Annotated in this window: 102 protein-coding genes (1 of these 102 running past the window's edge); 52 read left to right on the top strand and 50 right to left on the bottom strand. The window is 37.7% G+C overall.

The window, feature by feature from the left end; all coding sequences use genetic code 11:
• From ACN1CD_RS07385 to secA, 7 genes are all read right to left on the bottom strand, one after another.
• Window positions 1–193 carry the 5' portion of a hypothetical protein gene (locus tag ACN1CD_RS07385; protein ID WP_419129773.1) on the bottom strand. The gene continues 749 nt to the left of window position 1, outside the view, so 193 of the gene's 942 nt are visible here — the first part of the coding sequence; it begins with the start codon at window positions 191–193; its stop codon lies off the left edge, out of view.
• A gap of 108 nt (window positions 194–301) precedes the next feature.
• On the bottom strand, window positions 302–1,486 hold the full coding sequence (locus tag ACN1CD_RS07380) for a M20 metallopeptidase family protein (protein ID WP_419129772.1): 1,185 nt from the start codon (window positions 1,484–1,486) through the stop codon (window positions 302–304).
• The gene (locus ACN1CD_RS07375; RefSeq protein ID WP_419129771.1) at window positions 1,473–1,913 is read right to left on the bottom strand and encodes an SPOR domain-containing protein; all 441 of its coding nucleotides are present in this window, start codon (window positions 1,911–1,913) and stop codon (window positions 1,473–1,475) included. The genes ACN1CD_RS07380 and ACN1CD_RS07375 overlap by 14 nt, the downstream gene beginning before the upstream one ends.
• Before the next feature lie 108 nt (window positions 1,914–2,021).
• A complete protein-coding gene (locus ACN1CD_RS07370; RefSeq protein WP_419129770.1) occupies window positions 2,022–2,315 on the bottom strand; it encodes a type II toxin-antitoxin system RelE/ParE family toxin in 294 nt (97 codons plus the stop codon).
• A complete protein-coding gene (locus ACN1CD_RS07365; RefSeq protein ID WP_419129769.1) occupies window positions 2,300–2,527 on the bottom strand; it encodes a hypothetical protein in 228 nt (75 codons plus the stop codon). The genes ACN1CD_RS07370 and ACN1CD_RS07365 overlap by 16 nt, the downstream gene beginning before the upstream one ends.
• A 71-nt stretch (window positions 2,528–2,598) precedes the next feature.
• Window positions 2,599–2,976: a PEGA domain-containing protein gene (locus tag ACN1CD_RS07360; RefSeq protein ID WP_419129768.1), complete on the bottom strand. Its 378-nt coding sequence runs from the start codon at window positions 2,974–2,976 to the stop codon at window positions 2,599–2,601.
• Between the two features lie 287 nt (window positions 2,977–3,263).
• The gene (gene secA, locus ACN1CD_RS07355; RefSeq protein ID WP_419129767.1) at window positions 3,264–6,566 is read right to left on the bottom strand and encodes a preprotein translocase subunit SecA; all 3,303 of its coding nucleotides are present in this window, start codon (window positions 6,564–6,566) and stop codon (window positions 3,264–3,266) included.
• Between the two features lie 217 nt (window positions 6,567–6,783).
• Between secA and ACN1CD_RS07350 the strand changes: the two genes are divergently transcribed.
• The 9 genes from ACN1CD_RS07350 to ACN1CD_RS07310 all read left to right on the top strand — a co-directional run bounded on the left by ACN1CD_RS07350 (window position 6,784) and on the right by ACN1CD_RS07310 (window position 15,236).
• Entirely contained in the window at window positions 6,784–7,893 is a 1,110-nt protein-coding gene (locus tag ACN1CD_RS07350) for a sensor histidine kinase (protein WP_419129766.1), read from the top strand.
• Window positions 7,890–8,597 (top strand): LytR/AlgR family response regulator transcription factor, encoded by a 708-nt coding sequence (locus ACN1CD_RS07345; protein ID WP_419129765.1) that lies wholly within the window; start codon window positions 7,890–7,892, stop codon window positions 8,595–8,597. The genes ACN1CD_RS07350 and ACN1CD_RS07345 overlap by 4 nt, the downstream gene beginning before the upstream one ends.
• A 120-nt stretch (window positions 8,598–8,717) precedes the next feature.
• On the top strand, window positions 8,718–9,443 hold the full coding sequence (locus ACN1CD_RS07340; protein WP_419129764.1) for an intradiol ring-cleavage dioxygenase: 726 nt from the start codon (window positions 8,718–8,720) through the stop codon (window positions 9,441–9,443).
• A 67-nt stretch (window positions 9,444–9,510) separates the two neighbouring features.
• Window positions 9,511–10,017 (top strand): hypothetical protein, encoded by a 507-nt coding sequence (locus ACN1CD_RS07335; protein ID WP_419129763.1) that lies wholly within the window; start codon window positions 9,511–9,513, stop codon window positions 10,015–10,017.
• A 3-nt stretch (window positions 10,018–10,020) separates the two neighbouring features.
• Complete coding sequence (locus ACN1CD_RS07330; RefSeq protein WP_419129762.1) at window positions 10,021–10,719, top strand: hypothetical protein; 699 nt, start codon at window positions 10,021–10,023, stop codon at window positions 10,717–10,719.
• A 197-nt stretch (window positions 10,720–10,916) separates the two neighbouring features.
• Complete coding sequence (locus tag ACN1CD_RS07325; RefSeq protein WP_419129761.1) at window positions 10,917–12,014, top strand: vWA domain-containing protein; 1,098 nt, start codon at window positions 10,917–10,919, stop codon at window positions 12,012–12,014.
• Between the two features lie 90 nt (window positions 12,015–12,104).
• Entirely contained in the window at window positions 12,105–12,398 is a 294-nt protein-coding gene (locus tag ACN1CD_RS07320) for a DUF3861 domain-containing protein (RefSeq protein ID WP_419129760.1), read from the top strand.
• A gap of 21 nt (window positions 12,399–12,419) precedes the next feature.
• The gene (locus ACN1CD_RS07315; RefSeq protein ID WP_419129759.1) at window positions 12,420–13,907 is read left to right on the top strand and encodes a magnesium chelatase; all 1,488 of its coding nucleotides are present in this window, start codon (window positions 12,420–12,422) and stop codon (window positions 13,905–13,907) included.
• An 84-nt stretch (window positions 13,908–13,991) separates the two neighbouring features.
• The gene (locus tag ACN1CD_RS07310) at window positions 13,992–15,236 is read left to right on the top strand and encodes a metallophosphoesterase (RefSeq protein ID WP_419129758.1); all 1,245 of its coding nucleotides are present in this window, start codon (window positions 13,992–13,994) and stop codon (window positions 15,234–15,236) included.
• A 416-nt stretch (window positions 15,237–15,652) separates the two neighbouring features.
• Here the strand turns inward: ACN1CD_RS07310 and ACN1CD_RS07305 are convergent, their stop codons facing one another.
• The 3 genes from ACN1CD_RS07305 to ACN1CD_RS07295 form a co-directional block, all read right to left on the bottom strand.
• The gene (locus ACN1CD_RS07305; RefSeq protein WP_419129757.1) at window positions 15,653–16,342 is read right to left on the bottom strand and encodes a response regulator transcription factor; all 690 of its coding nucleotides are present in this window, start codon (window positions 16,340–16,342) and stop codon (window positions 15,653–15,655) included.
• Between the two features lie 109 nt (window positions 16,343–16,451).
• Window positions 16,452–18,119, bottom strand: coding sequence for a sensor histidine kinase (locus ACN1CD_RS07300; protein ID WP_419129756.1), 1,668 nt, complete (start codon window positions 18,117–18,119; stop codon window positions 16,452–16,454).
• A gap of 3 nt (window positions 18,120–18,122) precedes the next feature.
• Window positions 18,123–20,009, bottom strand: a complete 1,887-nt coding sequence (locus ACN1CD_RS07295; protein ID WP_419129755.1) for a S9 family peptidase — start codon at window positions 20,007–20,009, stop codon at window positions 18,123–18,125.
• 269 nt (window positions 20,010–20,278) lie between these two features.
• Between ACN1CD_RS07295 and ACN1CD_RS07290 the strand changes: the two genes are divergently transcribed.
• Both ACN1CD_RS07290 and ACN1CD_RS07285 read left to right on the top strand, forming a co-directional pair.
• Window positions 20,279–22,102, top strand: coding sequence for a tetratricopeptide repeat protein (locus ACN1CD_RS07290; protein WP_419129754.1), 1,824 nt, complete (start codon window positions 20,279–20,281; stop codon window positions 22,100–22,102).
• A gap of 75 nt (window positions 22,103–22,177) precedes the next feature.
• Window positions 22,178–22,489, top strand: a complete 312-nt coding sequence (locus ACN1CD_RS07285; RefSeq protein WP_419129753.1) for a DUF4286 family protein — start codon at window positions 22,178–22,180, stop codon at window positions 22,487–22,489.
• 98 nt (window positions 22,490–22,587) lie between these two features.
• Here ACN1CD_RS07285 and ACN1CD_RS07280 read toward each other — a convergent pair whose 3' ends face one another.
• Complete coding sequence (locus ACN1CD_RS07280) at window positions 22,588–22,917, bottom strand: nucleotide pyrophosphohydrolase (RefSeq protein WP_419129752.1); 330 nt, start codon at window positions 22,915–22,917, stop codon at window positions 22,588–22,590.
• A 100-nt stretch (window positions 22,918–23,017) separates the two neighbouring features.
• On the opposite strand from ACN1CD_RS07280, the gene ACN1CD_RS07275 reads away from it, so the two are divergent.
• Complete coding sequence (locus tag ACN1CD_RS07275; RefSeq protein ID WP_419129751.1) at window positions 23,018–24,427, top strand: hypothetical protein; 1,410 nt, start codon at window positions 23,018–23,020, stop codon at window positions 24,425–24,427.
• 2 nt (window positions 24,428–24,429) lie between these two features.
• Here ACN1CD_RS07275 and ACN1CD_RS07270 read toward each other — a convergent pair whose 3' ends face one another.
• From ACN1CD_RS07270 to dtd, 4 genes are all read right to left on the bottom strand, one after another.
• Window positions 24,430–24,918 (bottom strand): hypothetical protein, encoded by a 489-nt coding sequence (locus ACN1CD_RS07270; protein WP_419129750.1) that lies wholly within the window; start codon window positions 24,916–24,918, stop codon window positions 24,430–24,432.
• Between the two features lie 12 nt (window positions 24,919–24,930).
• Complete coding sequence (locus tag ACN1CD_RS07265; protein WP_419129749.1) at window positions 24,931–26,112, bottom strand: hypothetical protein; 1,182 nt, start codon at window positions 26,110–26,112, stop codon at window positions 24,931–24,933.
• A gap of 112 nt (window positions 26,113–26,224) precedes the next feature.
• Complete coding sequence (locus tag ACN1CD_RS07260; RefSeq protein WP_419129748.1) at window positions 26,225–27,778, bottom strand: ArnT family glycosyltransferase; 1,554 nt, start codon at window positions 27,776–27,778, stop codon at window positions 26,225–26,227.
• 92 nt (window positions 27,779–27,870) lie between these two features.
• Window positions 27,871–28,323 carry a D-aminoacyl-tRNA deacylase gene (gene dtd, locus ACN1CD_RS07255; RefSeq protein WP_419129747.1) on the bottom strand — a complete coding sequence of 151 codons (453 nt, stop codon included), beginning with the start codon at window positions 28,321–28,323 and terminating at the stop codon, window positions 27,871–27,873.
• A gap of 30 nt (window positions 28,324–28,353) precedes the next feature.
• Between dtd and ACN1CD_RS07250 the strand changes: the two genes are divergently transcribed.
• Both ACN1CD_RS07250 and ACN1CD_RS07245 read left to right on the top strand, forming a co-directional pair.
• Entirely contained in the window at window positions 28,354–29,379 is a 1,026-nt protein-coding gene (locus ACN1CD_RS07250) for a hypothetical protein (protein WP_419129745.1), read from the top strand.
• Window positions 29,345–31,789, top strand: coding sequence for a hypothetical protein (locus ACN1CD_RS07245; RefSeq protein WP_419129743.1), 2,445 nt, complete (start codon window positions 29,345–29,347; stop codon window positions 31,787–31,789). Before ACN1CD_RS07250 ends, ACN1CD_RS07245 begins: the two co-directional genes overlap by 35 nt.
• 214 nt (window positions 31,790–32,003) lie before the next feature.
• Here the strand turns inward: ACN1CD_RS07245 and ACN1CD_RS07240 are convergent, their stop codons facing one another.
• On the bottom strand, window positions 32,004–33,077 hold the full coding sequence (locus tag ACN1CD_RS07240) for a 3-oxoacyl-ACP synthase III family protein (RefSeq protein ID WP_419129741.1): 1,074 nt from the start codon (window positions 33,075–33,077) through the stop codon (window positions 32,004–32,006).
• A gap of 97 nt (window positions 33,078–33,174) precedes the next feature.
• On the opposite strand from ACN1CD_RS07240, the gene ACN1CD_RS07235 reads away from it, so the two are divergent.
• The 3 genes from ACN1CD_RS07235 to ACN1CD_RS07225 are packed head-to-tail and all read left to right on the top strand — an operon-like array spanning window position 33,175 to window position 34,034.
• The gene (locus tag ACN1CD_RS07235) at window positions 33,175–33,456 is read left to right on the top strand and encodes an ATP-dependent Clp protease adaptor ClpS (protein ID WP_088302569.1); all 282 of its coding nucleotides are present in this window, start codon (window positions 33,175–33,177) and stop codon (window positions 33,454–33,456) included.
• 52 nt (window positions 33,457–33,508) lie between these two features.
• A complete protein-coding gene (locus tag ACN1CD_RS07230) occupies window positions 33,509–33,715 on the top strand; it encodes a hypothetical protein (protein WP_419129739.1) in 207 nt (68 codons plus the stop codon).
• Window positions 33,705–34,034: a type II toxin-antitoxin system RelE/ParE family toxin gene (locus tag ACN1CD_RS07225; protein WP_419129737.1), complete on the top strand. Its 330-nt coding sequence runs from the start codon at window positions 33,705–33,707 to the stop codon at window positions 34,032–34,034. Before ACN1CD_RS07230 ends, ACN1CD_RS07225 begins: the two co-directional genes overlap by 11 nt.
• On the opposite strand, the gene ACN1CD_RS07220 is transcribed toward ACN1CD_RS07225, so the two are convergent.
• Together ACN1CD_RS07220 and rsmA are read right to left on the bottom strand one after the other, a co-directional pair.
• Window positions 34,035–34,634, bottom strand: coding sequence for a thioredoxin family protein (locus ACN1CD_RS07220; RefSeq protein WP_419129735.1), 600 nt, complete (start codon window positions 34,632–34,634; stop codon window positions 34,035–34,037). It lies immediately after the preceding gene.
• Window positions 34,635–34,954: 320 nt separating this feature from the next.
• On the bottom strand, window positions 34,955–35,740 hold the full coding sequence (gene rsmA / locus ACN1CD_RS07215; RefSeq protein WP_419129733.1) for a 16S rRNA (adenine(1518)-N(6)/adenine(1519)-N(6))-dimethyltransferase RsmA: 786 nt from the start codon (window positions 35,738–35,740) through the stop codon (window positions 34,955–34,957).
• A gap of 194 nt (window positions 35,741–35,934) precedes the next feature.
• Between rsmA and pdxA the strand changes: the two genes are divergently transcribed.
• From pdxA to ade, 17 genes are all read left to right on the top strand, one after another.
• Window positions 35,935–37,014 carry a 4-hydroxythreonine-4-phosphate dehydrogenase PdxA gene (gene pdxA, locus ACN1CD_RS07210; RefSeq protein WP_419129731.1) on the top strand — a complete coding sequence of 360 codons (1,080 nt, stop codon included), beginning with the start codon at window positions 35,935–35,937 and terminating at the stop codon, window positions 37,012–37,014.
• Between the two features lie 262 nt (window positions 37,015–37,276).
• Window positions 37,277–38,446 (top strand): MFS transporter, encoded by a 1,170-nt coding sequence (locus tag ACN1CD_RS07205; RefSeq protein ID WP_419129729.1) that lies wholly within the window; start codon window positions 37,277–37,279, stop codon window positions 38,444–38,446.
• Between the two features lie 200 nt (window positions 38,447–38,646).
• Complete coding sequence (locus ACN1CD_RS07200) at window positions 38,647–39,486, top strand: sulfurtransferase (RefSeq protein ID WP_419129727.1); 840 nt, start codon at window positions 38,647–38,649, stop codon at window positions 39,484–39,486.
• Window positions 39,487–39,711: 225 nt separating this feature from the next.
• Window positions 39,712–40,242: a YceD family protein gene (locus tag ACN1CD_RS07195; protein WP_419129725.1), complete on the top strand. Its 531-nt coding sequence runs from the start codon at window positions 39,712–39,714 to the stop codon at window positions 40,240–40,242.
• A gap of 15 nt (window positions 40,243–40,257) precedes the next feature.
• Window positions 40,258–40,449, top strand: coding sequence for a 50S ribosomal protein L32 (gene rpmF / locus ACN1CD_RS07190; protein WP_419129723.1), 192 nt, complete (start codon window positions 40,258–40,260; stop codon window positions 40,447–40,449).
• A 100-nt stretch (window positions 40,450–40,549) separates the two neighbouring features.
• Entirely contained in the window at window positions 40,550–41,488 is a 939-nt protein-coding gene (gene plsX, locus ACN1CD_RS07185; protein WP_419129722.1) for a phosphate acyltransferase PlsX, read from the top strand.
• A gap of 11 nt (window positions 41,489–41,499) precedes the next feature.
• Window positions 41,500–42,489, top strand: a complete 990-nt coding sequence (locus tag ACN1CD_RS07180; RefSeq protein ID WP_419129720.1) for a beta-ketoacyl-ACP synthase III — start codon at window positions 41,500–41,502, stop codon at window positions 42,487–42,489.
• Between the two features lie 149 nt (window positions 42,490–42,638).
• Window positions 42,639–43,115: an acetyl-CoA carboxylase biotin carboxyl carrier protein gene (accB, locus tag ACN1CD_RS07175; RefSeq protein WP_419129718.1), complete on the top strand. Its 477-nt coding sequence runs from the start codon at window positions 42,639–42,641 to the stop codon at window positions 43,113–43,115.
• Between the two features lie 107 nt (window positions 43,116–43,222).
• A complete protein-coding gene (gene accC / locus ACN1CD_RS07170) occupies window positions 43,223–44,563 on the top strand; it encodes an acetyl-CoA carboxylase biotin carboxylase subunit (protein ID WP_419129716.1) in 1,341 nt (446 codons plus the stop codon).
• Window positions 44,564–44,836: 273 nt separating this feature from the next.
• Window positions 44,837–45,721, top strand: a complete 885-nt coding sequence (gene tatC, locus ACN1CD_RS07165; protein ID WP_419129714.1) for a twin-arginine translocase subunit TatC — start codon at window positions 44,837–44,839, stop codon at window positions 45,719–45,721.
• 45 nt (window positions 45,722–45,766) lie between these two features.
• Window positions 45,767–46,204, top strand: a complete 438-nt coding sequence (gene rpiB, locus ACN1CD_RS07160; RefSeq protein ID WP_419129712.1) for a ribose 5-phosphate isomerase B — start codon at window positions 45,767–45,769, stop codon at window positions 46,202–46,204.
• Between the two features lie 26 nt (window positions 46,205–46,230).
• Window positions 46,231–47,865, top strand: a complete 1,635-nt coding sequence (locus ACN1CD_RS07155; protein WP_419129710.1) for a M28 family peptidase — start codon at window positions 46,231–46,233, stop codon at window positions 47,863–47,865.
• A 90-nt stretch (window positions 47,866–47,955) separates the two neighbouring features.
• The gene (locus ACN1CD_RS07150) at window positions 47,956–49,344 is read left to right on the top strand and encodes a LutB/LldF family L-lactate oxidation iron-sulfur protein (protein WP_419129708.1); all 1,389 of its coding nucleotides are present in this window, start codon (window positions 47,956–47,958) and stop codon (window positions 49,342–49,344) included.
• 66 nt (window positions 49,345–49,410) lie between these two features.
• The gene (locus ACN1CD_RS07145; RefSeq protein WP_419129706.1) at window positions 49,411–49,644 is read left to right on the top strand and encodes a DUF4160 domain-containing protein; all 234 of its coding nucleotides are present in this window, start codon (window positions 49,411–49,413) and stop codon (window positions 49,642–49,644) included.
• Window positions 49,634–49,876: a DUF2442 domain-containing protein gene (locus tag ACN1CD_RS07140; RefSeq protein WP_419129704.1), complete on the top strand. Its 243-nt coding sequence runs from the start codon at window positions 49,634–49,636 to the stop codon at window positions 49,874–49,876. The genes ACN1CD_RS07145 and ACN1CD_RS07140 overlap by 11 nt, the downstream gene beginning before the upstream one ends.
• 19 nt (window positions 49,877–49,895) lie before the next feature.
• Entirely contained in the window at window positions 49,896–51,872 is a 1,977-nt protein-coding gene (locus ACN1CD_RS07135; protein ID WP_419129702.1) for an alpha-ketoacid dehydrogenase subunit alpha/beta, read from the top strand.
• 70 nt (window positions 51,873–51,942) lie between these two features.
• The gene (gene ade / locus ACN1CD_RS07130) at window positions 51,943–53,610 is read left to right on the top strand and encodes an adenine deaminase (protein WP_419129701.1); all 1,668 of its coding nucleotides are present in this window, start codon (window positions 51,943–51,945) and stop codon (window positions 53,608–53,610) included.
• 83 nt (window positions 53,611–53,693) lie between these two features.
• Here ade and ACN1CD_RS07125 read toward each other — a convergent pair whose 3' ends face one another.
• From ACN1CD_RS07125 to ACN1CD_RS07115, 3 genes are all read right to left on the bottom strand, one after another.
• Window positions 53,694–54,299 carry a SprT-like domain-containing protein gene (locus tag ACN1CD_RS07125; protein WP_419129699.1) on the bottom strand — a complete coding sequence of 202 codons (606 nt, stop codon included), beginning with the start codon at window positions 54,297–54,299 and terminating at the stop codon, window positions 53,694–53,696.
• 309 nt (window positions 54,300–54,608) lie between these two features.
• A complete protein-coding gene (locus ACN1CD_RS07120; protein WP_419129697.1) occupies window positions 54,609–54,986 on the bottom strand; it encodes a GxxExxY protein in 378 nt (125 codons plus the stop codon).
• A 51-nt stretch (window positions 54,987–55,037) separates the two neighbouring features.
• Complete coding sequence (locus ACN1CD_RS07115) at window positions 55,038–57,308, bottom strand: helix-turn-helix domain-containing protein (protein WP_419129696.1); 2,271 nt, start codon at window positions 57,306–57,308, stop codon at window positions 55,038–55,040.
• 527 nt (window positions 57,309–57,835) lie between these two features.
• On the opposite strand from ACN1CD_RS07115, the gene ACN1CD_RS07110 reads away from it, so the two are divergent.
• On the top strand, window positions 57,836–59,419 hold the full coding sequence (locus tag ACN1CD_RS07110) for a peptide chain release factor 3 (RefSeq protein ID WP_419129694.1): 1,584 nt from the start codon (window positions 57,836–57,838) through the stop codon (window positions 59,417–59,419).
• 137 nt (window positions 59,420–59,556) lie between these two features.
• Here ACN1CD_RS07110 and ACN1CD_RS07105 read toward each other — a convergent pair whose 3' ends face one another.
• Both ACN1CD_RS07105 and ACN1CD_RS07100 read right to left on the bottom strand, forming a co-directional pair.
• Complete coding sequence (locus tag ACN1CD_RS07105; RefSeq protein WP_419130048.1) at window positions 59,557–59,973, bottom strand: helix-turn-helix transcriptional regulator; 417 nt, start codon at window positions 59,971–59,973, stop codon at window positions 59,557–59,559.
• A gap of 60 nt (window positions 59,974–60,033) precedes the next feature.
• Complete coding sequence (locus ACN1CD_RS07100; protein ID WP_419129692.1) at window positions 60,034–60,573, bottom strand: hypothetical protein; 540 nt, start codon at window positions 60,571–60,573, stop codon at window positions 60,034–60,036.
• Window positions 60,574–61,437: 864 nt separating this feature from the next.
• Between ACN1CD_RS07100 and ACN1CD_RS07095 the strand changes: the two genes are divergently transcribed.
• The 3 genes from ACN1CD_RS07095 to ACN1CD_RS07085 all read left to right on the top strand — a co-directional run bounded on the left by ACN1CD_RS07095 (window position 61,438) and on the right by ACN1CD_RS07085 (window position 64,750).
• Complete coding sequence (locus tag ACN1CD_RS07095) at window positions 61,438–62,535, top strand: slipin family protein (protein ID WP_419129691.1); 1,098 nt, start codon at window positions 61,438–61,440, stop codon at window positions 62,533–62,535.
• 219 nt (window positions 62,536–62,754) lie between these two features.
• The gene (locus ACN1CD_RS07090) at window positions 62,755–63,315 is read left to right on the top strand and encodes a metallophosphoesterase (RefSeq protein WP_419129690.1); all 561 of its coding nucleotides are present in this window, start codon (window positions 62,755–62,757) and stop codon (window positions 63,313–63,315) included.
• A gap of 10 nt (window positions 63,316–63,325) precedes the next feature.
• Window positions 63,326–64,750: an RtcB family protein gene (locus ACN1CD_RS07085; protein WP_419129688.1), complete on the top strand. Its 1,425-nt coding sequence runs from the start codon at window positions 63,326–63,328 to the stop codon at window positions 64,748–64,750.
• 181 nt (window positions 64,751–64,931) lie between these two features.
• On the opposite strand, the gene ACN1CD_RS07080 is transcribed toward ACN1CD_RS07085, so the two are convergent.
• From ACN1CD_RS07080 to ACN1CD_RS07000, 17 genes are all read right to left on the bottom strand, one after another.
• The gene (locus ACN1CD_RS07080; RefSeq protein ID WP_419129687.1) at window positions 64,932–66,185 is read right to left on the bottom strand and encodes a pyridoxal phosphate-dependent aminotransferase; all 1,254 of its coding nucleotides are present in this window, start codon (window positions 66,183–66,185) and stop codon (window positions 64,932–64,934) included.
• A gap of 94 nt (window positions 66,186–66,279) precedes the next feature.
• Window positions 66,280–66,612: a type II toxin-antitoxin system RelE/ParE family toxin gene (locus ACN1CD_RS07075; protein ID WP_419129686.1), complete on the bottom strand. Its 333-nt coding sequence runs from the start codon at window positions 66,610–66,612 to the stop codon at window positions 66,280–66,282.
• On the bottom strand, window positions 66,612–66,800 hold the full coding sequence (locus ACN1CD_RS07070; RefSeq protein WP_057931806.1) for a hypothetical protein: 189 nt from the start codon (window positions 66,798–66,800) through the stop codon (window positions 66,612–66,614). Before ACN1CD_RS07070 ends, ACN1CD_RS07075 begins: the two co-directional genes overlap by 1 nt.
• 20 nt (window positions 66,801–66,820) lie before the next feature.
• The gene (argH, locus tag ACN1CD_RS07065; RefSeq protein WP_419129684.1) at window positions 66,821–68,152 is read right to left on the bottom strand and encodes an argininosuccinate lyase; all 1,332 of its coding nucleotides are present in this window, start codon (window positions 68,150–68,152) and stop codon (window positions 66,821–66,823) included.
• A gap of 140 nt (window positions 68,153–68,292) precedes the next feature.
• Window positions 68,293–68,625 carry a DUF5615 family PIN-like protein gene (locus ACN1CD_RS07060; protein ID WP_419129682.1) on the bottom strand — a complete coding sequence of 111 codons (333 nt, stop codon included), beginning with the start codon at window positions 68,623–68,625 and terminating at the stop codon, window positions 68,293–68,295.
• A complete protein-coding gene (locus ACN1CD_RS07055) occupies window positions 68,625–68,846 on the bottom strand; it encodes a DUF433 domain-containing protein (protein ID WP_419129681.1) in 222 nt (73 codons plus the stop codon). Before ACN1CD_RS07055 ends, ACN1CD_RS07060 begins: the two co-directional genes overlap by 1 nt.
• A gap of 152 nt (window positions 68,847–68,998) precedes the next feature.
• A complete protein-coding gene (locus ACN1CD_RS07050) occupies window positions 68,999–70,066 on the bottom strand; it encodes a M20 family metallo-hydrolase (protein WP_419129680.1) in 1,068 nt (355 codons plus the stop codon).
• 124 nt (window positions 70,067–70,190) lie between these two features.
• Entirely contained in the window at window positions 70,191–71,000 is an 810-nt protein-coding gene (gene proC, locus ACN1CD_RS07045; RefSeq protein ID WP_419129679.1) for a pyrroline-5-carboxylate reductase, read from the bottom strand.
• Window positions 71,001–71,157: 157 nt separating this feature from the next.
• On the bottom strand, window positions 71,158–71,988 hold the full coding sequence (argB, locus tag ACN1CD_RS07040) for an acetylglutamate kinase (RefSeq protein WP_419129678.1): 831 nt from the start codon (window positions 71,986–71,988) through the stop codon (window positions 71,158–71,160).
• Window positions 71,989–72,072: 84 nt separating this feature from the next.
• Window positions 72,073–73,161, bottom strand: coding sequence for a PDDEXK nuclease domain-containing protein (locus ACN1CD_RS07035; protein ID WP_419129677.1), 1,089 nt, complete (start codon window positions 73,159–73,161; stop codon window positions 72,073–72,075).
• 117 nt (window positions 73,162–73,278) lie between these two features.
• Window positions 73,279–74,250 carry an acetylornithine carbamoyltransferase gene (locus ACN1CD_RS07030; RefSeq protein WP_419129676.1) on the bottom strand — a complete coding sequence of 324 codons (972 nt, stop codon included), beginning with the start codon at window positions 74,248–74,250 and terminating at the stop codon, window positions 73,279–73,281.
• 79 nt (window positions 74,251–74,329) lie between these two features.
• Window positions 74,330–74,686 carry a four helix bundle protein gene (locus ACN1CD_RS07025; RefSeq protein WP_419129675.1) on the bottom strand — a complete coding sequence of 119 codons (357 nt, stop codon included), beginning with the start codon at window positions 74,684–74,686 and terminating at the stop codon, window positions 74,330–74,332.
• Between the two features lie 125 nt (window positions 74,687–74,811).
• Window positions 74,812–75,942, bottom strand: a complete 1,131-nt coding sequence (locus tag ACN1CD_RS07020) for an aspartate aminotransferase family protein (RefSeq protein ID WP_419129674.1) — start codon at window positions 75,940–75,942, stop codon at window positions 74,812–74,814.
• 47 nt (window positions 75,943–75,989) lie between these two features.
• Window positions 75,990–76,358 carry a four helix bundle protein gene (locus ACN1CD_RS07015; RefSeq protein WP_419129673.1) on the bottom strand — a complete coding sequence of 123 codons (369 nt, stop codon included), beginning with the start codon at window positions 76,356–76,358 and terminating at the stop codon, window positions 75,990–75,992.
• 61 nt (window positions 76,359–76,419) lie between these two features.
• Window positions 76,420–77,445: an N-acetyl-gamma-glutamyl-phosphate reductase gene (gene argC, locus ACN1CD_RS07010; RefSeq protein WP_419129672.1), complete on the bottom strand. Its 1,026-nt coding sequence runs from the start codon at window positions 77,443–77,445 to the stop codon at window positions 76,420–76,422.
• 144 nt (window positions 77,446–77,589) lie between these two features.
• On the bottom strand, window positions 77,590–78,783 hold the full coding sequence (argG, locus tag ACN1CD_RS07005; RefSeq protein WP_419129671.1) for an argininosuccinate synthase: 1,194 nt from the start codon (window positions 78,781–78,783) through the stop codon (window positions 77,590–77,592).
• Window positions 78,783–79,484 (bottom strand): GNAT family N-acetyltransferase, encoded by a 702-nt coding sequence (locus ACN1CD_RS07000; protein WP_419129670.1) that lies wholly within the window; start codon window positions 79,482–79,484, stop codon window positions 78,783–78,785. Before ACN1CD_RS07000 ends, argG begins: the two co-directional genes overlap by 1 nt.
• A 577-nt stretch (window positions 79,485–80,061) precedes the next feature.
• Here ACN1CD_RS07000 and ACN1CD_RS06995 point away from each other — a divergent pair.
• From ACN1CD_RS06995 to ACN1CD_RS06960, 8 genes are all read left to right on the top strand, one after another.
• A complete protein-coding gene (locus tag ACN1CD_RS06995) occupies window positions 80,062–80,763 on the top strand; it encodes a DUF4397 domain-containing protein (protein WP_419129669.1) in 702 nt (233 codons plus the stop codon).
• A gap of 274 nt (window positions 80,764–81,037) precedes the next feature.
• Window positions 81,038–83,467 (top strand): TonB-dependent siderophore receptor, encoded by a 2,430-nt coding sequence (locus ACN1CD_RS06990; RefSeq protein ID WP_419129668.1) that lies wholly within the window; start codon window positions 81,038–81,040, stop codon window positions 83,465–83,467.
• A gap of 10 nt (window positions 83,468–83,477) precedes the next feature.
• Window positions 83,478–85,892 (top strand): TonB-dependent siderophore receptor, encoded by a 2,415-nt coding sequence (locus tag ACN1CD_RS06985; protein WP_419129667.1) that lies wholly within the window; start codon window positions 83,478–83,480, stop codon window positions 85,890–85,892.
• 62 nt (window positions 85,893–85,954) lie between these two features.
• Complete coding sequence (locus ACN1CD_RS06980; protein WP_419129666.1) at window positions 85,955–86,665, top strand: DUF4198 domain-containing protein; 711 nt, start codon at window positions 85,955–85,957, stop codon at window positions 86,663–86,665.
• 73 nt (window positions 86,666–86,738) lie between these two features.
• A complete protein-coding gene (locus ACN1CD_RS06975) occupies window positions 86,739–87,938 on the top strand; it encodes a PepSY-associated TM helix domain-containing protein (protein WP_419129665.1) in 1,200 nt (399 codons plus the stop codon).
• A gap of 28 nt (window positions 87,939–87,966) precedes the next feature.
• Complete coding sequence (locus tag ACN1CD_RS06970) at window positions 87,967–88,887, top strand: DUF6607 family protein (RefSeq protein ID WP_419129664.1); 921 nt, start codon at window positions 87,967–87,969, stop codon at window positions 88,885–88,887.
• Between the two features lie 119 nt (window positions 88,888–89,006).
• Window positions 89,007–90,149 carry a M28 family metallopeptidase gene (locus ACN1CD_RS06965; RefSeq protein WP_419129662.1) on the top strand — a complete coding sequence of 381 codons (1,143 nt, stop codon included), beginning with the start codon at window positions 89,007–89,009 and terminating at the stop codon, window positions 90,147–90,149.
• 377 nt (window positions 90,150–90,526) lie between these two features.
• The gene (locus ACN1CD_RS06960; RefSeq protein ID WP_419129661.1) at window positions 90,527–93,301 is read left to right on the top strand and encodes an outer membrane beta-barrel protein; all 2,775 of its coding nucleotides are present in this window, start codon (window positions 90,527–90,529) and stop codon (window positions 93,299–93,301) included.
• 29 nt (window positions 93,302–93,330) lie between these two features.
• Here the strand turns inward: ACN1CD_RS06960 and ACN1CD_RS06955 are convergent, their stop codons facing one another.
• The 3 genes from ACN1CD_RS06955 to ACN1CD_RS06945 form a co-directional block, all read right to left on the bottom strand.
• The gene (locus tag ACN1CD_RS06955) at window positions 93,331–94,014 is read right to left on the bottom strand and encodes a class I SAM-dependent methyltransferase (protein WP_419129660.1); all 684 of its coding nucleotides are present in this window, start codon (window positions 94,012–94,014) and stop codon (window positions 93,331–93,333) included.
• A gap of 238 nt (window positions 94,015–94,252) precedes the next feature.
• The gene (locus ACN1CD_RS06950) at window positions 94,253–95,650 is read right to left on the bottom strand and encodes an MBL fold metallo-hydrolase RNA specificity domain-containing protein (protein WP_419129659.1); all 1,398 of its coding nucleotides are present in this window, start codon (window positions 95,648–95,650) and stop codon (window positions 94,253–94,255) included.
• A 63-nt stretch (window positions 95,651–95,713) separates the two neighbouring features.
• Window positions 95,714–95,941, bottom strand: a complete 228-nt coding sequence (locus ACN1CD_RS06945) for a YtxH domain-containing protein (protein WP_154281418.1) — start codon at window positions 95,939–95,941, stop codon at window positions 95,714–95,716.
• A 79-nt stretch (window positions 95,942–96,020) separates the two neighbouring features.
• Between ACN1CD_RS06945 and ACN1CD_RS06940 the strand changes: the two genes are divergently transcribed.
• Window positions 96,021–96,647: an HAD family hydrolase gene (locus tag ACN1CD_RS06940; RefSeq protein ID WP_419129658.1), complete on the top strand. Its 627-nt coding sequence runs from the start codon at window positions 96,021–96,023 to the stop codon at window positions 96,645–96,647.
• Between the two features lie 1,470 nt (window positions 96,648–98,117).
• Here the strand turns inward: ACN1CD_RS06940 and ACN1CD_RS06935 are convergent.
• Window positions 98,118–99,719, bottom strand: coding sequence for a DUF6600 domain-containing protein (locus ACN1CD_RS06935; protein WP_419129656.1), 1,602 nt, complete (start codon window positions 99,717–99,719; stop codon window positions 98,118–98,120).
• Between the two features lie 277 nt (window positions 99,720–99,996).
• Here ACN1CD_RS06935 and ACN1CD_RS06930 point away from each other — a divergent pair, with 277 nt between their 5' ends.
• Both ACN1CD_RS06930 and ACN1CD_RS06925 read left to right on the top strand, forming a co-directional pair.
• Entirely contained in the window at window positions 99,997–100,698 is a 702-nt protein-coding gene (locus ACN1CD_RS06930; RefSeq protein ID WP_320462387.1) for an SAM-dependent methyltransferase, read from the top strand.
• A 230-nt stretch (window positions 100,699–100,928) separates the two neighbouring features.
• A complete protein-coding gene (locus ACN1CD_RS06925) occupies window positions 100,929–103,214 on the top strand; it encodes a Tex family protein (RefSeq protein ID WP_419129654.1) in 2,286 nt (761 codons plus the stop codon).
• Window positions 103,215–103,317: 103 nt separating this feature from the next.
• On the opposite strand, the gene ACN1CD_RS06920 is transcribed toward ACN1CD_RS06925, so the two are convergent.
• The 6 genes from ACN1CD_RS06920 to ACN1CD_RS06895 form a co-directional block, all read right to left on the bottom strand.
• A complete protein-coding gene (locus ACN1CD_RS06920; protein WP_419129652.1) occupies window positions 103,318–103,719 on the bottom strand; it encodes a hypothetical protein in 402 nt (133 codons plus the stop codon).
• A gap of 396 nt (window positions 103,720–104,115) precedes the next feature.
• Window positions 104,116–105,195, bottom strand: coding sequence for a mechanosensitive ion channel family protein (locus ACN1CD_RS06915; protein ID WP_419129650.1), 1,080 nt, complete (start codon window positions 105,193–105,195; stop codon window positions 104,116–104,118).
• A 206-nt stretch (window positions 105,196–105,401) separates the two neighbouring features.
• Window positions 105,402–106,265: an indole-3-glycerol phosphate synthase TrpC gene (gene trpC / locus ACN1CD_RS06910; protein ID WP_419129648.1), complete on the bottom strand. Its 864-nt coding sequence runs from the start codon at window positions 106,263–106,265 to the stop codon at window positions 105,402–105,404.
• A gap of 73 nt (window positions 106,266–106,338) precedes the next feature.
• Window positions 106,339–106,923, bottom strand: coding sequence for an anthranilate synthase component II (locus tag ACN1CD_RS06905; protein ID WP_419129646.1), 585 nt, complete (start codon window positions 106,921–106,923; stop codon window positions 106,339–106,341).
• Window positions 106,924–106,985: 62 nt separating this feature from the next.
• Window positions 106,986–108,383 (bottom strand): anthranilate synthase component I family protein, encoded by a 1,398-nt coding sequence (locus ACN1CD_RS06900; RefSeq protein ID WP_419129644.1) that lies wholly within the window; start codon window positions 108,381–108,383, stop codon window positions 106,986–106,988.
• Window positions 108,384–109,210: 827 nt separating this feature from the next.
• Window positions 109,211–109,657: a cytochrome B gene (locus ACN1CD_RS06895; RefSeq protein WP_419129642.1), complete on the bottom strand. Its 447-nt coding sequence runs from the start codon at window positions 109,655–109,657 to the stop codon at window positions 109,211–109,213.
• A gap of 113 nt (window positions 109,658–109,770) precedes the next feature.
• Between ACN1CD_RS06895 and ACN1CD_RS06890 the strand changes: the two genes are divergently transcribed.
• The 3 genes from ACN1CD_RS06890 to ACN1CD_RS06880 all read left to right on the top strand — a co-directional run bounded on the left by ACN1CD_RS06890 (window position 109,771) and on the right by ACN1CD_RS06880 (window position 114,770).
• Window positions 109,771–112,791, top strand: coding sequence for an amidohydrolase family protein (locus ACN1CD_RS06890; protein ID WP_419129641.1), 3,021 nt, complete (start codon window positions 109,771–109,773; stop codon window positions 112,789–112,791).
• A gap of 1 nt (window position 112,792) precedes the next feature.
• On the top strand, window positions 112,793–114,103 hold the full coding sequence (locus ACN1CD_RS06885; RefSeq protein WP_419129640.1) for an amidohydrolase family protein: 1,311 nt from the start codon (window positions 112,793–112,795) through the stop codon (window positions 114,101–114,103).
• A gap of 304 nt (window positions 114,104–114,407) precedes the next feature.
• The gene (locus ACN1CD_RS06880; RefSeq protein ID WP_419129639.1) at window positions 114,408–114,770 is read left to right on the top strand and encodes a helix-turn-helix domain-containing protein; all 363 of its coding nucleotides are present in this window, start codon (window positions 114,408–114,410) and stop codon (window positions 114,768–114,770) included.
• The last annotated feature ends 573 nt before the right edge of the window (window positions 114,771–115,343 follow it).

Here is a 115,343-nt window from a genome sequence, read left to right as displayed (position 1 = left end):
ACGACTGATAGAATGAAGTATCGTTAATTACTTTATTAATGAATGTTTCTATATTCAGCTTCTCTGCTTTAATGTTAACCGTAGAATCCAGGGTGATGGTTTTGATCGTATCAGGATTGAAACGAGGAATCTCCTGTGTAAAACCACTATAGTAAAAAGCAGTTAGGATTAAAAGCAATAATATTTTTTTCATCTATAATGGATATGTAAAATGGATAATGTTTGATGGGAAAGCATCAATCTTTGATTTCTGATGGGATTTGTAATTAGTAAAAAGGAAGAATACTTATTCCATCATTTGTTAATTGCCGAGTTGCTTTAAGGCGATGTAAGCCATTAATCCTGTTGATATTTTCAATGCATCTTCGTCAATATCAAACTTGGGTGTGTGAACTGAATATTGGGTATCTTTTGCAGCATTCCCAGTGCCTAAACGATAAAAACAGGCATCTATTACTTGGGAGTAAAATGAAAAATCTTCTGCAGCCATCCAGATATCCAGATCCACTACATTATCTTTGCCCAGAAAATCTTCTGCGAACGACCTGGCATTTGCCGTTAATTTTTCTTCGTTAATTAAAAATGGATAACCTTTGTGGATGTCAAAGTCACAGCTACCGCCCATGCTTTCAGCAATGCCTTCGGCCATCTTTTTCATACGTTTATGCGCTTCTGCCCTCCATTCTTCATCCAGCGTTCTAAAAGTACCCTCAATCTTAACTTCGTTAGGGATAATATTAGTTGCACCATTTGCCGTTACTTTACCAAAAGATAAAACGGAAGGAATGCGTGGATCTGCATTACGACTTACGATTTGTTGCAAGGCGATAATAATATGTGAAGCGATCACAACCGGATCTATATTTTGATGTGGCTGTGCACCATGACCGCCTTTTCCGGTTACCGTAACATACAACTCATCCGTTGAGGCCATGTAAATTCCAGATCGGAAACCAACTTTGCCGGCATCAATCAAAGGCATTACATGCTGACCAACGATATAATCTGGTTTTGGATTTTCTAAAACGCCTTCTTTAATCATAATACTGGCGCCTCCGGGAAGTAATTCTTCAGCAGGTTGAAAGATAAACTTAATGGTCCCCGCAAATTCAGCTTTCAGTTGGCTTAAAATATAGGCAGTTCCCAGAAGTGAGGAAGTATGTACATCATGACCGCAGGCATGCATTACGCCGGGGTTCTTAGAAGCATAGGGTTTATCGCTAATTTCGGTAATTGGCAATGCGTCCATATCACCACGCAAAGCAATGACCTGATCTGATGGAAGATCTCCTTTGAGTAAGGCGACCACACCTGTGTTGGCACAACTGGTAAATTCAATTCCCCACTGTGTTAATTTTTCTTTAACAAATGCAGAAGTTTCAAATTCATGATAGGATAATTCCGGGTTTGCATGTAAGTGTTGGCGATAGCCTACTACATCATTAAAAATAGTTGCCGCTAAATCCTTAATTTTATCTTTGATCATCAGTGGTGATATCTAGTTGTGGTGCATTAATTTTTTCCCTGAATATAAATAACGTTGGGAAGGTTGGTCTTATTTCACTCATTAATCGCTGAGCTTCTAATCTGGTCCTGAAATCTCCTACCCTTACGTAATAGTTTGGCTCTTTATAAATTAAATAGGTATTGAGCTTCGGGTATAATGTTTTAAAACGTGCCTGCTGATTAAAAACTTCCCGCCTGTCTGAACCATAAAAAATCTGAACCCGATATCCGAAAGATGAAACAATTGGTTTTCCTGGTTTTACTTCTCCAGCTGTTTTGTATACCGCCATCCGTTTGGCTATTAAGCTATCTATCAATGGATCTTTAATAACGATAACTTCTCCTTTTTGTGCAAAAGATGCCTTAAATAACAATAAACAAAAAATGATTGAGTAAAATATTTTCATGATGATATTACAGCGGACAAACGAAAATTGTTTTAAAAACAAGAATGCCGAATTTGCTGCAAAATTCGGCATTCTTTATGGGTTGTGCAAATAGTTTAATTGAGCGATCTAAATATCCAAATTGTCTGGATTTTGATTAGAAGCCCAAATAGTGTGAATAATGATACTCTGATTATCAATTTCATAAAAAATGATATAATCCAGAACAATCAATCCTCTAATCTCTGCCTTTGAGGATTGAATACCTAATTGCGGATTTCTAATTAGAAGTTTTATTTCCTTATTAAATTTACTAAATAATTTTGCAGAATATTTTTTACTACCGTTTCGCTGAGCGTAATACTCTAGTAAAGCATAAAGTTTAATTCTCGCTTTGTGAGACCAGATTATTTCTTTAGCCATTCAGTTATTTCATCATTAAGCGTGTCATGGTATACGAATAAGCCATTTTTGATTTGCTTTTGGGATGAAATAATTTCTTGCTGCTGTTCAGGGGACAACAACAACGGTTTATTTTGAGAATTTGTATCAGTAATAGTTACTCCAAATTCTTTCAAAATTTGCTTAACAACAATACTTTTATCCTCTGGAATATTTATAGTTAAAGTTTCCATATATCAAAAATACTAAAATAAAACAACAAAAGAAAAGCCGAATTTTTTTAGGAATCCGGCTTTTTAAGGTATTAATTAGATTTTTTCTTTTCTAATTGGATTTCGTAAACTTTAGGATTATACTTCATCATTGCGCCAGTTGCGGCGTCTACACCCCAACCTATCAAACCGATGAAGTTTAATACAGCTACCGCATTAAAATCTGTTGTTGGCTGAAACATCTTCGTTTCATAACCTTCCAGTTTAAGGCTTACTGTTTGGCCAGTAAATCCTTTCTTCAATGAAACAGCCATTGGGGTAACGCCTACTTTAAGACCATCTACCTCGATGTCTGCAGCTGGTGGAGAAGAATTAATTTGAACATTTTGCCTGGTTCCGGTAAAAATTGTTGCGCAGCTGGAGAACATTAACGTTGCAGAAACAGCGGCTACGGTAAAAACTTTTTTCATTTGTGTGTGTGATTTATTTGTATGTCTTACTCTTATGGCTTTTCAGTTCCGCCCTGTTTTAATGGTTTCAGCTCCGTATTTTTCACATTAAAATATCGCCATAAATTGCCTACCAATTTATTTTGATTAATTAAATTTTATAATGAAGGTATTCAGTTAGATTCATTAGGAAATCTCAGCATCCTACTTCAATAAATATAGAAACATTTACGACTATTAAGAATATCATTATAAAAAAAAGGCCCTGACAAAAGTCAAGGCCTTAATAATGTGCTATATAATTTATCTTACAAATTTGCGCCGTGGCAGTTTTTGTATTTTTTACCGCTTCCACAAGGACAAGGCTCGTTACGGCCAACAGTTGCTTCTTTACGAATAGGTTGTTGAGGAACTGCTTCACGGGTATCACCAAATTCAATACCTGGTTCTTCTCTACCAAACTCTTGCTTGGTTGTTTGTAACTTAGGTTGTTTTACCGGTGCCGGTGCTTCTCTCAAATCTTCAGCCTCTTGCTGAACTGGAATACCACCTTTATACAAGAAACTCACTACTTCTTTATTCACCGCATTAAGCATGTTTTTAAATAAGTTGAAAGCCTCCATTTTATAAATTACCAATGGATCTTTTTGTTCGTAAACGGCGTTTTGAACGGATTGCTTCAAATCATCCATTTCGCGTAAATGCTCTTTCCAGCTATCATCAATCAGAGCCAGAACAATGGTTTTTTCAAATGAACGAACCACTTCTTTTCCTTTGTTATCAATAGCTTTCTTCAAATCTACAGCCACCTGAATGCCACGAATACCATCGGTAAACGGAACAACGATTTGTTCAATATGCTCACCACGTTCTTCGTAAACCTGGGTTAAAACAGGTAATGATTGCTGAATCACTGCTTCTGATTTACGGGCATAGAAAGTTTCTGCTTCATCAAATAACTTTTCAGTTAACTGCGTAATATTTGTTGATGCAAATTCTTTTTCAGTTATGGCAGTATCTAAAGAGAAATTCTTGATTACTTCTAACTTGAAACCATCATAATTTGCTTCTTCTTTATATTCTGTTACGATATCTTCTGCAACATCAAAAACCATGTTGTTCATATCCACATCTAAACGTTCGCCGAATAAAGCGTTTTTACGTTTAGCGTAAATTACGGTACGTTGCGAGTTCATCACATCATCGTACTCCAATAAACGTTTACGGATACCAAAGTTATTTTCCTCTACTTTTTTCTGCGCACGCTCAATAGATTTGGTAATCATCGAATGCTGAATTACTTCACCATCTTCAATACCCATCCGCACCATTATGCCAGAGATTCTTTCTGAACCAAATAAGCGCATTAAGTTATCTTCTAATGATACGAAGAATTGAGATGAACCCGGATCACCCTGACGACCAGCACGACCGCGCAACTGTCTATCTACACGACGCGATTCGTGACGTTCTGTACCCACGATTGCTAAACCACCTGCTTCTTTAACGCCTGCACCTAACTTAATATCCGTACCACGACCAGCCATATTGGTTGCAATAGTTACCGTTCCTGCCTGACCAGCTTCGGCAACAATATCTGCCTCCCTCTGGTGCATTTTAGCATTCAGTACATTGTGTTTAATGCCGCGAAGCTTAAGCATCCGGCTTAATAATTCTGAAATCTCCACTGAAGTAGTACCCACCAATACCGGGCGACCAGCTTGTGTTAACTTCACAATTTCATCGGCAACTGCGTTATACTTTTCACGAACAGTACGGTAAACATAATCCTGCTCGTCTCTTCTTGAAATATTTCTGTTAGTCGGAATTTCTACCACATCTAATTTGTAGATCGACCAGAACTCTCCTGCTTCAGTGGTTGCAGTACCCGTCATACCACAAAGTTTATGGTACATACGGAAATAATTTTGCAAGGTTACGGTAGCGTAAGTTTGGGTTGCATCTTCAACCTTAACATTTTCCTTAGCCTCAATCGCCTGGTGTAACCCGTCAGAATAACGACGGCCATCCATAATACGACCAGTTTGCTCATCTACAATTTTAATCTTTCCTTCATCAATGATGTATTCTACATCAATTTCGAACAAGGTATAAGCCTTTAATAATTGATTCACCGAGTGAATACGTTCTGCTTTCACAGAATAATCACGCATTAAAGCATCCTTAGTGGTTACTTTTTCCTCTAAAGGCAAGTCTGATTTTTCTAATTCTGCAACCTCTGTACCAACATCTGGCAATACAAAGAAAGTTGGGTCTTCGCCCGATTGGGTAATTAACTCTATACCTTTTTCTGTTAACTCAACCTGATTGTTTTTCTCATCGATGTAGAAATACAATTCTGAATCTACCTTAGGCATATTCTTAGATTGATCGGCCATGTAGTAGTTTTCTGTTTTCAACAATAAACCACGAACACCGCTTTCACTTAAGAACTTAATTAAGGCCTTATTTTTTGGCAAACCACGGTAAGCACGTAGTAATGCTAAACCACCTTCACCCTCTTCAGTACCACTGTTGCCTGCATTGATTAATTTTTTAGCTTCGTTTAAAGCCTGGCTAACATATGCTTTCTGCGCATTTACCAAACGCTCGATGCGTGGTTTTAGCTCATAAAATTCGTGCTGATCTCCGTGAGGAATCGGACCTGAAATAATTAAAGGTGTACGGGCATCATCAATTAAAACTGAATCGACCTCATCCACCATGGCAAAGTGTTGTTTACGCTGCACCAATTGGTCAGGCGTTTGCGACATATTGTCACGCAGGTAATCGAAACCAAACTCGTTATTTGTACCATAAGTAATGCCGGCAGCATAAGCTTTTCTTCTTTCTTCAGAATTTGGCTCATGTTTGTCTATACAATCAACGCTAATTCCGTGGAATTCGAATAAAGGACCATTCCACTCACTATCTCTACGTGCCAGGTAATCATTCACCGTAACAATGTGTACGCCCTGATCTGCTAAGGCATTTAAATAAGCAGGTAACGTACTTACTAAGGTTTTACCCTCACCCGTAGCCATCTCCGCAATTTTACCACTGTGTAAAACGATACCACCAATTAACTGCACATCGTAGTGAACCATGTTCCATACCACTTCAGTTCCGGCAGCATCCCAACGGTTTGCCCATAATGCTTTATCGCCAACAATTTTAACATTGCTTTTGCGTGCTGCATAATCTCTGTCGAATTGGGTAGCGGTAACTTCCAGATATTCGTTTTCACTTAAACGGCGGGAAGTTTCTTTAACTACTGCAAAAGCCTCTGGAAGAATTTCCAATAATACTTTCTCTAATTCAGCATCACGATCTTTCCCTAAGGCATCAACCTGATCGTAAATAGCTGTCTTTTGATGAAGATCTAAATCATTGCTTTCTGCATCTGCTTTCAATGCAGAAATTTTACCATCAATTTCAGTTAAAAAAGCAGAAATTCTACCTTTAAATTCAATCGTTTTGGCCCGCAATTCATCATTGCTGATCGAAGATAACTTAGCGTATTCTTCGTTTATTTTAACAACCAGTGGCTGTATTGCTTTAATATCTCTATCTGATTTACTTCCGAAAACCTTCGCTAAAAATCCTAACATTATATTTTAAATCGTATTTATTATTAAAAAACCTTTGAGTTACAACAACCAAGCCATTGTCTTGCTTAAGTCAGTTTGGCAGTTGCTAGCGGCTAAAATTAAGGATATATTCTAAATTATCACCCATATAAACCAAGGATAAATTAAATCATCTACACAAAACCCTAAATTATCGATACTTGATAGATAAATTGCCTGGAGATTGTTTAATTTGTTTATGTTAAAGCACCTGATTTTTAAGAATTCCATCCAGATCATTGCAGCAATCTTTTTGTTAAGTCTGCCTATGCTGATGCTTTCCGATCAAAACATTAAATACCTGATCAGCACCAGCGGAATATTAAAATACATTGTATTTTGTTTGGTTTTTTTATCGATTTATTTTTTACATACACTTTACCTGTTTCCTAAATTCTATGGCAAATCAAATGTTTTATATTTTTTGAGCATTGCCATCATGCTATCTTTAGTGCTTTGGCTGAGGCCCTTCGATAAGTTTGTGTTTGCTAACCGGCATCTTTTAAATCACCCAACCAGATTTGATGACGCAATGCCAGAGTACCGCAACCCACCGCCGCCATTCAGATCAAAAAATTTCCCTCCGCCACCAGGTAAACGGTTAAATGGTGGCCCTAGAATAGATATAGCGAGTTTGTTCTTGTTTTTTCTCACCATCATTATCAGTTTCACCAAACAAACCAGCAGACAACTAAACCTGACTACGCAAAGGGCATTACTTGCCGAAGCCGAAAAAGTACAGGCCGAATTATCTTTTTTAAAAGCACAGGTTAATCCACATTTTCTCTTCAACACCCTAAACAACATTTACACGCTCGCCATCATTAAAGACGATAATACTGGTCCTTCTATTATGAAGCTATCAAACATTATGCGCTACATTACTGATGAAGCCGGGCATGATTTTGTTGACCTGCAGCAAGAAATAGACTGTATTACTGATTTTATTGATTTACAGAAATTGCGACTTACCAAAAAAACATCACTGATATTTGAACTGGAAGGAGACTTTGAAAACAAAAAAATTGCACCTTTATTGCTGATGGCTTTTGTAGAAAATGTTTTTAAATATGGCGTGAGCAACCACAATGAAAACACATTAATGATCAAATTATTCAGTAAGCAGAATTCGCTGATTCTATTCTGTCAGAATGCAATTTATCCTGATAAAATAAACCCGGAAAGAAGTGGCATCGGATTAGAAAACACCAAAAGACGATTAAACTACCTTTACAAAGACCTTCACATTTTAAACGTAGAAACCAAAAATCAGTTATTTACTGTTAATTTAACGATTCAATTATCATGAATAAAAATTTGAAATGTGTAATTATCGATGATGAACCTTTAGCTGCTGCGCTGATTAAAAGTTATGTAGAGGCATCAGAAGAGCTGGAAGTTGCAGGCGTGTTTGAAGATGCGATTGCCGCCTCAGAATTTCTAAATAACCACCACATTGATCTCCTTTTTTCTGACATCAACATGCCGGACATTACCGGAATAGACCTCTTCAAATCGCTCGTTTACAAACCAATGGTTATTTTTACTACTGCACACAAAAACTTTGCTTTCGAAGGTTTTGAACTTGAAGCAGTAGATTATCTCTTAAAACCTATTGATTACATCCGTTTTAAAAAAGCTGTTAATAAAGCAAAAGAATTTTATCGTTACCAGAATGAAAAAAGCATCCCCACTACTGAAGAAAGCATCTTTGTACACTCTGAATATAAATTAGTTAAAATTAACCTGTCGGATATTTTATATATCGAGAGCCTGGAAGATTATGTTAAAATACACCTTCAGGCCAGCAAAATGATTTTAACATTAATGCCGTTAAAAAAAATGCTGGAAAAATTGCCAGCCAGCCAATTTAAGCGAATTCACAGGAGTTTTGTGGTCTCCACACAAAAAATTACTTCGATCCACAACCGCAAAGCTGAATTAATTACCGGAGAGATATTACCCATCAGCGATACTTATGCAGAGGTAATCAACGAGTGGAAAAACCAGTGACCGTTTAACATTTTTTAGCTTATTGCGCTTTTACCGAGAGAAAAGCTTTTTATGTCGAGACATGTTTGATAAAACTACTTAATTACCCCATACTTGATCCTGTTAAGCAACTAAAAAAACATGGAAAGAAAAAATTTTATCAGGAGTTTGATGATTGGTGCAATCTCTACTCCAATAATTATCGATGCCTGTAAAAATAACAGTGTTTCAGATAGTGGTAACACATCAGGCACGGCCGGAACAACCACCAGTACCAATGGCACCTGTACAATTGCCCCCACAGAAACTGAAGGGCCTTTTCCAACAAAAGTTCCGGCGTCTTATGTTCGTAGCGACATTACAGATGGCAAAACCGGATATAAATTAACGGCAAAAATTACCATTGGTAATTTAAATAATAGTTGTGCAGGGCTTGCTGGCGCCATTGTAGATATCTGGCATTGCGATGCGGAAGGTAATTATTCTGAATATGGTGGAACCGGCATGCAGTCTACCAATTATCAATCGGTACACTTTTTACGTGGCCGCCAAACCACTGATGCTAATGGGCTGGTTACCTTCACCTCGATTTTCCCGGGATGGTACAGTGGTCGCGCAACCCACATCCACGTACATGTATATAATGCAGCAGGTACCTCCTTAAAAGTAACGCAAATCGCCTTCCCGGAAGGTGCAGGCACATCAGTTGCCTTAGTTAATGGCTATAGTAAAGGAATGAGCGGCTATACTTATAACAATGCAGATAATGTTTTTAGTGATGATAAAACGGGTGTGGAAATTGCAGCCGTAAGCGGATCTTTAACTGCAGGTTTCGACCTTACTTTTAAGTTAAACGTAAGCGCTTAATAGTCTATTTTTCGTTTTAATTTACCAGACGTTAGGGAATTCTTGACGTCTTTTTTATTTTTACGCCATGCCAAAGAACGTGATCACCCTTTGTTACCGAAAAATTATTGATGCAACCAGCAACAACCATTGGGATAAATATGTGCATGAAGACAGTTTTACCGAGTTTAAAATGCAGTCGCAGCTTTATAATGCAGAACAGAAATATGAAACTTTTGCCGAACTGATGCTGAATGTAGAAGGTGCAGAAAAACTTCATTTCTTAGTAAGCGCAGCCATAACTGGTTATTTAAGGCAATTGAATGGGATTATCCCAGATATATTGGATAACCTGGGCAGGCGCTTTTTAACTTTCGAGCACTTCAAGTTTGAAATTATTAACTCCGATATCAATGATCTATCAAAACATAAAATTGCCATCAACTTTTTTTCGAAGCCACTCCTTTGGCATAATACTATTGGTAACATGCTTTTGGTATCGCAACATTCAGAATTAATAGCTGAAGAAACATTCACCAACTTATTTCAAATTCAACCTTTTGTTAGCATTCACGCTATAAAAATTATCGATTAATTTATGGGCATTTCTCCAGGAAAAATATACCTCGCCGATCAAAGAGGCTTAACTGAAACTTCCATTGTTAGAAGATACAGCACTTTTAATTTCGACCAATATTACAGCGAGCATAAAGAAGCTTTTGGAGATTTATTCATTTGCAATGATGAATATCTGGCAGGAGGTAAAATGGCTTTTTTCTTATCGAAGGAAGACTCTTATCAAATATTTATGCCCATTACAGGTGGAATTGATATTGTGCAAGGTGGCAAGGAATTCGCAGTAGAAACAGGACAAATTCAGGTTTTAAACCTGGGCAAGGGTGAGGTCTTGGAGATCAGTAATCCTTATCCAACGGACACAATTAATTATATTCAGATCGGAATCAGGACTGACCTGTTTTTACTCAGGGCCAGCGAGATGTTATTTAATTTTGATTTTGAAAAAAGCAAAAATCAACTGATCGACATTATTGCCCATACGAAGCTTCCTTTTAAATTAACTGCGGGCTTTTTCGCCGGGCGAGAAGAGGCAATTTATAAGATGAAGAACCCTCAAAACAAATTTTACACCTTCGTAATAGATGGCGCATTTGAAGTGGAAGGCAGATTGTTGCATGCCAGAGACGGTTTAGCGCTGTGGGATTTGGAGCAAGTAGAATTGGAAGCACTTAGCAATAATGCCATTATTGTTACGCTGGAGATGTTTCCATTGTTTTAAGTTCATGAAATTAATCTTCCTTAAAGTTTCCAAAATTTTATGTCATCGCTAAAAACGAACAACGACAGACGAGCAAAGAAAAACGATGGACGATCAACGCCAAACGAAAAACGCCCCTTCACCTCCCAAATATGACATCACGCTTAAATTAATACAAATCGAAACTTTTACCTTCGGATATCCGTTATTAAAAGCACATGAGAGGTTTTCGTTTTTCTGATTACAAGCCTGGCGATACGCCAAAGGGTGGGTTCGATGAGTTGCTGAAATTATTTAGCGAATTGCTAAATTATACTTCAGGAGATGCGGCAGAGGCTTTAAGCTGGCTGAACGAACTCGACAAGCAATATAAATTAACAAATAATGATTACGGCATTGGCGATTTTATCGATGAACTGAAAGATAAAGGCTACCTGACCGAAGATAATAAGTCGGGAGAATTTAAAATCACATCTAAAACCGAGCAAACCATTCGTAAATCTGCATTGGATGAAATTTTTGGAAAGTTAAAAAAATCAGGTCGCGGAAATCACAACAGTAATCAATCGGGTATTGGCGAAGAAAAAAATGCTGATAGACGGGAATATAACTTTGGTGATAGTCTGGATCAGATCGACATGACTGCCTCCATCCAAAATGCGCAGATTAATCATGGCATTGGCGATTTTACCTTAACCGACAGGGATTTAGAAGTAGAAGAAAAGGATTTTAAAACCCTAACTTCAACTGTGTTGATGATTGACATTTCGCACTCCATGATTTTATACGGCGAGGATAGAATTACCCCTGCAAAAAAAGTAGCGATGGCTTTAGCAGAATTAATTAAAACCAAGTACCCTAAAGACACTTTAGACATTGTGGTTTTTGGAAATGATGCCTGGCCAATTACCGTGAAAGATTTACCTTACTTACAGGTTGGCCCTTACCACACCAATACTTTTGCTGGCCTGGAATTGGCTACCGATTTGCTTAGAAGACGTAAAACGCATAATAAGCAAATTTTTATGATTACCGATGGGAAACCAACCTGCCTGAAAGAAAACGGAAAGTATTATAAAAACAGCATGGGACTGGATAGAAAGGTAATTAACAAAACCTTAAATATGGCTGCTCAATGTAAGCGGTTAAAAATCCCAATCACAACATTTATGATTGCTAAAGATCCGTATCTGCAACAATTTGTACGTCAGTTTACCGAAATTAATGGCGGCAGAGCATTCTACAGTTCATTAACAGGATTAGGCGAATACATTTTTGAAGATTATATTAAAAACAGAAGAAAAACAGTAAAGTAGTAATAAGTCCGAAGTCTTTAGTCCGGAGTCGGAAGATATAGTGATAAAAATAGAAATTTACAATTAAGGCGAACCTCATTCCAAATTAAAATGGCTAAACGTACAAACAGGTATAAATTAACATTAGAAGAAATATCTTTAGCAAAAGAAGAAGATATTAACAATGTGCCTTTAACGCTTGAATTTGATAATCACGACAATATATTTAACATTATAAATGCCATTAAAAGTAAAAATATTTTTGATGATGAAAACCAAAGTACTGAGTTTGCCATTGGTTTGAAAATGTTTACAGAAGTAGTTTTAAAAAACAGAGACCAAGAACTTTTCAAAGAACTTCAACCCGCAATTGGTGAGTTTATGAAAAAATTGAAGAGTAAATAACGAATAGTATACATTCCATATATGCAAAATACAACATTAGGCCAGTTAAAGGCTACAAACTATACATCCAGAAGCGTTAAAGAAGAACTTAGGGAAAACCTGATTAAAGTTCTCCGCGATAAAAAAACAGAGTTTGAGGGTATTATCGGTTACGATGAAACAGTAATTCCAGAGTTGCAGACAGCAATTCTTTCCCGTCACAATATTTTACTTTTAGGTTTACGCGGACAAGCGAAAACGCGTATTGCCCGTTTAATGGTTAACCTGTTAGATGAATATGTACCTTACGTTGCCGGAAGCGAAATTTTTGACGATCCGTTGAATCCTATTTCCTGGTTTGCCAGAAATGAAATTGCCACCAAAGGTGATGATACCGAAATTGCTTGGTTGCACCGCAGCGATCGTTATACAGAAAAATTAGCTACACCTGATGTAACCGTTGCCGATTTAATTGGTGATGTTGATCCGATTAAAGCCGCAACTTTAAAATTAACTTATAATGATGAACGTGTGATTCATTTCGGGTTAATTCCACGTGCTCACCGAAGCATTTTTGTAATCAATGAATTGCCGGATTTGCAAGCGCGGATTCAGGTGGCATTATTCAACATGCTGCAAGAAAAAGATATCCAGATTCGTGGTTTCAAACTTCGTTTGCCTTTAGATATTCAGTTTGTATTTACCGCAAACCCGGAAGATTATACCAACCGTGGAAGTATTGTTACGCCATTGAAAGATAGGATTGAAAGTCAGATTTTAACCCACTATCCGAAAAGCATCGAAATTTCCCGCAAAATCACTTTCCAGGAAGCCAAGTTAACCGAATCACAGCGTGCCAATATTGAGGCAGATGGTTTGGTAAAAGACTTAATTGAGCAAATTGCCTTTGAAGCACGTAAAAGTGAATACATTGATCAAAAATCTGGTGTTTCGGCCAGGTTAACCATCTCGGCATACGAAAATTTAATCAGCACTGCTGAACGAAGAATGCTCATCTCCAGTGAGAAGAATACAGCCGTTCGCTTATCAGATTTAGCTGGAATTATTCCGGCCATTACAGGAAAAATCGAACTGGTTTATGAAGGTGAACTGGAAGGACCAGCACATGTAGCCACAACCTTAATTGGTAAAGCGGTAAAAACTTTATTTGCACGTTATTTCCCGGATCCTGAAAAGGCTAAAAAGACAAAAGATACAAACCCCTACACAGAAATTACCGAATGGTTTACTGAAGGAAACAATGTTGATGTTACCGATAGCTTAACCAATATTCAATACAAAAAAGCATTAATGCTGGTACCAAACTTGTACGATACCGTTAAAAAGTTTCATCCAAAATTAAGCGAAAATCAAACCTTGCTTTTAATGGAATTTGTATTGCACGGATTGGCTGAATACTCTCAGTTGAGCAAAAACTATCTGAATGGTGGTTTCGGCTTCAGCGATATGTTTGGCAGTTTGTTTAATGCAGAATTCGATGAAGAAGAGGACGAAGACGATTTTAGATAATTCTATATTTCGATTATAAATTCTTTAATTTTAGGCAGGCCAAAAACCTGCCTTATTTTTTAACTAAAATTTTAAAACCCGATCATGGGAAGATTACCTTTTATCATTGCCGCCTGTATTTTTATCCTCGTCTTCGATGTTTATTGTTTCAAAGCAATTATTTCGGTTTTCAAAAAATGGAAACCATCAACAAAAAAAATCTTCACTGTTGCCTATTGGAGTTATAGCATCCTGCTAATTATTGGCGTTTTTGCCGGAATTTATCTTAATCTCTTTTTAACGCTAAGAGCAATTATTCTTGTGGCATTCTTTTTAACGGTAGCCTGCAAAATGGCAATGTTGCCTTTTTTGGTTTTGGATGACTTACGCAGGTTATTCATCAAAATTTTCAGAAAAAAAACAGTTATCAAAGATCAGCCGATTAGCGAAACAGATCCGATTTCCCGTTCAGAATTCCTGGTTAAAGCAGGTTTAGTAGCCGCTGCCGTACCCTTAACATCGTTAAGTTGGGGCATCATCTCCGGTGCTTACGATTATCAGGTAAGAAGGGTGAATTTGATCTTACCTAACCTTCCAAAAGCATTTGATGGCATCACCATGGCGCAAATCTCCGATATCCACTCTGGTAGTTTCTACAATAAGACAGCTGTTAAAGGTGGTGTGGAACTACTGATGGCAGAAAAACCAGATTTCGTTTTCTTTACCGGCGATTTAGTTAACAACCTCACCAATGAAGTAAAAGATTATCAGGATATATTTTCAAAGGTAAAAGCGCCGCTCGGCGTTTATTCTTCGCTCGGAAACCATGATTATGGCGACTACTACTTTGGAAAAGAATCTTCGCCTGCCAAGGTTAAAAACCTTAAAGACATGGTTGATGTGCATAAAGTTATGGGTTATGACCTCTTGATGAATGAACACCGCAGGTTAAAGGTTGATGGCGAAGAGATTGGTATTTTAGGAATTGAAAACTGGGGAATGGGCCGCTTTCCTAAGTATGGAAAAATGGAACTGGCCGTTCAAAACACAGATGATTTACCGGTAAAATTATTGCTGAGTCACGATCCTTCTCACTGGCGTGGTGAAGTATTACAGAAGTATCCTCAAATCGATGCCATGTTTAGCGGCCATACCCACGGTATGCAGTTTGGTGTTCGGTTAAAAGAATATCAATGGAGTCCTGTTCAATACATTTATAAGGAATGGGCAGGCTTGTATCAGGAACAAAAACAACAGCTTTACGTAAATGTGGGTTACGGTTTCTTAGGTTATCCGGGTAGGGTTGGCGTATTGCCAGAAATTACGGTTTTTACTTTGAAGAGAGCTTAAAATTAATGATTGAGTGAGGAAATAATTGAATGAGAGAATAATTGAATGAGAGAATTTACTAACGAGGTCGTCATTGCGAAATCGATGAAAAATCGATTTCGCAATCTTATTTGTGATATGGTGTAAACAAAAGGAGATTGCTGCGTAAAAACTGCTGTTTTAAACTTACGAAGTTCTCCGTCGCACAGGCCAGCTAAACTTCGTAAGTTGATTTTTCATCGATTGAAGCAATCTCATTCGTGATATGGTGTAAGCAAATGGAGATTGCTTCGTACCTCGCAATGACGATCACCTGATTATCATTTATAATGATTTTAAAAATAAGAAGCCCAAAACAAAAGGCTCCTTTAGTCGGTAATTTACAGCATCGTGCTAAAATCCCCTCATAAAAAACTCAATCATTCTCTAATTAAACCCTATCCCGCATTAAAGCGATATCCAACACCACGAACAGTCTGAAGCAACTGTGGGTTATCAGGATTCAATTCTATCTTCTTCCGTAAGCGAACAATATGCATATCTAGTGTACGTGTATTTACATCAGAGTTGTATCCCCAAACCACCAACATCAGTTCATCACGGTTAATTACCTTACCCGGGTTTCTTAAGAAATAGAGCAGAATTCTGTTTTCTAAAATTGTAAGCTCAATCTTCTTCCCATCTCTGAATAATGTATGAATATTTGGATGGTGCTCCATATTACCAAAACGATGAATCTCGGCAGTATCTTTATTTACAATGAACTTCACCTTACTCTCCAGCATGGCTACCAAAACATCCATATTAAATGGCTTGGTAATATAGTCTGAGGCACCAAAGTTATAGGCATCAATTTTATCTACATCCTGTGCTTTTGCAGTCATCATAATTACCAGGTTCTCGAACCCTTGTTTACGAACACTCTCGCAAACTTCGGCACCTTGCTTTCCGGGCATCATCCAATCTAATAAAACAATATCAGGTTGATCAGCAATAATCATGCGCTCGCCCGATTCGCCATCATTTGCTTCTAATATATGATAGCCTTCAGTTTTTAAACGGTGTGCAACTAAAAAACGAAGATTTTCATCATCTTCTACAATTAATATTTTTACTTCTTTAGACATTTGTGTGTATTTATATGTTGTAATGTTAAAAGATTGAAAAGTTTAAAGGTTGTCAAAACGACATTACAACATTCAAACTTTCCAACATATCCAACGTTTCAATTACATTTTAACTATTATAAGGCAGCACAATTTTAAATTCTGTACCCATACCCACTTTACTTTTAACGGAGATTTCTCCCTCCATAAAGTTAACCAGTTCTTTGCAAAATGCCAAACCAAGACCAACGCTTCCCATTTGGTTATATTCGTTTTGAATCCTGAAAAACTTCTTAAAAATATTATTCAATTCACCTGAAGCAATTCCAATCCCCTTATCGGCAAAACGAAACACCAGCACACCTTTAATTAACTTGGCACTCATGTGAAGCTTCTTATTTTCTGGTTTCGAATACTTGTACGCATTTTCTGCCAGGTTATCGAACAGGCTCCCTAATAACACCGGATCGGTAATGAAGGTTTTAAATCCTACCACTTCATAAGTCATCTTAAAATCGGGGTGTTTCAAAGTGTGCGATTCGATAGTGCTTTCGATAAAATCACTGATATTTACCGTTTCCTGATTCAATTTTATGGCCTTATTTTCAATCTGTGTAAAAGCCAATAACTTATTCATTAAGCCATTCAGTTTATCAGCTTCCTCATCCAATATTTTACCATAAAGCTGTTGTTCTTTCTGGCTCAGCACTGTTGCACTCTTAATATTATTCCCTGCTATTTTTATCACACTAACAGGCGTTTTAAACTCATGCGTAAGGTTATTTACAAAATCGTACTGGAGCTTAAACATCTTGCTATTGATGTTTAAGTTGCGGTAGATTAGAAAAGCCACCAAAAGCAACACACCATAAACCAAGAGCAAAAGCAATGCAATGGGCATAAAATAAATAAAGGTTTCCCTTTTGATATAGGATTTAGAACTGGTAAAATACAACTTAAAATCAGAGAAAGCACCCGGCAAAGCAATCTCGGTGGTTATGTTTTCTTCCGAAGTATCAATTGGATCGTATGTTAAAGGCTCAACCTTAATTTTCTGGTATAATAGTGGCCGGGTATTTACTACTTTAATTTTATTAGGATCAAGCTGAAAAACCAGCATATCTTGTTGATAAACCGGAAGCAGATTTAGCTTGCGCCGCATCATGTCTTTATAAATCTTTAAATCTTCTCTTCTTGGAATATTTAAATAGGTGATTTTGTTAGAATTTACGACTGAAAAATTTGTAAAAAGTTCTTCCTGAGTTGGAACAGCGGCAGTATCTAGCTGATCAACGAATGTAACCAATTTATAGGCCATGGCGTTGAAGTCATCCCCTACCTTGAAAGACCGTGTATCAGATTCAGAAAATAATCGGATAGAATCTGCTGAAATGCCTCTGCCAAACTGAAAAATAGATTTAGGACCAATGGATAGGTCCCCTACATTCATCCCATCCTTTACGGCAATGTTTTTCACTTCAGTGTCGTAAAACGTAACCCTCGAAACAAATGGATATTTTACAATAATGGTATCTACAAATTTTGCGGCTGTGGCAGAATCAAGGAAGCCATTGTAATACGAAATCTCGGGCATTTTATTCTGGAAGAAATCATTGTAGGGCTTTATGCTTTGCTCCAGAACATTTACCTTTTCTGATACAAACTCATTTTCTATCGATTTTTTACTGAAGTTGAACGCCAGAAAGAGAGAAAGTATAAATAAGATTGAGATTAATACAATGAAGGTAACACCCAGCGAGAAATTTTTGCGATAGCCGCTTTTCTTATCCAGCGCCATACCTTATTTCTTACTGATATTAGTCTTTAAAAATTCTTCTAACGCTTTGTATAAGGCAGTTCGCCCTTGCTGTCTTTTAATTGGATTCGGTCCTTCCTCTTTTTCAATATACGTTACCGGCACATTTCGCTTTTTTAGTTCTTTAATAAACTGAACACCTTCGGCCACATTTACCCTGGGATCTTTAGGATTCTGGGCAATAAAAATCGGCGATTTAAACCGATCTGCGTGAAAAACAGGAGATGCAAAACGTAGGTAATCTGTATCTGTTACCGGGTTGCCAATAATTTCATAATACATCTGTAAATTCGACTTTAGGAATGGCGGAATTCCTTTCAGGTAACTAAATAAATTAATTACGCCAGAATTAGATCCTCCACAGCTATAAATATCGGAATTTTTATACAAACAATTTAATGCAATATACCCTCCAAAACCATTCCCATAAATGGCGATTTTTTTTGGATCTGCAATTTTCTGATCAATCAGCCAACGTGCACCATCATTCACATCTTCCTGAATTTTATCACTCCATTCCTTAAAACCCGCCGCATAGAATGATTTGCCATATCCTGTTGAACCACGATAATTTACCTGCAACACCGCATAACCCCGATTGGCTAAAAACTGCACTTCTGCATTATAACCCCACGAATTTCTTCCACCCGGACCATTATGCGGCAAAACAACTACCGGCAAATTAGTTTTCTTTTGGCCTCGTGGTAATGTTAAATAGCCATTAATGGTTAAACTATCTGAGCTTCTGAAACTTATTGGTTTCATAGCGCTCATCATTTCTTCCTTAATAGACGAGTTGATATCTGTAAGTTTCTTAAGTTTATTTTCGCTGGCTGTATACAGATAATAAGAACCTGGATTTTTATCAGTAAACGTCCTCACGATGAAAACATTATCCATCTTATCCTTATCCATGATGCGCCATTCTGTACCCGGCAAAAGCTTGTCTATTTTACTGTAAGTCAATTTCGAACTGTCATCAAGGTAATACTTCTGCTTTTTCCAGGTTTCGCAGGTAACAAACATAATCTTATTTTGAGTTCTGGAATACCTGGTTTCTACCACGTTCAGTGTATCATTGGCAAACAATACCTTTTTCTCTTTACCTGTTTTTAAATCCAATGCCACCAAGGCATTTTTATCCCGGTTAGCATTAGAGATTGCATATAAAACATTGGGCTCATTTTCAGGGAAAGCAATTGGCTGAAACGTTGTTTCAAAATTATTGGTGATTACAGGTGCAAAGGGTTTACTTTCATTTTCCCGGTAAAGCAGCGTTTCGTTCACGCCATCACTAGCAACAGCGATCTTTAGGATTCCCTTATTATCGGTCATCCATTCGGTAATATTACCTGGATTTTTTGCAGCGATTTCCATTTTTCCATTACGCACATTTAAGCGATAAACATCAAAAACAGTAGAATCTCTCTTGTTTGAAGCGACAATAATATACTTATCATCGATCAACTGGTCTTCAATAACCCGTACCCGGGTTTTCTCGTTCGAACTCAGCTGAACCTGTTTACTGCCATCTTTGTTAATCACAAACAGATCAGACCGGCGTTCTTTGGTATCGTCTTCAGTGTAGTAAATCAATTCATTATTGCTGGTCCAGAAGTGGAAGCTGATCGATTTTTCAGTGAGGTGAGTAAGTTGAACACTTTTTCCACTTGAGAGATTTTCGACAAAAAGATCCAGTTTTTTATCCTGCAGTTTTAGATAAGAAAGGCTTTTACCATCTGGCGAGATGCGATAATAAGCTTTATCCTGAGTTTTAAAGAAATCATCTACAGGGATAATATTCACATCTTCCGAACCTTTACAAGCACAGATCACAGCAATTATAATCAATAGAATAACTCTTTTCAACATAAATAATTTCCTCACAGGGACAACAAAAATAGGCATCCCAACCACTTAACTACGTTTTACACTAACAATGTTACTTTCATCCTGAATGCAGGCATGCTGGTCAATTTAGTATTTATCAGAAACAGACAAAACAAAATACAGGTAACATTCTTATTAAAATTTAAGCGACCGCTGCCTGTGTTAAACTAAATCCATTTAGCCAATCTTTAAGCGTAAACCTTTTACCTTTCAGGGCTTTTTACTACATTTAAATTTTACAAATCAGGATTATGAATCGTTTAATCGTCTTCGCTTTTTTTCTTTTGAGCTTTAGTGTAAAGGCACAGATTTCACGCAACGATCAATATTTTACAAACGATGAAAGTGCTTTAGCCGTACAATATTACCGGGATGGCGATTATGAAAAGGCTGCTGTGTTATTAGAAAAGATCCTTACTAACCCCAATAATCAGGGATATTTTGATGTTTATTTCAATACTTTAATCAAACTTAACCGTTATGATGTTGCCGAAAAATTAGTTAAAAAATTCGTAAAGCAAAACCCTGGAAATGATGCTTATCCAATAGCACTTGGCAAGCTTTACCAGGAAAAGGGCGATGTTGGAGCGGCGAATAAAATCTTCAATGAGATCATTGCCAAACTACCCAAAGACGAATTTAAAATCAGGAATCTGGCTAATAATTTTTATCGGTTTGAAAACTATGATTTAGCAGTTCAAACTTTCAAACAGGGAAGAAAATTGTTAGGTGACGATAAGCTTTTTGCCCTGGAACTATTAAACATCTACCGCTTCAAAAAAGATAAGCCAATGCTGATGCAGGAATATCTGGATATCTTAAACTCGATTCCGCAATTGCTGCCACAAGCAAAAAGCACCTTATCAATGATTTTTGAGGATAAAAATGATTATCAGATTTTTCAGACTGCAATATTGAGAAAAATTCAAAAAGAACCTGATGCGGAAGTTTATATCAATCTATTAACCTGGAATTATATTCAGCAACAGGAGTTCGACATGGCCTTGCGACAACTGATTGCTTTTGATAAACGGACGAAAGCAGATGGCGGAACTTTATTTAATGCCGTCTCCACTTTTGTAGATAATGGTGCTTATGAAACCGCTATAAAAGCTTATGAATATCTGTTAACCAAGGGGAAGGAAAGCCAATATTATCTTCCAGCGAAGATTGAAATGTTAAACACGAAATATAATCTTCAAACTTCTGGTAAATATACGGCAGCTGAACTGGTCGCATTGGCTAAAGATTATCAGGTTTTGCTGGAGGAAAATGGGAAAAATAAAAACACCTTATTTGCCATTAAAAAATTGGCTAACCTGCAGGCTTATCACTTAAATCAACCAGGTAATGCCGAAAAAAGCCTGGAAGAAGCACTCCATTTACCGGGAATTAATTCATCAGATATCGGACAACTAAAATTAGATTTGGGCGATGTTTACATTTTGACAAATCAACCTTGGGAGTCCTTTCTGGTTTATGAACAGGTAAGTAAGCAATTTGAAGGGCAACCGATTGGAAATGAAGCACGATTTAGAAGTGCTAAACTTTCATTTTATCAAGGCAATTTTGAGTACAGCAACGGCCAGTGTCTGGTACTTAAAGCAGCAACGTCGCAGCTGATCGCAAATGATGCCCTTAATTTAAGCCTGCTGATTTCTGATAACATTCAAACACCAATAGATAGTAATGCATTAAAAATGTATGCAGATGCAGAAATGTTGCTGTTCAGAAATTTGCCGATGCGAGCCGTTAAAAAATTGGATAGCATCGCGGTTACTTATCCCGAAAATGGTTTAGCAGATGCCGTTCTAATGAGTAAGGCAAGAATCTTTATTAAATCTGGCGATTTTCAAAAAGCAGCTGATTTACTAAAAAAGGTGGCAGATAATTTCAAGGATGGTATCTGGACCGACGACGCTTTATTTACGTTGGGAGATTTGTACGAAAAGAAACTTAATGATGTGGCGCAAGCAAAAAGCTATTTCCAAAAACTGATTACCGATTATCCAGGCAGTATGTTTAGCAATGAAGCCAGAAAAAGGTTCAGAAATTTACGTGGCGACGGCATTTAATAGTTGATCATTTTATCTACTGCTGAATATTAGCATTCCATTTTTTCTTCCACATTACTTAGCTATCTTTGCAATATGCTTTTATATAATGTTACGCTGATTTTAGAAGAATCTGCAGCTGATGAATGGTTGAAGTGGATGCAGGAAACTCATATTCCAGAGGTGATGGCGACCGGAATGTTTGTTTCCAACCGCTTATTAAAAGTTTTGGATTCCCCAAATGAAGGCGTTACCTATTGCACACAGTATGTAGCAGAAAGTATGGAAAATTACGACCAGTACCAACAGATTTACGCACCAGCTTTGCAGGAGGATTTAAACGAAAGATTTAAAAATCGTTTTGTTGCTTACAGAACGTTGATGGAGTTCGTACCCCCAACTCTCTAAAAGAAGGCTTTGAAAGGCTCAGATTTATGCAAGCCGATAAGCAAAAAAGTTAGCTCTTCTTACATAAACGATAGACAGGCAAGTCCCCTTTAGAGGATTTAGGGGTTTAACTTCTCATTATTCCTATGTCGGTCTGCATCGCGAATACTCTTTTTTTCTAAATTTTTCTCAAAGGCTTCTGTTAAATTGATGCCTGTTTGGTTGGCCAGGCAAATCAGCACGAACATTACATCGGCCATTTCATCAGCAAGATTTACGTCTTCATCGCTTTTTTTGAATGATTGCTCGCCATATTTCCGGGCCATAATCCGAGCCACTTCACCAACTTCCTCCATCAAAATTGCTGTGTTTGTGAGTTCATTAAAATATCTTATGCCAGTGGTGTTGATCCATTGATCTACTGTTTCTTGCGCTTCGCTGATGGTCATATTTTTCTTTTATTTTTTACTGGGTTAAATTTCATAATTTAGGCTGATATAAAAATTTATATTTCTCAATATAATACGCTAAATAATCTAAATTGATCTTATGACTACGCTCTTCAGTGAAAAACAACAAAAAGCAATCGAATCTATTTGGATTTTAGGTGCAATTGTAGCCTTTCTGCAAATCAGCTGCTATTTTGTAGATAGCTACGGACCAGAGACTGTGGCCTATGATTATTTATGGAGGATACAAACCTGGTTTCTGGAGAGCTTGATTTTTGCATGGTATTTTTATAAAAACCGAATGTTATCAAAAGCGATTATTATTCAATTATTATTTTCGCCCTACTATATATTTAAGAAAGATTGGCCGAGTTTTATCGATTATCATTTTGATTTTGGCGATAGTGCGTTAATTTATCAGGTTATTGATATTCTCTGTTTCTTTATACCAATACTCCTGTTTGCTATGTTTTATTTCAAAGCAGAAGGTAAAACCAGTAATATTTCAAAAATTAAGGCAACGCTGATACAAATTATTTTTACCTTAATTTTCAGTGTAACCATCTCTTCTGATCCTGATTCTTTATACAAACTCATCGGAAGTTTTAGCACCAGCAATCTTTATTTAAAAGATGCCATAGTGTCTATTATATTCATAATCGTATCACTTAAAATGATCTCGGTTTTAGTTGGATTCTTCTACCTTTCCAATAGAATCTACAGCACGAAACAGGTTTTAAATCCTTTAGATGAACAGCCCGTATCAACCAGTTTTTTCAAATGGGGCTTTTTAATTAGCTATCCCATCTTACTGCTTTCTGTATTAGATATGGGTGCATCAGCATTGACGGTTTCTTTCTCTTTTTCAGCTATAGAATTCTCGACATTATTCTATATTTCCGCTAATTTGGTTGTGCTTTTCATCTGTGGAAGGTTTTTCGCCACGTTAATTCAGTACCGAAACTTCACGCTGAAACGCTACTTCGGTGTAGTGAATGCAATGTCGATTTTACCAGTAATCAATCTGGCTTCATTCTTCACCTTACTTTTATTTAAGCAAAACCCAGAAACAACCGGCAGTTATATCGATAAATTAAAACAGAACAGAAATGTACATTTGATTATTTATGTAGCGCTGCTCGTTTTGTACTACACCTACAATTATTTCTCAGCGAAACCAGATTACAGAACCTTTGAGCCACTGTACAAATTGGTGGTTTTTACTATATCTGTTATTCTGCTGGCTAGATTTAAGTGGAGTACAAAGGTAATCCCGTTTTTAGCGGTGATCATTTTATATTATGCTGATCTTAAAGATTTTTTCGATTTTGCAGATGGGCTCTGGCCCTTCATTCAGAAAAAATTAATTTCTTTTGTATGGATTGGAACTTTAGCCATGTTCATCACCTATTATATTATAGATTACATTTTGCATAAATGCTTTTACACGCCTTACTTTGAAAAGCATAACCGCGATGACTTCGAAACTTATATAAATAAATTTCAGTAGGATTACGATTTCCGCAAAATTATCGACAATTTACTTCCAAAAATGCTGCCCTGACTTGATCTTTCACTGAGTTTAAAATCAAAAGAATATTCACCATCTTTTGGCGCAGTAAATTTCTTGCTTTCCGTTTCATACTCATGCACCGTATAATAAACAGTACTATCGCCCGCAGAGTTACTTTGGTTGTAAGATTCCTCTGTTTCTTTTGAATTAATGATATGATCTCCGGCGCTCACATTCAAGCTATCAAAAAGAATTGATTGTCCTTTATTTTCTACATTGAATTTTACGTTAAACGCTGCTCCTTCGTCTTCGCTACTTTTTGAAACCTTAGACCAAATGGTTACCACATCACCCTTTTTCAAACTCACGTTTTCTGCAGATACAATTTCGCCTGTTGCCAATTCCAATACTGTTAATTCTTTCCCTACAGGGTTACAAGAGCTAAAACCTAGAATAAATAAAACTGGAAATAAATAATTTCTATACATATTTTGAGATCGTTAAGGGTTAGCTGTTGTGTTTAGGGTGTAATGCTTACTGAAATAGCTGAACATTTTTACAAAAAAATCGGCGTCGGATGGGGATAGATCTTTATCAGTCTTCAGAAGAAAATTTATTCCTTTATAATCAACAGGACAAAATACAGTTGTTTCGGTACGGGATAAGCTTCCATTGTCATTTTTCGAACTAGCTGTAACCACGTAACAGCCCGTTTCTTCCTTAATCTGATAAGAAAATCTGCTATCCAAACTAAGAATTTCTTGTCTCTCATAATAATCTGTTTCACTTATCTTATTCGCTTTAACCTGATCTATATTTTTATAGAAATTAAGTAAAGCTTCTGACGATGGCCTGAACAATTTAACGAAAGTATAGTTACCTGGCGTTCTTGGAGAAACCTCTTCATTGGGAGCCAGAAAAAATTTAAGCTCTTTCTCCATTTTCCTGAACATGCCGTTTACCCAATTTACTTCCAGAATGGGCATGTTTTGAATATAATCGTTCCAGGACGTAAATTTAGCAGGTGAATAATCTGTAGACATTAGGCTTTTTGCATGCTTTATAAGATGCATAGAAAGCTCCAGTTTTTCCTTTTTAGGATATTTTTGAGTCCAGCTGATTTCACCTTTGTAAAAAAGAAAACATTTTTTCACGTCATCATATTGAATGCTATAGGTAAGGAAAGTTTCGCCATCACTGTAAACAATACTGTTTTCATCTTCGTAATAAATCGCATCTATCTTTCCGTCGCCAGCTTTTAGATCAGCTATAGAAAAGCGTTTTGGATCATTTCCTGGAATGATATAAACCCCTTCATCATAAAGCCTTTCACTCCTGGTAAAAAAATTATTTAAACTAACATTTAAAAAACTAGTATCGATTTTAGCGAGATTTATATTTCCCAATACAACCTCTTCCGGGCTAACCTTATTCACTTCAAAATCACAATTTTCGGGGATGGTTAAGGAATATGTTTGATCGATTAAAACGGTTTTCAAAGGCAGTTTTAAATTCATGATCCTTTGATATTCAGCTTTGGAAACCTCTTCAATATCATCAACCGTAGGGTCTTCAGCGGTATCGGTTTTTACAATTCGTTTGCATGCACCGAAAAAGGCAGTTAATAACAGTATAAATATAAGGTGTTTTTTGATAGAGAAAGTTGAGCGTGCGTTCATCATAATTTTTTAGAAGATTATCAAATATATAATTAAAGCTGTATAGTTCAACCCCTTCTCCCACAAAGAAGTACTTAATTACTTTCAATCAAACCCATCCACTCCAAAAGGCAGTTTATTGCACTGATAAATCGAAATCTTTTTCTTCTTCTATTTCTGCTTTTATCCGCTCATTCAAATTTATTTTAGCGCCCTCCAGTAAAAAAACTGTTGCGCCAAATTCCCGTGAAAATGGGTTTTTTACTTCCCCGATTTTGGTGATCTTCTCAAAAAAGGGCTGTTCCTTTTTCCTTTCCGGGTCTTCTTCACTTGCTTCTCTAATTAAAATTAAATCTTTTATTGGCTTATCTATTTTAAACCAATAGAGATAATCGGCATTATAAGATACAGCATTTATATGCTTAAATTTAGAGTAGTAATTGATCGCGCCTGCCTGTCCGTAATTGTCTGTACGTACCAGCACTGCCGATTTGTCCTTTACTTTTGCATAAGCAAGATCGGTTAAGGCAGTCATTTCTTTCCAGCCCTGCATATCCGCATAATCTTGTGGCAATTGGTGGTTTTTTCCATCTTCCCAGTGTAACAATCCAACTTTTTCAAATCGATTGTGATTTGCAATAATCTGTTTTGGAGAATAGAGTGGCATAATTAAAGGCAGCGCATAAATAAACAACCCAATGTTAAAAGCCAGAAGCAAAGCAATCCATACATAGCGTTTGTAAAGGATAATCCCGAAATAAGTTGCTCCAAAAGCTAACAAAACAGGATATAAACCCAAGGCATAATAGTCTTTAGCCTTGAAATAGCTAAAAATAATCATGGTAAAAAGGTAGGTGAAAATTACCCATCGATATTTAGCAAATGGCTTATAAAAAATCAATGCGCCCATTCCAGCCAGTAGTATAAAAATACTGGTGGCAAAGAACAGTAATTGATTGATAAAGAAATCGACCCGATTAACATGAATGAGTTGTGTTTTCGCCAGTAACTTCATATGAGTAAGTACCGGAAAATCATGCGTAACCTGCCAGATTATATTTGGAGAAATGATCATTAAGGCAACCATAATCGCAAAATACAAATGCTTATTGGCAAATATTTTTCTGTTCGGGCTGATGATTATCGCAGGCAATAGGCCCATGATCAAAAAAAGAATATTGTATTTATTTAAAAAACCAAGTGCAAATGAAATCGCAAAATAATATAAGTACTTAGGCGCTGTTTGATCAAAATACTTAATCAGATAATAAAAACAAGCTGTCCAGGCTAGCACATCAAAAGAATTGGGTTGATAAAGGGTATTTAATCTTAAGAGTAATGAACATAGGCAAGCAACAGCAACAAAACATTTAGCTAACAGATTTCCTTTAAAATGCTCAACAATTTTCCAGCTAAATAAAATGGTTAATGCCCCAAATAAGGCAGGAAAAAATCTCACCCAAAATAGGCCATTACCCAGCCACTTAATCACTAAAGAAAATAATGAGGTTAGCGGAGGTACAGAAGTAAAACCTGCAGCCAGATGGTTGGCCTGATCTAAATGCAAAAATTCATCACGCTGTAATTCGTAAACTGAATTAACCAATACAAAAGATAAAACTAATTTTAAAATCAGAAAAAATGCAAGAAAGCTATACTCCTTCAGTCGGTTCGGATCTTCAACCTTCATGTTTATTTAAAATCAAAATCTTTGAAATAGATAATTGCATTTTTTGACAACCTCAACCCTGATTAGTTACATTAATGCAGTTCTTATCATAGTTATTCTTTATTTTTTGTATCAATGGTAATGGTAACAGGGCCATCGTTTAGCAAGGCAATTTTCATGTCGGCTCCAAAAATTCCCGTTTTCACTTTTTTCCCGAGTAACGCTGATAGCTTTTCAATCATTTGTTCGTACAATGGAATCGCCACATCAGGTCTGGCCGCTCTGGTAAATCCAGGTCGGTTTCCTTTTTTAGTTGATGCAAATAAAGTAAATTGACTGATCAAAAGGATATCGCCATTTACGTCAGCCAGTGCTTTATTCATCATTCCGTTTTCATCACCAAAAACACGCATGCCGATAATTTTCTGTGCCAGCCAATCCAGATCCTCTAAGCTATCAGCATCCTCAATACCAAGAAGCACTAGAAATCCAGTAGTTATCGCTCCTGTAATTTCGCCATCTACTGTGCAACTTGCTTGTGTAACTCTTTGTAAAACTGCCCGCATTTTATATTACTTTTGGTTGATAAATTTGATATGCACAAGATAAGTATTTTAGTGATTTCTGTATTTCTCTTCTTCGGTTGCAGGCAAAAATCGATTGTTCATCCAACTTTTTACTTTTGGAAAACTGATTACCATAACAATAAAGCGGAAACCGATTATCTTGATCAGTTTAAATCAAAAGCGCTATATGTTCGGATTATGGATGTCGACTTCGACCCAGATCATCAACAAGCCGTTCCTATTTCTCCAATCAAGTTTTCCGATCCACTGCCTCAGCAAATACAGATTATTCCAGTGGTATTTCTGGTCAACCGGATATTTAATGATACTGATTCCAATAAAACCAAAGTATTGGCCAACCGGATCGCCAATTTTGTAGATGCCAAAGTAAAGCAAGCCGGAAAACAAAATTATGCAGAACTTCAAATCGATTGCGACTGGACAAAAACCACCCGCGACCAGTATTTTGAATTTCTTAAACAATTGAAACGTCAGCCACTGTTAAAAGGGAAAAATATTTCAGTTACGCTCCGGTTACACCAGGTAAAAAACGTCGTAACAAGTGGTATTCCTCCTGTAGAAAAAGCAATGCTGATGTGTTACAATATGGGAAACCTGCGCAAATATGGCGATCAGAATTCCATTCTCGATCAGCATGAAATGGATGTCTACCTGAAAGATTATCTAAAAAATTATCCTTTGAAACTTGATGTGGCCCTACCGCTTTTTGAATGGGCAGTTGTATTCAGAAATAAGGCATACGCCGGAATTTCCAAGCGAATAAATAAGACTCAAATTGACGATAAAAAATTATTCAGACAAAGAGGAAACTCTATTTTGTATGATCTTTTGACAGATTACCCAGCCGCCGGATTAAAGCAAGGCGATGTAATTAGATGGGAAGAGATTTCCAATAAAAATTTACTTGCCACATCTACTTTTTTATCCCGATATTTGAAACCGGGAGAACGAAATCTTGTTTTTTATCACCTCGAAACCGACCTTTTAAAACATTTTACGCATGAAGACCTTCAAAAAGTTATCGTTAATTTCTAGTGTTTTCTTACTCACATTTTTCGGCGAAATCGCAGTTAATATTGCCTGCGGTGGCGAAGTAGATCCTTATGATTACTATATTTCTTATTTCCATAATAATGTTCAGGGAGATGAATACACACCTTTTGCCTTTAATCAAATGGCGTATTTGAATAGTGAGGAAGATGTGGTAAGTGAGTCGGAAATTAACAGCGAGGAATGGGGAAAGTACCTTGATGTTAAAGCGCAAGATGTGCATAAAATTATGTATAATGTAGATAGCGCAACAAATGTTAAGCTTACTAATTATAAAGGAGAAGTTTCATCTCTTCCGGATAGCTTGCAGAAAAACACCTTTATCCAGGCCTTAGCACAACATAAAGATGCATTAAAATACTACTCCTTTGCCAAAAGCACTGAACCATTTGCCAATGTGAACTTCGATATGTGGGACCCAAAACCACAAGATACTACGGCAATGGATGAATTGGCAAAAGTGGCGGTGAAATTAACAGAATCAGAAAAAGATAACTTCTTGAAATTACGTTATGCTTATCAGGCAGAAAGAATGTTTCATTATGCGGGCTTGCATACAGAGAGTAAAAACGTTTACGATAAATTCATCAAAACAAACAAAACCAAAAGTGCAGTAAAGGGATGGGCATTGGCGCTTTATGCCGGATCGACCAGAAGATTGGGCAATCCTGAAGAATCTGCCTTCTTATTTTCGAAAGTTTTTGCCACTAATCCCGAACGAAGGATACAAGCCTATAAAAATTATTATTACAACAGCGCTCCTGTAAATGGTGCTTTGAAATATGCTAAAACAAATGATGAAAAAGCCAGCATTTGGGCAATAAATGGTTTCGGAAATCCAGATTTCAACATCGAAAGCTTAAACAAGGTTTATTTGTATGAACCTAAAAGTCAATTAAACGGTGCGTTGTTGGTGAGAGAAGTGAACAAATTAGAACAAGCTTTAATTAAAGATAGTGATCTTGCTAAAATCTCTTACCAATACTACTTTTACGAGAGTGATAAGGGTAAATACAAGGATAGTGTGAAAACCCTGAACTTAAAACGACTTAATGAGATTAAAAATTTCGCTGTGAAATTGGCTGCCGAACAGAAATATCCACAACCAGAGCTGGGCACTTTAACAGCTGCCTATTTATCATGGATGGAAAATAAAGACCTCGAAGCATCGAATTATTTAGCAACATTAAATCCAGCTAAGCTGCCAGAAAAACTACGTGATCAATACCGGATTACCGATTTACTGATCAAAGCTAAAAACATCAAAAAAGGAAATCCTTTTAATGAGAATGAACTGTTACCATCTTTAAAGTGGCTGGATGAAAAACGATTTGCAGAAAACAAAACCGTACGAAACGGGCAATATGACGACTGGGCAAATGAGGATAAACGCTTTACCAGGACCACCAGAAATTTTTACCAGCAAATCTTAGCTCCTGCTTATCTTAAAATGGGCGATACTGCAAAAGCAGCACTTGCGATGGTGAAAGGCGATTTATCATACAACTTGATGAAAAATAATTCGCTTTTCAAAAATATGAGTTACCAGAGTACTTCGTTCTGGCAGCAATATTTAAGTCCGAAAAGTATGCAGGGCCTCGCAAATTACAAAACCAAAGCCAATGGAAATGATGTGGTTGCATTATTGGCAAAAGCTTTAAATAAGCTTAATAATGATGAATTTTATGAGCTTTGGGGTACAACATACCTGAGAACGCATCAATATGATAAGGCGGTTCAAATGTTTGCAAAGGTATCGCCAAATTATAATTATTCAGATCCAACAAATTGGTATGCTGATGATGCAAATGGACGACTTTACTCAAATCCATTTGTTCAAACCATTAATGATTTTCCTAAAAATTACGTACAGGCAAAAGCATCTGTTACCAAAAAAGCTTTTGCTGTAGAAATGCTTCGCCTGGAAAAATTAACGGTTAGCGATAAAAAAAATGCCGCTCTTTACTATTATAAAATGGCCAATGCCGTTTATCAAACAGGTTATTTCGGCAATAGCTGGTATTTAATCAGCTATGACTGGTCGTCATACGATAATAGCAGCCCAGCAAAATTTGTTTATGACGTTGATTACAAAAAAGCACAAACGGCAAAAGCCTGGTATTTGAAAGCCAGATCTTTGAGCACAAATGCAGATTTCAAGGCAAAATGCACTTTCATGCTGGCCAAGTGTGCACAAAAGCAAATCATTTTAAACGCAGGCTTAAGCTCCTTCAGCTATTGGGACAAAAAAGATGTGAAGTATAAAAATTTCATCAAGGCAAACTATAATAATCCCTATTTTAAAGAATTGAAGTTGACCTATAGTAAAACACCTTTCTATCAGGTTGCCGCCGGAGAATGCAGTTATTTTGGAGACTTTATTGCGGGAAGATAAGAGTTTAAAGCGAAAAGCTTAAAGACTAAAGCTAAAAGACCAAAGCTTAAAGCCACCGAACAACAATTTACGAAAAAAACTAACCATTTGAATCTGTATAATCCAACAATCTGTGAAATCAAGCCGAAGGTAACGATCAACGCCAAACGAAAACACACAACCAATCAAATCTGTGTAATCAAATCATCTGTGTAATCAACCCGAAGGTAACGAATTACCACCTAATCAACGCACTGGCCCAAGCGAAACCCGATCCAAAAGCAGCGAGGCAAACCAGATCACCCTCCTTGATTTTCCCGGCTTCCCAGGCTTCGCATAAAGCAATTGGAACCGAAGCGGCTGTGGTATTTCCATACTTCTGGATGTTATTGAAAACCTGGTCATCATTTAAACCCAATAGATTCTGCACATACTGACTGATGCGGAGATTTGCCTGATGTGGTACCAGCAGATTTATATCTTTTTCGGTAAGATTGTTTGTTGCTAAAGCTTCGCGAATTACTTCAGGGAATTTAACAACAGCTTTCTTAAAAACCGCCGGGCCATCCATATAAGGTAAAACAGCACCACTAGCTAAAATTTCTGGCGTCATGAATAATCCACCCAATTCCTGATCCGGAAAGGCCGGTTTATCTTTCATCCATTTATTGGCATGCGAGCCTGGATAATGCATCGCTAGAATTTCGGCATCAGCCCCATCGCTATGCAAATGTGTACTTAAAATACCTTTACCTTTTTCATCTGTAGGCTGCAACACTACTGCACCTGCCCCATCACCAAAAATCACTGATACATTTCTGCTGCGGGTTTCGAAATCCATAGCGAATGAATGTTTCTCGCTCCCCACTACCAAAACATTTTTATACATCCCGGTTTTTACAAACTGATCGGCAACTGAAAGGGCATAAACAAATCCTGAACATTGGTTGCGAATATCTAAAGCACCGATTTCGCCCATTCCCATTTCACGTTGCAATAAAACACCGCAACCAGGGAAATAATAATCAGGACTTAGCGTAGCAAAAACAATAAAATCAACCTCTTTAGCAGTGATACCAGCGCGCTCAATTGCTATTTTAGCTGCTTCAATCCCCATAGTGGTAGTGGTTTCATCATAGCGATCGGCAAAACGGCGTTCCTCAATTCCCGTTCGCTCCTGAATCCACTCATCATTGGTATCCATAAAACGACTTAAATCGGTATTGGTATAAACATTTTTAGGAACGTAGTAACCTATTCCTGCTATTTTAGATTGATGCATGTGGTTATTGATAATTTGGTTAAACAAAGTTAATCATTTATTGCCTAAGCCATTATTATTCGCAAAGGAACAAAATCTTGATACTTGATACCAAATACTTAATACTAATGTTTATTTTTGCACCATGTCTACAGAAACCAAAGAAGAGACCTTTACGCTCGAAGAAATTTTAACTTCCTTAAAAACCGTACATCGCCTTATTTTGTGGAATGATGATATCAATACTTTTGATCATGTGATTTATTGCATGATGAAATACCTGGATTACAACGAGTCGCAATCGGAAAAAATTGCATGGAAAGTGCATAATGATGGGAAATGCCCGGTTTTGGAAGGTTCCTTTACAGAGATGGAAGTGTATCGCAAAATTTTACAGCAAGAAGGATTAACGGTTTCGGTGGATTAGTGTGTTGCCTTTTAAAAAAATAATCACTATCTTTAAATAAGTAATTAAAGCCATGCAAGTTACATTAGAAATAAAGGACGATGATGCTTTATCAATTCTGGAAACACTTAAGAGTATTAAAGGAATTAGAATTAAGAATATTGATCAATCAAATGAAAAATATCTTACTGATTTAGCTAATGCTTTTAAAGAAACAGAATTAGCAGAAAAAGGAAAAATAAAATTAAAAAGGTTTGAGGATTTGATAAATGAAATTTGATGTACTCACATCATCCCTCTTCAATAAAGAATTTAAAAACCTCTGTAAAAAACACAATTCTGCAAAAAATGATGTCATTGCTTTTATAGAAGATCTTAAGGGAAACCCAATACAAGGCATTTCTATTGGTAACGATTGTTATAAGATAAGAATCGCTATCTCTAGTAAAGGAAAGGGTAAATCTGGAGGCGTCAGATTAATTACTAAAATACGTATCGTTAATGAAAAGATTTATCTTTTATCCATTTATGATAAATCAGAACGAGATTCTATTTCAGCTAAACAACTTGCAGCAGTTCTAAAATCGATTGAGAAATAATTAACTTTCTAACCTATCCAAAAGCATTTTCAACTCCGTCTGCGTACTTTGTGTTTTATCTTTCGCATACCATGAATGCAATTTTTCAGCTAAAATTGGCATCTCAGTTGTTTCCTTTTTCCATTCTTTTAAAAGTTCCTGTAAAACCTGTGGTCTAGGCGCCCAGGTAGCTAAAACCTGATCGGCGGCTTCATTTAATACGATTAAAACGGGAATTGCTCTGCCACCATTCGTTAAATGTGCATCAATTAAGGGGAGATTTTTATCGCGAAGCACGAATTTCAGATCGATTTTACCTAAAGATGCCACTGCTATTTTATTGAACACCGGAATAATTTGTGCCGCATCACCGCACCAACCTTCTGTAATAACTAAAAATTTATAATTGGCTTCGAAATGATCAATGATTGAAGACAAGTCATCGGTTAAACTAACAGTCTTATCTACACGAGTCATTCTTTGCACATTCATTTTAGTGTAATGCAGATCATAACTAGCCTCACTAGTAGATTTACCCTCTAATAAAAGCTGGTCGACCAGCGCACGATAGGTTTGATAATCCATTCCTTGTGCATTGAAAATTTCGCTATAATTAACCATGATATTTTTAAGAATATGACGCAAAGGAAAGGAGAAATTAAATCAGAATCATCACAGCTTTGCAAGAAATCGCTTCGCGGATGATTCCACAGATTTTTAGATTACACAGATCTTTCACAGACAAAATACAGTTACAGTTTGCTACGTTGGAGTTTGATTTCTAGCTGTGTTTTGAGTTCTATAAACCCGATTGAAATGGAAAGCCCGTAAGCGAGGCACGAGCGCGGACTTGTAATGAAAAGCGGGACTGCTGCAGCCGATATAAGCTGAAACCTGCTTTTCAAATGAATAAAAAGTTTTTGCTTAAGAAATAATTCAATTTAAACCGCCATCAATTTACTGAGGTGCTGCGTTAAGGCCACAAAATCATCAACGGTTAATTGTTCAGCACGTTTCTCAAAATAAATATGATCATCCATTTTATCTTTCGGCATCACAGCAGATACCGCATTACGCAAAGTTTTTCTTCGTTGATTAAAGCCTGCTTTAACTACACGCCAGAATAATTTTTCGTCACAATCCAACGTTTCTACGGCATTACGGGTTAAACGAATTACGGCTGAATGCACTTTTGGTGGCGGATTAAATGTTCCTGGTTTAACGGTAAACAGGTATTCAATTTTATAATAAGCCTGAAGGAAAACACTTAAAATTCCGTAATCTTTTGTACCTGCAGGCGAAGCACAACGTTGTGCAACTTCTTTTTGAAACATGCCAACCATCTCCACAACCTTATGGCGATTATCTAAAATCTTAAATAAAATCTGAGAAGAAATATTGTAGGGAAAGTTACCGATAATAGCAAACTGACCTGGGAAAATGGCATCAAAATCTAATTTCAGAAAATCACCATTAATTAAACGATCACCCAATTGGGGATACTTCTCATTCAGAAAATGGTAAGATTCCGTATCAATATCAATTAAGTAAGTTTGTAAATCTTCGCGTTTCAACAAAAAATCAGAAAGAATTCCCATTCCCGGCCCAACTTCTAAAACCTGATTATACTTGTCGGTATTCACCAAACTTTCTACAATCCGGTTGGCAATGCCCTTATCAGTTAAAAAATGCTGACCTAAATGTTTCTTCGCTTTTACTAAACTCATCTTTACGTTTTATTTTGCCACGGAGGCACAGAAATCACGGAAAAATGGTTTTGAAGAATGGAATAACACTATCTCTTCTCCGTGTATACCGTGTTTCTGTGGCTACTCTATTTTTCACAAAATAACTAATTTTTATCCGGTAAGCACCTGTTTAAACGAAAATCAGTAATTTGCGCTAAAATTTTCCAGTAATTATGAGCGATAAACTTAAAATAGGCATCAGTATAGGCGACGTGAACGGCATTGGTTTAGAGGTAATTATCAAAACGCTATCCAATCCGGCAATTTTAAATTACTGTACACCAATTGTTTATGGCCACACCAAGGTTTCGTCTTTCCATAGAAAGGCAAATAACCTCGGAGATTTTAGTTTTAACGTAATTAATCACGCCAATCAGGCCCAAGCGAAAAAAGCAAACATGATTAATTGCTGGGAAGAAGATGTAAAAATCGAACTTGGGCAGGTTACGGCTACGGGTGGAAAATATGCGCTTTTATCGCTAGAAAGAGCAACTGCAGATTTAGTAGCTGGCGATATTGATGCTTTGGTTACTGCTCCAATCAATAAACACAACATTCAATCAGAAACATTTTCTTTCCCTGGTCACACAGAATATCTTCAAGAAAAAAGCGGCAGTAAAGATGTGTTGATGTTTTTAATCAGCGAAGATTTACGCGTAGGTGTGGTTACAGGGCATATTCCTGTTAAAGATGTACCTACCGCTATCACTAAAGAAAAAATACTAAGCAAATTAAAGCTGATTAACGAAAGCTTGAAAAAGGATTTCTGGATCGAAAAACCGAAAATTGCAGTGTTAGGATTAAATCCTCACGCCAGTGATAATGGCTTATTAGGTGCAGAAGAAGCTGAGATTATTACACCTGCTATTCAGGAGGCTTATGATAAAGGCATGATGGCTTTCGGTCCGTATTCGGCCGATGGCTTCTTCGGAAATGGCAGTTACAAAAAATTTGATGCTGTTTTAGCCATGTATCACGATCAGGGCTTGATTCCTTTTAAAACTTTAGCTTTCCACAATGGCGTTAATTACACCGCAGGACTAAATTTTGTACGTACTTCTCCAGATCATGGAACAGGTTACGATATTGCGGGTAAAGATTTGGCAGATTCTACTTCCTTCACAGAAGCTTTATTTTCTGCGATCCACATTGTAAAAAACCGTAGAGAACAAGAGGAAATGTTAAGCGGCCAACTACGCGGTGGCGGTAAGGTGGTAGAAACGCAGTTCGATATTAAGGATGATGCTTCTTAAAAGGTAGAAGGTTGAGGGTAGAAAGGGTGAAGGTTTGCGAGACGAATATTCATCGGATGAATATCTACATCCTGCATATATTCATCCGATGACTATTCAAGTCAAGTATCTATAATGCTTTAGCTTCTAACTAAAACAAACTAAGGTAACTTAGGTGGTCATTTTTTTTATAATACCATCCTGAGCTTATCGAAGCACCGCATCTAAAAATTATTTCCACTCCTATTCAGTATTTTAGTTAAAATTAGGCATCAAACTGAAAATGAGTCACACTACAACCAGCAAGTACATCTTACCAACCATCGTAATTTGCCAGTTCTTTTGCACATCGCTATGGTTTGCAGGTAATGCTGTTTTGCCCGATATCATTAAGAGTTTTCCACTTGAAGTAAATCTTTTAGCCAATCTGACCAGCATGGTTCAATTCGGCTTTATCAGTGGCACATTGGTGTTCGCAATTTTTTCAATCTCCGATATCTTTTCGCCATCAAAAGTTTTCTTTATTTGTGGATTAGCGGCCGCATCGTTTAACCTGCCCATGTGCTCCGAATTATCAGATGTCCGACTTTTGCTTCTATTTCGTTTTTTAACCGGATTTATGCTGGCTGGGATTTACCCGGTCGGGATGAAAATAGCAGCAGATTATTTCAAGGATGGATTAGGCAAATCGTTAGGTTTTTTAGTTGGCGCGTTAGTTTTAGGTACTGCTTTTCCACATCTGTTAAAAACATTAACTACTAATTTTCCATGGGCGTATGTAATCTATACCACTTCATTTTTATCCATAACCGGTGCAGTAATCATTTTCTTATTCGTGCCCAGTGGGCCATTTAGAATGGCCGGGCAGAAATTTAATCTTCGGGCAAGCTTCAGCGGTTTTAAGAATCACAATTTCAGATCAGCAGCATTTGGATATTTTGGGCACATGTGGGAACTCTATACATTTTGGGCCTTTCTACCAGGCATGCTTATATTTTACAACAGTAAACATCCTACAGCATTATTAAATGTTTCACTGTTTTGTTTTTTAATCATTGCTTCAGGAGCATTCTCCTGCATGGCTGGCGGACTACTTTCACAGAGATTTGGAGCAAAGAAAATCGCAACGATTGCACTTGCGCTTTCAGGATTATGCTGTGTTTTATCGAGTGTTTTCCTTTTCATTGATTCAGTATACATCTTTCTCATATTCTTATTCATCTGGGGATTAAGCGCCACCGCCGACTCACCGCTATTTTCATCATTAGTGGCAAAAAATGCGCCCGAAAGGCTACGGGGAACTTCTCTTACTTTAGTCAATTGTATTGGTTTTGCCATTACCATTATCAGCATTCAAGTAATCAATCTTTTAGCTAAAGAGAGCAATTCTCATTATATTTATACAGTTTTAGCCATTGGCCCGGCTTTTGGATTATTGGCACTCAAAAAATAATTTATGCTAAGTAAAATTGGAATTTCAGTCATGATATTGGCCATGTGTATGTTTATTTTTGGCGTATCTCTATTTACCTACAGCGGAAATTTAAACCAGTTTACACAAAATTTAGGAGAGTATTCATTCTTCTTATGGCTACCAATGCTGATCTTAGGAACTCTCATTATTATAGTTTCAGAAATAATTAAATCTAAAAAATGAAATTAATATCACCAATTATAAAACCAGAAGAATTAACGTGGTTAAATCAAGATGATGAAATTGTTATTGTAGATGCCAGTGCAGGCTCCAAAGCACGCTATGACCAGCAACACCTGGCCGGCGCATTATTTGTTGATGTGAACGAGGATTTGGCTAACATTGGCGACTTCGCTAAAGGCGGCCGCCATCCATTACCAACTTTCGAACAGTTTGCTCAGCTTTTACAAAAGCTAGGCATCACAGCGCATACACGTGTTATTGTTTATGATGATAAAAATGGCGGTAATGCTGCAGCCAGATTGTGGTGGATGCTCAGGTCAATCGGCCATGAAAAGGTGCAGGTAATAGATGGAGGTTTCCAGGCCGCTGTTCAAACTGGATTTCCCACTACAAACAAAATAGAAAGCCCGAAATCGGTTGGCAAATACAAAGTTGAATCTTGGAACCTTCCCCTATCAGATCTCAATGAAGTAGAAAAAGTAGCTAAAACCGAAGATCACATGGTGATTGATGTGAGAGATGCCAGCCGCTTTGCGGGATTAACAGAACCTATAGATACTATTGCCGGTCATATTCCAGGTGCGACGAATATTCCCTTCACCGAAAATTTAGATACAAATGGCCGATTCCTCGCATCAGAAATTTTAAAAGAAAAATATGAGGAAGCTTTAAGAAACGCGAAACCAGAAAATGTGATCATTCATTGTGGATCTGGCATTACCGCCTGCCATACGCTTTTAGCAATGGATTACGCAGGCTTGCCTATTCCTAAGCTTTACGTGGGTTCTTGGAGTGAATGGAGCCGCAACAATAAGGAAATGATTTTGGCGAACTAAATTTAACTTACGAAGTCTTGCAGCGCTTTTGGCCTCCAAGACTTCGTAAGTTTGAAAATAACAGACCAAGTTTTCCTTACAAAAAGCAATGAAACTGATTTTCAAAATATTATAATTTGAACCACATCATTGAAAACCTGTTGCGATAACATCAACTATTTTTAAAAAACATTTTTAATCTAATTATTTTATCCATACATTTGCAGGCTAAAATTTTACAGTACTTTGAACCCATTAAAACAATTTTCTATACCGTTTACCGGACTAAAATTGGGAGCCCATCAGTTTGATTATGAGCTTGATGATAGTTTTTTTAATGCTTTTGAGTATTCGTTAATAAAAAGTGGTAATTTAAAAGTTAACCTGGAACTTGATAAACAAGAGACCATGTTGCTTTTAAAATTTAAAATTTTTGGAACTTTAAATTTAGACTGCGATAAATGTTTATCGGAGTTTTCTTACCCTGTTAACTTATACGAAAGACAAATAGTAAAGTTTGCAGAAGATGAATTGGAAAGTGATGATGAGGAGATTATCTCGTTAAGCCGTAAAGATTCTGAAATTGATATATCAGGCCCTTTATACGAAATTATTAACGTAGCGGTACCTTATATCAAAAACTGTGAGCAGGCAGATAAAGAGTGTGATCAGGAAATGATTGATCGTTTAGAAAAACTCTCTATTGATAAGCAAGCAGAAGAAAATGAACAAACAAGCGACCCACGTTGGGAAGCCCTTAATAAGTTAAAAAAATAATTAGATTATACACCAATGGCACATCCAAAACGGAAAATCTCGAAACAGAGAAAAAATAAAAGAAGAACACACTACAAAGCAGTGACTCCTTCTTTAGCAACTTGCTCAGCAACAGGTGCTATCCATGTACCTCACCATGCATATAACGTTGATGGTAACCTATACTATAACGGTAAATTGGTTATCGAAAATACTCAAATCGGGTAATTTTCTTAAGAAATTGTTTGTGTTTTCAGCGGCTTTAGTTATACCTTAGTCCACTGAAAATTTAGGATTTAACCTAACTTAACACAAACAGATTTTTTCTATGAAAATAGGCCTCGACATAATGGGCGGAGACTATGCTCCCAAAGCAATCGTTTTGGGAGCAATAGCAGCCCATCAATCGCTAAATGCTGGAGAACATTTAGTTCTTATCGGCGATACCGAACAGATTAAACCGATTCTCTCAGAAGAGGGTTTTAATCCGGATCATTTTGAATACGTTCATACTGATGAAGTTATTGGTATGGGCGAACATCCCACAAAAGCAATCGTTCAGAAACCGAATTCGAGCATTGCGGTTGGTTTTAACCTTTTAAAAGAAGGTAAAATTGATTCCTTCGCAAGCGCAGGTAACTCTGGGGCAATGCTAGTTGGCGCAGTATTTAGCGTTAAAACTATTCCTGGCATCATTCGCCCCTGTTTATGTTCTATTCTTCCAAAGCTTAAAGGCGGCACAGGTTTATTGTTAGATGTTGGTGCCAATGCAGATTGTAAACCAGATATTTTATTGCAATTTGGTGTTTTAGGCAGTTTATACGCCGAGAATTTATTCAAAATAGATAACCCTAGGGTTGCTCTAATGAATATTGGCGAAGAAGATGAAAAAGGCAACATGTTAAGCATGGCCACCTTCCCTTTAATGAAAGAGACCAGTCTTTTTAATTTTGTAGGCAACGTAGAAGGAAGAGATCTTTTTAATGATAAATCAGATGTAATCGTTTGCGATGGTTTTACTGGAAATGTAATGCTTAAATTAGCAGAATCTTTTTACGTAATCACCATCAAAAAAGGATTGAAAGATGAGTTTTTCGATCGATTTAATTACGAACAGTACGGTGGAAGTCCGGTTTTAGGTGTTAACGCTCCTGTTGTTATCGGACATGGAATTTCTAGTCCGCTAGCTGTTAAAAATATGGTTCTTCAATCCAGAGAAATGATCACCACAGGATTGGTAGAAAAAATTAGAATGGCATTTAAATAAAAATTCTTAAAATGAGTAAAATTCATGCTGCTATCACGGCAGTAAATGGTTACGTCCCCGACTATGTACTCACCAACGCAGAGTTAGAAACCATGGTTGATACTTCTGATGAGTGGATTACGAGCAGAACGGGCATTAAAGAGCGTAGAATTTTAAAAGGCGAAGGTTTAGGAACATCAGATATGGCGGTTCATGCCGTTAATGGTTTACTTAAAAAGAGAGGAATTGATGCATCAGAAATCGAACTTATTATTTTTTGCACCACTACTCCCGATTTCACTTTCCCTGCAACAGCTAATGTATTAGCTGATAAAATCGGCGCGAAAAATGCCTGGGGTTACGACCTGCAGGCAGCATGTTCAGGCTTTATTTTCGGATTGGCCACTGGCGCTTCTTTTGTAGAATCTGGGAGACATAAAAAAGTATTAGTTGTTGGAGGCGATAAAATGTCTTCGATTATTAATTATGAAGACCGTACAACTTGTATTATTTTTGGTGATGGTTGCGGTTGTGCTTTATTAGAGCCAAATGAAGAAGGCTTAGGGATTCAGGATTCTATTACCAGATCTGATGGCGCAGGAAGAGAGTTTCTAGGCATGAAAGGTGGTGGTTCAGTTCAGCCTGCTACGCATGAGAGCATTGATGCTAAATTACATTATGCACATCAGGAAGGCAAAACAGTATTTAAATTTGCGGTTACCAACATGGCAGATGTTGCTGCAGAAATTATGGAACGCAACGGCCTTACGTCAGATGATGTTGCCTGGTTAGTTCCACACCAAGCAAATAAACGCATAATCGATGCTACTGCAAACCGCATGGGGGTAAATACCGAAAAAGTAATGATCAATATCGAGCGTTATGGAAACACAACGAACGGAACCATTCCATTATGTTTGTGGGAATGGGAAGGAAGATTAAAAAAAGGCGACAACATTGTATTAGCAGCCTTTGGTGGTGGGTTTACATGGGGTTCGATTTATCTAAAATGGGCTTATTAATAGTTAGTTGGTTATTTAGTTGATTAGTTTTTTAATAAAGTACTAATCTCCCAAACACCCAACAAACCAAACAACAAAAAACAAAACAAAAAAAGTATAACTTAGTTAATTCATTTATACACTATTTTTTACATAACAAGGATTAAAAAATGGATATCAAACAAATACAGGAACTGATTAAATTTGTTTCTCGTTCTGGAGTAAACGAAGTTGCTATAGAGCAAGAGAACTTCAAGATCACAATTAAAACAAACCAGGCACCAACAGTTGTGCACGCTACAGTACCACAAGCACCGCTTGTACAGGCAGCTGCACCAGTTGCAACCGCGCCTACTGCACCAATTTCCGCTACTCCAGTTGTTCCTGCAGCAGAAGATACGTCAAATTATATTACAGTTAAGTCGCCAATGATTGGTACTTTCTATCGTTCGGCAAGCCCTGATAAACCTATGTTTGTTAATGTTGGTGATGAAATTGGTATTGGTAAAGTGGTTTGTATTATAGAAGCAATGAAACTTTTCAATGAAATTGAAAGTGAAGTTTCAGGTCGTATCGTTAAAATCTTGGTGGATAATGCGTCCCCAGTTGAATACGATCAACCGTTATTTTTAGTAGAACCTATTTAGAAATTGATTTCACAGATTTAAGATAATTGCACTGATTAATATTAATTATAATGATCAAAAAAATCGGTGTAATCCTTTCCATCGGTGTAATCATCAATTAAAAAATTATGTTTAAAAAAATACTAATTGCCAACAGAGGAGAAATCGCTTTGCGTATTATCCGTACCTGTAAGGAAATGGGCATCAAAACGGTTGCTGTGTATTCTACCGCCGATCGCGAAAGTTTACATGTACGTTTTGCTGATGAGGCTGTTTGTATTGGTCCTCCTCCAAGTAAAGATTCTTATTTAAATATTCCAAATATCATATCAGCAGCAGAATTAACCAACGCTGATGCGATACATCCAGGTTACGGTTTCTTATCGGAAAATGCTAAGTTTTCTAATATCTGCCGCGAATACAACATCAAGTTTATTGGTGCAACACCAGAGCAAATTAATGGCATGGGCGATAAAGCTTCGGCTAAAGAAACCATGAAAATTGCCGGCGTTCCAACTATTCCGGGTTCTGAAGGTTTACTTTCAAGCGTAAAAGAAGGTATCGCAATTGCCAATGAAATGGGTTATCCGGTTATCCTTAAAGCTACCGCAGGTGGTGGTGGCCGTGGGATGAGGGTAGTTTGGAAAGATGAAGATTTTGAAAACGCATGGGATAGTGCCCGTCAGGAATCTGGCGCTGCATTTGGTAATGATGGATTATATTTAGAGAAATATATTGAAGATCCACGCCATATTGAAATCCAGATTATTGGTGATCAATTTGGTAAAGCCTGTCACTTATCTGAGCGCGATTGTTCTATTCAACGCCGTCACCAGAAGTTAGTAGAAGAATCTCCTTCTCCTTTCATGACAGAAGAACTTCGTGTAAGAATGGGTGAAGCTGCCATTAAAGGTGCAACGGCTGTTAATTATGAAGGTGCTGGTACAATCGAATTTTTGGTTGATAAACACCGCAACTTTTATTTCATGGAGATGAATACCCGTATACAGGTAGAACATCCGGTTACGGAAGAGGTAATCAACTTTGATTTAATTAAAGAACAGATTAAAGTTGCCGCCGGAATTCCGATTTCAGGTAAAAATTATTTTCCAAATATGCACGCCATTGAGTGTCGTATCAATGCAGAAGATCCGGCCAATAATTTCCGTCCTTCTCCGGGAAGAATTACCAATTTCCACTCTCCGGGCGGACATGGTGTTCGTGTAGATACGCATGTTTACGCTGGTTATTCTATTCCATCTAATTATGATTCGATGATTGCAAAGTTAATTTGTGTGGCACAAACCCGCGAAGAAGCCATTTGTACCATGGAACGTGCTTTAGGCGAATTCGTAATTGAGGGTGTTAAAACCACTATTCCTTTCCATTTACAGTTAATGAAAGATCCAAACTTCAGAGCAGGGAATTTCACTACTAAGTTTATGGAAACATTTGAATTTTCAGAATAAAATCATATTAATAGATAAATTATTAATCCCATTTTGGTAAAACAGAATGGGATTTTTAGTTATTTAGATTTTAGAATTATTTTTCTCTCTCTACCGCTAAATTATTTACGAAGTTTTAGAAGATGAGTAGATTATCAAAATACACTCATTAAAAGGCTATTATAATTAATATCTAAGTCAGCGATTGAAATTTTTAATAAAAGCATAAACTATTTCTATATTTAACACGTAAATACCATTCTATTCATTTAGAATGGTATTTTTGTTTTCAACATGAGCGACACTACAGAAAAAACATCCCTTAAAAAAGCGATTGGACAGAAAGGAACAACCTTAGAGGCAGAAATGTCTTTTTTCGATCACCTTGATGTACTCCGCAAACATTTAATCAGAGCCGTAATTGCCATCGGCGTATTTACAGGTATCGCCTTTTATTTCAATGAAGAAATTTTAGATAAAGTAATTTTTGGCCCGAAAAAACCCGATTTCTGGACTTACAGAATGATGTGTGAACTGGTAGACCGGTTTCCATCATTAGGTCAAGACATGTGTATTACCAAAATTAATGGTGAAATCATCAATACAGAAATGGCAGGCCAGTTTAACCTCCAGTTAAATGTTTGTGTGATGTGCGGTATTATTGCAGGCTTCCCTTATTTACTTTGGGAAATCTGGCGCTTTATCAAACCAGCTTTACACGAGAACGAAAGAAAATCTGCCAGTGGTTTTGTATTCTTTGCTTCGGTTCTATTTATTGTTGGTATTCTTTTTGGATATTTCGTTGTTTGTCCGCTTTCTGTTAATTTTTTAACCGGCTACACCGTAAGTGCTGAGATTAAGAACACTTTTACGGTTGACTCCTATCTTTCATCTGTAGCTACCCTAACGCTGGGCACAGGTATTATTTTCGAACTTCCGGTGATTATTTTTATCCTTTCGAAATTGGGATTAATGACCCCAAAGCTAATGAGATCGAGCAGAAGATATGCAGCAGTTATTATTTTGATTATTGCTGCTATTGTGACACCAACTCCAGATATTATGACGATGTTGATCGTAGCGACACCGCTATTTTTATTGTATGAGTTGAGTATTTTTGTTTCCGCATACATCGAAAGGCAAAAGAAAAGAGCTGAAAAAGCATTTTATGCTAACTAACAAAAACATTACGAACAGATTTTATTATTCTGCATAAATTTGAACATGTCTGAGACTAAAGTTAAAATCGCTATTGGCGGAGACCATGCAGGCTTTGAATACAAAGAAATATTAAAAGATTTTCTGAAAGATTACGAGGTCAAGGATTTTGGGACATCATCTTTAACTTCGGTTGATTATCCCGAGATTGCTCATCCTTTAGCATTGGCTGTAGAAAATGGCGAATTTGATTATGGCATTTTGCTTTGTGGCTCTGCCAATGGTGTTGCCATTACTGCTAATAAACATAATGGAATCAGGGCAGGTTTATGCTGGGAGAATGAAGTTGCAGCTTTAGTTCGTAAACATAACGATGCAAATATTTTATGTATCCCTGCCAGATTTGTCTCAGAAGAACTGGCAAAAGAAATTACCACAACGTTTTTAAATACTGAGTTTGAAGGTGGCCGCCATCAAAACAGAGTTGATAAAATTTCTTGTTAAATAAAAACTAATCTAACTATTCAATAATGAACAAAAAATTTCTATCGCTGGGCTTCGCATCTTTCTTTGCGCTTGGTTGCTTTGCACAGGTTAAGCCACTTGTGCCTAACAAAGATGCCATGCGTTTCAGCAAGGCCATTAATAAAGATAATGCTTACAAACACCTTTCTGTACTTGCTTCTGATGAGTATGAAGGTCGTGAGACTGGTAAAAAAGGTGCCTGGATGGCCGCAGATTATATTCGCGATTATTTTAAATCGTTAGGTTTAAAGGGTCCGGTAGAAGGTAGTTATTTTCAAAAAATAGATTTATCCAGCTATGCTGTAAGTGAAAGCATGCTAACCATTAACGGGCAACCAAAAGTAGCCTACAAAGACTTTGTGATTACCAGTAATGCAGTTGGTCTTAAAGGTTTTACATTTAGTAGTGATGATTTGATCTTCGCTGGTTATGGGGTATCGAATGATAGTTATAATGATTATAACGGGATAGACGTAGCGGGTAAAATTGTGGTTATTTTCGTAAATGGAGATCCGACAAAAACAACAGATCCAGCTGATCGCCGTGCGGCAATGATGGCGAGATCTAAAAAAATTAATTATCTGGCTCAAAACAAGGCTAAAGCGGTAATCCTGATCGATTCATCATTAGATAATCTTTCTGAAGAACGTAAAGCTGCTTACCAGTCTGGCCAGGCGGTAATGAAATCTAAAGAGGTAGTAGAAAGAATGGAAAAAATGAATCCTTTTACTACCATTTCAATATCTACCGCTACAGCGAATGAAATTTTGAAGGTAGCTGGTACTTCCGTATCAGATGTTCAGAAAAAAATTGCTGACACGAAAAAACCAGCATCACAAACCATTAATGTTGCACTTTCTGCAAGTGCGATGAAAAAGGAAACACCGCTTCGTTGTGAAAATGTTTTAGGCTTTTTAGAAGGTTCTGATCCAAAACTGAAGCAGGAAGTTTTAGTTTTAACTGGTCACTATGATCACATTGGCATCACGCCCGATGCACCAGGTGCAGATAAAATTAACAATGGTGCAGATGATGATGGTTCTGGAACTACCGGAGTATTGTTAATGGCGAAGGCATTTACCGACGCGAAAAAATCAGGAAAAGGCCCGAAACGCAGTATATTATTTATGACTGTTGTGGGTGAAGAAAAGGGACTTTGGGGTTCTGACTGGTATTCTGAACATCCGGTATTCCCGATCGAAAATACGATTGCAGATTTAAATACCGATATGATTGGCCGTACTGGCGAAGAATATCTCGGCAAACCAGATTCTGCAAACTACATCTATTCTGTAGGTTCAAAAATGTTAAGTTCTGAGTTAGGCAGGTTGAGTGAGCAGGTAAATGCCACTTATACTAAAATGATATTGGATTATAAATATGACGATCCACAAGATACGCAACGCATTTATTACCGTTCAGATCATTATAACTTTGCCAAGTTGGGTATTCCGATTATTTTCTATTATGATGGTATGTTGGAACAAGATTACCATCAGCCAGGTGATGAGGTAAGTAAAATTAACTTCCCTTTATTGGCGAAAAGAGCACAGTTAACCTATTATACCGCATGGGAATTAGCCAACAGAGCGAAAAGACCAGCTGTAGATTCTGACGGAAAAGGTAATTTAAAGAAATAATAAAGTCATATAATTTAAGCCTCCTGATATTCGGGAGGCTTTTTTATGCACATTACTTTCCCCGCCTGCTTAAATTCTTATCTTTGATTTATGATGAAAACTGCAGAGGAATTTTTAGAGAAAGCTGATGAGAAAGCTTTCGATTTACCGCATCGTAAAACCATAAATTTTAATATTGGAAAGTACAATACGGCTGTTGAACGCGGATTATCAAAATTCGAAAATCTCGAAGCATCTAAGAAAAAAGCACATGTTGTAAAATGGCGTGTGATGGAGAATCTTGATAAATTCTTGCCTGAATTTGAATCAAATTTTCAGCGCCGGGGTGGTAAAGTGATTTGGGCTAATGATGCGGAAGAAGCGCAAAGAGAAATCTTAAACATCATTAAAAGAAATAATGGCAAAACCGTCATCAAATCCAAATCGATGACCACTGAGGAAATTCATTTAAATGATTTCTTAGAAAGTAATCAAATCGAATCTTTAGAGAGTGATTTAGGCGAATACATTGTTCAACTACTTGGGCAGGCGCCATATCATATTGTTACGCCAGCCATGCACTTAAGTGCAGTAGATATTGCAAAGTTATTTCACGATAAATTCGGCACGCCTATCGATGCAACCCCGCCACAGCTCGTTCAAAAAGCCAGAGAATTACTTCGCGATAAATACCTGAATGCAGATATTGGAATCAGTGGTGGCAACTTCTTAATTGCTGATACCGGCAGTATCGCCATCACAGAAAATGAAGGTAATGCAAGGCTGAGTACCACTTTCCCTAAAATTCATATTGCCATAGTGGGTATTGAGAAGATCATTCCATCGATGGCTGATTTGGATTTATTCTGGCCTCTGCTGGCCTCTCATGGAACAGGTCAGAATCTGACTGTTTATAATACCATTTTAAGTGGACCGCGACAACCTAATGAGACTGATGGCCCGGAGGAAATGTATGTAATCCTTCTGGATAACGGACGCACCAATTTATTGGCCCAAAAAGACCAGCGCCAGGGGTTATATTGCATCCGCTGCGGTGCTTGTTTAAATGCTTGTCCCGTTTATAAAAACATAGGTGGCCATACGTACAACACCACTTACAGCGGACCCATTGGCTCAGTGATTACGCCGCATTTGAAAGGCATGGAAGAGTTTAAACATTTAAGTTATGCATCCAGTCTTTGTGGAAAATGTTCTGAAGTTTGCCCGGTTAAAATTGATATTCACAAAATGTTATTGCTCAATCGCAGAGATGCAGCAGCCACTCATGAAAATGGCAAAGTGGAAGAGATGGGCTGGGGAATGTTTAACCGAATGATGCAAAAACGTAAGTGGATGGATTTTTTTGGTGGGAAGTTTAAAAACTTTATGCTGAAAAAATTCTTTAAGAAAAGCTGGGGGAAATACCGTGAAATGCCAAAAGTAGCCGATAAATCTTTCGCCAAACAGTGGGAGGAGTTGAAGAAAAGTAAGGAGTCATAGAAATAATATTAGCAAGATTATATTTCTTTTCTACTCAATTGCTTAAATTAGAGATAAATTGATCTTATGCCAACACTTTTTATCGTATTTGGATTGCGATTTTTCTTTTATTCAAATGAACATTTACCTATTCATGTTCATGTGAGAAACGCGGATGGAGAAGCAAAATTTGAAGTTGAAGAGATCAAATTGATATCAAACCGGGGGCTAAAGAATAAAGATATCAGCCTGTCTTTAGCATTAATTGAAGAGAACAAGGAAATTATAATTAATAAATGGAATGAATATCATGGAAAATAACATCTCTAAAGTGTGGATCGAAAATGATAGTATTTCTATTGAAACAAATAAAGGTGAAATCAGAAGCCATCCTTTGAGTTGGTTTCCGCGACTTTCCAAAGCACCAAAAGCCCTTTTAGAAAACTTTAGCTTATCCCCATTCGGAATTCACTGGGAAGAGCTTGATGAAGATTTGAGCTATGAGGGTTTTTTCAGTTATACCAATGAAATGTCAGCTTTAGAAAAAAAATAGCTTTTAGCAACAATCCCATATGCAATTCAATCGCGGAGATAAAGACGACAAATTTTTATTGGATTTATACAAAAGATTGCTTTATCCCCGAATGGTTGAAGATAAAATGCTTAAGCTTTTGCGCCAGGGCAGAATCGGAAAATGGTTTTCTGGCATCGGGCAAGAGGCTATTGCAGTAGGTTCTACGTTGGCCATGCAACCCGATGAATACATTTTGCCCATGCACCGTAACCTTGGGGTGTTCACCTCACGTGATATTCCTTTAAAAAAATTAATGGCGCAATGGCAGGGTAAAGTTACAGGCTTTACCAAAGGCCGCGACCGATCTTTTCATTTCGGCACACAAGATTATAAAATCATTGGGATGATATCTCATCTCGGTCCGCAAATGGCTTTAGCAGATGGAATTGCCCTGGCCGATGTTTTAGCCAATAAGCAAAAAGCAACTTTAGTTTATACAGGTGAAGGCGCAACAAGCGAAGGAGATTTTCACGAAGCTGTTAATGTTGCAGCAGTTTGGAATTTACCTGTCATCTTTCTAATTGAAAATAATGGCTATGGTTTATCAACACCTAAATCAGAGCAGTTCAGGTGTAAAAATCTGGTAGACAAAGCCATTGGTTATGGCATTGAGGGTGTTCAAATTGATGGGAATAATATCCTGGAGGTATATGATACGATCAATCAATTGGCTAATGAAATCAGGAAAGATCCGCGTCCGGTACTGGTAGAATGCCTTACCTTCAGAATGCGTGGCCATGAAGAGGCATCAGGAACTAAATATGTACCGCAGGAATTATTTGATGAGTGGGAAAAGAAAGACCCAGTAAACAATTACGAATGCTATTTAATCGAGCAAGATATTTTAACATCTGATTCCATTATAGATATAAAAATCCAAATTAAAAAAGACATAGAACTAGATGTCGAAGGAGCTTTTGATGAGCCTGAACCTGAAGTAAATTCAGTCCAGGAAGTAGCAGATATGTATTTTCCTTACGAACAAAAAGTAATCACCCATGGCGAATCTACATCCGAAAAAAGATATTTAGATGCCATTACGGATGGTTTGGATTTAGCCATGCAAAAATATCCTAATATGGTGTTGATGGGACAGGATATTGCAGCATATGGCGGTGCTTTCAAAATTACGGATGGATTTGTTGCCAAGTATGGTAATGGAAGAGTTAGAAACACTCCTATTTGCGAATCTGCGATTGTGGGTGCAGGTTTGGGCTTATCCATTAACGGATACAAGGCAGTGATAGAGATGCAGTTTGCAGATTTTGTTACGGTTGGGTTTAATCAAATTGTGAACAATTTAGCCAAAACCCATTACCGTTGGGGAGAAAAGGCTGATGTTGTAGTTCGGATGCCAACAGGTGCCGGAACGGGTGCTGGTCCGTTTCATTCACAAAGCAACGAAGCATGGTTTACCAAGACACCTGGATTAAAAATTGTTTATCCGGCTTTTCCGGAAGATGCTAAAGGGTTGTTATTGGCCGCGATCGAAGATCCAAACCCCGTGCTCTATTTTGAACATAAATATTTATACAGAAGTTTAGCCGCTCCTGTTCCAGATGGTTATTACACTACAGAAATCGGCAAAGCGGTTACTTTAGAAAGAGGGAGTAAGTTCACAATCATTACTTATGGCTTAGGTGTTCATTGGGCTTTAGATTACCTGAAAAACAATCCAGATAGCAATGCAACTTTAATTGATTTAAGAACACTTCAACCCTGGGATAAGGAAGCGGTAGCACTAGCCGTAAAATCTACCGGAAGGGTATTAGTTTTACACGAAGATACTTTAACCAATGGTTTTGGTTCAGAAATCTCCGCATGGATTGGAGAACATTGTTTCTCTGATCTGGATGCTCCTGTAATGCGCTGTGCCAGTTTAGATACAGCAATTCCCATGAGCAAGGTACTGGAAGAAGATTTCCTGGCTAAAGCGAGATTAGCAGAAACGATAGATAAATTATTAAAATATTAAATACTTTCGCCTCGGAAATACAGAAATCACTGAAGATATCAATTTTAATTCCGTGTCAATCTGTGCTTCCATGGCTAATTTATACAAACAGCAAATGAGCAATTTTAAAGTCGAGGGGAACATAGTTGATATCACCAATCGAAACATTTTCTTTGGTGAAGTGGAGGTTGAGGACGGAAAAATAACGGCCATTACAAAAATCGCTGAAGCTAAAGATGAAATACCTTTTATCTTGCCAGGATTTATCGATAGTCATGTTCATATCGAAAGCAGCATGCTTATTCCAAGTGAATTTGCTCGTTTAGCAGTAACACATGGAACCGTTGCAACCATCAGCGACCCGCATGAAATTGCCAATGTTTGCGGAATGGCAGGTGTAGAATTTATGATCGAAAATGGGAATACCGTTCCTTTCAAATTTAATTTCGGTGCACCGAGTTGTGTACCTGCAACTATTTTCGAAACCGCTGGCGCTGAATTAAATCCTGATGACGTGAGGGCACTTTTGGAACGTCCGGAGATAAAATACCTTAGTGAAATGATGAATTTTCCTGGCGTACTTCATCAGGATGAAGAGGTGCTCAGGAAAATTGCTTCCGCACATGAACTGGGTAAGCCTGTAGATGGTCACGCTCCGGGATTACGAGGCGACGCCGTTCAGCAATATATCGATGCCGGGATCTCTACCGATCACGAATGTTTCACTGCTGAAGAAGCTTTGGATAAGCTGCAAAGGGGAATGAAAATCTTAATCCGTGAGGGAAGTGCCGCTAAAAACTTCGAGGCGCTAATTGATCTGTTAAATGACTGGCCGGAAATGATGATGTTTTGCAGTGATGATAAACATCCTGATAGTTTGGTGGAAAGCCACATCAATGCATTATGTTCGAGAGCGGTTGCCAAAGGAATTGACCTATTTAATGTATTACAGGCCGCTTGCATTAACCCTATCCTTCATTACAAACTAGATGTTGGCGCCTTAAGGGTTGGCGACGCGGCAGATTTTATTCTTGCAGAAGATTTGGTAAACTTTAAGATCCGACAGACTTATATCAACGGTATTTTACTGGCTGAGAATAGACAGGTTCAGGGCAATTGGGTGAAACATTTTAATGATCAGGAAGCTGTAAATCAGTTCGGCTGCAGCTTTAAAACTGAAAGTGATTTTACTTTCCCGTTTACAGGCCAGGATGAAATTCTTGCGATTGAAGCTTTGGATGGTCAATTGATTACAAACAAGCTTTCGGCTAAACCTAAAGTTTTTAATGATCAAATTGTTAGCGATGTAGAAAATGATATTTTAAAAATGGTGGTGGTTAACCGTTATCATGATGCGCCCATTGCAATTGCATTCGTTAAAAATTTCGGATTGAAGCGGGGTGCTATTGCATCTAGCGTAGCACACGATAGCCATAATATTATTGCCGTTGGCGTAAATGACCAAAGCATTTGTGAAGCAGTAAATCTAATTATCAAAGAAAAAGGTGGCGTAGTTGCCTTGGACGGCATAAAAGAAGAAGTTTTAGCTTTACCAGTTGCTGGGTTGATGAGTAATCACAATGGATATCAGGTTGCAGAGTGTTATACTGCTATTGATAAGTTCGCGAAGGATTTAGGTTCCACTCTTCAAGCACCTTTCATGACCCTTTCTTTCATGGCTTTATTGGTAATTCCCAGGCTTAAGTTGAGTGATAAAGGTTTATTTGATGGTGATGAATTTAGGTTGTTGGTTTATTAGTTTGTTAGTTGTTTAGTAATTTGGGCAGGCAGGTTACTTAATTTATAAGTCTCCAAACAACTAAAAACCAAACCATCCAAATACTATACAACAAAAACCTCCGCCAAAGGATTAAAAAGATAGATCCGTTTATCTTCTAAGCACACACATCGGTATCGCTTTCGAATCCGTTCACCTTTGGTAAACCGTCTGCCATCCTTAATTTTAAAATTGGTATTCACGGGTAACTGTTCCAGGTGTAATGTTTCCTTTTTACCCGAATCATATTTTTTTAAAGCTCGGGAAAGGTGTAAATCTGAACAGCTTGATGCTGCAGGATTAGACATGTAATTATTAATTGCCCTGTGTATATCCTCAGGAAATACATTCATTTCAAAAAAAGGGACCATCATCCGCTGGAAATTCTTTTTCCATTCTGAGCCATGTGGTTTCACTTTATTCTTAAAATCGTTCCACGTTAATAAGTGTGCAAATTCATGTACTGTGGTCACGAGAAATGAATAATGATTAAGGTTGAAGTTAACTGAAATCCGATGGCCTTTATCACGATATGGATGGCGGTAATCGCCAAGTTTTGTTGATCGGGTTTTAGAAATTTTGAATTCACACTGAAAATAATCTATCCACCTTGCAATTAGCGTTGCTGCTTCCGCAGGCATATACTGTGCTAGAACATTGACTTTCTCCATTTAACCGCAAAGTTCGCAAAGTTTTTCACAAAGAAAAAAGAAAAGTTATAGGCCATTTACCCCCTTTTTAATCCGTCTTTTAAGATTAAAACATATACCTTAATCTGCATGCCATCCAATGGATCGAGATTTAACCACAGAGGGCACGAAGATTTGCACAGAGGAAACAGAGCAATAATCATTAACCATTTGTAACTCGTTTTATTCCATCTTTTAAGATTAAAACATTTATAGTGATTTCATGCCATCCAATGATCAAAATTTAACTACAGAGGGAACGAAGATTTGCACAGAGAAACAGCGCAATAATCAATAACCATTTACAACTCGTTTTATCCCGTCTTTTAATCTTTGAACATTAAAATTCATTAGCAAACCGTATCTAAATCCGCCTAATTTCATATATGTTAAGGTCTGTGCCAGATGAATATCTGCTAAGCTTTCTACACACTTCAATTCCAACACCAAACTATTCTCAACCAAAATGTCAATTCTATAACCACAATCTAATTTGACATCCTCAAAAATTAATGGCATCACTTTTTCTCTTTCAACAATAAATCCAGCTTTTGCAATTTTATAGTACAAGCATTCTTTGTACGCACTCTCTAGAAGACCAGGACCAAGAGCTATATGAATATCAATGGCTAAACCTATAATTGTTCTTGTTAATAAATCTTCTCTCATATTCTTTTTGTTCTCTGTGCCTTAACTCCGTGGACTCGGTGGTAAAAAAACCTACTCCTCCGATGGAAACAACGAAGCCAACACCATTTTAATCTCCCCAAAAGAATAATCCTTCCCTAAAAACTCCCGAATCGTTGCCATAGACTTTGTTTTCTGGCTTTCCACTGCATCTGCTATGTTTTTGATTTTATTTGGCTTAACCAATTTAGAAACATCCAGTTGTTGTGTAGAAACGTAATATGCCAAATGCCCTTCAATAGTTCCAACTGAAAACCCGCGTTCTTTTGCTATCTCCTCTAATGTTTTGCCCTGTTCATAAAGCTCAAAACTGATCAATTTCGTATCAACCTTTGGCTCTTTCTTCTTTTTCTCCACTGGTGATTTCACTCTAAGTGTTTCACCTTTCAACTGAATGGCTTTCTGTAATTGTTGGTTACGCTCAGAAATATTCAGCAATGCATCTGTATCAGCCTTGCTAAATTCTTTCCCATCAATAATTGCCTGCAATAAGGCTTTACTTTTATGCATTTTCTTCAACTGCTCATAAACCAAAATTTCCAGCTCAAGCAATTCTGTTAAATAAGTCTTAATTTGTTTTTCAGCTTTTATAGCCTCAATATGGGCCAATAACTTATCTGAAACATCTTTAATTAACGGATTAAAATATTTTAGAGCAGCCCCTACCCTTTTTGAAACATTAAATAAAGTATGTTCAGTTTGCTCAACAAAAAGATTTTTAAGTTGGTTGATAAATGTATCGGCAGTAGCGGTTATTTTCTGAAAGTCGCGATAGAGCTCCATCGTCCAATCATCATAACGTTGTTTGGTTGATTTCGCTTCACTTTTATCAAATGTTTGCACATGTTCTTTAAGGTAATACCTAACGAGATTCAAATCAAAAGCTGATAACAAATAGGTTCTGATAAAGTCATAACTCTCAAAACTAATTTGCTGATTCAGCACCTCATTAGTTTGCTTGGTTTTAGAGAAGTAATGGATATTCTGATTCTGTTGCAAACCCGTTTCCCGCAGGTGCGAGGTTAATACCAAACCATTTAGCGAGCGCAAACGCGAAAGCGCTACATAAGCCTGGCCTGGGGCAAAAGCATCACCAATATCAATAATCGCCTTATCGAATGTCAAACCCTGACTTTTATGCACCGTGATTGCCCAAGCCAGCTTAATTGGATATTGTACGAAAGACCCGGCAACATTTTCAGCTATTTCGTTAGTTGCTTCATTCAGTTTATATTTCACATTTTCCCAGGTATATGGCGAAACGGTAATAACTGTTTTTTCTTCAGGGAGTTCAATTTCGATCACATCCTTTTCAATGTGGTGCACCACGCCAATTTTACCGTTATAATATCGCTTTTCGGCTGTCATGTCATTTTTAATGAACATAATTTGTGCGCCAACTTTAAGCTCAAGGCTTTTATCATTAGGGTAAGCATATTCGTTGAAGTCGCCGGTAACTTTGGCTTCAAAGAAATAAGATTTAGTTTTTAATTGCGTTAACCGTTCCCTGTTAATGGTATCCGCTTTATTATTATGAGTGGTTAAGGTGATGTAATTATCATCAGCTTGTGGTTTGAAATCCTGCTTATAATGTTGCCTTAACAGCGCGGTATCTTCGGCAGTAATCTGGTTATTCCGAAGGTTATTTAGCAGGTTGATGAATACCGAATCAGCCTGACGATAAATTTTATCCAATTCGATGTACACTGGCGGATTTTCCCGTAAGGCAAGTGCGTCGAAAAAATAAATGCTTTTATAAAAGCCAGCCATTACCCGCCATTCGTCATTTTTAACTACTGGCGGCAACTGGTGTAAATCGCCAATAAAGAGCAATTGAACACCTCCGAAGGGTATATTCCGATTTCTGCGGATGTATCGCAAGGTAAAATCAATAGCATCCAGCATATCTGCCCTAAGCATACTCACCTCATCAATCACCAGCAATTCCAATTCCTGAATCATGCGCCTTTTATTGCCTTGCATATTTAAATGCTTCACAATCGTTCTTGGTGTATTGAAATTAAAAGTGATGTTCTGGTTAATAATATTTGCTGCTGCATCTGGAAAAAATGCACCGAACGGCAACTGAAAAAGAGAGTGAATAGTAACCCCCGAAGCATTGATTGCAGCAATACCGGTAGGTGCACAAATCATCGCTTTCTTGTGTGTAAGCTGAATTAACTTTCGCAGGAAAGTAGTTTTACCTGTACCTGCTTTTCCGGTTAAAAAAACATGTTTCGAGGTATAATTCACAAATTTTGCAGCAATTTCTGCTGGCATAGAAGTTTCTTCTAAAGTGGGCATCGGCAGTAAAATTTTAGTTTACAATAACGGAGGGATGAATAAAGCTAAACATTTTAGCACAAAATTAAACAATGAAAAGTTAGAAATTTTAATTTCAAGTGGATAATTTTTTCACTTAACGGCTAAAACAAAGCAAAATTTACTTAAAAAGATACAATGAAGATCAAAATAAGTATCTACCAACTTATAATACTAAAGTTTAAGTTAACAAATTAGACAGAAATAAATGACCAAAAAATTGCTGAAATACAGGATCTAAACCTGACATTAACGGCAGCCTCCGATTTTTCTATCGGAAATAAAATGTATGGCCGGACAACATGAATAAAAGACCTGCTGCTATTATTCTCAAATTATGAATACTATCCAATGTCGATTTAGCCTACCATAAAACAATACAACAACTTAACCATTAATCATAAAGCTTTTCTTATCTTTGCAGCCTGATGAAACAAAATTATTCAAATCTTATCGCAGTTAAATTCCTTTAACCAGGTTTCATCACCTTTTTTACCCAAAATTTTATTATGCTTCACCCCGAAATAGAAAAACGTAAAACCTTTGCCATTATTAGTCACCCCGATGCAGGCAAAACCACATTAACAGAAAAATTCCTGCTTTTTGGTGGTGCCATTAACACGGCAGGTGCGGTAAAACGGAACAAGGCGAATCAGAGTAATACTTCCGATTTTATGGAGATTGAGAAACAGCGTGGTATCTCGGTTGCAACTTCAGTGATGGGTTTTGAGTATAGTAGCAAACGCATTAATATTCTGGATACACCGGGTCACAAGGATTTTGCTGAAGATACTTACAGAACTTTATCAGCTGTAGATAGTGTTATTTTGGTGGTTGATTGTGTGAAAGGTGTTGAAGAGCAAACGGAAAAACTAATGTCGGTTTGCCGAATGCGTAACACGCCGGTAATTATCTTCATCAATAAGATGGATAGAGAAGGTAAGGAAGCTTACGATTTATTGGATGAGATTGAAGAAAAACTAAACATTAGCTTATGTCCACTTTCTTGGCCTATCGGACAGGGACATACCTTTAAAGGTGTTTACAGCATTTATAATAAACATTTAAATTTATTCAATTCGGATAAAACCAAAGTAACGGATTCTGTTGTTGCGGCAAATGATTTGAATGATCCATCGTTATTAAATTACCTTAAAGAAAACGAAATCAACAATTTAAAAGACGATGTTGAATTAGTTGACGGTATTTATGGCAAAATTGATAAGGATTTATACACGGAGGGTTTAGTTGCACCTGTATTTTTTGGAAGTGCGATTAATAACTTCGGGATCAAAGAGTTACTGGATACCTTTATAGATATTGCACCTAGTCCGAGACAACGTGAGGCTGAAGAGCGTGATGTTTTGGTGGAAGAGAAAAATTTTAGTGGATTTGTATTTAAAATTCATGCCAACTTAGACCCTAAACACCGCGACAGAATTGCCTTTTTAAGGATCTGTTCTGGCAAGTTTGAGCGAAATAAATTCTATTACCATACCCGTCAGGATAAGAAACTAAAATTCTCCAACCCGATGGATTTTATGGCGAACGAGAAAAGTATTGTAGAGGAAGCCTGGCCAGGTGATGTTGTTGGTTTATACGACAGCGGAAACTTTAAAATCGGTGATACACTTACCGAGGGCGAAAAACTACAATTTAAAGGCATCCCGAGTTTCTCTCCATCTATCTTTAAAGAGGTAGAAAATATGGACCCAATGCGTACCAAACAATTGGAAAAAGGCATAGAGCAATTAACGGATGAAGGTGTGGCGCAATTATTTGTAATGCAGCCCGGAAACAGGAAAGTGATTGGTGCCGTTGGTGAGCTTCAGTTCGAGGTAATCAATTTCCGATTGGAGCATGAGTATGGTGCGAAATGTCGTTTCAGGACTTTGAGCTACACCCGTTCGAGCTGGGTAACTTCATCCGACAGGAAAAAACTGGAAGAGTTTGTGAAACGGAAACAACAGCATATTGGTTTTGATAAAGAAGCCAACCCAGTATATTTAGCCGATAGCGAATACATGATCAACTTAACAAAACAAGATTATCCAGATATCGAATTCCATAAAACAAGTGAGTTTAAGAGTTAATATTGAATGAATGAATTATAGAGTGATTGAATGAAAGCGTGAGTGAATAACAGCGTTATTAAATGAAAGAATTTTGAATGAGAGAATGCCTGCATAGCTACCTATATTCTCTCCTTCAATTATTCAAAATTCAATCACTAATTGGTTTCATACTGTTTGAAATTCTGCTCCAATCGTCCTTTTATTTTGGAAATTAATAATCGTGGCGAAAGCACCCTAACGCATTCGCCAAAACCCAAAATTTCTCGTTCCAGCTCATAGTTTAATACCACATCTATTCTAAAAGTGGTTGTTTTTTCGTTCTGATTTAATACTACCTGAGATTGATGCAATGGTTTGGTCATCACATAGGGTGCGTGCTCATTGGTAAATTCAAGGACAACTTTCTGGGCCCTATCCCGTTCACTTTTTGTTACACCAATTAAATCTGAATAATAACGATCAAAATCTATTCCTTCGTAGGCAAAAAAAACTTCATTAGGCAGTTCCTGAAATTCAATGATCCGATCTAAAGCCAGATTCAAGATTCCTGGCCATTTTTTGGCTTTACAGATGAGAAACCAACGGTTTCTATATTCCTTTAATAGATAAGGATAATAAATGCCTTGCTGTGCCTACTGCGCCTTAAAAGATTTATATTCGATCAGTAATGATCTTTTATTTAAAACCGCCTGATATAAAGACGGAATACACTCCAGGCCTTTCACCAGTTTATTGCTTTCCAGTTGAATGTGGTTACCACTTTGTTTGGTCGATTTGTTAAGATTATTCTCCAAACGGGCAATCATATCGCTCATTTCATCGAAATAATTGAAGGCATTAAACTGTTTTAATACACCAACAATCTCTTTCATTTTATCTACATCGGCGTTATTGATCGGCGCTTTGGTAATGCTGAAACTGGGGTTTTCATAAGCATAAAAGCGTTTATCCTTAACCACAATCGGTGCATTGTACCCTAGTTTATCACTCCTCATCAGTTGAATATCTGCCTGGATAGTTCTTTTGCTTACGCCTGATGTTATTCCTTCCAACTCATAAAGCGTGGCAGACACCTTTTCGATGATATCATCTAATGTCCACTTGCGAAATCTGTTTTTAAGGCAATCATCAATGGTTTTATATCTGATAAGCGCTAATTTATTTACTGCCATTTTTAATCAATTTGAGTTGCAAGCTAAAAATCTGATCGAAAAGCTTAACTAAATATAGCAAAGCATTTATCATCTACGCAATACAATTGCGCAATTGATGATAAAAAGAGATGATTTCAAGAAAAAATTAAAATTATTAACCTAACTATCAATCACTTAATAATTTTATCGCAGAATAATTTCCACAACGCAAATCGGCCGCGTAGTGGTGGTGGCATCTTTGTAATGTCGCCAGTCGATAAGTTCTTTGAGAAATATAAATATGATATATAAGAAATCCCGAAAGGGATGGCAACACTAAATTAATCCTATCCAAATTTGTGGGTTTCGAAATAGCCCCAAAGTGTTCGTGCTCTTGCACAGAATATACTGATAGAGATGATGATAGATTGTCTAGTCACGTTGTGAGTCGTGGGTTCGAATCCCACTTCCGAAATTTCGGAGTAGCTCAGGGGGTTAGAGTAACAACCAAATATGCAGGTTCGAATCCTGCTTCCAAATATCACTTGGAGTAGCAAAATGGTAATGCAATGGATTTAGGTTCCATCTTAAAAGAAGAGATACTTTAAATTTCTCAAACCAGCGTTGCGCAATCGCATTTGGCTTCAGGATTTTTAGTAATCCAAAAAGCAAATCTGTGTTTTGCTCAGTAAGCATCGGCGCAGCAAGAAAAGATTTAAAAATCAAATAAGATAATTGAAAGGGGGAAAATGGGCTTAGGTGCATACACCAGAATAAAAAGATCTGATTTCATTTTTTAAACAAGCTTGATAAACTTTTACTTCCGCAGAAACAGGTAAATGTGTTTCCGCAACGCTATTAAAAAGTAAATAATTATTTAAATAAATTTTAACTCCAGAAAACATGAAAAGAGTAACCATTAACACCAATGATGTTGGATTGGTGTTTAAAAAAGGAAAATTAAAAAACGTATTAACTGCAGGAACTTACTGGTTAGGTTTTGGCGAAGACATTACCGTATACGACATGGGAAAGGAGTATTTCTTCACCATTGCAGAGTTAGAGGTTTTGTTAATGAACAACGACTTTGTAAACTTAGTGCATGTTGTAGAAGTAGCTGATAACGAGTTGGCTTTGGTTTACAGAAATAATAATTTTAAAAGTGTATTAACCTCAGGTACACATGCCATTTGGAAAGGTTTATCAACTTACACCTTCGAAAAAGTAAATATTAGCAACATTGAAATAGATGCCCATATTGATAGAAACTTATTAGACAAAGCACCATTAGTAAATTATATCAGGGCTTACAAAGTAGAATCATACGAGAAGGCATTGTTATTTATCGATGGAAAATTTGAAAAAATAGTGGATGCAGGGAACTATTTGTACTGGAAAAACGCCATTACAATTAGTGTTTTAAAAACAAACATGAGACAATTGAATATGGAGATTATCGGACAAGAAATCTTAACCAAAGATAAAGCACAATTAAGGGTAAACTTCAGCATACAATATAAGGTTGATGACATCATCAAAGCATTATTGGAGAATAAGGAATTTGAGAAGCAATTGTATATCACCATGCAATTGGCATTAAGAGAAAGCATTGGCTTAATGAGTTTTGATGAATTGATGGAAAGCAAGGAAAAAATTGCTGAAATGGTAATGGCCATCACCTTGGATAAGGTTGAAAACCTGGGCGTAAAATTAACGAACTGTGGTGTTAAAGACATTGTTTTACCAGGTGATGTTAAGGAAATTATGAACCAGGTTTTAGTTGCCGAAAAAAGAGCGCAAGCCAATATCATTACCCGAAGAGAAGAAACGGCCTCGACCAGAAGTTTGTTAAATACAGCCAAGTTGATGGAAGATAACATCATGTTGTATAAGTTGAAGGAGATGGAATACGTAGAGAAGATCGCGGAAAAAATCAATAACATCAGCTTATCGGGCAGCGGACAAATTGTAGACCAATTGAAGCAAATCTTCGTAAAATAATTCGTCACTGCGAGACACGAAGCAGTCTTACTACTATAGCTAGGCATCAAAATACCGCTTTAAGATTGCTTCGCACCTCATAGAGACGGGCATAAGGGTAAGATATTAATTAAAATGAATTAAATTTAGAAACCCCTCGGACAGGTGAATATTTCCTGCCGGGGATTGATTAGAAAATTAGTAACTAGGGTAAAAGCCTTTTTACTTATAAAATAGAATATGAATACAAATAAAATATGGTTTACATCCGATAACCATTTTGGACACAAGAATATTATCAGATTTACGAATCGACCTTTTTCAGATGTTGAAGAAATGAATCAAGAGATGATAAATCGGTGGAACGAAAAGGTTGGAAAAAATGATGATGTCTACCACCTAGGAGATTTTGCCTTAGCTTCGGCTAGTAAAACCCGACAATTAAGAAAACAACTAAATGGAAAAATCTATCTAATAAAAGGAAATCATGAAAGTTCAGCACTAGAATGTGTTGATTGCTTTGAATGGATAAAAGACTATTACGAATTGAAAGTTAATGACCAAAAAGGGCCAAAACTTATAGTATTGTTCCATTATGCAATGAAAGTCTGGAATGCAAGTCATCACGGAACTTGGCATTTGTACGGACACTCTCATGGAAGTCTAAAAGATGATGAAACATCACTGTCGTTTGATGTTGGTGTAGACAATCACAACTTTTATCCATTATCATACGACGATGTAAAAAAGATAATGATGCAAAAAAAATGGACACCTCCGTTTGGTCCTAGAGATAAATAGAATTTTAAAAATGAACAACAACATAACAGGTAAAACCCTGATCGAAATAGGTTATTCCGAAGGGAAAATAGTAGGTATGGCTATAAATATCCTGAAAGAAAATTTCGCGGATATTGAAGAAAAAGAATTATTGGCCTTATTAAAAAAAGTAAAAGATTACCCAGAAAGTTTTTTGGATGACGAAGTATTAAGTGTACTGGCAACGGCTGTGATTGAGGAAGCAAATCCAAAATCAGACGGAACCATCGAACTGATCAACAATGCTAAAGCCTATTCAATTTTTGGTGCAGATTATATTGAAGAAGGTGCCAGAAACCAAATGGATATCGCCATGAAACTACCAGTTTCAATAGCTGGTGCATTAATGCCAGATGCCCATCAAGGTTATGGCCTACCAATAGGCGGTGTTTTGGCTACCAGAAATGCGATTATTCCTTATGGAGTTGGCGTTGATATTGGTTGCAGGATGGCTTTGAGTATTTTCGATATTCCGGAGAAACATTATTTTGGGAAAGATGCGATGTACAAACGCGAATTAATAGCCTTTACCAAATTTGGCGCAGGACAAAACTTTAAAGGAGATGAAAGAGCAAATCACGAAATTTTAGAAAGCGAAGCTTTTAACTCCACTCCATTTCTTAAAAACTTACATGGAAAGGCATGGGCGCAATTGGGAACCTCGGGCGGTGGGAACCACTTTGTAGAATGGGGAATTATCGATTTTGCAGAACGTGATGAAATTTTAAATATTGATAAAGGCCGTTATGTAGCATTGCTTACCCACTCTGGTTCACGTGGGATGGGCGCAACCATAGCTGGTCATTATACCAAACTGGCGAAAGAGCTTTGTAAGCTCCCAAAAGAGGCGGCAAACCTGGCCTATCTGGATTTAAACTCTGCTGAAGGGCACGAATATTGGATTGCCATGAACTTAGCAGGCGATTATGCCTCGGCTTGCCATGAAGTGATTCATAAAAGATTAACCAAAGCCATTGGGGCTAAAGTTTTGGCCAGGGTAGAAAACCATCATAATTTTGCCTGGAAAGAAATGTTTGATGGCGAAGAAGTAATTGTTCACCGAAAAGGTGCTACACCAGCTGATAAAGGCATAATGGGAATTATCCCAGGAAGTATGACAGCACCCGGATTTCTGGTTAGAGGAAAAGGTGAAGTAAGTGCGATCAATTCTGCATCACATGGTGCGGGTAGACAAATGAGTCGAACAAAAGCGATTCAATCGATTACTAAATCGGATATGAAAGCCATTTTAAAAGACCATAATGTCACTTTAATCGGAGCAGGTTTAGATGAAGCGCCGATGGCCTACAAAGACATCAACAAAGTGATGGCAGCACAAACTGAACTGGTTGATGTAATAGCCAAATTTGAGCCTAAAATGGTGAGAATGGCTGATGATGGAAGCAGGGAGGATTAGTTTGGAGTTCAGAGTTTTTAGTTGGGAGTCTTGAGTCCTTAGTCTAAAGTCAATAGTCACACTGAATTTATTTCAGGGTCTATCTTGCAAGAAAGATGCTGAAATAAATTCAGCATGACGATCAAATCAAAAAACCCTCTTCAAAATTAACTGAAGAGGGTTTCTTATATGCTTATAATCCTTATTTTAACTTACTCAAAGCCACTTTAATCCTTGGCAACATGTCTTTAATATCCTGTAAAGTACAAGCACCAACTGAAGCCCTGAACCAAGGCATACTATCTTCATTTCCGAAAGCAGAAAATGGCACCAATGCAGCTCCGGCTTCTTTAATCAGGTAGAAGTTTACATCAGCGCTATCTTTTAGCAACTGACCATCTTCAGTAGTTTTTCCGATGTAATCGATTTTAATGGTTAAATAAATGGCACCCATTGGCTCAACTGCCTCTACATTAAAACCTTCACTTTTTAATTCGTTAAAACCATGATAAAGTGCATTCAAGCTATCTTTAATCTGGCCTTTAAAGCTGGTTAAAAAAGTGTCTACCTGAATTTTGTTGTTAAAATAGTTTGACATTGCTACCTGCTCGGCTTTTGGCGCCCATGCACCCATGTGACCAACCAGGGCCTTCATTCTATTTAAGATATCTTCTGGACCAAAACCCCATCCTACACGTACACCAGTTGCTGCTAAACACTTTGAACTTCCATCTACGAAAATGGTAAATTCACGCATAGCAGGGCGCAATGAAACTGGATTTACATGCTCTTTCCCAAAAGTAAGGAGTGAATAGATCTGATCGTACATTAAATACAATGGTTTTTCATCCGCTCCGCGGGATGCATTTTCAGCTAAAACCACATCGCAAATCTCAGCTAAAGCATCTGCATCAAACATGGTTCCTGTTGGATTTAATGGAGAACAAAGTGCTAATAAAGTTGCACCTTTTAAATGAGGTTTCAACTGGGCAGCTGTTGGCATAAAATTATGTGCTGCATCTGTTTCTACTGCAACCGCTTTTGCAGAAGTAAGGTGACAGTAGTGATTGTTATTCCATGATGGAGCAGGAAATACAACAGTGTCTCCCGGATCAATTAATGCTAAATAAGCAGCATAAATCAAAGGACGTGAGCCACCGGAAACTAAAATACTATTGGTGTTATATTCCAGTCCGAATCTATCTTTCAATAATTCAGAAACTGTTTCCCTTAAGGCAAGAACACCATCAGCAGGAGGGTAATTGGTTTGATTAGCATTATATGCATCAACAATTCCAGCTTTTAATTCGGTTGGAATCGGGTAGATATTTGCATCAAAGTCACCTATGGTTAAATTAGCGATAGAAGCACCTTTGCGCTTCATTTCGTTAACTTCGTTACCAATTTTTATAATTTCTGAGCCAATTAATGCACTGGCTAATACTGAAACTTTCATCTGTTTTTATTTTTATGGTGATCAAGCTATCACGATTCCTATAGAGAAAATCATAATGGTTTAACCTTTATATTGAATGCTAATATTAGCAGATTTATAATGCTTTAATTATTTTTTGAAGTTCTTTTTTATCAATACTACTTTCTTCTGATTTATCGTAAAGAGTCAACATATTGATAATTGTACCATCAGGAGTATTTGAAACTAAATAAATTATTATCCTAAATCCTCCACTTTTACCTTTCCCTTTGCTTTTTACAGCAAGTCTAATTTTATATAAACCTGCACCTAGATCATTACCTTGCTGCGGATTTTCAAGAAGTTTTTCTTCGAGTTCATAAAGATCCTCTACTAAGGAAAGATATTTCTTTTTATAGACCTTGGCTTTCTTGATAAAAGTGTCTGAATAAATAACCTCATTAACCATTAAATATCTTTTAAACTCAAAGGCTTCCGTTTTCCTTGCTGCATTTCCTTAATCTCTTTTAAAGCCTGAGCAATTTCAGAAGTTATCTGGCTTGTTGGTTCTGATTTAACTTTTGCACCAATTTTGCTAAGGAATTCTTTTACAAAACCTGCATCTTTATCCTTAATTTCTATTGTCAAAGTTGTCATAATTACAAATTTAGGAAAATTTATTTAACCAAATCTTCAATCGCTTTATTCACTTTTCCGAAACCAAATTGAGACAAAATATCGTGCATTGCTGCAGAAATTTGCTCGTTACAAAGGTTACCGATGCTCCCCTCGTGTGTATGATGTATTTGGCCAGAAGGCGCAAAAGTACCATTTTCTATCTGTTCGCCAACAATTTTATAAGCTTCTCTAAATGGAACACCTTGCAAAGCCAAATCGTTTACTACCTCTACACTAAACAAGTAATCATATTTTTTATCCTTCAAAATATCATCTTTGATCGTAATGTTCTGAAACATAAAAGTGGCAATCTCCAAACATTCGTTTAACGAAGTAATTGCAGGGAAAAGATTTTCCTTTAACAACTGCAAATCTCTATGATATCCTGATGGAAGATTGGTAATCATCATGGCAATTTCATTCGGTAAAGCCTGAATTTTATTGCAGCGTGAACGGATCAACTCAAAAACATCAGGATTTTTCTTATGCGGCATAATGCTCGAGCCTGTGGTCAATTCTGCCGGGAAGCTGATAAAACCAAAATTCTGATTGATGAATAAGCACACGTCCATGGCCATTTTAGCCAAAGTTGCTGCCACTGCACTCATTGCCTGAGCCAGGATTCTTTCTGTTTTTCCACGACCCATTTGTGCATAAACCACATTGTAGTTTAAGCTTTCAAAACCTAATAATTCGGTCGTTAATGTTCTGTTTAATGGGAAGGAAGAACCATAACCCGCCGCAGAACCTAAAGGATTTTTATTGGTGATTTTCCAGGCTGCAAGCATTAACTCTAAATCATCAGCGAGGCTTTCGGCATAAGCACCAAACCACAAGCCAAAGGATGAAGGCATTGCAATCTGCAAGTGCGTGTAACCTGGCATCAACTTATCTTGGTGTGTATTACTTAACTCGATAAGCTGGTTAAATAACGTTGATGTTTGATTCACCATATCCTCGATGCAAGCACGGAAAAATAATTTTAAATCGACCAAAACCTGATCATTACGTGAACGACCACTATGGATTTTCTTACCAGCTTCGCCAATGCGCTGGGTCAATAACCACTCCACTTGCGAGTGCACATCTTCAACGGAATTGTCGATCGTAAAATCTCCGGCCTCAATTTCAGCATAGATATTTTTAAGCTCTTGTTGAACGGTCTTTAATTCATCTGCTGTCAATAAACTAATGGATTCCAGCATTTGGGTATGTGCCAGAGAGCCCAACACATCAAATTTCGCCATTTGTAAATCCAGTTCACGGTCTTTACCAACTGTAAAGGTTTCTACAAATCTATTTACATCTATATTTTTCTGCCAAATCTTCATACTAATTTTTATTTAACCGCAAAGAGCGCTAAGTTTTCGCAAAGTACACAAAGCTATTTTATCATTTAACTACAGAGTTCACCTAGTTTTTCATAGAGCACACAAAGGCTATTACTATTACATCAATAAGATGTATTTGCTTACTGTATTTCCAAACAAGAAAACTCATCTTGTTCAATAAAATCATTTATTAATTGTTTTTTCATTATCAATACTTCCGCAATTTCATATGTCGTATTATTTCCAACACGTAACCATATTATTTTAGGTGGATGTCCATATAGATTTGAAAATTCATAGAAATCTGCATCAAAAGTAACTACAACAAAATTATTTTGACCTGCAAAAGTCCAGATTTCCTTGTCAGATTTATTTTCTAATTTCAACCGTCTGATTTGGTCACAAGCCAGGAAATCGGCCTCCAAAAGTTTTATGATTCTGTGAGAGATATTTTGATCAAATAATAGTTTCACTAGGCCACTCTTATTTTATGTTCCCTATCTGCCGAATAAGCAAGACAGGATAAAATTTCTTCTTCAGTTATTTCAGGAAAATCATCTAATATGCTTTGCATAGTCATTCCATTCGCCAGCCATCCTAAAACATCGTAAACTGCTATTCTGGTTCCCTTTATGCAAGGCTTACCAAAACGTTTATTTGCATTAATCTCTATGAACTCAGAATAAGTTTTCATAACGTAAAGATAAACAATATTACAAGAACTTTAATTTAACTGTAGGACCCACCGAGTTTCTCACAGCGCACACAAAGATTTTTGAATCGTTTAAGAAATATAAAGACATCCTAGCTAGGCATCCAAACCTTAAGCCTTTAACATTAAAACCCTCAACCTTCAATCACTGGCTTTAACATATTTATATATCCTTCTATCCCTTCAGCAACTTCTCTTACATATAAAAATTCATCTGCCATGTGAGAACGACCAGAGAACCCAGGGCCACATTTCACAGATGGAATATCCAATAAAGCTTGATCTGAAGTAGTTGGAGAACCATAAGTAGTTTTGCCTAGTGCAACTCCAGCCTGAACCACCGGATGGTTTTTATCAATTGATGATGGTTTCAAACGGATGGAACGCGGTGTAACATCACAATCTACATTAGCACGAATAATTTCTAATACTTCTTCATTGGTGTAAGCATCGGTAACGCGAACATCAACGGTAAAAGTACAGTTTGCAGGCACTACGTTATGCTGAGAACCTGCATTGATAATCGTCACCGTCATTTTAAGCGGGCCGAAAACTTCTGATACTTTTGGAAACTGATAATTCCTGAACCATTCAATGTCTTTCAAAGCTTTATAAATGGCATTTTCGCCCTCTTCCCTGGCTGCATGACCAGCCTTGCCATGAGAGACACAATCGATCACTAATAATCCCCGTTCTGCAATGGCTAAATGCATTTCGGTTGGCTCACCAACGATTCCAAATTCCAGTTCTCCTAAATCTGGCAGTACCAATTCTAAACCATTGTTACCTGAAATTTCTTCTTCCACAGTAGCGGCCAAACAGATGTTATATTTTAAATTTTCTTGTTCGTAATAATACAAAAACGCACCAATTAACGAAACCAGGCAACCGCCAGCATCGTTACTGCCCAAGCCAAAAAGTTTATCGCCTTCAATGGCAGCATCGTATGGATCGCGTGTGTAACCAGAATTTGGCTTAACCGTATCGTGATGTGAGTTTAAAAGCAATGTTGGTTTAGTGGTATCGAAGTATTTGTTGTAAGCCCAAACGTTGTTCATTTTGCGTTGAGTCTTAACTCCTCTCTCCTCCAAAAACTGGGCGATTAAATTCGCTGTTCTATCTTCTTCCTTGCTAAAAGATTGGATGCGAATCAACTGACGCAATAAATCCAGACTTTCTTTTTGTATATTTTCTAATGACATAGTATCGAGTTGTTAGTATCAAGTATCAAGATTTGAGCCTAAGCCCTTTGCTATATCCCTTTCAACCTTTTTAAATTGTGGCCAGGTATATCATCCATCTTACCTTAACCATTTTACATCCGTTTTAGCCTTCTTTGGTATACAAATTCCCGGCTTTTAAAGCCGAAAGTTTAATGCCCTTTATTAAAGATGAACTAAAACCATTATGTTCCATTTCGTTTAAACCGGCAATGGTGCAACCTTTCGGCGAAGTTACCTTATCTATTTCTGATTCCGGGTGTGTGCCATGCAATAAAAGTAAATCGGCTGCGCCCTTTGCCGTTTGAACTGCCATTTTCAACGCTTCATCTGCATGGAAACCAATTTCAACACCACCTTGAGAGGCTGCACGGATTGCTCTTAAAAAGAAGGCAATACCACAAGCGCACAGTGCCGTTGCGGAAGTCATTAAATCTTCGTTTATTTTTACCACAGAGCCCACCGTTTCAAACATCCTGGTCACATCAGCAATGTTTTCATCAGATGCATTATCACTTGCTATACAAGTCATCGATTGCCCAATGGCGATGGCTGTATTCGGCATCACACGCATTACCTCTACATTATCACCAAGCTTTTCCCGAACCGCAGCGCAGCTTACCCCAGAAATTACCGAAATTACCAAGTGTTTAGCTGGGTCTACAGAAGCATGAATCTCATCTAAAACTGTATTTAATTGCTGAGGCAACACGGCTAAAATCACAACATCAGCATCGGCAACCGCTTGTTTATTATTATTGCTCACTACAAATCCAATATCAGCAAAGGATTTTAAATGATCGATATTTCTACGGGTTAACGTAATATCAGCTGCTTGAGCGAAGTTGGCCTTTACCAGTCCTTTTGCTAAAGATAATCCGATGTTTCCGCTTCCTATTATGGCTATTTTTTTCATGTGATTCGTTTTAATTTCCTTCGGTTTGATTAAACAGATTGATGTTTTATTGAAAAGACCAAGTCAACTTTTATTTCTTCGTATCCCGGTAGTTAATTTTTTTAAGCATTATATTAAAAACCTTCAACCTTCCTACCCTTCACCTTTTGCCTTCACCTTATTTAAGCATCTTTGTTCCAAAAATTCCACTTTCAAGTTCTGCCAATTCATCAGCTTTGCCTATATAAACAGCAGAGACTCCTTTTTTAATCGCTTCAAAAGCATTATGTAATTTTGGGATCATTCCACCTTGCACAGTTCCATCGGCTTTTAATCCTTCAAATTCATCAGCTTTAATTTCCCTAACAACAGAATTATCATCATTGACATCTATAAGCACACCTTTTTTCTCAAAGCAGTATACCAAACGCGTTTGATATAAAGCAGACATCGCCACAGCAACTGAAGAAGCAATGGTATCGGCATTGGTATTTAAAAGTTGTGTATCACCGTCATGTGTAATGGCACATAAAACAGGAACCAATCCAACCTTCAGCAAGCTATCTAAAGTTCCCGAAGAAACAGAATGCTCATCTAAATCACCAACAAAGCCGTAATCAATAACTGCACCTGCCATAGGACCAGCATCTGGACCATAAGTTTTGGTACTTATCGGGCGTTTTTTTGCTTTAATAATATTTCCGTCTGCACCCGTTAAACCAATGGCATTACTGCCTTTCGCCTGCAATTGGGCCACCATATTTTTATTGATTAACCCGGCGTAAACCATGGTTACGATGCGCAGTGTTTCAATATCCGTAATTCTTCTACCTTCAACCATTTTGGCCTCAACACCCAAGCTTTCGCCAAGTTCTGTTGCGATTTTACCACCACCATGCACCAAAATTTTATCGCCAGGCAAAGCCGTGAAATCCAATAAAAACCGATGTAGGTTTTCAGAGTTGTCGATTACATTCCCGCCGATTTTAATGATGGTTAATTGTTTCATATTTGAGTTATGGGTTTTGGATTGCGAGTTATGGGTTTTGGTGCTTAGACCAGTAACACGTAACTTATAACTCGCAACCCATTTTTAATTTTCATTTCTATAAAAAATTTCAGAAAGTTGGTGTAGTTTTTCTGCTAGCAGTTTTTTATCAATCAACTTCGTTTCATAGTCGGCAATTAACGCAGGAGAAATATTTCTCGAAAGCGCGTACTCCACCACTTCTTCATCCTTGCCTTTGCATAATAAAACTCCAATACTTGGATTTTCATGTGGCCTTTTCACATCACGATCCAAGGCTTCAAGATAAAAATTTAGTTTACCAAGAAATTCGGGTTGAAATTCTTCAATCTTCAATTCAAATAAAACCATGCATTGTAAATCGCGGTGGTAAAATAGTAAATCGGTATAATAGTCTTTGTTTCCAACCTGCAGTCTGTATTCGCTTCCCATGTAAGTGAAGCCTTTGCCCATTTCTAAAATGAAGTTTTGAAGATTTTTAATCAATGCTTGCTGCAAATCGTTTTCAGAATGAATTTCGGGTAATGCTAAAAATTCAAAAATGTAAGGATCTTTAAAAATGCCTGCTGGTAGTTTTGAGGTAACTGCCGTACTAAATTTATTCCCGAGCATTGTTCGCTCGAAAGTAGCTGAATTTAGTTGGCGTTCGAGTTCTCTTACAGATAGCTTTTCTTTTATGGCCAGGTATATATAAAATAGCCTTTCTTCGATCCTTTTTGTTTTAGACAACAGATGTAAATGTGATGACCAAGGAATTTGTGTCAACAGTGTTGACACAAATTTAATTAACTTAATATCAACACCTTCCAATTGTGTCACCGGTGTTGACACAATTGGATTATCATGTTCAACATTAATTAATTTTAGTATTTCCGGATCACTATAGACTTCATAAAATTGTTTCATTCTATAAAGCCCACGGCGATTGAAGCCTTTTAGCAAAGGCTGTTTTTTAGTGATGTAAGCCGCTAAATCATTTACCGTTCCATCGCCCCAATTTCCTGCCGAGACTTTTTCAGAAACAATTTTTCCAATATTAAAATACAAGATTACCAATTCAGCATTAGCCTTACTGTAAACCCTGTTACGGGCTTCAGTAATGAGCACAACTACTTGCTCAAAATCGATGGATGTATTTTCTACTGGTTTAGCCATTTATAAATTAAGGAATACTCTTATTAATAATTTCGTTTTGTGAGGACACAAATCGATACTTATAAAGTTAAGCAAAATGCTTAAAGCTTTGGTCTTTTAGCTTTTAGTCTTTCTGCTTTATAAATCCTCCAACATTGCTTTAATTACCGCTTGTGCAGCCCATAAGCGATTTCCAGCTTCATGGATAACCAGTGAATTTGGCCCGTCTAAAATCTCAGAAGACAATTCCAAATCCCTGCGAACAGGCAAACAATGCATTACTTTAGCATTATTGGTAAATTTTAGCTTCTCATTATCCATCATCCATCCGTCCGGGTAAGACAAAACTTTTCCGTATTCTTCATAACTGCTCCAGTTTTTTACATAAACATAATCAGCTCCAGCCAAAGCTTCTTCTATATTGTTTTGTATATCAGCACCCGGCGTAAAATCTTCTGATAATTCATATCCTTCCGGATGTGCTATTGTAAAATCGATCATTCCCTCGTTCTGTGCCTTACACATCCATTCTGCAAAAGAATTCGGAACCGCTTGTGGCAACGCCTTCACGTGGGGTGCCCAGGCCAAAACCACCTTTGGTTTAACACCGTCAGGTTTATTCGTCCAGGTTTCGTGAATGGTAATAATATCTGCAAAACTTTGCAAAGGGTGACGCGTAGCACTTTCCAAACTCACTACCGGAACGGCGCAATATTTTACAAATTTGTTAAAGAAATCTTCGCTATAATCTTCTTCACGGTCTATTAACTTAGGAAAAGAACGCAAGCCTAAAATATCACAATATTGACCCATCACTGCCGCAGCTTCACGAATATGCTCAACAGTGGAACCATTCATCACTACACCATCCTGAGTTTCTAAAGCCCAGCCCTCCTTATCCAGATTCATTACCATTACATTCATTCCCAGGTTTAAAGCTGCTTTTTGAGTGCTTAACCGGGTGCGTAAACTCGGATTCATAAAAACTAAACCTAAGGTTTTGTTCTTACCTAAATCTTGGTGCGCATAAGGATTCGCCTTTAATTCTAGCGCATCATTTACAAATTGTTTGATGCTTGGAACATCGTGTACGGAAGAGAAAAGTTTCATTTTGTTAAGCTTAAAGGTTAAAGCTTGAGGCTAAAAGCTTCCTGCCAAATGCAAAAAACATTATCAATCTTTAACTAAATTACATTCTTAATCGTTTCAGCAAGCCAATGAGCATTGCTTTAACTTCATTTGTTTTAATATTTATTTCCAGATACTTTTCATCACCTAAGTACCTTAAATCTTTCGCAAGTAAGCATGCATACTCAGCTTCATGGCAAGAACCCAATGCCATATCCAAAAACCGGGCAAAATCCCGATCTGAATTTCTCCCTGCTCCCTCAACAATATTTAAGGGAACAGAATATGCAGCTCTTTTAATTTGGCTATGCAAATCATACTTTTCTGATGGCGGAAATAATGGAAGTATATCCGAATAAATAAATAGCACCATTAAATGTGCTTTTTTCCAAACTTCTAATTTTTGATAATCTCTCATTTCGTTTAAGCTTAATGGTTAAGCAGAAAGACCAAGGTCCTTTCTAATTGAAATAGGGATTTTCTAATTTAGTATTTTGTCATCAAATAAGCTAATTGCATGCGCTTTCAGCTTTAATCTTTCAGCTAACTAATCACTTTTTTAAATGCTGCCAAAAACTCATCAGCATGTGCCTTAGTTAAATTCAAAGCTGGCAATAAACGGATTACATTCGGTTTTGCTTCGCCTGTGAAAATATGGTGTGTAAACAATAATTCTTTTTTAACATGAGCGAGTTCTGCTGGTAGCTCTATACCGATCATTAATCCACGGCCACGCACTTCTACCACCTGCTCAAATTTCTTCAGTTCAGTGATCAGGTAGTTACCAATTTGCTCCGCATTTTCCATCAGGTCTTCCTGTTCTATTATTTCTAAAACTGCAAGAGCCGCAGCACATGCCAAATGGTTGCCACCGAAAGTGGTACCTAACTCACCATGCCAAGGCTTAAATTTAGGGGCGATCGAAATTCCAGCGATAGGGAATCCGTTGCCCATTCCTTTTGCCATGGTGTAAACATCTGCTTCAACACCTGCATAGTCGTGCGAGTAAAACAAACCTGTTCTGCCATAACCGCATTGAACTGAATCGGCAATGTAAACCGAATTGTATTCATCACAAAGGGAACGGATTTTTTGCAAGAAGCTTTTCGAAGCTTCCTTAATTCCACCCACACCCTGGATCCCTTCGATAATAACTGCAGAAATTTCATTGCCCTGTGCTTTGAAAGTTTCTTCTAAAGCTACTTCATTATTAAACGGCAGGAAAATTACATTCTCCGTCTGGTTAACCGGCGCAACAATTTTTGGATTATCGGTTACCGCAACGGCTAAAGATGTACGTCCGTGGAAAGCGCCCGTGAAAGCAATTACTTTCTTTCTGCCATTGTAAAATGATGCCAGTTTTAACGCATTTTCATTGGCTTCAGCGCCAGAATTTACCAAAAACAATTGGTAATCTTTCTTGCCAGAAACCTGACCCAATTTTTCAGCCAATTGCGTTTGCAAAGGAATTTTAACCGAGTTAGAGTAAAAGCCAACCTTATTTAACTGGTCAGTTAAGCGATTTACATAATGTGGGTTGGTATGCCCAATGGAAATTACCGCATGACCGCCATATAAATCCAAATATTTTTGATCATTTGCATCCCAAACATTGCTGCCTGATGCCTTTGTAATTTCTATATCGTTAAGTGGGTAAACGTCGAATAAATTCATTTTTTTGAGGTTAAAGGTGGAGGGTGAAAAGGTAAAAGGTTAATAGCTTAACCTTTTGCACCGCCCCTTAAAAATTTAATAAATGCGATTAACATCGCCTTAATTTCATTAATGCTTCTATTAACAAGCTCGTAAAGTTCTAAACTGATATAAGCTAAATCACGAATAAGTATAAAAGCATATTCTACTTCTTTTGTAGATCCAAGCGCATTATCAAGATAACTTACAAAATCTTTATCTGTATGCCTACCGCTTCCTTCTACAATATTAAGGGGAATTGAATAGGTGGCCCGCCGAATTTGTTGGGTTAGGGCAAATTTTTCTTCTGTAGGCATGATAGGTAAGATTTCCTTATAAACTTGTAAAGTAAATAAGTGAGCCTTTTTCCAAACATCTAGTTTTTGATAATCTCTCATACTTTTAAATTTTGCAGGTCTGCATCCAAACCTTTTTACCCTCTACCTTCCATCCTTCAACCTAGAAATAAGCCGCCTTCAGCCTCAACCCTGCCATTTCCTCCAACCCAAACATTAAGTTCATATTCTGAACTGCTTGTCCGCTGGCGCCTTTTAGCAGGTTATCAATAATGCTGATGATAAATAATTTATTACCGTGCTTTTCTAAATAAACCAGGGCTTTATTGGTATTTACTACCTGTTTTAAATCGATGTTTTTCCGGCTTACGTGTGTAAAAGGATGCGAACGGTAATATTCTTCGTAGATCGTTTGTGCCTCTTCTAAAGTCAAATCGCTTTCTAAATACATTGATGCTAAAATACCTCTGGTAAAAGCACCACGCTGAGGAATAAAATTTAAAGCCTCCTCCAAACCTCCCTCAGAAAGTGAGGCTTTAGTCGCTTGCAATAAGCTTTCTCCAATCTCATTCAAATGTTGGTGTTCGAAAGCCTTATAAATAGATAAATTATTGTTTCGCCAACTAAAATGAGAAGTTGTAGATAGGCCCTGGCCAGCACCTGTAGAACCTGTAGTGGCATTGATATGAACTTGTTCATTAATCAACCCTTTAGCAGCTAAAGGCAATAAGCCCAACTGAATACAGGTTGCAAAACAACCTGGATTTGCAATATTTTTGGCAGATTTTATGGCATCGCGATTGATCTCGGGTAAACCGTAAATGAAGTCCTTAGTCTGAAGTCCTAAGTCTGGAGTCGAAAAACTTGCATTTGCAGTTAATCTAAAATCCTGAGATAAATCGATGATTTTAATATTATTGTTAATCGGGTTAGCAGCTAAGAATTTCTTCGCGTCGCCATGTCCAACGCATAAAAACAATACATCAATCTCTTGCGAAATATCATTTACAAACCTTAAATCAGTATCACCAATCAAATCAGTATGCACATCAGAAATTAAATTCTCAGCATTGCTGGTACTATTTACGAAAGCAATCTCCACATTTGGGTGATTAATCAGAATACGGAGCATTTCGCCACCTGTATATCCTGCACCACCAATTATTCCTGCTTTAATTTTATTACTCATTATCTGTTCTAATCAATTATAGATGGATATGAAAATTAGATTTTTATATTTCTTCGACAAGCTCAGGATGACAACTCTATAGGGATTGCTTCATCGTGCCTCCTCGCAATGACGAAGCAGGAAGGTAGCTTTCCGCTTTAGCCTTTAAGCTTCTTCGCCGTTTACTTTATGCCAAATCATTACCTGGTTACCAAAAATCTTTGAGAAACCTTTTACATCATCTCCGCTCCAGGCATTATTCATTTCACCATAGCTACCAAATTTGGTGCTCATTAAATCGTGGTTGGATTCAATTCCAATAATCTGGAAACGATAAGGCAATAGCTCGATAAACACTTTGCCACTTACAAATTTTTGCGTGTCTGCAAGGAAAGCCTCAATATTCCGCATAATTGGATCATGAAACTGACCTTCATGCAACCAGTTGCCATAGAAAGAAGACAATTGTTCTTTCCAGCTTAACTGCCATTTTGTTAAAGTATGTTTCTCTAAGGTATGGTGTGCTTTGATAATTAGTACTGGCGCCGCCGCTTCGAAACCCACACGACCTTTAATACCGATAATAGTATCACCAACATGAATGTCGCGACCAATACCATAAGGTTGCGCAATCGCCTGTAGTTTTTGAATGGCTCTCACTGGCTCCAAAGTTTCGCCATCAATGGCCACTAATTCGCCTTTTTCGAAAGTTAATTCGATTTTACGAGCTGCTGTTTCCGAAACCTGGGTTGGCCATGCGCTTTCTGGTAATGTTTCGTTAGAAGTTAAAGTTTCCTTTCCTCCTACAGAAGTTCCCCATAAACCTTTATTAATAGAATACCTGGCTTTTTCAGCGCTGTACTCTACACCATGTTCGGCTAAATATTCTATTTCCGCTTCGCGGGATAATTTCAAATCTCTGATTGGTGTAATGATTTCTACTCCAGGAATCAGGATATTAAAAATCATATCAAAACGTACCTGGTCATTTCCTGCACCTGTACTTCCATGAGCCACATAATCTGCCCCTACCTTTTTAACATAGTTGGCAATAGCCGTTGCCTGACTTACACGTTCAGCACTTACTGAAAGTGGATAAGTTGCATTTTTTAATACGTTACCAAAAATTAAATATTTGATACATTCATCATAATAACTTTCAGTTTCATCTACCACCGCGTGAGATGCAACACCTAAAGCATAAGCTCTTTTCTCAATCTCCTGCAATTCTTCGTCAGAAAAACCACCTGTATTTACAATTACAGAATGAACTTCCAATCCACGATCTTGTGCTAAGTAAATGCAACAAAATGAGGTATCAAGACCTCCGCTAAAGGCTAAAACAACTTTCTTCTTCATTATTTATTAAATAATAGGGTAAATAAAAACATCAACGCCTTAAAACCAGATCTTGGTTTAGGCTTAACAACTAAACGTTGCTTAATGCGCATAAAGCGCTCGTATAATTTAGGTTTCTTTTGTAATTCTTCAGCAAACTTCTTTGCAGCATCATGCTTTTGAGTGGCCGGATCATAAAGCATGGCGGTGCACATGCAGTTTTTACGCTCCTTCATTTTCAAAATCTCGAAGTTTATACAGCTTTGGCAACCTTTCCAAAATTCTTCATCCTGTGTTAATTCAGAATAGGTAACGGGTTCATATCCTAAATCAGAATTGATTTTCATCACCGCTAAACCTGTGGTTAAACCAAAGATTTTTGCTTTAGGATATAAGCTTCTGGAAAGTTCGAAAACACGTTCTTTAATGGCATGTGCCAAGCCTGCTTTTCTAAACTTGGGCGAAACGATTAATCCGGAGTTGGCCACAAACTGACCATGGCTCCACGTTTCGATATAGCAAAAGCCAGCCCATGTACCATCTTTATGGAAAGCGATTACAGCCTTGCCTTCGATCATTTTACCAGCAACATAATCTGGAGAACGCTTTGCAATACCAGTACCCCGTGCTTTAGCAGATTCGGCCATCTCGGTTACAATTTCTTCTGCAAATACACGATGTTCAGGAAGTGCAACCTGCACAATAAATTCGTTAATATCCATTCGTTTTCTAACGAAAAATTATAAGTATTCTTGTTAATTGGGTTTTTAGAGAGGATCAATTCCTCGTTACGTTTAGTGGAGTACTAAATACGTGGAGTAAAATTTTGCCGGCTTGTGGGATAGTAAAATACGGGTTGAAAACGATTAATAAACAGACTCTTTCCAGACACTAATTGTGCTGTAAAAACAGAAAGTTTATATAAAAATTGTTTAATCATTTCTTGCGTATAAAAACGGCTTTAACTCTATTGAGGTGCAAAGGTTTAAATAATAATTGAGTTACACAATAATAAACTGTTTTTTTTATCAAATAGTAACAATTTTTTAAACTATCCTGACCATTATTTTTCAAGCGATTATTTTCTTATGGCTTCTGCATATCACTCAGGGCATGTTAAAAAAAATTAACAGCACCAGTAATTTAACATTGTTAAAAACGAATATCGAACTTTAACATAGCTTAACACCATTTAACACCTCATCATCATTGCAAATTCAATATTTGTAGCGCTGTAGCGATTACCAACTAATAGTCGTTTACACCGATACCATATTTTATAATTAAAAACCAAAACTCATGATGATGTTTACCCTAAAAAAGTTTAAATGCTATTCATTCTTTGCCTTATCAGTATTAATCGGACTTACTGCTTGTAAAAAACAAGAAACAGTTGATTCTACCCTATCAAATTTCAGAGTAATTAATGCGGCACCAACATTGGGCACCTATAATGTGTATCTAAATGGATCTGTACTCAACAGCGCGGCATTACCATTTGCTGGCTCAACAGCCTACCTTGCTCAAAATGCAGCCTCCTATTCTTTAAAGTTCACCTACGAGAATACTGCAGAAAGCTTGCTCACCAAAACAATCACGCTTAGTTCCAGTACTTATCAATCCTTTTATTTAATCAATAAGCCAGGCAATTTGGATATTCTGGCTGTAACCGATGATTTAGCTGTTCCATCAACAGATAAGGCATATGTTAGATTGATTAACCTTTCGCCAGATGCACCAGCATTTGATCTGGCCAAAACAAGTGCAACAACCAGCATAACGACAAATAAAACTTTTAAAACAGCCAGTGGATTTATCGCGGTGGACCCAGGAACATTTACGCTAGATTTAAAAGAAACATCTACGGGAATACTTAAAGCCATTTCAGAAAGCACCACATTTCTTGCGGGCTATCATTACGACGTTATTGCCGGAGGTTTGGTTAATCCAGCTAATGATACGGAGAGAACATTAAGTGTGCAAGTTTTACAGATTAAATAAATTTTTCATAAAACAGGCGTTTTTACTGCCTAAACAGACAAAGAAAGCGCCTGTTTCTAATATTCACATCATATTTACTAAACCCATTTAGTTTAGGCTCAAATGTTAAATTCTTTTGATTAAATTTTGAATTAACCCCTGATAATCAACAAGTAATAAAAATACGAATGCTTTTTGTTGACCCCCTTATTTAGAATTATTACAAATTATTTGGATTATAGTTTTTTCTACCGTTATTTTGCGGTTGTTTAGAATTAATCCAAATAAATTTAGCATGAATAAAATTATACTTTCGAGTTTAGTGTCTCTTCTTCTTTTCTTTACTTCCGTCGCCTTTGCACAACAGACATCAACCATTAAAGGTAAAGTGACCACATCGGATGGCGAACCTGCAGCATTTATCTCTGTTGGCTTGAAAGGTAAAGGTATCGGAAGCACTTCTGCTGAAGATGGAACATTTACCTTAGATCGGGTTAAGCCGGGCACTTATGTTATTCGTACCTCAGGTGTTGGTTTAATTTCATCAGAAAAGAACATCACCGTATCTGCAGGCGAGATATTAAACATTAATTTCACATTAAAAGAAAATGCTGATCAGCTTAAAGAAGTGAACATCAGCAGTAATAAACGAAATAAATACGCAACTAAAGAAAGCAACTATGTTGCTAAGTTACCATTAAAAAATTTAGAGAACCCTCAGGTTTATACCACCATTTCTAAAGAATTAATGGAAGAACAAATCGTAACTAACTTCAATGATGCCTTAAGAAATACTCCTGGTTTAGATAAATCCTGGACATCGACTGGTCGTCCTGGCGATGGCGCAACTTATTATAATTTACGTGGTTTCACAACTCAGGTTTCCTTAATCGATGGTATAGCTGGCTTAACTAATGGAGATTTGGATCCTTCCAATATCGAAACAATTGAAGTGATTAAAGGCCCATCAGGAACATTGTACGGCGGGGCAATTACTAATTTCGGTGGTTTAATTAACGTTGTTACCAAGAAACCATTAGATACCGTAGGTGGTTCGTTTTCCTACAACACCGGAAGTTTTGGTTTAAACAGACTAACTGCAGATGTATACGGGCCAATCAATAAAACAAAGAACTTATTGTTACGCATTAATGGCGCATACACCAAACAAAATAGCTGGCAAGATGCAGGTTTTGGAAAAACCACTTTCCTTGCCCCAGCCATAGAATACAGAATAAATGAAAGGTTAAAATTAAATTTAGGAGCAGAATTTTATAATTACGAAGGTACAAACCCATTAATGGTTTTCTTAAACAGAGGCAGGCAGCTTATTTCCCGTACGCCGGATGAATTGAATTTTGACTTTGGCAAATCATACACCAGTAACGATTTAACTTTTTCAACGCCCACTGTAAATGTTCACGGTCAGTTAACGTATAAATTATCTGATGAGTGGGTTTCACAAACCAACTTTTCTCAAAATAGCCGTCAATCTAAAGGAAATTATCAATATGTAATGTTTTTAGGAACAACAGATGATGTTCTGTCGAGATATGTGGCGCTTCAAAATTCTACCAGTACTTCAGCAGATATTCAACAGAACTTTATTGGAGATTTTAAAATCGCTGGTTTAAGAAATAGAATGGTTATCGGTTTAGATTACCTCAATCAAAACACCAATAACAGTAATTCTCCTTATATTTTATATGATCTGGTTAATTCTGTTGGTAACCCCGCAAATTATACCAATATCTCAAAAGATCAGGTAGATGCTAAAATTGCTGCGAGTACCACACCCACTGGCTTTACAGCTAATTCAAAAACCAATACTGCAACAAAAGTATATAGCGCATATGCTTCGGATGTTTTAAATTTTACAGATGCATTATCGGCTATGTTAAGTTTGCGTGTAGATCGATTTGATAATAAAGGAACCTACAACCAAGCAACTGGAGCCGTTAGTGGCGACTACCTTCAAACTGCCATCTCTCCGAAATTTGGTCTGGTATACAGCATTATCAAAGATCAGGTATCCATTTTTGGAAATTACATGAATGGTTTCAGAAATGTGGCTCCCGTAGTTCAACCATTAGCTGATGTTTCCGGAACTTTTAAACCTCAGCAGGCAAATCAGTTTGAAGGTGGCGTAAAGGCAGATTTATTCCACAATAAACTAAACATTACGGCTAGCTATTATAACATTGATGTGAAAAACATGATCAGGCAGGAAGCGATCGTTAGAGACGGCGTAAACTATAATATTAACGTGCAAGACGGAACACAACTAAGTAAAGGATTTGAGTTAAGCCTAAATGCAAACCCAATTCAGGGATTAAACTTTGTAGCTGGTTATAGCCATAACAATAGTAAAATGACACAGTCTGATCCTAGTGTTGAAGGTAGAAGACCTGTTAGCGCTGGTCCGGAAGACATGGTAAATGCTTGGCTAAGCTATACGCTAACAATGGGTAAACTACAGGGTCTGGGTTTCGGTTTCGGCGGAAATCACTTAAGTGAAAACGTGATCACGAATAATTCGGTTACCGGTATTTTTACCTTACCCGCCTACACGGTATTAAATGCAACCGCTTTCTATAATAAAAATCGTTACCGCATAGGTTTGAAAGTTGATAACCTAAGCGATGTTAGATATTATAAGGGCTGGACAACTGTAGAAGCTCAAACACCCAGAAGTTTCGTAGCAAACATCACCTATAAATTTTAAATAGAAAAAAATGAAAATTTTTAGTTTAACAGCAGGGATGCTGCTCATCAGCATTATTTCTTTCGGACAACAACTTGGATCGATCAAAGGAAAGGTTACCACATCGAACGGTAAGCCTGCAGCCTATATTAACGTTGGGCTGAAAGGAAAAGGCCAGGGCGCTACTACTGATGATGAAGGAAAGTATGCCATCAACCGCGTAAAACCCGGCACTTACACGCTTAAGGCATCAGCCGTTGGCATTAATACTTCAGAAAAAAGCGTAACAATAGCTGCTGGTGAAAATATTGTTATAAACTTTATCCTGCAGGAAAATGATCAGGCTTTAGAAGATGTAACTATTGCAGGCATCAACGAAAAGTATAAGGTAAGCTTGCCATCAGCAACGCTAAGACTTAACGAACCACTTTTAGAAGCGCCACAGAACATCCAGATTGTAAGTAACCAAGCCATCAAAGATCAACAAATCATCAGCATGAGCGATGGTTTAATCCGAAATGTAAGTGGTGCTGTTCGCCTGGAACATTGGGGAGATATGTACACCAATATTTTAATGAGGGGCTCGCAAATCCAGGCAATGCGGAATGGATTTAATGTGGTTTCATCTTACTGGGGTCCACTTACCGAAGACCTGAGCTTTGTAGATCACATCGAATTTGTAAAAGGTCCGGCGGGCTTTATGCTCGGCAACGGCGACCCAAGCGGAATGTATAACGTGGTGACCAAAAAGCCTACAGGTTTAAACCAGGGTGAAGTTTCATTTACGGCCGGAAGCTATGATTTATACAGAACAACAATAGATCTTGATCATAAATTAACAGCCGATGGAAAGTTCCTCTTCCGCTTAAATGCAGCAGCACAAAACAAAGCATCTTTCAGACCTTTCGAACATAACGATCGCTATAGCTTTGCGCCTGTATTAAGTTATCAAATTACGCCAACCACAAAATTAACGGCGGAATATACTTTGCAAAATGCTAAAATGACCGAAGTAGGTTCATACTATTTGTTCAGTACAAATGGCTATGCAAGCTTACCAAGAGATTTTACATTAACGCAACCAGGTGTGCAACCTACGCGCATTAATGATCACAGCATAACCTTAAACCTTCAGCAGCAATTAGGTGCAAACTGGAAATTAACGGCACAAGCAGCCTACTACAAGTACTTGCAAACAGGTTCAAGTTCATGGCCATCTGCAGTTTACAATAATGGAACCCTAATCAGAAACGTAGGAATCTGGGATGCAGAAAGTTCCATGAAATTAGCGCAGTTATTCGTTAATGGTACCGTAAAAACTGGTGGAATTGTACACAGAATCCTCGCTGGTTTTGATGGCGGTGAGAAAAATTATATCGCCGATTGGGGTCAGTCTCATGATTTAGATTTACCATCTGCCCCATTCGATTTAGCTAATCCAAATTATGGTTTCCCATCAAATGGCTATCCGAATTTCGATCGCACCACCAGCTTAGCACAAAGGGCCATTAATGCAGGTGGCTTAATGGGATCAAAATACCTGAGTGGTTACCTTCAGGATGAATTAGGCTTCTGGGATAATAGAATCAGGTTAACACTTGCTGGCCGATATACCTACGTAAGTCAATCTGCCTGGGGAGGCGCGCCAGATAAGGCAAAGCACGTAACGCCAAGAGTTGGCTTAAGTGTATCAGTTGATAAAAATACTTCGGTTTACGCACTATATGATGAAGCCTTTACACCACAATCTGGCTTCCTGCGCGATGGTTCTACAGCTGAACCCATCACTGGAAACAACAAAGAAATTGGCATTAAAAAAGATTGGTTTGATGGCCGTTGGAATACCACCTTGTCGGTTTACAGAATCATGAAACAAAATGAACTGGCCTCCGATCCTTTCAACGCAGCCGGCGAAAATTTCAGTATCGTAGTGGGCGAAAAAAGAGCGCAGGGAATTGAATTTGATTTACGCGGTGAAATTGTAAAGGGCTTAAACTTAATTGCCAATTATGCCTACACCGATGGTAAAGTAACAAAAGTTGCAGATGGTGTACAACAATCTACACTTTTTGTAGGGCAGGTAATTCCAGGTTTTGCCAAACATACCTCAAATGCATGGTTAACTTATACTTTACAAAACGGCGCATTAAAAGGCTTTGGTATCTCTGGTGGTTTCACTTACCTGGTAGATCGTGCAACAACAAACTTTAGCCCTTCCAATCCAGAGCAAAACCTGCCAGACTATTTTAAACTAGACGGTGGTTTATTCTGGGCAAACAAGAAATTAAGAATCAACGCAAATGCATTTAACCTTTTGGATAAATACCTGTACAGCGGCTCTTATTACACCAGCTATTGGAACGCTCCAGACTATAATCAACCTGCATATTCGTGGCAAGCGGAAGCACCAAGAAACTACAGGGTAACTGTAGCTTATAAATTTTAATACTATGTCGGTAAAAATTGCTCAGATCGTTTTTACCGGCTTCATCCTTTAATCAGAATAACATGAAAACTAAATTATCATTACTATTTTTCTTTTTAGCATTTAGTATAACCAGTGCTTTTTCACACGCGATGTGGATTGAAACTTCATCAACAGGAAAAAAGGGACAAGCACAGGAAGTGAAAATTTTCTTTGGAGAATATGAAGCCAATGAGCCAGATTCTGCAGCGAAATGGTTTAGCAACTTAAAATCTTTTAAATTAGTGTTAACCGCGCCAAATGGAAAAACAACGATTTTATCGGCTGCGCCGGATGTAAGATTTTACAAAGCAACCTTTACACCAGACCAGAATGGTACTTACAAATTATCGGTGGTACACGAAGTTGCTGATATTTACGATAAAGCTAAAATTGAATATTATGCTTTTGCTGATGTAGCCGTTGGCAATTCGAAAATAAATGAGGCTTTCCCTGAAGAAGCTGTGCTAACCATCAGACCAGAAAAGCATGTTCTGAAAGTTGGCGAATCATCAGTGCATCAGGTTATTTACAACAAAGCACCTTTTGCAAAGCAAAAGTTAACCCTGGTAAACCCTGAAAGAAAAGCCATCCCTACAGAAACTGATGCAGAAGGAAAATTCACCTTCAAACCAGAAACAAAGGGCAATTACTTTTTAGAAGCTTTTACAGAAGATAAAACGGCCGGAAAGCTGAACGGAAAAGACTATGAAAAAGTTTGGCATCTCGTTACTTACACTACCCAGGTTAACTAAAGAAAAACCAAAGCAATTGATAACCAATTGGCAGCTAAAACTGGCAATTGGTTATTTTTATTAATCGAAATTGATGGCACCAAACCAACCCATAAAAAAGAAACCCACTAAATCAAAGATCCGCAGAATCAGCGATTGGCTACACTTGTGGCTTGGCATTGCATCTGGTCTGGTGGTTTTTCACCTGGGGATAACCGGCTGTATCTTTGCTTTCCAAAAAGAGATTACGGAGTTGATCCATAGGAAGGAAATCTTTGTCGAGGCACCTAAAAACTTGCAAACCGTTCCGCTTAGTGTATTAAAGCAAACTGCAGAAAAGGCTTTGGGTGGCCAGAAAGAGATCAACTTTATTTCTACCTATAAAGAAGCAGACCGGGCCTGGGAATTTGGCGCCTTCAAAGCCGGAGATCCAAAAGCTTTCTGGTATTTCGACTCCATAGATTACTACGATTTAGTGTTGATTAACCCTTACAATGGGAAAGTAACACTGGTTGCAGATCATAAATACGAATTCTTTGCAATCATCAAAATGCTTCATTGGAGCTTTCTGATAAACCACCCCATCGGACAGCAAATTATCGGCTGGTCTACTTTTATTTTTGTATTCCTGTTGATCTCAGGAATCGTAATGTGGTGGCCGAAAAATCTTAAAAAATCCAACTTCGATAAAAGTTTTAAGGTAAAGTGGCGTGCAAAATTCAAAAGGGTCAATTATGATTTACACAATGTGCTGGGCTTTTATGTGATGATCATTTGTTTAATGTTGGCGCTTACCGGAATGGTTTGGTCATTTCAATGGTTCCAAACTACGGTTTATGTGGTTGCTTCCAGAAGTATCACTCCGCCTGTGCAAGCTGATGTGAAATCAGATTCTACAAAAAAGATTTCCACGAATCCCTTTGATGTAGCATTCAACACGGCAAAAGTAAAGTTTAAAGACTTCGATAGAATTGGCATGTCGCCCGCAGCAGGCGGAACGGCAACAATTTATGCAACAGGTTACCACGGCAACGAAACTTACTGGAATTTTGATGTGCTGCAATTCGATCAGTATACCGGGAAATTATTGCACCGTAAAAATCAATCTGATAAAAATGCTGGCGAAGCCCTGATCGGGATGAATTACGATATCCACGTGGGTGCAATATTGGGCTTACCAGGAAAGATTCTGGCATTTTTCGGCAGTTTCATCGCCGCAAGCTTACCCATAACAGGTTTCATCATCTGGTGGGGAAAAAAGAAAAAGAAGAAAAATCCCGCAGTTGCGGACTAATAAATACAACCTTAACCCTAAATATAAAATGAAAATTTTAAACCTTCTCTTCGTGCTAACAGCACTACTAACGGTTAACCTGCATGCTCAGGATAAATTGGAGCAAGATCGAAAAGCTATTAAATCTCTCGCGGGCTTCTATAAAGTGAATTTTAATTACGGCGAAGTAACCTCTCCTAATCCAACCTACGAATTCAGCAAGCCTTACCGCAGTCATGGAAATGAATGGGCTGAAACCATTGTTGATGAGCCTAAACGAATCGTAATCCAGCATATGTTAGCCATTAATGATTCCACAGTAATTAAACATTGGCGCCAGGACTGGACATATGAAGATACCGACATTATGCTTTATACCCAGGATAATGCCTGGAAGAAAAAAACTTTAGCACCCGCTGAGGTGAAAGGAAAATGGACACAGAAAGTTTATCAGGTAGATGATAGCCCGCGTTACCAGGGCTACGGAACATGGAGCCATGTTGGCGGTCATGATGCCTGGTCTAGTGAAACCGATTCTCCACTCCCAAGAAGGGAATCTACCGTTCGTAAAGATTATAATGTTTTAAACCGCGGCAGCAGAATTACCATTACTAAAGAAGGTTGGATGTTTGAACAAGACAATAAAAAAGTGCTCCGTACGCCACAAGGTGATCAGCTATTAGCTGTAGAAAAAGGCTACGAAGAATTTACAAAAATAGATCCGAAGAAATTTGAATACGCTCAAAAATGGTGGGATACACAGAAAAATTATTGGGCAGATGTACGTGAGGTTTGGTCTGATTTAGCTAAAACTACGCCAACTGATTTTAAGGTACAAACAAAAGTGAAAGATAAATTACTTTATGAAACACTGTTCTCTTTAGGCGATCAATCGATTAAAGAAAAATGGACTTCCGCTCAAAATAAAGAAAAAGTTAAAACTGCCTTACAGCCATATCTGGCAAAATAGGATTTTTATCAGTCATCGGATGAATACCTGGCACTATAGCTATATTCATCCCATGACTGATCATTTATTCATTAAAAAGATATCATAATTCCAATTAGCTTTGCAATAGGTATCTGTATATGAAAAAACTCATCATCCTATTATTATTTACCCTTTCATCGGCAACCTCTTTTGCTCAGGATTCCCTCTACGTACGCCAAACCATTAATACCTTAACTGCGCCAGTATTTTGGGGACGAGGCTACACCAGGGATGGAATGAAAAAAGCTGCTGATTTTTTATCAGCTGAATATAAAAGGATTGGTTTATCTCCGATGGGTGCTAATTTTAAACAGGAATTTTCTTTCCCTGTAAATACGTTTCCAGGCAAAATGCTGGTAACGATTAATGGTAAAGCACTTAGGCCAGGGAAAGACTTTATCATCAGCAATGCCAGCCCAACAGTGAAGCTAAATGGAAGTTTGCAAAAAATCGACAGTACACATTTTGCAGCTAATCCAAATTTAAAAGTGGAGTTGAAAGATAAACTTACCTGGTCTGTTGCAACCGAAGTTTCAACTGAAACAACAATTGAAATTAACCATAAGCATTTCACAGGCATTCCAAAGCAAATAAAAGTCGATATAGAAAACGAGTTTATCGAAAACTTTGGTGCATCAAATGTTTGCGGCTTCGTAAAAGGCACAAAACATCCTGATTCCATGTTAGTGATTACTGCCCATTACGATCATTTAGGCGGAATGGGAGCAGATACTTATTTCCCGGGCGCCAATGATAATGCCGCTGGCGTAGCTACTTTGTTAAGCCTGGCAAAATACTATAAAACCAATCCGCAACCCTACTCCATTGGCTTCATCTGTTTCGCAGGCGAAGAGGCCGGCTTAATCGGCTCAAGGTTTTTCGTTGAAAACCCATTAATACCTTTAAGCAAGATCAAGTTCCTAATTAACCTCGATTTGGTTGGAACTGGTGAAAGCGGAATGACCGTTGTTAATGCAAGTGTTTACCCTAAAGCATTTTCACTATTGAACAAAATTAATGACGAACAAAAATTAATTTCGAAGATCAATCCACGCGGAAAAGCAGCAAATAGTGATCATTATTTTTTTACGGAAAAAGGTGTTCCGGCTTTCTTCATTTATACTCAAGGTGGCCCTACGGCCTATCATGATGTATTTGATAAACCCGAAACACTGCCACTTTCTGAGTATAAAGATTTGTTCAAACTGATCGTTAATTTCAATAAGAAAATGATGCACTAAAATCATTCTATAGGATAAATACCTTAAAATCTGATCTCAATCTGCCCATCTGCTATCTAAACTAGAAAATCGTAACTATCAAATTTCGGATAATATTTGAGTCGTTGGGATAATTAGATATCCCTTTCACAGGCTTTTTCATCTTTGAATCTACAAAACCAGATTCATGATGAAAACAATATTTTATGATATTTCTTGCAAATTTCAATATTCAACACTATTTTTAACTAAATATTTAGTTGTTAAGTGAAATGCAACATTCCAGGTTTTTAGCGTCTATGATATAATCAAACAAAAAGCGCTTTTCATCAAATTTTGTTTAGTGTTCATCACATTTACAAACGCCGAATAACAGATACAAATAATTTAGTCCGTATATGAAGAAACTCCTACTCTCGGTTACGTTTTGCTTTGCATTTCTTAATCTTCTCGCGCAAAAAAATGGAAGCATCACTGGAATTCTGGCAGATAGCGCTAACCATAAAACTACGCTAAATTATGCTACCGTTTCGGTCTATAAAGTTGGAGACAGTGTACTCAGCACCTATAAACTTTCTGATGACAAGGGAACTTTTAAAATTAATAACCTGGCAATCGGCGTTAAATATCGATTGATTATTACCGCCTGGCAATACGGTACGTTCCGGAAGGATGTAGCACTAACCACAGAAAAACCAACAGTGGATTTAGGAACACTCTATTTATCCACAAAATCTAATGACCTAAACGAAATCGTAATCACGGCAGAACGGCCGCCAGTAATTGTTCGCAAGGATACCATCGAATTTAATGCTGAGTCTTTTAAAACTTTACCATCAGCTGTGGTGGAAGATTTGTTAAAAAAGTTGCCCGGTGTACAGATTGCAGCAGATGGTTCCATCCAGGTAAACGGGAAAACGGTAAGTAAAATTCTGGTTGATGGGAAAGAATTCTTTGGTGGCGACCAACAAATTGCCACTAAAAATCTGCCTGCAAATATTATAGATAAGATTCAGGTAGTGGATGATAAACAGGCGAAGCGACGCGATCCTGATTTAACGGCAGCAGATATTCCACAGATCATCAATTTGAAATTAAAGAGGGCAATTAAAAAAGGAGCCTTTGGAAAAATGTATGCCGGCGCTGGCATTAAGAATCTCTATCAGGTTGGCGGATTGATGAACTTTTTCAGGGATACCACGCAAGTGAGTGTGCTGGCCTACGGTAACAACATTAACCAACCCGGTTTTAACCCTAATGACGTACAACGGATTGGTGGCTTTAACCGAAGTGGGGTAAACTCGATGATGATGACCTCTGGTGGTTATTTCGAATTTAATGGAATCAGTTTCGGAGGAAGTTACAGTGGCGTACAAACCTCTTCAGGTGGTGGTTTTAACTTCAATACCATGACGAAAAAAGGTCTTAAAATAAATACTCAATATTTCTTTGGAAAATCTGACAACCTCCTGGAGCGCCTGACCAATACCAACCAGACTTTAGGCGCCGACCGTTTAATTACGAATGCAAACGAAAACACAAGTGCCTTAACATTAAAACATAACATCCGAGGTAAAATAGATTGGCAAATCGATTCTTTAACGCAATTAACCATTGAGCCCGCGATAATTTTAAGCTCGAATAATGCAGTAAGCACAATATTCTCAGCCAACAATAATGCAAACGGACAGTTGATCAATACTTTGCAAAACCTGAATGATAGAAATTCATCAAACAATAAATATCAGTTAATTGCCGATTATAGTAAAGATTTCAAGAAAGCGGGCAGATCATTCAATCTCGGTATTGATGGATCTTATAACCCAAACCCAATTCTGACCTATAACCGCAGCAACAGCAGATTCTTTTTAACGCCATCGAGCAATGAAATAGATCAGTTGAGGAACAATTCGATTGAAAACCTGAAGACTTATATTTACACCAATTTTACTGAACCGATTACAAAAAAGCTCAATTTTAAGATTGATTTAAGCGGTAACATCATCAATAATGAAAATGCACTGGGAACTTTTTATAGAAATCCAGCCAACCAATTGTATGATATTGTTATACCAAATCTTACACAAACCGTAAAGCAAACCGGCTTTAAAACCAACGCAAACATTAGTTTCCGCTATAAAATTAATAAAGATTTATATGTGCAACCCGGCTTTGTGCAGAACTACATTTCGCTAAATAATCGTTTCACCACAGGAAGTGATATTGATCAACGATTCAATTTCGTTTGGCCAACACTAACAGTTAAATACAAAATTCTTACCATAAATTATTCAGCACAATTTACCGAACCAGATGTAAATTACCTGCAACCAGTAGCCGATAACACCAATGCCTTATACATTAGAAATGGAAATCCTAACCTCGTTCCGGCCAGAATGCAAACCCTGAGGTTGAACATGTATAAGTACGACCCTAAAAGCCTCATCAATTATAACTTGTACGGATACGGAAACTTTACTAAAAACGGCATCATCAATACCACTACGATAAATAATGGCGTTCAGATGATTACGCCCATTAATGCAAGCGGTATTTATAACTTCTATGGCGGCGCAAATGGATCGAAAGATTTTAAAATCAACAAAACAACCTTAAAAGCCGGCCTTGGTTTCTGGATAAATTTTGATCATTCTCCAGTGATTATTAATAATATCCGAAGCAATGCAGATGTTTATTATCTCGGGCCGAATGGCAATTTGAGGGTAAACTTCAATGATTTCGTAGAAATTAACCAAACCTATTCTATGAATTTAAACCGCAGCCATTATGATGATAGCTTTTACACCAACCTGAGCTACAATACGCATAATAGTTCTTCAGAACTGATCATCAGATACCCTAAAAAGGTTGTTTTTGAAACCTCCTACGCCCTTACCATAAACGGCCAGCAAATTACAGGCTATAACAACAACATTAAACTTTGGAATGCAGCAGTTACCTACTTATTTTTGAAGAACGACAGGGCGCAATTAAAATTTTCTGTAAATGATATCTTGCAAAGTAATGTGCGCCGTAATATCCAAATCACAGGAAACAGTATCATTGATTCTCAAAGCAATAATTTAGGCAGGTATGGAATGTTAACGTTAACTTATAACATTCAAAACTTCGGACAAAAAGTTGGTGGAAGGCAAACAATGTTTAATTTTTAAATTTGCCAGATCGTAATTGCGAGACGAATTTATGCTAAGGTTAGCTTTATCAAATACTGGTCTTCACCATCATCGAAAATTGTTTCACAATTCCAGCCTGTCTCGTCTGCGATTGCCTTAATGGTTTCTTCATCGATATAAATCCAGTTGAACCAATTGCCTTTTTCGCCTTTGTATTCATATTGATAAGAAACTTCACCGTAATATTGATTCTGCGGTTTTGGCATATCTTCATATAAATAAGCGATATCAGACGAATCGAAAATCACTTGTCCACCGGGATTAAGCAAATCTTTTATTTTAATCAGAAAATCTTTAAAGCCCAACAATGTTCCGGTTAAACCGATGCCATTCATCAGCATTAAAATGGTATCAAACCTTTCCTTATAAGTGAATACATCCCGAAGCAAGGCTTTTTTCACACCGCGGTCTTTCATAATTTTAACACCTGCCGCTGAAATATCAATGGCTGTAACGTCAATATTAAAGGCCTGCAAAAGTAAAGCGTGGCTCCCAACACCCGCCCCGATATCTAAAACTTTTCCTTCACACATGTGTAAAGCATGAAGTTCTAAAACAGGCATATCTTCATCATCACGAAAGAAAAATTCTAAAGGCATTTCTTCTGGTTCGCCGTAAGAATTGTGCAACCAAAGTGTATCGGCTTCGCCGGTTTCGTAAATATCAGTAAGCGCTTTGCCAAAAACATCCATATTGCAAAGATAGGAAGAAAGGAACGAAGAGAAAGGATTAAGGAGCAAAGATAAAAGAGTAAAGAATAGGGAATAAAAACCAAACTTAGAATGATAATCAACAATCAATTCTTCAAATCTGTGTAATCAACCCGAAGGCAAAAACAAACAACGATGACGATCAGCTACCGCCCCAAATCTGTGTAATCAACTCATCAGTGTAATCAACCCGAAGGTAATGAATCCGAAGGCATCTCCCCTAAATCTCAAACTCCTGATGATACTCCGGAATGGCAACATGTTTAAATCCATGCCCCTTCAACCGTGTGGCAAAATGTTGTTGCACTTCATATTCTCCATGAACCAGAAACAATTGTTTTACTTGCGCAGGGTCCTGACAAGACAAAAATTTAAGCAAATCCTCATAATCACCGTGGGCACTCATCGATTTAATCGACTGAATTTCTGCTTTTACTTCATGCTTATCTCTAAAAATCTCCACAACCTTTTTGCCAGCAATTAACTGTCCGCCGAGAGAGTTGGGTTCACAATAACCCACCATTAAAATAGTGTTTTTATTATTATTAATATTGTTCCGGATATGGTGTTTTACTCTTCCGGCATCGGCCATTCCTGAGGCTGATATAATAACACAAGGTCTTGGATCCTGATTTAAAGCTTTAGATTCTTCGACACTTTCAATAAATCGCAAGCCTTTAAAACCAAAGATATCGTGATCTACCTTCAAAATCTCCTTAACACCATTGTTGTAAACTTCCGGATGGCTTTTCAAAATTTCAGTTGCTTTTGAAGACAGTGGACTATCCACATAATAAGGAACATCAGGCAATTTGCCCTTAAGCTCCAGGCCATTTAAAGCGTAAAGGAGTTCTTGTGTTCTTCCAACGGCAAAAGCAGGAATAATGATCTTTCCTTTTTTAACCTCGCAGGTATTGGTAATGATCTCCAACAGCATATTTTCGATCGGATCCAGGTCTTTATGCAATGAATCGCCATAAGTAGATTCCATCAAAATATAATCTGCCTGATCAAAATGTTGCGGACTTTTTAATAACAAATCTCCATAACGGCCTACATCACCAGAAAAAGTGATGCGTGTAGTTTTTTCATCTTCTTTAATGGTTAAGTGAACGGCTGCGCTCCCCAAAATATGGCCGGCATCGGTAAATTTCAGGCTGATGTTTTCATCGATTTTGAAATCCTCTTCATACTCCACAATCTTCATCAGGCTTAATGTTTTCGTCACGTCTTCATCAGTGTAAAGTGCTTCTTCCATTTCTTCGCCTTCGTGCAAATGGCGATTGGAAAAATCAGCATCCTGCATCTGAATTTTCGCAGAATCCATCATTAAAATCCTGCCTAAATCCATTGTTGCGGCTGTGCAGAAAATTTTTCCACTAAAGCCATCAGCTACCAGCTTTGGAAGCAAACCGCAATGATCAATATGTGCGTGAGAAAGAATAAGGTAGGTTACTTTTTTGGCATCGAAACCAAAATAGTCATTTAGTTTATCAGTAACGTGTCCCATTCCTTGGAAAAGGCCACAATCTAATAATATTTGAGTATTATTTTTTAAAGTAATCAGGTGCTTACTACCTGTAACTGTGCGGGCGGCACCATGAAAAGCAATCTTCATTTAGATATGGTTAGAATATACAAAGAAAAGAAAATGCCGGATATTTCCGGCATTTTTGATTTCTTAACCTTTCACTTCTGAAATTTTATCTTTTACCTTATCAGCAACACCTGATGCTTTATCCGCTAAACCAGCGAATTTGTCTTTTGAGGCATCTAAAAGATCTGCAAAGAAATCTGATAATTTACCTTTAATATCATTAGAAGAATCTGAAGATAATGCTAATGCGATGGTTGCACCTAATGCTGCTCCGGCTAATACGCCTACTATAAGTTTTGTCTCTTTTTTCATGGTCTTAGTTATTTATCTAGTTAAACATATTTCACCATAAGGTGTTTTATTTTTTTTATCTTACAAAAACCAATCCACAATGAAGCAAATATTTTTTATTGATTTAGATAATACCATATACTTTACAAAACCCAACGAAGAACAGCTCATGAGTGGGTTATACCAATTTTTGGAAGAGCAGGATTTAGGAATTTCTACGGAACAATTTCAGGCCGCGAAAAGCGAAATGTTACGCACCCCTTTCCAGAAAGTTGCAGAAAAGTATGGATTCAGGAAAGAAGCGATGGAAAATATTATTACATACCTAAGTTCACGAACGGTTACAAAGCCATTAAAGCCAGCTGATGATTATCATTTGATAAAGGCATTGAAGGGAAGAAAATTTATCGTAACTGCTGGATTTTACAAACAGCAAACCTCTAAAGTAAAAATGCTGGGCATCGCTGATGATTTTGAAGAAGTTTGTGTGGTTGATGTTACGGTTTCCAATAAAAAAGATGCTTTTCAAAAGCTTATCGACCAACATGAATTAAATAAAGCAGAAATTTTGATTATTGGAGATGATGCGGAATCCGAAATTAAATATGGACTCGAATTGGGGATAGAAACCTTTTTATTAGATCCCGAAAATCGATATCCGCATGCTGAAACTACTTTTAAAGGAATAGATTTGAATAATTTGCATCAGGCTGCCGGGCAGTCGTAGAAAGTAATGGCCTTATCAGAATATCAACTAAAATTTGTCATGTTGAAGGTTAATTTATTTCATAAAAATCAATAAGTGATATTTTCGTAATTAATTGATTTTTAGTTATTAATAAATTACGTTAATCGTAGCTTGTCGAAACATTAATAAGTTTTTTGCAAGCCTTTCTACAGGATTAGGATAATGGAGAGATGAATAAATAGCAAAATATTTATAAATAGGTCCTGAATCAAGTTCAGGAAGACGACCGCTTTAACCCACCGTTTATGAAATGTCTAAAAAAGGCTTTGTATTGAAACAGATTTCGCAGGTAAAAACGCGAAAATCCTTCGCTATGCTCTGGATAACAATGTAGCTATTACTGCCCTGCTATGGCCATCTCGCTATCCGGCCCAGGAAATTATGGAAGGAGAAAACTTTAAAGCTTCTTCCTCAATCTTTCATACCACTACAACCCAAGGTAGCGCCTATTCTCCCGATTTTTCATCGGGTGCTTGTGCTGCTGAAATTAAGCTTTAACGAATTTATCCAACATCAGTTCCAAGCCTTGACTTCTGCTTCTTTTTGTTAAGAAAAAGAAGAAAGCCCTTCGGAGGCAAGCGCAGCGGCAAAATAGCCTCCATCCACCTATCGATACTTTCTCCGAAGGATAAATAATGTGTAATAAGAAATTTTAGCAGCTAGCAATTGAAATAAATAATATTAAAACATAGGTCTTGAATCAAGTTCAGGAAGACGTCCGCTTTAACCCATCGTTCATGTGATTGGGAAAAACTTCTATCAAAAAGAAACATAAATCTAAAATTGCACCCTGCTATTTCCACCCTGCCATCCGGCATAGGAGTTGATGGAAGGAGAAGCCGTTGAAATTTTTGCACTACTGTTCAAATACACCTAACCCAAGGTAGCGCGAACGGCTCTTTAAAAAAATCTTTATTACAAATCAAATCGAGCCCTTGCGCTACCGCCATTTAAATTTCGACGAGCTAATCCAACATCAAGACCAAGCCTTGACTTTTGCTTCTTTTTGTTAAGAAAAAGAAGAAAGCCCTTCGGCGGCTAGCCGAGGCAAGCCAAGCGCAGCGGCAAAATAGCCTCTATCCACCTATCGATACTTTCTCCGAAGGAGAAATAATGTGTAATAAGAAATTTTCGCAGCTAGTAAATTAAAAAAGCCCGGTGTTAAATGATGGTAGCAGGCAAAAACGCGGGAATCCTTCTCTGCGCTACCATTGACGTCAATCATATCGATAAATAGGTCCTGAATCAAGTTCAGGAGGACGACAGCTTTAACCCACCGTTCATCAAACTCAGAACCATAGGCAGAAAGAAAGCTAATGTATTTAATTCCGCCCTATTACTGCCCAGCTATATGACCTAGGAAATGTTGGAAGAAGAAAACATAAAGATTAAACCACAAACTTTTGAACTTCATTAAAAAAATCCCGGTGAAAGCCGGGATTTTTCAATTTATCCTCTTCCTCCTCGGGATGGTCTTCCACCACCTTCAGAGCTGCTTCTTTCACTACTTCCTCTTTGTTGTGGTTGCGCCTGTTCTGTTCTTCTTTGCTCCTGTCTTTGTTGCATTTGCTCGTTACGCTGCGATCTTTGTTGCTCCATTTGTTGCGAACGCTGTTGTTGCGCTTGTGCATCACGCTGGGCTCTTTCTTGTTGTTGAGCCTGGGCTTGCTGCGAACGTTGTTGTTCTACTTGTTGGTTGCGTTGTTGCTGCATCTGCTCATTACGCTGAGTTCTTTGTTGCTCCATTTGCTGCGAACGTTGTTGTTCTACCTGCTGGTTGCGTTGTTGCTGCATTTGCTCATTACGCTGAGTTCTTTGTTGCTCCATTTGCTGATCGGCCTGGCCTCTTTGCTGTTGCATTTGCATATCGCGTTGCGCACGTTGCTGATCCTGACTCATCCGATCTTGCTGAGTACGTTGCTGACGCATTTGTTCTGAACGCTGCTGATCCTGACCTCTGTTTATATTTTCCTGTGCATTTCTTTGATCAATGCCATTGGTACTTCCACGACTAATTCTACCATTTGAATTCCGGTCGTAAGCCTCACCCCTATTATTTGGCTGATTGTTATCACGGCCTACACCTGCATCATTGCCGCGGTTTTGTTGACTAGTGCGGTTATCATTTCTCGATCCGAAACGGTTATCATTGTTACCTCGCTGCTCATTATTATTTCCTCTCTGATCACGGCTTACATTGTTATCATTTCTTCCACCACGACTAATTCCTGCATTTCCCTGTTCAAACTTTCTTGGTGCCGCACTGCGATTATTTACCGCATTACGTTCCGGTCTTGGTCTGTAAATAGATACTTCCCTACTGCCAACCCTGCTCGCTCCAGGTCTGCTGCTCTGATCAAAACGATATACAGTTACATTACGGTTAGTTGCACGTCTGATATCTTCCATTCTTGGCCCGCCATAATAACTTCTTCTGTTGTAAACATAAGTGTTGTTAATAATGGTTGTATTGCGGATGTAAACATTGTTTCTACCATAATCATACCTTGGAAAAGTATTAATATAGATATTACGTTGTGGAATAAAGTTCCAGCAAAATTCAGGTACCGAATAACGACGACCAAAACTTAAATTAATGTTGATACTTGGTGCCATTGGTGCCCAACCATAATAACCATCGCCACTTCTCCAATCTACCCAGGCTGGTCCCCAGTTGGTATCAGGCAACCAGATCCATTGGCGATAGCTGTTAATTACCCAACGGCCATAGTGGAAAGGTGCCCAGCCCCAATCGTAATTGGAAACCCAGGTATTGCCATATTCTGTCATTGCCCAACGTCCATTAGTGTAATACGGACGAAAATCACTCTGATCTACATCCGGGCGCCAAACATAACCATATTGCGGATCCTGAATCCAGGTTCCATAAGGCGTAAGTTCATCATAAAATGTTTGCAATGAAACGTTACCAGTGCTATAACCATCATCCTGGTAATCGTTTTGATAGTCTTGTGCCCTGACTAAGGTGGTGGTTCCGGCGAGGAGCGCAAAAAGCCCCAGCACAATCGCCGATTTTTTCAGTGTTTTCATTTGTGTGTTTATTTAATAACCTAATTTGTGTGTATCAATTAGAGAACCAAAAATATACAAGGTTTAATATGCTTGCATAGTTTATTAGTTTTCTTCTAAATAACGCTCCCAAGGCTATATTTAACTCTTATATAACGACTTAAGCTGTTTACAATTGTGCAGAAAAGCAGTCATCTTAAAATAAAATTTGCTACACCTTTGGTTCTAAAAAAGATTATACCGCCACCACATTAAATTTTAAAACTTAAATCCTATTTATTGTAAGTATTTTTGTACCATGCAAAACGGCACCTTATATCTTATTCCTGTTCCTCTGGCAGAAGAGGCAGCACATAAAACCTATACCCCTTATCTGGTTGATACCATTAACCAGATTGATACTTATATTGTAGAAAATAGTAAAACAGCACGTCGGTTTTTAAAGGAAGCCGGCTTGAAAACAGCCCAAAAGGATTTAATCGTTCATGATTACGGAAAACATAACCGCACCGATTTAGGGCAGTTTTTTGTGGAGCTTGCTGCTGGTAAAGATGTTGGCTTAATGAGTGAAGCAGGTTGCCCGGGTATTGCAGATCCCGGAGCAGATATTGTTGCTGAAGCCCACAAACGTGGGATTAAAGTAGTTCCATTGGTTGGTCCGAGTTCAATTCTTCTGGCTTTAATGGCCTCTGGTTTTAACGGACAAAGTTTTGCTTTCTGGGGTTATTTACCCATTGATAAGGAACAACGTACTAAACGCATTAAAGATTTAGATTTATCAGCAAGTCGCTATAAGCAAACTCAGATATTTATCGAAACCCCTTTCCGGAACAACCAACTCTTTGAAGAAGTATTAAAAAGCTGTAAACCAAACACACAAATCTGTGTAGCCAGCAATCTAACTGGCGAAGATGAGTATATCAAAACCCAAAGCGTATACAACTGGCGGAAAGAAGAAATAGATCTTCATAAAAAGCCTACCATATTTTTATTGTATTAATCTTGAATAAGTAAAGTCACCAAAAATATCCAAACCGGATAAAGCAGTTTTTAAGCTTTGACAACTTTTATAGCGCACTATAAAGAAAGTTGTCAAAGCTGTTCTTAAAAAAACGCATCAGTTATTCCAAAAATTTTCCTCACATTTTTTGGTGGAAAACTTGATTTTAAAAAGCCTTGATTTCCGCAAATCCTAACTAGCTTTGCTCCCTTGAAATTTGAAAAAAGAATATGTTAGCTCATCATAAAATCATTGCTGCAGAATTAAAAATTGCAGAAAAGCAGGTTACGGCAACTGTAAGCTTATTGGATGAGGGTGCAACAGTGCCCTTCATTTCCCGTTACCGTAAAGAATTAACCGGCAGTTTGGATGAAGTTGAAGTGGCTGCCATTCGCGATAGGGTTTTGCAATTACGCGATTTAGATAAACGCCGTGAAGCCATTTTAAAATCGATGACAGACCTGGGCAAATTAACACCAGAACTGGAAAAACAAATTAATCAGGCTGAAACAATTTCGCTTTTAGAAGACATCTATCTTCCATACAAACCGAAACGCAAAACCCGTGCTTCTGTAGCGAGAGAAAAGGGCTTGGAACCTTTGGCATTACAAATTTTCGATCAGAAAAATTTTGATTTAGATGCTGAAGCGGATAAATTTATTGATGCAGAAAAAGGTGTTAACGCCATTGAAGAAGCATTGGCTGGTGCAAGGGATATCATTGCAGAAATGATTTCTGAAAATGCCGAAGCAAGAACAAAGATGCGTTCTTACTTTCAGGAGAAAGCGGTTTTCAAAGCAGAAGTGATTAAGGGAAAAGAAGAGGAAGGCATAAAGTATAAAGATTATTTCGAGTGGAACGAGCCAGTGAAAACAGCAGCATCGCACCGTGTTCTGGCTATGCGCCGTGGCGAGAAAGAATTAATTTTAAGGTTAGATGCTTTGCCTCCCGCTGAAGATGCAGTTGCCATTCTTGAAAATCAATTTATTACAGCAAACAATGCTGCATCAAAACAAGTTCAACAAGCTTTAGAAGATGGTTACAAACGATTATTAGAGCCAGCAATGGAAACTGAACTTCGGGTATTAACCAAGCAAAAAGCAGATGAAGAAGCCATCAAAGTTTTTGCAGAAAATGCCCGTCAGTTATTATTGGCAGCACCAATGGGGCAAAAAAATGTATTGGCTATCGATCCGGGGTTCCGCACAGGCTGTAAGGTAGTATGTTTAGATAAGCAGGGTCAGTTATTGGAAAACACAGCCATTTATCCACACACAGGACAAGGAAATGTAAAAAATGCTGCCGCTACGATCCAACAGCTTTGCGAAAAACATGAAATTGAAGCCATTGCAATTGGTAATGGCACAGCGGGCAGAGAAACCGAATCTTTTGTTCGAGGTTTAAACTTGCCGAATGTTACCATAGTGATGGTGAATGAAAGTGGTGCATCCATTTATTCGGCTTCAGAAGTGGCCAGAGCGGAATTTCCAACTCAGGATATTACCGTTCGAGGTGCTGTATCAATTGGCCGTCGTTTGATGGATCCACTGGCTGAATTGGTAAAAATCGATCCAAAATCTATCGGTGTTGGGCAATACCAGCACGATGTAGATCAGAATAAATTACAAGCCAGCCTAGATGACACTGTAATTAGCGCCGTAAACGCTGTCGGTGTAGAATTAAATACCGCTTCGAAAGAGATTCTGGCTTACGTTTCAGGCTTAGGACCAACTTTAGCACAAAACATCGTTGATTATAGAAATAGCAATGGTGCTTTTAAAAATCGGGCGAGCCTGAAGAAAGTTCCTCGTTTAGGTGATAAGGCTTTCGAGCAAGCCGCTGGTTTCCTACGCATCCGCAATGCGGAAAATGTTTTAGATACGAGTGGTGTACACCCCGAACGTTATGCCGTGGTTGATCGCATGGCTAAAGATCTGGGCACAACGGTTTCTGCATTGATGAAAGATCAGCAGTTGCAAAAGCAAATTAAACCACAACAATACGTTACGGAAGAAATTGGCTTGCCTACGTTAAATGATATTTTGAAAGAATTGGCGAAGCCTGGCCGCGATCCGCGTGATCAATTTGAAGCATTTAGTTTTACAGATGGCGTAAATGAGATTTCAGATCTTAGAATCGGCATGAAGCTGCCTGGAATTGTAACCAACATCACCAATTTTGGCGCTTTTGTAGATATCGGCGTTCACCAGGACGGTTTGGTACACACCAGTCAGTTGGCAAACCGTTTTGTGGCTAACGCAAATGATGTGGTAAAGGTTCATCAGAAGGTAGAAGTAACCGTAATGGAAGTTGATGCCGCCCGTAAACGGATTTCGCTATCGATGAAAACGGAAGAAAGCTTAAAGCCGAAAAACCAAAGCCAGCAGCCAGAAAGAGCAAGGAATAAAGAGCAAGGAGCAAAGAATTATTCGCCGAAACCTCAACAACAAGCAAAAAAGGATGCTGATGGGGATTTGCAGGAGAAACTTGCGAAGTTGAAGGGGATGTTTAAATAACAGCTCTATACAGGAAAACAAAATTAAGCACAAAATGCATTAAAAAAGGCTTTCTTGTTTTATCAAGAAAACCTTTTGTGCATAAATTTATTTTAAAATTTAATTATTGGAATACATAAGTTGAAGTAATATCAGTTAAGGTATTTCCACTACCAGATTTCTTATCAACACTCTTACCGTCAACAAAAATCTCACATTCAATTGTACCGCCAGTGTTTGAGGTTCCACTGATTAGTAATGCATCAAATTGTTTAACAGTCATATCAAACTTGTAAGAATAAGGAAGTGCTTGATTACTAAACAATTCTGTTGCTCCTGTTGCATTTCTTCTCACAATGCTATATAAACTTGTAAGACCAGATGGCGAAGTGATTCTATATTCTACAGACACTTTTCTGGGATAGGTATTTTGATCAGTTGGTGTAGTTTCGTCTTTTTTACAAGAGAACAAAAATGTTACTACTAAAATTAGGGAAAGGGATAACAGCAATTTAATTTTTTTCATAGATTTTTTAGTTTTTAATTTCTTAAAATACCAATCCAAATTAAATGCCAAAAGCTGTAGCTATACTCAAAATACTATATTTCAAGTAAATAGAACTACCTGTTTTTAAGTAGTTTTTTAGAATGCTTTATTTTTTTTGATAACTGGTGTGCTAAAGATTATCCTAATTATTCTTCCAAATCAAGCATTTTTAAAATCAGATAGTGCAAACTTCATAGATTTTAAGATGCCTATATTTGAGACGCAAATTCCTTTATCGCAGCATCTGGGTGATCAGTTTTCAGAAAGTTCTCCCCAATGCCGTGAAAACATATCAAATAAGGTGAAAGTCTACCTTTTGGCTTCTGAGAATAGTGACCACAGGAAAAATGACTTAGTTGTATCAGGTGGTAAAAACTACAAACCCGCAAACTTATCCCGATGTTCCAATCTTGTTTTTGGTAAACTTTCAGGATAATTATTCTGGATGAAAGTAATCATTGCTTCTCTTACTTCGCAACGCAAATCAAAGGCTCTGGAAGAATTAGAAGCACTCATCAAAAATCTGATTTCAATAGAACCATCTTTATTGGTATCCGTAACCTGAACCACATTTACCCTTTTATCCCAAAGTGGATTACTCGTTAACAACCTGGTTAGTTCCTGGCGAAGTGGCTCAATTGGAATGGTATAATCCATATAAAGGAAAACAGTACCGAGTAAATCTGCCGATACACGTGTCCAGTTTTGAAAAGGCTTTTCAATAAAATAAGTGATGGGCAAAATCAGTCTTCGTTGATCCCAGATACTCACCACAACATACGTTAAGGTTATTTCTTCTACCCTTCCCCATTCGCCTTCCACAATTAATACATCATCAATCCTGATGGGTTGGGTAAAGGCGATCTGAAAGCCAGCTAATAAATTTCCCAGAGATTTTTGAGCGGCGAAACCGATGATAATCCCGCCTATCCCGACACCAGTTAATAAACCTGCACCTATTTTACGCATGCTTTCAAAACTCAATAGAATAATGGCTGCGGTAACTAAAATAATCAGCGAAACGATAAATTTACGAACAAACTGAAGCTGTGTGCGAATCTTCCTTTCTTTTAAATTATTTTCTTTGTTGAGATCATATTTGAGGAAGAAAAAGTCTTCTAATACATTGATTAACCTGATTAAGATGAGGGAGAATGTAACAGTCAGCGCAATCTCAAGCGCCTTTTCTATTGGCATTCTCACTTTAAGGGGCATCACCATTAAATCTAACGAGAAGTTTAGCAGTAATAATGGAGTAAATACTGCAACTGGCCGCCTGAGGTGTTTAATGGTAGATTTAATCAAAATTGAATCCCACCAACGGGAAAGCAAGATAAAAGTCTTGCTTAAAATAAATTTGATTATAATCCCGAATAGGATGGCAATACAACCTATAATGATGTTTTTTACGAATAACGGAATCGGATAACCAAAAAAATGGTCGAGATACTGCATAAGAAATTTGTTGGTTAAATGCTTGAGATTACTCTTTTATCTAACAACAAAATTTATTGATTGTTTGAATCAGTCAGTCATTGTCATCGGATGAATAATAGTAAGTGTGCTATAGCTATAGTCATCAGATGAATAAATAGTACGTGCGCTAGAGCTTAGTCATCGGATGAATAAATAGTACGTGTGCTATATTCATCCGATGACTATTACATCTGCTCCACAAAATCTTTTATTGCTGCACCAGGATTATCAGTTTTCATAAAGTTTTCTCCAATTAAAAAACCATCGAAGCCAGCACTCTTTAATTCTTTAATTATTTTCGGATCGCTAATGGCACTTTCAGAGATCTTTAAAAATTCATTCGGAATCTTATTTACTAAATCAAAAGAAGTTTGAATATCAACTGTAAAATCCGCCAGGTTTCTATTATTTACACCAATGGCATCTAAATTAGGGCAAATACTTCGTTCCAGTTCTTCCAGGTTATGAACTTCCAAAAGCACGTTTAAACCTAAATTATGAGCGAATTTCCCAAAATCAATAATCTGTTGTGGGGTCAAAATGGCAGCGATCAATAAAATAATATCGGCCCCCCAGGCTTTCGCTTCCAAAATCTGATACTCATCGATCATAAAATCCTTGCGCAAAATCGGAATCTCATTTGCGGCTCTCGCTGCAAGTAAATCATCGGTTTTACCTCCAAAAAAATCAAAATCTGTTAAAACAGAAAGTGCAGATGCACCAGCACGATTGTATGCCTGGGTCACTTCGGCTACATTGGCTACCCCGTTAATTAAGCCTTTTGAAGGCGAACGTCGTTTAAATTCTGCGATGATTCCGGTACGGTCTTCAGCCTGTAAAAACTCTTTAAAAGAATAGGGGGTCCGGTTAAAATGAACAGACTTCTCCAAATCCTGAATGGAAATCAAGCGCTTCGCATCAGCCACTTCTTCTTTTTTACGTAATACGATTTTATCTAATACAGATACAACCCCTAAATCCCCTAAAGGGGAACTTGAATTTCCATCGTACCCCAAACCCCTAAAGGGGCTTTCCTTTCTATCGTTCATATCACTATGCATAATATTTTTATTGTTTGCTATTTCCAACCTGCCTGTCGCTCTCCCTTTAGGGAGCTGGGGGCTAAGCTGTCAACCAATTCTCCATCATTTGTTTACCATATTCAGTTAGCACACTTTCTGGATGAAACTGTACGCCACGAACATCTAAACTTTCATGTCTCAACGCCATAATTTCACTTTTATGATCCCGGGCAGTGATTTTTAAGCAAGATGGAAAATTTTCTTTGCTCACCACCCAACTGTGGTAACGACCAACATTTATCGTTTGCGGACATTCCCAAAACAAAGGTTCATCACCATCAACAACGGTAACAGGTGTTGCTATGCCATGCATCGGACGGCCCAAATTCAGTAGCGTACCACCAAAAGCTTCTGCAATAGCCTGCTGCCCTAAACACACACCAAAAATACTTTTAGTGGGTGCATAAGTTTTAATTACATCGAGCAATAAACCCGCCTCTTCAGGAATCCCCGGGCCAGGAGAAAGCAAAATCTTATCATATTGCGCCACATCAGCCAGGTCAAATTTATCGTTCCTCCAAACCACAGCTTCGTACCCCACCTCATTAATTAAATGAACCAGGTTGTAAGTGAAACTATCATAGTTATCAATTACCAAAACTGTTTTTTTATCTATATTATCCATTTTAAATTCCTTTATACATCATCCATTACACATTTACCATCTTCCATTTTTTCCATCTTCCATCAAATGCCTTCTGCCATTTCAATTGCTTTACGCAAAGCCGCAATCTTGTTATTTACTTCCTGCATTTCCATTTCAGGCACGGAATCAGCAACAATACCTGCACCAGCTCGGTAGTGCAATTCATTGTTTTTGCTCATAAAAGTTCTGATCATAATGGCATGGTTAAAATCTTCATTGAAGCCCATAAAACCGATGGCTCCAGCATAAAAATTCCTTCCTAACTTCTCATTTTCATCGATTAGCTGCATCGCCTTATACTTTGGTGCACCGCTTAATGTACCTGCCGGATAAGTATCTGCAACTACCTTAAATGCACTCACATTTTCCTGTAAATGGCCGGTAACCTTACTCACCAAGTGAATCAAATGCGAATAATATTGAACTTCCTTAAACGATTTTACCTCTACCCGGTTACAATGTCTGCTTAAATCGTTCCGGGCTAAATCAACAAGCATCACATGCTCAGCACTTTCTTTTGGATCCTGCTCCAATTTTTTAGCCTGCGCTGCATCTTCAATATCATTTCCACTGCGTTTAAAGGTACCTGCAATGGGAAAGATATTTGCCGAATTATTTCCAATGGTAATTTGTGCTTCCGGCGATGATCCAAAAAGTTTAAAATCTCCATAATCGAAATAAAATAAATATGGCGATGGATTTATCGACCGTAAACAACGGTAAACATTAAATTCATCACCAGAAAACGACTGTTTAAATGCTCTCGAAGGAACAATCTGAAATACATCACCACGATAAATATGTTTTTGAAGTTTTTCTACCAGGCTGATAAAACCCTGATCGGTAAGGTTGGAAGATTCTTCTCCCCTTACGTGGAACTTGTATTCAGGATAATTTTTATTTTGAATCAGGTATTCCATTTTCTCCAGCCCACCCTCTTCTTCGCCTTCGAATGTATTTTTGAAGAGCGTGATTTCATTTTTGAAATGATCAATCGCAATCAGATAGCGATACAAGTGATATTGCATTTCCGGAATTTCTTCGCCCTCTGGCGTTTCGGAAGTGAATTTAATATCTTCGAAATGCTGAACGGCATTCCAGGTAAAATAACCGAATAAACCACTCGAAATAAACTTGATTTCAGGCAATTCGGTTTCTTTGAATTTATCCTTAAAATCTGCTATCTCTTCGATTAAGTTCTTACTCTCTTTAATTTCGACCGATCCATCCGGAAAATACGTTTCTAATCTCGATCCTTTTAAAATAATTCCGGCAACTGGATCGGCACAAACAAAGCTCATCGAATTTTCACGACTATGGTAATCAGAACTCTCTAATAAGATGCTGTTCGGATAAACATCGCGTAAGCGCAAATAAATGCTTACGGGCGTTGTGGTATCGGCAAGCATTTTTTTGTAAGTGGTATTAATTTTATACATTTTCTATCGTCATTGCGAGGAGAACGATGAAGCAATCTCCTCTTTGTAATTTTTTCTAAAAATAAAAAGCCCAGCGTGTGGTTCTACGCCGGGCTTTAATGGTTCTTTAAGGTTTAGGTTGATAAACTATATTTTTCTCATACGCAGCCAGCGCAATCCGTTTTCGAATTACTTTGCCAAAGCCATGTATGTATATTGCTGATCATGAGCAGCAAAAATATAAATAAATTTGAAAAAAGGAAATTTTTATGAAAATAAGTTGGAAAGAGGTTTAACCGCGAAGAATGCCAAGTTTAAAATGTTTAACCACAGAGAGCACGAGGTGAAGGCACAGCGTACATCAAATTTTTTACTTCCTTAAAGCTTAATAGTAATAGGTAACCGCAAAGGACACCAAGAAAAAAGCGCAAAGAACGCCAAGTTGAAATGTTTAACCACAGAGATCACAAAGTAAAGGCACAGAGGACACTAAGTTTTTAATTCTGCCTCCATGCTCTCTGTGAAAATCTCTGTGCACTCGGTGGTAAAAACCTTTGCGCCACTTTGCGATAATCTTTGCTCTCTTTGCGGTTAGAACCTAAAATAAATTAACTACAGCGTACACCAACTTTTTTTATTCTGCCTCTATGCTCTCTGTGAAAACCTCAGTGCACTCGGTGGTAAAAACCTTTGCGCCACTTTGCGAAAACTTTGCTCTCTTTGCGGTTAGAACCTAAAATAAATTAACTACAGCATACACCAAGTTTTTTACTTCACCTCTATGTTCTCTGTGAAAACCCCAGTGCGCTCGGTGGTAAAAAACCTTCACCACTTTGCGGTTAAACTAACTAAGAAACCCCAAAAAACGTTCTTCCAGGAACACTTTTAGTCATCATTAAGATCGAAACGATAATAATAACCAAAGCCAATCCAAAGAAAATAGCGATAGTACGGTGTTTAGCAACAGCATCAACTACCTTTTTAGATTTCGCATTACCAACTGTAATTAAGATAATCGCCAAAATCATCATGGAGATGTGTTCCATTTTAAAGTAGCGAACTGCTGGTGTACCAGCACTGCTCAATTTATACCAACCTTCACTAAAGTAAAGTACTAAACCAATTACCAATTGGATATGTGCACTGATCAGTGCAAAAACATTTAGTTTTCTATCACCTTCTGTATATGCTTTTTTACCAAACCAGCCAGATAAAGCCTTAACCACGGCAATAATTAACAAGAGAAATACTACATAGCGCCATCCTGAATGAGCACTTTTTAAAATATCGTTCATAAGATCAAATTCTTTCCTTCAAAAATAGATCATTAATTGTAAAAAATAAGATATTCAATAAATCCCTTGCTTATTTATATTAGTTTTAAACAAAATAAACCCCTAAACTTATTATGAAGAAAATTTTACTCGCCATTGGGCTGGTATTTTCTACTACATTGATGTTTGCACAGCAAACCACCTTCCCCGTAAATGGTTCTTTTGATACCCGACCTGGAATGTTTGCTTTTACCAATGCCACAATTGTAGTAAGTGCCAATCAAACTTTAACAAATGCTACACTTTTAATCAAAGGACAAACGATTCAGGCAGTTGGCGCCGGATTATCCGTACCCAAAGGTTATGTTGTGGTAGATTTAAAAGGAAAATTTATTTATCCATCTTTAGTTGATGCTTTTTCGAGCTACGGAATTGCTGAAGCTCCAGCCCAGGCTCGTGGTTTTGGAAGTCAACGCCAATCTATTTTTGTTTCCACCAAAAAAGGTGCATATGGATGGAATGAGGCCATCAGACCAGAAACTTATGTGAAAAACATTTTTGCAGTAGATACTAAAAAAGCCGATGAATTGCGTAAAGTAGGTTTCGGTAGCGTGAATGTAATCAGTCGCGATGGTATTGCCCGCGGTGTTTCTACGGCAGTAACCTTAAATGAAGGTGCTGATAACAATGTGATTCTGAAAGACCAAACCGCAGCAAATTATTCCTTCAATAAAGGGACTTCATCAAACGATTACCCCACTTCTTTAATGGGATCAATTGCCTTGTTGCGCCAAACCTATTATGATTCGCAGTGGTATGGCAAACAGAAAGAGGAGTACAATATCTCCTTAGATGAATTTGGGAAGCAGCAAGCTATTCCTCAAATTTTCGAGGTTGATGGTTGGCAGAACGTATTGCGTGCAGATAAAATTGGAAAAGAATTTGGCAAAAAATTCATCATCAAATCTGGCGGAGATGAATATCAGCGCATCAACGAAGTGAAAGCAACAGGCGCAAGTTTAATCATTCCAATTTCTTTCCCTAAAGCTTATGATGTAGAAGATCCTGCTGAGGCCAGAAACGTAACTTTATCACAAATGAAAGGCTGGGAACTGGCACCAACCAATCCGGCCGCTTTAGAAAAAGCGGGGATTAAGTTTGCCTTAACCGCTTTTGGATTAGAAAACAGTCGCGATTTTTGGGCTAATATCCGCACTGCGATAGAAAATGGATTAACAGAAAAGCAGGCTTTACAAGCGGTAACCACCATTCCTGCAGACCTTTTGGGGATCGGTGATAAAGTAGGTTCGCTTGATAAAGGCAAAGTGGCTAACTTTCTAATCTCATCAGATAACCTATTTAAAAACGGAAATATCATTTTCGAAAACTGGGTTCAGGGGAAACGTTTCATTGTGAATAAAATGGATGTAAGTGATGTTCGCGGAACTTATAATTTAAACGTTGATGGTGTAGGTGCTTCAACCTTAAAAATCACAGGAACTGCTGGCGGCTCTACCGCTGCGATTGAAAGAACAGGCGTAGATAGCGTTAAAACTACTGCAACCTTCACCAGAAATGGCGATTGGGTAAGCATCAATTTTAACCTAAAGAAAAACCCGAAAGGCGATGTTCGTTTAAGTGGATACATTACTTCTGCAAATCCAATTACGATTAAAGGCGAATCTGCGTTGGCAGATGGCTCAACAGGAAAATTCACCGCAACCTATAAAGAAGCGGCAAAAGAAACACCGAAAAAAGACGAACCTAAACCTAGCTTAGCAACTGGCTCGCTTATTTACCCTTTTACTGCTTTTGGCACAACCGAATTACCAAAAGTAGAAACGGTGCTGATTAAAAACGGTACCGTTTGGACAAATGAAAAAGACGGCGTTTTGCAAAATACTGATGTACTTTTAGAGAATGGAAAAATCAAAGCGGTTGGTAAAAATCTATCGGCAGGTGGTGCTAAAGTAATTGATGCCACAGGCAAACACATCACCGCTGGTATTATCGATGAACATTCGCACATTGCTGGCAGCGGCGGTATTAATGAAGGTGCACAATCGGTTTCGGCCGAAGTTCGCATTGCAGACATTATCAACTCAGAAGATGTAAACATTTATCGCCAGCTGGCGGGTGGTGTAACTACCTCTCATATTCTACATGGCTCGGCAAATCCGGTTGGTGGTCAATCACAATTAATTAAACTTCGCTGGGGTAAATCGCCAGAAGAATTAAAATTTGCCGGCGCTGATGGGTTCATCAAATTCGCTTTGGGTGAAAACGTAAAGCAAAGTAATTTTGGAACCGGCGCCCGTTTCCCGGTAACCCGCATGGGTGTTGAACAAACTTTTGTTGATGAATTTACACGCGCGAAAGAGTATGCAAAAGCAATGTCGGTTAAAGGCAATAGCATTCGCAGAGATTTGGAATTGGATGCGATAGTAGAAATCTTGAACAACAAACGTTTCATTACCTGTCACTCTTATGTACAAAGCGAAATCAATATGTTAATTCATGTTGCAGATAGCTTAGGCTTTAAAATCAACACGTTTACGCACATTTTAGAAGGTTATAAAGTGGCCGATAAAATGAAAGCCCATGGCATTGCAGGTTCTACTTTCTCAGATTGGTGGGCTTATAAAAATGAGGTTGCAGAAGCCATTCCTTACAACGGGAAAATCATGCATAATGTTGGCGTAACCACGGCTTTTAACTCTGATGATGCGGAGATGGCCCGTCACTTAAACCAGGAAGCTGGAAAATCAGTTTTATACGGTAACGTTCCTGAAGAAGATGCTTTGAAATTTGTGACTTTAAACCCGGCAAAAATGCTTCACATTGATGATAAAGTAGGCAGTTTAAAGGCGGGTAAAGATGCCGATGTGGTGATCTGGACGGCTAACCCACTTTCTATTTATGCCAAGGCAGAAAAAACCTTTGTAGATGGGATTGCCTATTGGGACATTGAAAAAGATGCACAGATCATTAAATCTCAACAGACAGAGAAAGCACGTCTGATCCAGAAAATGTTGGAGAGCAAAAGTAAAGGTGCGAAAATGCAACGCCCGGCAGGTGATGCTCCACGCTTATACAATTGCGAAACTTTAGAAAATTATTCAGCAGAGCTAACCGAGAACGAACATGCACACTAATATGAAAACCTATTTAATGAGTCTGGCTTTTTCGGCAACAAGCCTGATGTGCTTTGCGCAAGCAAACATTTCGCCAGCTAAAAAACAAACCAAAACCATTGCCATTACGGGCGCTACAGTCCACGTAGGTAATGGAACGGTGATCGAAAACGGAACCATCATTTTCAGCAATGGAAAAATTATTTCCGTTACTGCCAACGGGCAAGTGCCACAAGATGATGTAAGTAAAATTATAGCAACTGGTAAGCATATTTATCCTGGTTTTATTGCAGCTACCACTAATTTGGGTTTAGCAGAAACGGAATCTATCAAAGCAACTTTAGATTACCAGGAAATTGGCGATTTCAATTCGCACATCCGTTCTATTGTTGCTTACAATACCGATTCGAAAGTACCTGCAACTTTACGTAGCAATGGTGTTTTAATGGCGCAACCTACGCCGCAAGGTGGAGTAGTTTCCGGAAGTTCATCAGTGGTACAACTGGATGCCTGGAATTGGGAAGATGCGGCTTTAAAAACCGATGATGCCATGCACATGAGCTGGCCGGTTACGCCACGCTTTAGAGGTGGTTTTGCAGGTTTCGGCAGACCGCAAATGTCGCCAGAAGCTTTAGCAGAAAGAACGCAGGCTGCTATTGCACAGTTAACTTCTTTCTTTGCAGAAGCGAAAGCTTATTCAGAGATGGGTAAACCTGAAGTGATCAACAATCGCTTTGATGCCATGAAAAGAGTTTTCTCTGGTGAAGAGAAATTATTTATCGCAGCAGATAGTCAAAAGGATATTGTAGCGGCAGTAAACTTCGCCAAAAAGTTCGGCATTACGCCAGTAATTACAGGTGCTGATGAAGCTTATCTGATCATCGATTTCTTAAAAGAAAGCAACATTAGCCTGGTGGTTAAACAGCCTCATGCTTTACCTAATAATAATGATGATGATGTGAACATGCCCTATAAAAACGCAGCCGTTTTGGCCAACGCTGGTTTAACCGTGGCATTAAGTATTGATGGTTACTGGCAACAGCGGAACCTGCCTTTTATGGCTGGAACGGTTACCGCCTGGGGATTAGACAAAGAAAAAGCATTATCTACCATTACCTTAAACGCGGCAAAAGTAATGGGCATTGATAAAACCACAGGCAGTATTGAAACGGGCAAAGATGCTACTTTCTTTATTTCCGCTGGCGATGCTTTGGATATGAGAACGAACAAAGTGGAGCAGGCTTTTATTCAGGGCAGAGATATTAATCTAGATAATTTGCACAAGCAGCTGGATAAAAAGTTTAGCGATAAGTATATTGCTGAGATGAAGTAAAGTAAATAGTTTAATTGAAACGGCCAATATTAATTTATTGGCCGTTTTTGTTTTTAGGTTGGTGAGACACCAACCAATAGATTAAACTTTTGTACACTGTTTATGAACGATCGTCACCCTGAATTTATTTCAGGGCCTTATTTTTTACTATCGGTTGGTGTTTCACCAACCGATATACTATTCAAAACATCTATGAAACATCTATTCATTTAAAGATGAGAATTATAGTCCAGAACTATATTTGATGTTAAAAACACCTTAATATTGTTTTTTACCCTGCATAAATTTTAGATATATTTGGAATATGGAAACCGCAGAAAAAACCAACCGTGTACATTTAGGCAGAAAAATTAGCCGCATACGCGAATTAAGAGGGATGAAACAAGACACACTCGCCACGGAACTTGGCATTAGCCAACAAGCGGTAAGTAAACTTGAACAAAGCGAAATGATAGAAGACTCTACTTTAGAAAAGGTTGCGAAAGTATTAGGTGTAACAGCTGAAGGAATAAAACATTTCACTGAAGAAACCATTTTCAATAATATCAATAATTTTCACGATAGTTCAATTCAGAACAACTTTAACCCTGTTGAAAAAATAATAGAATTATACGAACGCTTATTAGCAATTGAACGTGAAAAGATTGAGATTTTGAAAGGTAAATAGTTCCCTAAAGAGTTCCTTTCATTTGGATAATTTGCACAAGCAACTGGATAAGAAGTTTAGCGATAAGTATACTGCTGAGAAGAAGTAATATGCATTCAGTTTATGAAAATTTCTGTACACTGGTCATGAACGATCGTCACCCTGAATTTATTTCAGGGCCTTATTAACAAAAACATCTTATATAAGTCGCGACAAAAAGATGCTGAAATAAATTCAGCATAACGACATTGCTAACAAAGCAGCCAATATTAGTTTATTGGCTGCTTTGTGTTTTAAAAAGATAATAACTATTGCTGAAATATTTATCCCGCAGATTCAGGAGATTTCCGCAGAAGCAAGTAGCAAAATCTGCGAAATTTGTTTTGATCTGCGGGACAAAGCCTTGCATTATGTTAAGTCATTTTTCTATCGGTTGGTGTCTTACTGTCCTCTCTTATGTTGCCTACTGTCCTCTCCTAAAAAAACTTGACACATTTTGGCCTAATAAAAATCAAAATGGAACAAGAGAAAAAACGTTGCGGATTTAGTATTTTAGTATCCGATTCGTTCGACCGTACAGATGACCGTAATGCT

Origin of the sequence: Pedobacter sp. N23S346, from assembly GCF_048515415.1 — a bacterium.
In the GTDB taxonomy this organism is placed as follows: domain Bacteria; phylum Bacteroidota; class Bacteroidia; order Sphingobacteriales; family Sphingobacteriaceae; genus Pedobacter.
Note: the sequence above shows the minus strand (reverse complement) of the source record. Positions and strands in the feature narration are given on the sequence as shown.

Excerpts from the sequence above, each read along its gene's own strand:
- ACN1CD_RS07090 (WP_419129690.1), top strand. The coding sequence starts at position 62,755 with ATGAATACAAATAAAATATGGTTTACATCCGATAACCATTTTGGACAC.
- ACN1CD_RS07245 (WP_419129743.1), top strand. The coding sequence starts at position 29,345 with ATGAAGACCTTCAAAAAGTTATCGTTAATTTCTAGTGTTTTCTTACTC.
- ACN1CD_RS07200 (WP_419129727.1), top strand. The coding sequence starts at position 38,647 with ATGAAATTAATATCACCAATTATAAAACCAGAAGAATTAACGTGGTTA.
- ACN1CD_RS07345 (WP_419129765.1), top strand. The coding sequence starts at position 7,890 with ATGAATAAAAATTTGAAATGTGTAATTATCGATGATGAACCTTTAGCT.
- ACN1CD_RS06945 (WP_154281418.1), bottom strand. The coding sequence starts at position 95,941 with ATGAAAAAAGAGACAAAACTTATAGTAGGCGTATTAGCCGGAGCAGCA.
- ACN1CD_RS07155 (WP_419129710.1), top strand. The coding sequence starts at position 46,231 with ATGAACAAAAAATTTCTATCGCTGGGCTTCGCATCTTTCTTTGCGCTT.
- ACN1CD_RS06920 (WP_419129652.1), bottom strand. The coding sequence starts at position 103,719 with ATGAAAAAAATTAAATTGCTGTTATCCCTTTCCCTAATTTTAGTAGTA.
- ACN1CD_RS06975 (WP_419129665.1), top strand. The coding sequence starts at position 86,739 with ATGGCACCAAACCAACCCATAAAAAAGAAACCCACTAAATCAAAGATC.
- ACN1CD_RS07325 (WP_419129761.1), top strand. The coding sequence starts at position 10,917 with ATGAGAGGTTTTCGTTTTTCTGATTACAAGCCTGGCGATACGCCAAAG.
- ACN1CD_RS06980 (WP_419129666.1), top strand. The coding sequence starts at position 85,955 with ATGAAAACTAAATTATCATTACTATTTTTCTTTTTAGCATTTAGTATA.
- ACN1CD_RS07310 (WP_419129758.1), top strand. The coding sequence starts at position 13,992 with ATGGGAAGATTACCTTTTATCATTGCCGCCTGTATTTTTATCCTCGTC.
- ACN1CD_RS06960 (WP_419129661.1), top strand. The coding sequence starts at position 90,527 with ATGAAGAAACTCCTACTCTCGGTTACGTTTTGCTTTGCATTTCTTAAT.
- rpiB (WP_419129712.1), top strand. The coding sequence starts at position 45,767 with ATGTCTGAGACTAAAGTTAAAATCGCTATTGGCGGAGACCATGCAGGC.
- ACN1CD_RS07260 (WP_419129748.1), bottom strand. The coding sequence starts at position 27,778 with ATGAAGGTTGAAGATCCGAACCGACTGAAGGAGTATAGCTTTCTTGCA.
- rpmF (WP_419129723.1), top strand. The coding sequence starts at position 40,258 with ATGGCACATCCAAAACGGAAAATCTCGAAACAGAGAAAAAATAAAAGA.
- argH (WP_419129684.1), bottom strand. The coding sequence starts at position 68,152 with ATGAAGATTTGGCAGAAAAATATAGATGTAAATAGATTTGTAGAAACC.
- ACN1CD_RS07320 (WP_419129760.1), top strand. The coding sequence starts at position 12,105 with ATGGCTAAACGTACAAACAGGTATAAATTAACATTAGAAGAAATATCT.
- ACN1CD_RS06935 (WP_419129656.1), bottom strand. The coding sequence starts at position 99,719 with ATGAAAACACTGAAAAAATCGGCGATTGTGCTGGGGCTTTTTGCGCTC.
- ACN1CD_RS07050 (WP_419129680.1), bottom strand. The coding sequence starts at position 70,066 with ATGTCATTAGAAAATATACAAAAAGAAAGTCTGGATTTATTGCGTCAG.
- ACN1CD_RS06990 (WP_419129668.1), top strand. The coding sequence starts at position 81,038 with ATGAATAAAATTATACTTTCGAGTTTAGTGTCTCTTCTTCTTTTCTTT.
- ACN1CD_RS07380 (WP_419129772.1), bottom strand. The coding sequence starts at position 1,486 with ATGATCAAAGATAAAATTAAGGATTTAGCGGCAACTATTTTTAATGAT.
- secA (WP_419129767.1), bottom strand. The coding sequence starts at position 6,566 with ATGTTAGGATTTTTAGCGAAGGTTTTCGGAAGTAAATCAGATAGAGAT.
- argG (WP_419129671.1), bottom strand. The coding sequence starts at position 78,783 with ATGAAGAAGAAAGTTGTTTTAGCCTTTAGCGGAGGTCTTGATACCTCA.
- ACN1CD_RS07025 (WP_419129675.1), bottom strand. The coding sequence starts at position 74,686 with ATGAGAGATTATCAAAAATTAGAAGTTTGGAAAAAAGCACATTTAATG.
- ACN1CD_RS07265 (WP_419129749.1), bottom strand. The coding sequence starts at position 26,112 with ATGATGAACGCACGCTCAACTTTCTCTATCAAAAAACACCTTATATTT.
- ACN1CD_RS07275 (WP_419129751.1), top strand. The coding sequence starts at position 23,018 with ATGACTACGCTCTTCAGTGAAAAACAACAAAAAGCAATCGAATCTATT.
- ACN1CD_RS07075 (WP_419129686.1), bottom strand. The coding sequence starts at position 66,612 with ATGGTTAATGAGGTTATTTATTCAGACACTTTTATCAAGAAAGCCAAG.
- ACN1CD_RS06885 (WP_419129640.1), top strand. The coding sequence starts at position 112,793 with ATGAAAACCTATTTAATGAGTCTGGCTTTTTCGGCAACAAGCCTGATG.
- trpC (WP_419129648.1), bottom strand. The coding sequence starts at position 106,265 with ATGAACGATAGAAAGGAAAGCCCCTTTAGGGGTTTGGGGTACGATGGA.
- ACN1CD_RS07115 (WP_419129696.1), bottom strand. The coding sequence starts at position 57,308 with ATGCCCACTTTAGAAGAAACTTCTATGCCAGCAGAAATTGCTGCAAAA.
- ACN1CD_RS06905 (WP_419129646.1), bottom strand. The coding sequence starts at position 106,923 with ATGGATAATATAGATAAAAAAACAGTTTTGGTAATTGATAACTATGAT.
- ACN1CD_RS06950 (WP_419129659.1), bottom strand. The coding sequence starts at position 95,650 with ATGAAGATTGCTTTTCATGGTGCCGCCCGCACAGTTACAGGTAGTAAG.
- accB (WP_419129718.1), top strand. The coding sequence starts at position 42,639 with ATGGATATCAAACAAATACAGGAACTGATTAAATTTGTTTCTCGTTCT.
- ACN1CD_RS07335 (WP_419129763.1), top strand. The coding sequence starts at position 9,511 with ATGCCAAAGAACGTGATCACCCTTTGTTACCGAAAAATTATTGATGCA.
- ACN1CD_RS07080 (WP_419129687.1), bottom strand. The coding sequence starts at position 66,185 with ATGAAAGTTTCAGTATTAGCCAGTGCATTAATTGGCTCAGAAATTATA.
- ACN1CD_RS07300 (WP_419129756.1), bottom strand. The coding sequence starts at position 18,119 with ATGGCGCTGGATAAGAAAAGCGGCTATCGCAAAAATTTCTCGCTGGGT.
- ACN1CD_RS07330 (WP_419129762.1), top strand. The coding sequence starts at position 10,021 with ATGGGCATTTCTCCAGGAAAAATATACCTCGCCGATCAAAGAGGCTTA.
- ACN1CD_RS07295 (WP_419129755.1), bottom strand. The coding sequence starts at position 20,009 with ATGTTGAAAAGAGTTATTCTATTGATTATAATTGCTGTGATCTGTGCT.
- ACN1CD_RS06880 (WP_419129639.1), top strand. The coding sequence starts at position 114,408 with ATGGAAACCGCAGAAAAAACCAACCGTGTACATTTAGGCAGAAAAATT.
- ACN1CD_RS07125 (WP_419129699.1), bottom strand. The coding sequence starts at position 54,299 with ATGGAGAAAGTCAATGTTCTAGCACAGTATATGCCTGCGGAAGCAGCA.
- ACN1CD_RS07280 (WP_419129752.1), bottom strand. The coding sequence starts at position 22,917 with ATGACCATCAGCGAAGCGCAAGAAACAGTAGATCAATGGATCAACACC.
- ACN1CD_RS07205 (WP_419129729.1), top strand. The coding sequence starts at position 37,277 with ATGAGTCACACTACAACCAGCAAGTACATCTTACCAACCATCGTAATT.
- ACN1CD_RS07270 (WP_419129750.1), bottom strand. The coding sequence starts at position 24,918 with ATGTATAGAAATTATTTATTTCCAGTTTTATTTATTCTAGGTTTTAGC.
- ACN1CD_RS07070 (WP_057931806.1), bottom strand. The coding sequence starts at position 66,800 with ATGACAACTTTGACAATAGAAATTAAGGATAAAGATGCAGGTTTTGTA.
- ACN1CD_RS07225 (WP_419129737.1), top strand. The coding sequence starts at position 33,705 with ATGAAATTTGATGTACTCACATCATCCCTCTTCAATAAAGAATTTAAA.
- ACN1CD_RS07370 (WP_419129770.1), bottom strand. The coding sequence starts at position 2,315 with ATGGCTAAAGAAATAATCTGGTCTCACAAAGCGAGAATTAAACTTTAT.
- ACN1CD_RS07085 (WP_419129688.1), top strand. The coding sequence starts at position 63,326 with ATGAACAACAACATAACAGGTAAAACCCTGATCGAAATAGGTTATTCC.
- ACN1CD_RS06930 (WP_320462387.1), top strand. The coding sequence starts at position 99,997 with ATGCAAAACGGCACCTTATATCTTATTCCTGTTCCTCTGGCAGAAGAG.
- ACN1CD_RS06915 (WP_419129650.1), bottom strand. The coding sequence starts at position 105,195 with ATGCAGTATCTCGACCATTTTTTTGGTTATCCGATTCCGTTATTCGTA.
- ACN1CD_RS07100 (WP_419129692.1), bottom strand. The coding sequence starts at position 60,573 with ATGGCAGTAAATAAATTAGCGCTTATCAGATATAAAACCATTGATGAT.
- ACN1CD_RS07135 (WP_419129702.1), top strand. The coding sequence starts at position 49,896 with ATGCAATTCAATCGCGGAGATAAAGACGACAAATTTTTATTGGATTTA.
- tatC (WP_419129714.1), top strand. The coding sequence starts at position 44,837 with ATGAGCGACACTACAGAAAAAACATCCCTTAAAAAAGCGATTGGACAG.
- ACN1CD_RS07030 (WP_419129676.1), bottom strand. The coding sequence starts at position 74,250 with ATGAAACTTTTCTCTTCCGTACACGATGTTCCAAGCATCAAACAATTT.
- ACN1CD_RS07250 (WP_419129745.1), top strand. The coding sequence starts at position 28,354 with ATGCACAAGATAAGTATTTTAGTGATTTCTGTATTTCTCTTCTTCGGT.
- ACN1CD_RS07350 (WP_419129766.1), top strand. The coding sequence starts at position 6,784 with ATGTTAAAGCACCTGATTTTTAAGAATTCCATCCAGATCATTGCAGCA.
- ACN1CD_RS07375 (WP_419129771.1), bottom strand. The coding sequence starts at position 1,913 with ATGAAAATATTTTACTCAATCATTTTTTGTTTATTGTTATTTAAGGCA.
- ACN1CD_RS06940 (WP_419129658.1), top strand. The coding sequence starts at position 96,021 with ATGAAGCAAATATTTTTTATTGATTTAGATAATACCATATACTTTACA.
- ACN1CD_RS06925 (WP_419129654.1), top strand. The coding sequence starts at position 100,929 with ATGTTAGCTCATCATAAAATCATTGCTGCAGAATTAAAAATTGCAGAA.
- ACN1CD_RS07150 (WP_419129708.1), top strand. The coding sequence starts at position 47,956 with ATGATGAAAACTGCAGAGGAATTTTTAGAGAAAGCTGATGAGAAAGCT.
- ACN1CD_RS07360 (WP_419129768.1), bottom strand. The coding sequence starts at position 2,976 with ATGAAAAAAGTTTTTACCGTAGCCGCTGTTTCTGCAACGTTAATGTTC.
- ACN1CD_RS07220 (WP_419129735.1), bottom strand. The coding sequence starts at position 34,634 with ATGGTTAATTATAGCGAAATTTTCAATGCACAAGGAATGGATTATCAA.
- pdxA (WP_419129731.1), top strand. The coding sequence starts at position 35,935 with ATGAGCGATAAACTTAAAATAGGCATCAGTATAGGCGACGTGAACGGC.
- ACN1CD_RS07120 (WP_419129697.1), bottom strand. The coding sequence starts at position 54,986 with ATGAGAGAAGATTTATTAACAAGAACAATTATAGGTTTAGCCATTGAT.
- argC (WP_419129672.1), bottom strand. The coding sequence starts at position 77,445 with ATGAGTAATAAAATTAAAGCAGGAATAATTGGTGGTGCAGGATATACA.
- ade (WP_419129701.1), top strand. The coding sequence starts at position 51,943 with ATGGCTAATTTATACAAACAGCAAATGAGCAATTTTAAAGTCGAGGGG.
- ACN1CD_RS07095 (WP_419129691.1), top strand. The coding sequence starts at position 61,438 with ATGAAAAGAGTAACCATTAACACCAATGATGTTGGATTGGTGTTTAAA.
- accC (WP_419129716.1), top strand. The coding sequence starts at position 43,223 with ATGTTTAAAAAAATACTAATTGCCAACAGAGGAGAAATCGCTTTGCGT.
- plsX (WP_419129722.1), top strand. The coding sequence starts at position 40,550 with ATGAAAATAGGCCTCGACATAATGGGCGGAGACTATGCTCCCAAAGCA.
- proC (WP_419129679.1), bottom strand. The coding sequence starts at position 71,000 with ATGAAAAAAATAGCCATAATAGGAAGCGGAAACATCGGATTATCTTTA.
- ACN1CD_RS07035 (WP_419129677.1), bottom strand. The coding sequence starts at position 73,161 with ATGGCTAAACCAGTAGAAAATACATCCATCGATTTTGAGCAAGTAGTT.
- ACN1CD_RS07305 (WP_419129757.1), bottom strand. The coding sequence starts at position 16,342 with ATGTCTAAAGAAGTAAAAATATTAATTGTAGAAGATGATGAAAATCTT.
- ACN1CD_RS07140 (WP_419129704.1), top strand. The coding sequence starts at position 49,634 with ATGGAAAATAACATCTCTAAAGTGTGGATCGAAAATGATAGTATTTCT.
- ACN1CD_RS07340 (WP_419129764.1), top strand. The coding sequence starts at position 8,718 with ATGGAAAGAAAAAATTTTATCAGGAGTTTGATGATTGGTGCAATCTCT.
- dtd (WP_419129747.1), bottom strand. The coding sequence starts at position 28,323 with ATGCGGGCAGTTTTACAAAGAGTTACACAAGCAAGTTGCACAGTAGAT.
- ACN1CD_RS07285 (WP_419129753.1), top strand. The coding sequence starts at position 22,178 with ATGCTTTTATATAATGTTACGCTGATTTTAGAAGAATCTGCAGCTGAT.
- ACN1CD_RS07145 (WP_419129706.1), top strand. The coding sequence starts at position 49,411 with ATGCCAACACTTTTTATCGTATTTGGATTGCGATTTTTCTTTTATTCA.
- ACN1CD_RS07180 (WP_419129720.1), top strand. The coding sequence starts at position 41,500 with ATGAGTAAAATTCATGCTGCTATCACGGCAGTAAATGGTTACGTCCCC.
- ACN1CD_RS07055 (WP_419129681.1), bottom strand. The coding sequence starts at position 68,846 with ATGAAAACTTATTCTGAGTTCATAGAGATTAATGCAAATAAACGTTTT.
- rsmA (WP_419129733.1), bottom strand. The coding sequence starts at position 35,740 with ATGAGTTTAGTAAAAGCGAAGAAACATTTAGGTCAGCATTTTTTAACT.
- ACN1CD_RS07290 (WP_419129754.1), top strand. The coding sequence starts at position 20,279 with ATGAATCGTTTAATCGTCTTCGCTTTTTTTCTTTTGAGCTTTAGTGTA.
- ACN1CD_RS06985 (WP_419129667.1), top strand. The coding sequence starts at position 83,478 with ATGAAAATTTTTAGTTTAACAGCAGGGATGCTGCTCATCAGCATTATT.
- ACN1CD_RS06895 (WP_419129642.1), bottom strand. The coding sequence starts at position 109,657 with ATGAACGATATTTTAAAAAGTGCTCATTCAGGATGGCGCTATGTAGTA.
- ACN1CD_RS06955 (WP_419129660.1), bottom strand. The coding sequence starts at position 94,014 with ATGGATGTTTTTGGCAAAGCGCTTACTGATATTTACGAAACCGGCGAA.
- ACN1CD_RS07110 (WP_419129694.1), top strand. The coding sequence starts at position 57,836 with ATGCTTCACCCCGAAATAGAAAAACGTAAAACCTTTGCCATTATTAGT.
- ACN1CD_RS06970 (WP_419129664.1), top strand. The coding sequence starts at position 87,967 with ATGAAAATTTTAAACCTTCTCTTCGTGCTAACAGCACTACTAACGGTT.
- ACN1CD_RS06900 (WP_419129644.1), bottom strand. The coding sequence starts at position 108,383 with ATGTATAAAATTAATACCACTTACAAAAAAATGCTTGCCGATACCACA.
- ACN1CD_RS07020 (WP_419129674.1), bottom strand. The coding sequence starts at position 75,942 with ATGAATTTATTCGACGTTTACCCACTTAACGATATAGAAATTACAAAG.
- argB (WP_419129678.1), bottom strand. The coding sequence starts at position 71,988 with ATGAAACAATTAACCATCATTAAAATCGGCGGGAATGTAATCGACAAC.
- ACN1CD_RS07000 (WP_419129670.1), bottom strand. The coding sequence starts at position 79,484 with ATGGATATTAACGAATTTATTGTGCAGGTTGCACTTCCTGAACATCGT.
- ACN1CD_RS06965 (WP_419129662.1), top strand. The coding sequence starts at position 89,007 with ATGAAAAAACTCATCATCCTATTATTATTTACCCTTTCATCGGCAACC.
- ACN1CD_RS06995 (WP_419129669.1), top strand. The coding sequence starts at position 80,062 with ATGATGATGTTTACCCTAAAAAAGTTTAAATGCTATTCATTCTTTGCC.
- ACN1CD_RS07315 (WP_419129759.1), top strand. The coding sequence starts at position 12,420 with ATGCAAAATACAACATTAGGCCAGTTAAAGGCTACAAACTATACATCC.
- ACN1CD_RS06890 (WP_419129641.1), top strand. The coding sequence starts at position 109,771 with ATGAAGAAAATTTTACTCGCCATTGGGCTGGTATTTTCTACTACATTG.
- ACN1CD_RS07235 (WP_088302569.1), top strand. The coding sequence starts at position 33,175 with ATGTCTACAGAAACCAAAGAAGAGACCTTTACGCTCGAAGAAATTTTA.
- ACN1CD_RS07230 (WP_419129739.1), top strand. The coding sequence starts at position 33,509 with ATGCAAGTTACATTAGAAATAAAGGACGATGATGCTTTATCAATTCTG.
- ACN1CD_RS07365 (WP_419129769.1), bottom strand. The coding sequence starts at position 2,527 with ATGGAAACTTTAACTATAAATATTCCAGAGGATAAAAGTATTGTTGTT.
- ACN1CD_RS07015 (WP_419129673.1), bottom strand. The coding sequence starts at position 76,358 with ATGAGAGATTATCAAAAACTAGATGTTTGGAAAAAGGCTCACTTATTT.